The sequence below is a fragment of the Flavobacterium sp. RSP46 genome (genome assembly GCF_003984825.1).
GTDB lineage: Bacteria > Bacteroidota > Bacteroidia > Flavobacteriales > Flavobacteriaceae > Flavobacterium.
Map to the genome: position 1 here is coordinate 1 of NZ_RYDM01000006.1, position 115,343 is coordinate 115,343.

Here is a 115,343-nt window from a genome sequence, read left to right on the forward strand (position 1 = left end):
TAGGGTGGTCAGTTTACTCCGGAACTGGTGGTCAATTTGCACTGGAATTGGGTGGTCAATTTGACCGGTTTTTCCACCTAATCATAGAACCTTACATCACTTTAAATCAAGTTTGTAATCACTAAATATATAGGTATCATTGTTTTTCCCAGACAGCCGTATACTTTTAAATTCAACGACTTCATCATTTTTGACTTCATAATTATAAACATCTATATCGTTAGTACTTTCTGAAGACTCGTAAAATTTACCCTCTTCGGTCCACCATTTCCCTTTTTCGGTAAAAGTCTCGACTTCACAGTCTTCCTTTGATGTAAACATTATTACATAAGTGCCGTCAGTAAATCTTTGTTGAATCCAATGTTTTTCAATTCCTTCTATTTGCCCATCTTTTTCAAAACCTTTCCAAATACCAACCAGCTTCTCGTCTTGCTCTTTTTTATCGATTGTAAAACTCAAAATTAAAACTGAAAATACTGCCAAAGCAACTATTTTAAAAAATGGGTATCTTTTTTTCATAACTATTAATTTGTTGGAATTTCTATTGTTTTCATATAATCATTTAAAAAAGCAAACAGAAAAGCATCAACTTGCTTATCCGCTTTAAACTCGGCTTCTTTTTTCTTAAGTGATTCGTTTTTTCTTCCTAAACCTGGATTCTCTATAAAAAAAGACCCGCTAGAAAGATTGGACTGCATCGATATTTCTTTAAAATCGTTAGCCTTTATTTTATATTCTTCGGTATGTTTAAAGTATTTAAAATAATCTCTTCTAAATTGATAAAACTCTCCCGCAGTCAATTTTTTGGATTTGAGATTGATTCCGTTTTTTATTTCTATAAGATTGTAGTTTTCAAAAAGAGAACTATACCCCATATGGACATATTGCACTATTTTTCCTGAAGGACATATTAATAAACCCGAATAATAATTGCATTCAAAAGTAACATTTGTCCCAAAAACATCTTTATAAATAGAGGTCAGAAAATAATCAGTCTTACCGTTGCTATTTTCTTTATAATCTTCTTTATAAATGTTTTCAACAACAAATTTTCCATCTATAAATTTAAAATAAGCAACATAACCTCTCCAATTGGCACTGGAAAGGTTAGTTATTAATTTTTCTGGAATTGGATGATCTTTAAAATACCCTTCTAAAGGATTTGATTGTATGGCTAAAGTATCTTTTTCGATAATTAAATAATCCGGAACCTGACCGGTTGCAAATGAGCTGACTGATACTAAAAAAGCAAAAAACACTTTTAAAAACTTCATAAAATTATTTTAATTCGCCACTTCGCTAATGAATTTTATTCGCATCAGACGCAATTCACAAAGATCATATTCACCGTCAAATTCCTTGAGCGCTGCTTCAATATTATCCGATTCGGATTCCATGAAATACTCGTGAATTTCTTCTTGTTGTTCATCGTCAAGCATGTCGTCAATCCAATATTTTATGTTCAGCTTGGTACCGGAATACACAATTTGTTCCATCTCTTTTATTAAAACATCCATCTTAATCCCTTTTGCGGAAGCAATATCATCGAGCGATAATTTTCTGTCAATATTCTGAATGATATAGAGTTTATTTACTGAATTGACTCCTGTCGATTTTACGACAAGATCTTCCGGACGCGTAATGTCATTTTCTACAACATAGCGGCTGATTAATTCCAGAAATTCCTTTCCATATTTTTTGGCTTTCCCTTCTCCAACCCCATGAATATTAATCAATTCTTCTTGAGAAACCGGATATTTCAAAGCCATATCTTCTAGTGATGGATCCTGAAAAACCACAAATGGTGGAACGCCAACTTTTTTGGCTACTTTTTTACGTAAATCCCGCAACATACCCATCAGAACTTCATCTGCAACTCCGGTAGATTTTGATGCGGTTACAATAGCCTCATCGACTGACTCATTGTATTGATGATCTTCCGACATCATAAAGGATTTTGGTTTTTTTATAAAATCCAGTCCTTTGCCGGTAATTTTGACAATGCCATAGGTTTCTATATCTTTTGATAAATAGCCAGCTACCAAAACCTGTCGCAGCAAGGCCATCCAATATTTTTCATCGTGTTTTGAACCGCATCCAAAAAAAGACTGCGCATCCGTTCTATGCGCCTTGATCACTGCATTGACACGACCAATCAAGGTAAAAACAACTTCTTTTGATTTGTATAAATGTTTGGTATCACGCACCACTTCCAGCAGTTGTACTACTTCCGCTTTAGCTTCTGTTTTTGTTTTTGGATTTCTAACGTTGTCATCCATATCTGCTCCTTCGCCCGTGACATCGTCAAATTCTTCTCCAAAGTAATGCAACAGAAACTTTCTTCTGGACATCGAAGTTTCGGCGTAAGCCACAACCTCCTGTAATAAAGCAAATCCAATTTCCTGTTCTGCAACGGGTTTCCCGGACATGAATTTTTCTAATTTCTCGACGTCTTTATAAGAGTAATACGCCAAGCAATGGCCTTCACCACCATCTCGACCGGCACGTCCTGTTTCCTGATAGTAGCTTTCTAATGATTTAGGAATATCATGGTGAATTACAAAACGCACATCCGGCTTGTCTATTCCCATCCCAAAAGCGATGGTGGCCACTACGACATCTACATCCTCCATAAGGAACATGTCCTGATGTTTGGCACGGGTTTTAGCATCTAATCCCGCATGATATGGCACGGCACTTATCCCGTTGACTTGCAACACCTCGGCAATAGCCTCGACTTTTTTACGGCTCAGGCAATAAATAATACCCGATTTGCCTTTATGCTGTTTGATGAACCGAATAATATCCGATTCAATATTTTTTGTTTTAGTACGTACTTCATAATACAAATTGGGTCTATTGAAGGATGCTTTAAAAGTGGTAGCATCACACATATCCAAGTTTTTGAGAATGTCTTCCTGTACTTTAGGAGTGGCAGTAGCCGTTAGTCCTATAATAGATAAATCACCCAGTTGTTTTATGATGTGTTTCAGGTTCCGGTATTCTGGTCTAAAATCATGTCCCCACTCTGAGATACAATGAGCCTCATCTATGGCTACGAAAGAAATGGGTACGGTTTTTAGAAAATTGACATATTCTTCCTTTGTCAACGATTCTGGCGCAACGTACAAAAGCTTAGTCAATCCAGAGGTAATATCCTTTTTTACTTGCACAATTTCAGTTTTGGTCAGGGAGGAATTTAAAACATGGGCAATCCCGTTTTCCGAGGATAAACTTCGAATGGCATCAACTTGATTTTTCATCAAGGCGATTAAAGGCGATACTACTATTGCAGTTCCTTCCTGAATTAAAGCTGGCAGCTGGTAGCAAAGTGATTTTCCCCCACCAGTTGGCATTATCACAAAAGTGTTCTGCTTATTCAACAGACTTTTTATGACTTGTTCTTGCAATCCCTTAAATTGGCTGAAGCCAAAATATTTCTTTAATTCTTTGTGTATTTCAATTTCGTTTGAATTCATTCTTTATTATGTGGTATTTTGTATAAATTTGCATCATCTAAAGGTACAAATTTCTTTTACACACACAAATTTTAATTATTCAGTTTTGATAACTACAGAAAATATATTGGCCAGTGCCAAAAAAACTATTTTATCGGAAAGCCAATCCATTGCAAAACTCGCTGATTTTCTGGATGAAAACTTTATTAGTGCCACACAAAGCATCTATAATACTGCCGGAAGACTAGTAGTAACAGGGATAGGAAAAAGCGCTATTATTGCCCAAAAAATGGTGGCTACTTTTAACTCTACCGGAACTCCGTCGTTGTTTCTTCATGCCTCCGAAGCCATTCATGGTGATTTAGGAATGATACAAAATGACGATGTGATTATTTGTATTTCGAAAAGCGGCAACAGTCCGGAGATAAAAGTACTGGTTCCGTTATTGAAGCGTTTTGGCAATACCTTGATTGCCATTACTGGAAATACGTCCTCTTTTCTTGCCAAAGGATCTGATTTTGTATTGAATACTACCGTCACCTCCGAAGCCTGTCCAAACAATCTTGCGCCTACAAACAGCACTACCGCACAACTTGTCATGGGAGATGCACTTGCGGTTTGCCTGATGGAAATGCGCGATTTCAAACCGGAAGATTTTGCAGTCTACCATCCTGGGGGCGCATTAGGAAAAAAATTATTGCTCAAAGTGAAAGATATGTTAGAGCACAGTCTCAAACCGATGGTTACTCCGGATGCTTCAATCAAGAAAGTTATTTTCGAAATTTCAGAAAAGCGTCTTGGCGTCACTGCAGTTGTAGATCAGCATAAGGTAATCGGAATCATTACGGACGGAGATATAAGAAGAATGCTCAATGAACGAGATAATTTCACTGATTTAACCGCAAAAGATATTATGACAAAAAACCCAAAAATGACTTCTTCGGAAGCTATGGTAGTTGAGGCATTCAACATAATGGAAGATTTTTCTATCACCCAATTAGTAGTGGTTGATCATGGCGAATACAAAGGAGTCTTACATATACACGACATTTTAAAAGAAGGAATACTATAATGGCAAAGAAAAACTTAAACGAAATGTCCTTTTTAGATCATCTTGAAGAATTAAGATGGTTATTAGTTCGAAGTACTGTGGCTATATTAATCCTGGCCACTGTTACATTTTTTATCAGTGACTATATTTTTGACGTTATCATCTTTGGACCAACCAATCCAAATTTTATTACCTACCGTGCTTTTTGTGATTTATCACATTATTTGGGTTTTGCTGATAGTATTTGCGTAACCGAAATGGCTTTTATCATTCAAAACACCAATATGGAAGGACAGATCAATGTATTGATCTGGACCTGTATCACCGCCGGTTTTATATTGGGATTTCCTTTTGTATTATGGGAAATCTGGAAATTTATAAGCCCAGCATTGTATGAAACCGAAAAAAAACACGCAAAGCTTTTTGTGATCACCTCCTCCTTGCTCTTTTTCATGGGTGTCCTTTTTGGTTATTTCGTAATTGTCCCCATGTCGATGAACTTTTTTGCTACATTTACCATAAGTGATGTAGTAAAAAATCAGTTTAGCGTTGATTCCTACATTGGGATGGTAAAAACCAGTGTTATCGCTTGCGGATTGTTTTTTGAATTACCAATAATTATCTATTTCCTGACTAAATTAGGCTTGGTAACCCCTGAATTTTTGAGGAAATACTGGAAATATGCCGTAGTCATCATCCTTATAGTAGCGGCAATTGTAACGCCTCCGGATGTGGTGAGTCAAATAATTGTAACCATCCCGATGTTGTTAATCTATGAAGCAAGTATCTTAATATCGAAAATAGTTGTAAAAAATCAAAAAAAAGTAAATGGCTGATATCATAAATGAATTCAACGAGTACCGTTCGAAAATGAACGAAAAATTATTGGCAGACAATAATAAAATTGTAAAGCGAATTTTTAATTTGGATACCAATGCGTATGCTCCAGGCGCTTTGGATGTAAAAACAAAAGAGCTTTTAGGCCTTGTTGCTTCAGCCGTTTTACGCTGCGATGATTGCGTAAAATACCATTTGGAGACGAGCTTCAAAGAAGGTGTCACCAAAGAAGAAATGATGGAGGCGATGGGAATTGCTACACTTGTTGGCGGAACTATTGTTGTGCCTCATTTGCGCAGAGCCTATGAGTTCTGGGAAGCACTGGAGGAAACCGCAACAAAATAATTTGTTAAGAAGTTCTATCGTTTAATTGTTTATTCGTTTATTTGACGATTAAACAATTAAACGATTGATGCGTTAAACGATTAAACCAAAAAAAATGAAATTACGAGCCGAAAATCTAATCAAAACCTACAAAGGACGCAGTGTTGTCAAAGGCATTTCGGTAGAGGTAAATCAAGGCGAAATCGTTGGACTCTTGGGGCCTAACGGTGCCGGAAAGACAACTTCATTTTACATGATTGTGGGATTAGTAAAACCCAATTCCGGAAATATATTCCTAGATGATTTGAACATCACAGATTACCCGATGTATAAAAGAGCACAGCAGGGAATTGGTTATTTAGCTCAAGAAGCTTCCGTTTTTAGAAAATTAAGCATCGAAGACAATATATTAAGTGTTTTGCAATTGACAAAATTATCCAAAGCGGAACAAGAAGCAAAAATGGAAAGTTTAATTGATGAGTTTAGTTTAGAACACATTAGAACCAATCGTGGGGATTTACTTTCCGGCGGTGAACGCCGCAGAACTGAAATAGCCCGTTGTCTGGCTACAGATCCAAAATTCATTTTATTAGATGAACCATTTGCCGGTGTCGATCCTGTTGCCGTTGAAGACATTCAGCGAATTGTAGCGCAATTAAAAAATAAAAATATCGGAATTCTTATTACAGATCACAACGTTCAGGAGACCTTAGCCATCACTGATAAAACCTACCTGATGTTTGAAGGTGGCATCCTTAAAGCCGGAATTCCAGAAGAATTAGTTGAGGATGAAATGGTACGTCGCGTGTATCTGGGGCAAAATTTCGAGCTTCGAAAAAGAAAGTTGGAGTTTTAGAAAAATCGCCTTTTTTTAATATTCAGTTAAAAAATGGAAAATGGAAACTAAGATAAAATCATCATTTTTCATATACTTACAATGCAAAAAACTTATATCTTTGTTATATGATTTTAATAAACCAAAATAAAGAAATGATAAAAAGATTATGTAAAACACATAATGTTGAAAAATTATATCTTTTTGGTTCTGCTACTACAACCAAATTTAATGAAGAAAGTGACATTGATTTCTTAGTGAAATTTAAATCTTTTGACCTTAAATTATACTTCTTAAACTACATTGATCTTAAAACTAAACTTAAACATTTACTGCAAAGAGAAATTGATTTAGTAGAAGAACAAACTTTAAAAAACCCCTACTTAATTAGTTCTATTGAAGAAAACAAACAATTAATTTATGGATAAAAAAATCCTTAAGTGGCTTTATGATGTTAAAGTATCCATTGATGAGATAAACAGTTATTTTATTGATGAAAAGATGGATTTTTTTGAATACAGAAAAAATTTAATGAGAAAAAGAGCCGTTGAACGGAATCTTGAAATCATTGGAGAAGCCATAAATAGAATATTAAAAAGTGATCATTCTAATACATTAAAAATTACCGATGCTACTGCAATTGTTGGATTAAGAAACCAAGTAATTCATGCCTACGATAACATATCGGATGAGACTATTTGGGCAATACTTACCAATCATCTTCCAAAGTTAAAAATTGAAATCAATACATTACTAGAAGTCACCTAAAGCATTAAGATACTACCATTTCTTAATCTGAAAACTGAGACCGAAAACCGCAACTAAAAATCTACTCTAAAGTAATATACCGCAACTGCTCCAAATCTCCATTGTAAATATTGACATCTACATTGCCATTTATTCCTGGAACAGAAGCTTTCTCCGTAAATTGCCAAAACAACCAGTCTTTGGCTATTTCCTCCCTGTAAAAATTATAATTGGCTATCCAAAAAAGATAATCGCCGAATTCCTCTTTCAAAAAATCATCGTAATAGCGCTCGCCGGTATAGATAATAGGCTTTACTCCGTAATGGGATTCTACAGTATTTAACCACCTTTTCAAGCCTAATTTAAGATTTTCAATCGACTGGTTTTTAGGTAATTTTTCAATATCCAAAACAGGCGGTAAATCTCCCTTTTGAAGGGTGACGGTTTTGATAAAAAGTTGGGCTTGTTCAATTGAATTTTCGTTAGGACGATAATAATGATAGGCGCCTCTAATCATTTTATTTTCTTTGGCACCCAGCCAGTTCCGCTCAAAATTTCGGTCTTTCCGGTCTTTCCCAACCGTAGCGCGAATAAACACAAAATGTAGTGGATATTTATTTTCTAAAGTATCCACATAAGTCCATCTGATTTTACCTTGGTATTCTGAAACATCTAAACCGATACTTTTTCCTTCGTGCTTTTCTAAAACCTGAAAATTTCGAACATCAGAAATGCGCTTGGCTTCGGTTTCTTCTTGTAGAATTTTATCCGATTTAAAACTAAAATAGTACGCTAAACCATCTCTATAATGATATCCAACAGCAGCCATCAGTGCTACTAAAAGAGTACCAATAGAATAGCGTAAAAACTTTCCGGAGAAAACAGTTGCTTTCTTCTTATGTTTACGGACAAGGGTAGTTTTTCTTCGTACGGTTTGTTTTCTCATTCAAAAATTACTTTTTGACTACTTTATTATTCAAAACCGACAGTAAAACATAAAACAGTATCAGTAATGGAATTCCTAAATAGCGAAAGAAAACCAACAATAGAAAAGCACAGATCAAAAAGACAATTTGAAGGGTGTTTTCTTTGAAACTGAACTTCTTGATTTTCAGAGAAAATAACGGAATTTCCGCATTTAGCATAAAGGCGCTCAATACGGTTAGCACTAATAAAAACCATGGGTTGGTCAATAGTTCAACAATAAATATAGAATCGGTATATTTCAAAACCAACGGCAGACTCAGAATAAACAGTGCATTGGCAGGCGTTGGCAAACCAATAAAAGAATCTGTTTGACGGGTATCGATATTAAAATTAGCCAAACGATAACAAGAGCCCAACGCAATTACAAAACCCAAATAAGGGAAAAACTGCAAATAACCTGCTGGTGCAGTTGTTGCATGACTAATCATCATTTGAAACATCACTAAACCCGGGACAACTCCGCTGGTCACCATATCTGCCAAAGAATCCAACTGCAAGCCAAGCGGACTTGACACCCTGAATAATCGGGCAAAAAAACCATCAAAAAAGTCCAAAAATATACCCAGACAAACAAAATAAAAGGCCATTTCAAAATCTTTATTAAAAGCAAATACCAGCGCAATGCACCCACAAAAAAGATTCAGTAACGTAATTAAATTCGGGATATGCTTTTTAATAGTCATCATAATAAAGTTTAAGTACACAAAGATGGCAAATTTAACATAATAAGTGAATGAAAAGTACGTTTTGTAATAGAGATTTAAACCGCTACAGCCAAGTAGCTTTTTAAGGACTCAAAACTCTGAAAGAGCCATTTCTAAATTATGTACAAATAATTCAAACTACAGCTGTAAAAAAGGTATTCTTCCTTTTGTAATTTACTATGATTCTAAAAAAATGAATAAAAACAAACTTTTCAAGTACTATCCGCGTGTTAGTTTAATTCTTTACGACCATTGTTACCCATAAATTTTTCAGCTCAAGGAACTAGAAGATCCAATAAATTCAGGACTAATCCACACTAAATTGATCCGCAATACTAAATTCAACAGCAAAATGAAATATCCTCAGTAAAAAATTATATTTTTGATAAAAATTAAACAGACTTTTAGTTCGTAAAAATGATGCCCTTAAAAAAAAGCTTTTTAGTAGCAATCCTCTTGGCAAGCACCCTCACGTATGGCCAAGCGGTTAGAAAATACTCCAATGAATTCATGAATATCGGGGTTGATGCGGCTGCATTGGGCATGTCAAATACTGTCGTGGCTTCAACCAGAGATGTCAATTCAGGATATTGGAATCCCGCTGGCCTGATTCAACTGGAAGACCATCAGGTTTCAGTAATGCATGCTAATTATTTTGCAAATATTGCCCAATACGATTACTTGGCCTACGCCAGCCCAATTGATGATCACAGTGCTTGGGGCATTTCATTAATACGTTTTGGAGTTGATGATATATTAAACACCACTGAATTAATCGATAGTCAGGGTAATATTGACTACAACCGAATCAGTCTTTTCTCTACGGCTGATTATGGATTTACCTTTTCCTATGCCAGAAAACTACCCGTTCCCGGATTTCAATATGGTATAAGCGCTAAAGTGATTCGCCGAATCATCGGGAAATTTGCTAATTCTTGGGGATTTGGTTTTGATGCCGGAATCCAATTCGAAAAAAACAACTGGCAATTTGGGCTAATGCTCCGCGACATTACAACGACGTATAACGTGTGGAATATTGACGAAGACGAATATAAAAAAATTGCTGGTGCCATTCCTGAAGAAAATCAAGAATTACCGGAAAGCACTGAAATTACTGCCCCAAAAGCACAATTGGGTATTGCTAAAAGGTTCATCATTCGGTATGATTACAGCATTCAGGCTGCAGCCAATGTGAATATGCGCTTTGCCAGAACCAATGATTTAATTGCAACTAATTTTATAAGTATTGATCCCGCTTTAGGACTGGAATTTGGCTACACTGATTTGGTCTTCGTTCGTGCCGGAGTGGGTAATTTTCAGAATGTACAGCAATTAGATCAGACGGAAAGAGTAGGTTTCCAACCTAATATTGGCTTGGGATTTAAATACAAAGGCATTCAGATTGACTATGCATTGACCGATTTAGGCAATCAAAGTACCGCTTTATACTCAAATATTTTTTCGGTGAAAGTAGATTTGGGAATGTTCCGAAATTAATTTAACAGAACCTTTATAATCAAATAATGCTGTGGATTCTGATTCCATTTTTTAAAAGTTCACGATACGTTACAAAACATGAATTCTGATTTTAACCACCAAACTTTCTGCTTCATTTTTGTTTCTTTGAGTATCTTTGGAAAACAAATACAATCAGTGCGGACGCAAATTTATTTTTTAAATACATAAGCGCCCTATTACCCTTTAAAAGCTAACGAATGCAAACCTCTTCTTTCAAAAAAATAATTTTCTTCCTGTTTTTATTTTTAACGGCACCGTGTAGTTTTGGACAAAACATCCAATTATCAAAAAACACGAAGATCAGTGTACTAACCTGTGGAACAGGCAATGAATCGTATTCTCTTTTTGGCCACACGGCAATTCGCGTTCAGGATACAATAAATGCAATTGATGTGGTATATAATTATGGAGCTTTTGATTTTAACACCCCTAATTTCGTGATGAAATTTATAAAAGGAGACCTACAGTATTTTGCTGTAGCAAATTCCTATCCAGATTTCATCAATCAATATCAGTACGAAAGAAGATCTGTTTATGAGCAGGAGCTGAATATTCCTAAACATTTAAAACAAAAACTGTTTGACAACCTCAATACATCCTTAGCATCAGGAGAAAGTTATTACACCTATAAGTTTATCGATAAAAACTGCACCTCGATGGTTGTTGCCATTATCAACAAAACACTAGACACAACCGCTATTGTAAAAAATGCTGATACTGACCTCACCTACAGAACTATTTTGTGTCCGTATTTTGACGGTCATTTTTATGAGAAACTAGGAACAAGTATCATTTTTGGAAAAAAAGTAGATCAATTAGGCACGCAATTATTTCTTCCCTTTGAATTGCAAAAAAGCCTAAAAAAAGTTTTTTTTCAAAACCGACCGCTGGCACCGGAAAACAAAACCATAATCGAATTCAAAAATGAAGTTCCCTTCTCTTGGTGGAACAATCCGTATACCTATTTTTTACTGCTTGCTCTAATCATTTTTATAAACAAAAAGGGTATCAATTTGTTGTACCTTATTCTAATGGCAACAATAGGACTATTCTTTACGTTTATTGGGTTTTATTCAGATCATCTTGAGCTGGGTTACAACTACAATATTTTGTTGTTTAACCCAACCTTAATAGGGTTATTGTATTTTTATTGGAAAAAGAGCCAAAAAGGGATCTATAATTTGGTTTTATTTAATCTGCTCTCGGTTGTACTCTATTTCTTTTTGATAATCAACAAAGCACATTTAGTAATAGTTTTACCCTTAATGGTAACCAGCGGAATTATTTTAGTGCGACTGGCCATCCAAAATAAAAAAAGAATTCCTACACTATTGTAACATCTTAATTTACTATACCTGAATTATTCTAAACAAATATTAAAATTTTTTAACTACCAATTTAATGGTTTTTTAAAATTTTAAAAAAACATGTAATTCGTCACTGAAATAAATATGAAAACAAAAGTACCTTAAAAGAATAGTTTAAGCTCAATGCGCCTTTGACGTCACTATTTTGGCTACTAACAGAAAATAGAGTTAGTGAAATCATCTGTTCATTTGACACAATATTCATTCAAATATATTTATCAATACTTCTTTTTGAAAAAAAAGAATCCTTTATTGTCATTTGTACCAGATGCCTGATCGTTTGTATTTCTTTGAAGTTCCCAAAGGAATGCTTTTGTGTGGGATAATTGTACGGGGTTTAATAATAGCACCTAATGTACACTGGTTTTTCTTGATATTACAGAAATCGCAACTAAATCATCCTATAAAAAGAGATGAAAATCAAACGTCAAGAAAACCAAAAGACATAAAAAAACCGGCATAAAGCCGGTTTCTATAGGGAATACTAATTTAATTAATATCCTGCATTTTGTTGAATAGTAGGGTTTGCATTCAAAAACACATAGCTATATCCACAGATACTCATTACTTCATTTTTAGTTGTATTTTTTACGATATTAGTAATAAAATCTTCTACATCTTCCAATGAATTATAAAATTTATTAGAAAACTCACGTTTGTATTTTGCCCACATTTTTTCAGCGGGATTAAGTTCTGGAGAATATGGTGGCAGAAAAGCCAAAACAATATTTTCAGGAATGATTAATCTTTTAGCCTTATGAAACCTTCCATTATCCAGTACCATTATTTTGAGTTCTCTCGGATTTTCTTTTGAGAAATTATTTAGAAAAACTTGAAAATTATCAGCATTGCAATGCGGGAGTATTAATTGAAAATGATCCCCAGTTATGGGTGAAAAAGCTCCAGAAAGCCAAGTTGATTTAAAAACTTGTTGAAAAGTACAAATCGGTTTAACACTAATAGCAGTAACTGATTTTCCATTTCGAGTAAACAAACCAAAACGTGATTACTCATTCTTTATTTAAACTTTGGTTTTCGTGATTGCTTCGCAGTTCATCTTGAAAATATAAGTTTACAGAGTTAAAGTCACCAACCGAATTTAGTGCTATTTCTTGACAGATTCGCCCGAAGTCTTTTTAAAAGAGATTCCCTAATCTTCGTCTTTTTTGACATGACTTTTACGGGCTACTTTTACACTTGATTTAAAATTTCTGATGCAGTAATAAAGCAAGGTGTTGTAATTGAAAGTCTTTTCTGATTCCTTTTCAATCAATCTTTAAGCTCAACATAGCCTTGAAGTCCATTTTTAGAGTCGTTGAGTTTTGCTTCAAACATATTGCGTTCAATAGCATTAAAAGCCGATGGCTTAAAACCTGTTTTTTAATGCTTCATCAAACCCTCAATTCCAACATTAAGGTACAATGTTCTCCAATTCTGAACGCTATTAGGGTGAACCCCCGCTAATTTAGCGACCTCACGTTTAGAAATCCCTGCTTTTTCGTTTTGCTACAAAATCAGAAGAACTCTCAAACGTTGCCCAATAAATGGAATAGATTGTTTGAGCCGTTTTATTATTTCTTTTTCGGTTTCTTTAATTACCAAAATATTCGCATCTGCCATAATTACTTTAATAGTATAGCCCAAATGTAAAATAAAATAAAAAACAATTATCAAAATTGGTATATATTACATTTTCGTTTGGTATTAATTTAATTGCTCTCATTCAAAATAATGGATTAGTTGGAGTAATGATTTATTGATTTTACAGGAACTATTAACATCGTATATACATTGAATGAAAAACACCAATTATATCATATACATATAACCATAAAAAAAAGTTGCAAAAAATAAATCTTGCAACTTTGATAAAATATTCTGATTAAAAAATCAGTACTGTCTATTAAGACATTCTATGATTAGTAACCGTCGTTTTGCTGTATATCAGAATTACCATTTACCTCAGCTTGTGGGATTGGCAAAGCAAATTTAAAACTACTTAAAGGCAAGTTAGATGGATTACCCGCTGGAAAATTCCAAGCACTTGATGCGTACTCAGCTGCATCTCTATCTAAACCAGCACCTGCAAGAGTACCAATACGCTTTAAATCAATAAATCTAAAACCTTCAAAAGATAATTCCTTTCTTCTTTCGTCCAAGATACCTTTCCATGCAGCTTGCGGATTTGCAAATACAGGAGCAGCTTGAGCCGTTGGGAAACGAGCATCTAATATTGCTTTCAAATTCGTACCAACACCAACTAAATCACCAGCAGCAACTCTCGCCTCTGCTCTAATGAAGTACATTTCTGACAGTCTAGACACCATGAAATCTGGATTGAAACCATTTGCTGCCGTAACTGCAGATTGACCACCGTGTTTTTGTAAAACAATAATATCACTGTTTCTAACATCCGTTGCAGTAGCGTAGTTAGGATCAATTAAAGATGGACTAGTACCTGTTAAATGAACGATAGTGTTAAGTCTAAAATCATTTGGAACTGCAGTAAGTTTGTTATATAAAGCTCTACTCACTTCATAAAATGGAGAACCATTTCTTCTATTAGCAACAGATACCCAACCATTATTTAGGTTGGTAGTTTGAACATTTTGCTGAACGGTCCTTCTGAATCTGAAAATAACTTCTGTATTTGCAGTCTCATTGTGCGTATGGAAAACATTATTATATTGATTCTGCGTATTAGCTAATGTAATTCCTGATGTATTAATCACAGTACTTGCAAAAATTTCTGCATTAGGATAATCTCCTTTAAGTGCAAAAGCACGAGCTTTAAGCGCTTGAGCTAAAACTTTAGAAGGATAATACGTTTTGTTAGCATACGCTGTAGCTGTATTAACATTAAAAATAGCAATTGCAGCATCTAAATCAGCATGAATTAAAGCATAGAACTTAGCATTGGTAGTTCTTTCTGGCTTATCCGTAGTAAGTATAATTCTGTCCGCTAAAACTCCAGCTAACGCAGCATCATCCTTAGGGTTTGGAGAAAAATAAGATAATATCTTAATGTGTGCTAATGCTCTTAACACTAAAGCTTCCGCTTTAGACCTATTAATAAGCTGCTGATCAGCAGGACTAGTAGCAACCACTTTATCAGCAAAAGTAAGAACACGATTAACTCTTGCTAAACCGAAGTATTGAGATTGCCAAATTAATCGAGCAGATTCATTATCAACATTCATTAAAAAAACATAATCTTCAGTAATTCCCTGACCACCATTATTAAATCCGGGCGCAGCTTCATCAGTAAAAATAGAACTAAAAACATATTCTGCTCTATTAGTCATTAAATTCATTGATGAATTTACCAAATTAACTAAATCACTACTCTTAGTTACAGCGATTTCTTCGGTAAGAGAACCGGGCGTGAAAGGCTCTAACAAATCATTTGTACACGAAACAAAAAGTGCCAATGATACTATTAATATTCCAAATATTTTCTTCATAATTTCTCTTTAATTAAAATTTAACATCTACACCGAAAGTGTACAATCTTGGTGTTGGATACTGATAAACATCTGCAGTTCTACTACTTTCAACATCAAACCCTTTCCATTTAGAGAATGTCAATAAGTTTTCTCCTTGTAGAGAGAATGACACAGCAGTCATAAAAGTACCCTTTAAGAATTTTTGAGGAACATTGTATCCCACTTGAACGTTTCTCATACGAATATAAGAAGCATCTCTAAGAAAACGATCAGAATTACCACTCAAACCAAGATTGCTTGCATTTAATCTTGGAACATCAGTATTTGTATTTGTTGGAGTCCAAGCATTTAATAAATCATCTGTAACATTAAACTGTCCAATATTGCCTACAGAATACAAGTTACTTAAATCATAATCAAATCGAGCCACATCGTACGCGAAAGTAAATAATGTGGATGCATAAAATCCTTTGATACTGAAATCAAAACCAAAACCACCCTGATACTTTGGTAAATTATTCACACCTGCTCTTCTTTTATCAGCTTGAACCGGAGCTTCTGTTGGATTTCCTGCTGCATCTTCAAATAATAAGTTTCCGTTTACTGGATTTACTCCTAAATATTTATAAACAAAAGGTTCGTTAATACCACCACCATTCTCACTAACATAAAGACCACTACCTGCAAAAATTTGTCCAGCACCTGTAACATCAGATACAATATTTGTGTTAAGTGAACCGTTAGCTTTAACTGTTAAAGATATTTCTTTCTCTTGATTTCTAATGATATCATAAGACAAGTTTAACTCTAAACCTTTGTTAGTAACAGTTACATCAGTATTTTGAGTTAAAGTTGCTGCACCCGAAGTTGAAGTAATCGGATTTTCTAAAAACAATTTAGTTGTTGCTCTATTGTAATAATCAGCTGCTCCTCTAAGTCTTCCTTTAAACATTTCGAAATCTAAACCAGCATTCCATTGTGTAGTTATTTCCCATTGTAAATCAGGATAACCAAAATTAATTGCATAACCTGTTCCACCATTATAAGCGTTATTCGCAATACTATATATGTCAGTAAAACGAGGGGGATTAATACCTTGATAAATATCTCCTGGTACAACTCTTTGATTCCCTACTGTACCGTAAGATCCTCTTAATTTTAATACATCTATAAAAGACACATCATCCATAAATGCTTCTTCGTCAATATTCCATCTACCTCCTACAGAATAGAAAGTACCCCATTGTTTTTGGTCAACAAATCTTGAAGAACCATCTGTTCTAACAGATCCAACAATACCATATTTACCCTTGAAGTCATAATCAAATGAACCAAAATAAGAAATCAAATCATTTCTATTGTTACGCGCTGAAATTCCCGGTACATAAAAATCATTAGTACCAGTATCAGCAGCATAACCAGCTCCTGTATTAGGAACGAAAACACCTTCTATTAGACCTCTTTGTCTAATGTTATTAGTATACAAACGAGAGTGATTGTATTCCATGTTCGCATTCACATTGAAAGTATGATCTCCTAACGTTTTACCATAATTGATTTGCCATAAATTGTTAAAATACCACTCTCTTCTTGAGTTTATATCCTCAAAACCGGTAAAAGTTTGACCTGCAGCTTGAAACAATAATGCATTGAAAGAGTTTGGAAACTCTGATTGAAAAAATCTAGTGTCTAACAATTGACCATTTAATCTACTACGTACTGTTAAATCTTTTGTGATGTCATACGAGAAATCTGTAGCAACATCAATACGTACTTCATCCGTTTGATTTTTGTACTGTTGTAGTTTATCTACTAACATAATAGGAGTAGCCAATAAACCCGGAGTATTATTGTAATAATCCAATGCTGAACGAGGGCCAGTATAAATACTTGGAGAAACATAAGGAGCTGATAAAAAAGCACCTAAAACATAATTTCTATTAATAGCACCGTCACCTAAAGAAGTCGCTTCATTGTTTTTACTGAAACCAAATGCAGTATTAACTTGATATTTAAACTTTTCATTTGTAGATCTACCATTAACATTATTTCTTAATGTAAATCTTTTTAAACCAGTAGTAGCTAAAATACCTTGCTGCTCAAAATAACCCAAAGAGGTATAAGAACTAACATTTTGACTACTGTTTTCTACAGCTATGGTATGTGAAGTTGTATTTGATTGAGTAAAGAAATAATCAACCCAGTCCGTATTGATATCATACGCTGCAATTTGTGCATCGGTTAACGTAGCTCCCAAACCAGAACCAAAATTTTTCTCAATCTTCAATAACTGTTTAGAGTTAGCGTAACTGTATTTTGGTTTTTGCAATTCTCCAACACCATACTGAGAGCTTGCTCTAAATGTAGTTTTAGACTCACCAAACTTAGCTCTTTTAGTTTTAATAACTATAACACCATTTGATCCTCTGTTACCATACTCAGCAATTGCCGCAGCATCTTTAAGTACAGATGTAGACTCAATGTCATTAGGGTTAATAGAACGGAAGTTGTCACTGTTAGAAGGAAAACCATCAATCACATATAATGGATCTGAGTTTCCTGTAATCGTTCCTACCCCTCTAATAACAACTGTTGATTTTGCTCCTGGTTGACCAGTACTAGCAGTGATATTAACCCCCGCTAATTGACCTTGAAGTGTATTAATCGCATTTGCATTAGGTCTGTTTTCAATTGTTTTACTAGAAACAGTCGCATCTGATACAACAGCCATCTTTTTAGTTACTGTTCTATACCCTTGAACAACTACCTCAGCTAACATCTTAGCATCATCTTGCATCGATACGTTGATGGTACTTGCAGCACCAACTGTTTTTGACGATTGGCTCATCCCCACGAACGAGAAAACCAGCACATCGCCTGTTTTTGCTTTAATAGAATATTTACCATCAAAGTTGGTTTGTACTCCTGTGCTTGTACCTTTAATTAAAACATTTACACCAGGTAAGGATCCCGTGGCATCAGACACTACACCTGTAACAGTTTTCTCTTGTGCGAACACAAATTGCATTGACAAAGCCAACAGCAACGAAAAAATCCATTTGAATTTTGATCTCATATTAAATTTGTTTTTTGAATTAGTTATTTTACAAATTTCTTAATAATTTCTTAAAGAAACAAGCTTTTATAAAATTTAACATATTATATTTTTGACACCATTCCTTTTCAAAAAATAAACATACCAATGAAATTTAGTTATTATGGCACAACAAACTGCAGATAATCACTTCAAAAATTATATTTTTGTCAAAATTAATTTAATGTTAAGTCCTTTTTTTTAACGCCATATTTAGAAACTGGAGCGGATTTAATTATCAACAATTATTAGGTCCAAAAACTGAAACTATTCTTTAAACATGAGACTATTTGAATCTTGTATGCCTGAAACAGTTCAAAAGACACAAAAATCAAGTATTTTTTATCAAGACACTCGACATAGTAAACTTGACAACCCATTAGAAAAACCAAACAGAAAAGTTGATTTAAAAACTTATTGAAAAGACAAATTGGTCAAACTTTAATATCAGTAACAGATTTTTCATTTTGAGTGAACAAACCAAAACGAGCTTCATCTTGAAAACATAAGTTAACTTAGTTAAAATCACCTACCGTATTTAGTACTATTTCTATATTATATTTTCGTTTGGTATAACTCAATGAATTTTCTTATCAAATAAGCCATGAATTTTTACCTTTATAACGCTGAAATACTAAAAATCATTAAATAAAAAAACCTTCCACAATCAAAATGACTGGGGAAGGCTCTCTCTTGTTAAAATATGAATCTACATTACCAGCCTGGATTTTGCTGAGCAGCTAAAATTTTATTAGTTGTTGTTACCAATAATGGTATTGGCCATAAGAACCTAAAATCACTTCCTGGGATCGCAGCATTTGTTCTTGGGCCTGTATACGGTGTTCCCAAAGTAAATGAACCAGCAGGAGGATTACCATTAGCTAATTTAGAAGGAATTCCATCAATTGGAAACAAATCATCCCCTTGTAATCTGTGAATATCTGACCATCTTCTTCCTTCACAAATAAATTCTATTCTGCGTTCTTTTAATATTGCACCAACTAAATCTTTTGCTGTTGCAAAACTTGCTGTAGTATAAGTTTGAGTAGATGGAACAGCTAATGATCTATTTCTTACTCTATTCAACTGTGTCAAAGCTGATGTTAAATCCGGCGAAGTTTTTCTAGCATTAGCTTCTGCCATATTCAAAAGTACTTCTGCGAAACGAATTACTGGAGCGGGATCAGTTGAATTTGTAATATCAGTATATTTGTTTGTTAAAACATTACCCGCATTGATCGTTGTCATCACACCATTCTCTCTTCTTTTATCATCATTTAACCACATCGCGTCTCTCCAAATGATTGGACTAATACAAATTAAAGCTCTATTTTTATACATTGACGCAAGTGAACCGTTGACACCAGGGTTTTGACCAGCTGTGGCACCATGTTGAATTGAAAAAATAGTTTCAACATTCGTACCTAACGTAAAAGCACCGGCTGGAGTTGGAGCTAAAGAAAGAGCAGATAATTTCGACCCTTCAACTACAACATTATCCCAATCTCTTTTTTGCAGATACACTCTAGTTTTAAAAGCGATAGCAGCTTCTTTTGTTGCTCTAAATTTATTAGTACCAATGAGGTTGCTCTCAGCAAAATTCAAATCAGCTAAAACTTTAGCATAGCACTCCGCTACTGAATTTCTTCCTTGCGCTTTTTCGCTCTCTACTTCCGCGTCAGTATCAACACCTACCTCTCTGTATGGTAGACCGGGGTGACTAGCACCGACAGTAAAATTGTAAGGCCTTGCGAAATAATTCAACATTTCAAAATGTGTTATTGCTCTTAAAAATCTTGCCTCCGCTATGTAACTATTTCCAAGCTGAGCTGTAATAACATTTTTACTTACAGCATCAGTTACACCTTCAATAATTAGATTACATCTGTTAATTAATCGGTAACCATCAACAAAATAATAGGTGTTGTTTGCCGTACCAGCATCGTATGTACCTGTATATGTTAACTGATAAAATCCGGCTAAATTAATTACATCTTCTCCTCTATTATCTCCTTGCTGAACAAAAGCTGCACCCCAGATATAACCTCGACCACTATTCGGATTGTTTGCTGTATTATTAAAAATACCAACCGAAGCCGCGTTATACATACCGTTCATTGAAGCCGTTATCAAAGTAGGTGTTGTGAATGCAACATCAGACGCTACCGCATTTATAGGAGTTAGTTCCAATATTTTCTCATCTGAACAAGAAAACAATCCCATTACTAGCATTACACTAGTTACTATTTTTATGTATTTTTTCATTTTTTTATAAATTTACGTTAATACCAATTGAAAAAATTCTTGCTCTTGGTGTACCGTTTAAATCAACTCCAGAAGTTTCTAATTCTGGATCTAATCCTTTGTATTTCGTTATTAAAAATAAATTTTGTACCTGAGCTGACAATCTCACTCCTTCAACGCTTATTTTTTCGGTTAAAATTTTTGGAAACGAATACCCTAAACTTATGTTATCTAAACTAATAAAGTCTGCATCTTCTACAAAACGAGTTGTTAGATTACTTGCTTGGTTAATAAATGGATTTTGGTTAGCAACTAATCTAGGCGTAACTCCGTCACCAGGATTTGTTGGACTTTGCCATCTACCAAGGATTTCTGTGCTATTGTTGCTTAAACCTAAATTAAGTAAATCTCTTCTAGTACCATTAAAAACTTTGTTTCCACCACTGAAACGAATCAAGAAGCTAAAATCAAAATCCTTATAGCTCATTCTAGAATTAAATCCACCAAAATAAGTAGGAAGTGAATTTCCCTGAATCTTTTTATCGGCTTGTGTTAAAGACGATGCAACGGATACATTTGTGGGATCGGCTGGATTAAATACTTTGTAATTAGCTGTTGCGATATTTCCTTGAACCAAGCTACCATCAGCTTTATAATAGACCGGATTACCGTTTGCAGCGTTTACACCCCAATATGTAAATCCATAAAGTGAGTTTAATGATTCACCTTCCCGAATAATGATATTTGGCTGAATATTTATATCTCCTGAGCTTCCACCAATGATATCTGCACCATTATTTGGCAAATTGTAAACTTTATTTTTCTGTAAGGTTAAATTTGCATTGACATTCCACTTGAAATCTTTAGTGTTTATAACACTATAATCTACTCCAAATTCATACCCTTTGTTTAATACATTTGCAGCATTTCTATCTATTGCATTTCCTGGAACGCCTAATGAAGGATCTATCGGAAACTGAAGTACTACATCTTCAGAGGTATTCTTGAAATAATCAAAGTTTAAAGTCAAACGATTATTAAATAAAGACAAATCTACTCCATAATCAATTTTAGTACTTGTTTCCCATTTTAAATTTCTGTTTGCAAAAGTTGTAAATGCGATACCATTGTTTGGTCCATAAAATGAAGGAGAATATGTACTCAAATAAGGATAATTACTTCTTCCCACATTTGTGTTACCCGTTAAAGAGTAAGACCCTCTGATTTTGAATTGAGAAATGACACTTTTAAAATTTTCCATAAAACTTTCATTCGCAATATTCCAACCTCCAGAAACACCAGGAAAACTTTGGTAGCGAATATCTGAATTAAATTTCGATAGTCCATCACGTCTTATAGTACCTTGAACAAAATATTTTTCTTTATAATTATAACTTGCTCTTCCAATATAAGAAATAATACCTTCTTCGCTGACACCACCCCCTGATTCTTGAGTACCAAAAGCCCCTGTTACCACATTTTCATTAAAAAATGGATCAGTTATATTGGTACCAGTACCAAAAAAACCTTCATTTCTCTCTTTTTGAGCTTCATAAACTGCTGTCAAAGATAAATTGTGATCATCACTAAATGTTTTATTGTAGGACAAAACATTTTGAACATTCCAACGAGTTAAAGTATTATTATTATTACTTAATCGTCCATTAGTTCCACGTCCATCACCATGTAATGGATTCCAATATAAAAATCCGTTTGTTGAAGCGTTATCAACTCCAATTTGGAAACGATAATTTAAACCTTTAAGGATATCAGCGGATAAAAAAGCACTGGATATAATCCTAGTTACCTTAGATTCAAACTTGTTGTTTGCTAATACAAAGCTAATATTGGATAAATTATCCGTGGCTTGTGTAAGATTTGTACCTTGACCAATATTTCCGGATGCATTAAGGTTAAAACCTGTTGGGTTTGTTGCATCAAAAGGAGAAGTATTAGGCAACTGTCTTATTGCACTAAAGATATTTCCTGAAATAGAGTTCCTTCCTGTATTCAATCCGTAAGTATTAGTTTTGGTAACCCCAATGTTAGCTCCGGCTGTTAACCATGACGTCACTTCATGTTCTAGATTTGACCTAAGAGAATAACGATCTAAACTGTTTGACTTCGCAATACCATCTTGAGTAGAGTAACCTAAAGACATGAAATATCTAGTCTTGTCAGAACCTCCACTAAAAGATAGAGAATGATCTGTTTGAACAGCACCTTTATTCAAAACCTGACTTTGCCAATCAGTATCAAAATTACTTCCAGCTGCCCAAGCCGCTTGACCAGCATTTAATCTTTTTTCGTTATTAATAACTAGAAAATCAGCAGTTTTAAGTAAATCAAATCTTTTTGTTGCTGAAGCAAATCCAGTAACATTACTATAAGAAACTTTCATTGTTCCTTTTTTACCTCTTTTAGTAGTAATTAAAATCACACCGTTTGCAGCTCTAGAACCATAAATTGCAGTCGCAGCACCATCTTTCAAGACTTCGAAAGACTCTATATCGTTAGGATTAATATCGGCCAAACCATTGGTGTCAGCAGAACCTCCAATATCTCCAGAGTAAATTGGTAAACCATCCACTACATACAAAGGTTGAGTACCACTATTAATGGTAGCCACACCTCTAATTCTAACCCTCGGCGCTACACCCAAAATCCCGTTTTGTGTAGTAACTTGCACACCTGCAGCTCTTCCTGCTAATTGACTTTCAAAACTAGGTGTAATTAGACCTTTTATAGCTTCTCCACTAATGGAGGAAATCGAACTAGTAAGGTCTTTCTTTTTCTGAACACCATAACCTACAACAATAACCTCTTCTAAGGCATTATCTGCTTGTAACATTTTAATGTTAACCGTGGATGAAGCTCCAATATTTGCTGTCATATCTTTCATACCAACAAATGAAAATACTAAAACTTCCCCATTACTTCCTTTAATGGAATATTTACCATCAAAATCTGTTTGTGTGCTTCTATTTGTTCCTTTAATAATAACATTCACTCCAGGAATAGGTCCTGTAGCATCAGACACTACACCTGTAACGGTCTTTTCTTGTGCGAACACAAATTGCATTGACAAAGCCAACAGCAACGTAAAAATCCATTTAAATTTTGATCTCATATTAATTTGTTTTGAATTAGTTATTTCACAAAAATCTTAATAATTCTTTAAATAAACAAGCTTTTATAAAATTTAACACTTTGTGTTTTTGACACCATTCCTCTTCAAAAAATAAACATACCAATGAAATTTAGTTATTATGACACTACAAACTGCGGATAATCACTTCAAAAATCTTATTTTTGTCAAAATCAATTTAATGTTAAGTCCTTTTTTTTTAACGCCATATTTAGAAACCGGAACTGATGAGGCCGGTCGGGGTTGTCTGGCGGGCCCCGTGACTGCAGCAGCCGTAATACTACCTGCGCATTTCCAAAATGAGTTATTAAATGACAGCAAACAATTGTCTGAGAAAATAAGAGAAAAATTAAAACCTATTATAGAACAAGAATGTGTTTCATTTGCCGTAACCCATCTGGAACCGTTGATTATTGACCAAATAAACATTTTGAACGCCTCCATAAAAGCAATGCAGGAAAGTATTTTAAAACTAAATCCAAGACCTGAATCCATTATTGTAGACGGAAATAGTCCGTTGATTCCTAAGGGAGGGATTAAAAATCGCGGAGGAAAGATTTTTACCGATGCTGAAATTGAAATCCTACATTCGATTCCGAATGCCAGTATCATAAAAGGAGATTCAAAATTTATGAGTATTGCCGCCGCTTCCGTATTAGCAAAAACGTATCGGGATGAATATATGAATCGGATTCATGAGGAATTCCCAATGTACAATTGGAAACAAAATAAAGGATATCCTACCAAAGAACACCGGGAAGCCATTCGGAAATATGGGGTTACAAAACACCACCGAATGACATTTCATTTGTTGCCGGAACAGTATTGTTTTGATTTTTGAATTTAGATTGCTTCGCCAGTTCGCCTTACAGGCTCGTGTAACGATTTTTGAGTGCAGGTTTCTCAAAAGTGGCATCAAAAAGAATGGCAAAATGTTTCAGGATTTTTTCTTTGACTTCTTGTTCATTCACTTTGGCTACGCCTAGTTCTACGTTCAAAGAAGTTACGGCTTTACCGCGAATCCCACAGGGAATAATATTGTCAAAATAACCCAAATCAGCATTTACGTTTAAAGCAAATCCGTGCATAGTGACCCAACGGGAAGCGCGAACGCCCATTGCACAAATTTTTCTGGCAAATGGTGTTCCTGCGCCTAACCAAACGCCAGTTTCGCCTTCGCTTCTGCCACAAACAATTCCATATTCTTCAAGGGTAAGAATAATAGCTTCCTCCAGAAACCGTAGGTATTTATGAATATCCGTAAAAAAATTTTCTAAGTCTATAATAGGATACCCTACGATTTGTCCAGGTCCGTGATAGGTAATATCGCCACCACGATTGATTTTATAAAAAGTAGCTCCTTTAGCTTCCAATTGTTTTTCAGACAAAAGTAAATTACTTAAATCACCACTTTTGCCTAATGTATATACATGCGGATGTGCTACAAAAAGGAAATAATTGGGTGTTTGTAAACTCGTTTCTTCTCTCCTATTTTTAATTTTTAAGTCAACTATTTCTTTGAACAATTCTTCTTGGTATTCCCAAGTTTCTTTGTAACCTTTAGTTCCTAAATCTTGAAGTTGGATGTTTTTATTCATGTGTCATTGCGAGGAACGAAGCAATCCTATTTCGTTCACTTATTTTTGAATGACAAAGGTACAACGTTTTGAGTTTACTGTTTTTTCCTATAAGGTTTTTTTTCAAACCTTGCAGGTATGATATAAAATTATGAATCAAAAATAATTAGTCTCGGACTTGAACTAATTTCGATGTTTTATCAATGCGCCAAAAAAGTCACCTACAAGATTTGAAAAAACCATTGAAGGATTAACTCATATTTCTGTCAAATTGAGCGCAGTCGAGACTAACCAAATGAGTCTCGACTGCGCTCGACTTGACCATAAGGCGATTATTTAAGTTCAATATTATTATTCCAAAACAACTTCAAGATTTATACTCTCCGGGTTTTTAAACAATCTGTGATTAGAAATTGCATTTCCAGTGCTTTTTTGTCATCGCTTATTTTTGAATTTATATTTGAACCCGATTTTATTTTTCGAGGAAAATGATATTTCAAAATAAAATTTTGAACGGCTTTAAATTTATGGAAGCGTATTTTTAATCTTTCAATTTCTTCTTGTTGCTTTTTTAATTCTACTGCGTCTGTAATTTTGACAATTCTTTTAAAAGTACTTCCATCAAAAGTAAAGCTAACACTATAATAATGTTCTTCGGCAACCAATGCATAATTATTTTCTATATCATCCGCCTATTCTTCGGTTTTGTATAAATCAGCAACTTCGGCTATTGTATTAAATTTTTGACTGATTATTATGCAAAATTCTTTCTCGAAGGAACTTTTCTTACTATGGACTTTTACCGTAGTAATTTTTTTAAAAATGGCTTTTTCGGATGCTGGTAATTTGGAAAACGTCTCGGAATTTTTGGTTATCAGATCTTTAAAAACATAAGTTGTATCAAGAAAAACGTCTTCTTTGGAGTGATTTTCAGCTATAAATTACATACAACGATGTTCATCGCGGAGTAATTCTGTTTCAATTTCTCCGGTTCCGTCTTGGTTTAGACAAATGGTTTCTGTTACTTGGCAACTGATCAAAAATAATACTAAAAGCAGTAAATCGTGTTTTTCCATTTGGTAATTTAAAATACTTATTGGTTTCTATATATGTTATTTGTACTATTTTTCATGTTGATTTAAAAAAATAAAAGTCGTAGCATAGCCCCGATAGCAGTGGCATCCTTTTTTTCTTGTTTTTTTTTTGAACAAGAAAAAAAGATAAAACGAATAGCGGGACGGATCGTCTTGAAGAAACAAAATATTCTGCTCCAAAAAACGGTACATTTTAAACTTTAAATTTTAAAACTTATATAGTATCTTTGCGCTCTTAAAATCAGCATAAAATGGCATTATCCGAACAAGAAATATTACGTAGAGAAGCACTTACAGAATTACGCAATTTAGGTATTGAGCCTTATCCTGCAGCCGAATTTATTACAACCGCATATTCTAGCGAAATTCTAGCTGATTTTGCAAAATACGAAGGTAAGGAAGTGGTTTTAGCGGGTCGTTTGATGGGGAAGCGTATCATGGGAAAGGCGTCATTTGCCGAATTGAAAGATGCTGAAGGGCGTATTCAAATCTATGTTTCGAGAGATGATATTTCGACAGATGAGGAGAAAACCATGTATAATGTCGTTTTCAAAAAACTGTTGGATATTGGCGATTTTATTGGGATTCGCGGAACGGTTTTCAAAACGCAAGTGGGAGAAATCTCGGTTCATGTTTATGGATTGACGGTTTTGGCCAAAGCCTTGAAACCACTTCCTGTTGTAAAAACGGATGCTGATGGTAAAACACACGATGCTTTTGCTGATCCGGAACAAAGATACCGTCGTCGGTACGTGGATTTGACCGTGAATGATCATGTAAAAGAAACGTTTATCAAAAGAACAAAATTGTTCAATGCAATGCGTTCTTTTTTTAATGACAAAGGATATCTTGAAGTAGAAACGCCTGTTTTGCAACCAATTCCCGGTGGTGCTGCAGCGCGTCCTTTTATCACGCATCACAACTCGCTTGATATGCCTTTGTACATGCGTATTGCGAACGAATTATACTTAAAAAGATTGATTGTTGGTGGTTTTGAAGGGGTTTATGAGTTTTCGAAAAATTTTCGTAACGAAGGAATGGACCGTACCCACAACCCAGAATTTACTGCCATGGAAATATATGTAGCCTACAAAGACTACAACTGGATGATGAAATTTGCCGAAGACCTTTTAGAACATTGCGCGATTGCCGTAAATGGAAGCTCAGAAGTTACTTTTGGAGAACATACCATCAATTTTAAAGCGCCTTACGCCAGAGTGACAATGACGGACTCTATCAAACATTTTACTGGATTTGATATTTCAGGAAAAAGTGAAACAGCGTTATTTGATGCTGCCAGAGGAATGGGAATTGATGTAGATGCAACCATGGGGAAAGGGAAACTGATTGATGAGATTTTTGGCGCGAAATGCGAAGGAAATTACATTCAGCCTACTTACATCACGGATTACCCAAAGGAAATGTCTCCGCTTTGCAAGCAACACCGTGACAATCCAGAATTGACAGAACGTTTTGAATTGATGGTTTGCGGAAAAGAAGTGGCAAACGCCTATTCTGAATTGAATGACCCAATTGACCAAAGAGCCCGTTTTGAAGACCAAATGAGATTGGCTGAAAAAGGAGATGATGAAGCCACAGGAATAATTGACGAAGATTTCTTGAGAGCATTAGAATACGGAATGCCTCCAACATCCGGAATGGGAATTGGAATGGATCGATTGATTATGTATTTGACAAATAATGCTTCTATCCAGGAAGTGTTGTTGTTCCCACAAATGCGCCCAGAAAAAACTCAAGTTAAAATTGAATTGGAAGACGATGAGAAATTGATTATTGACCTTTTGAAAGTCAATGAAAACCAAATGGATTTTGGTTTACTAAAAATCAAATCGGAACTGAGCGGTAAAAAATGGGATAAAGCCATGAAAAATTTATCTTCTTTAGGATTGACCGAAGTTGTGGTAAATGGCGACAGCAAAGCGTGTCGATTGAAAGCCTAAGTGTATTATAGAGCTATATTTATAAAAAAGGAGCTTCAAATTGAAGCTCCTTTTTTATAAAGAATATTATTTTTTATGACTGTCCGTAACTGATACCAAGTTGTTTCTAAAGCAGTAATCATCAATCTAACCCGATATCGCGGATTTCATAGCAGTTACTTTTTTGATTCAGACCCAAATATATACTTTTTTGCCATTGATACAAGTAACGTATAGTCATATAGTTTAAATAGGACTTCAATGGTTACTATCCAAGGAATTCATCCATTTACGACTTGTGGTAAAAGCCAACACATTGAGTAACTGCATTAGCAATTAAAAAAGATGTCTGATTATTTTTTCCAAGCTCTTCCGGCAAAAGCATCATCTAATTCAGGATTTGTGTTGTGATTAGAATAGTTACTAATTGTTTTTACCGCAATTCCGGCAATAATACCTAAAACATGCGTTTCTGTATATCCTGCGGCTAAAAAGGCATCAACTTCTTCTTGTGCAACATTCCCGCGGTTTGCAGTAAGCGAACGCGTTAGTTTTGATAAAGCGGCTAGTTTTAGATCTGGCACTTCTTTTCCATCGCGAATGGCATTGGTTACTTCAGTGGGTACTTTTGACATTTTATCGGCAATAAAACTGTGAGCAGCCGTACAATATTCACAATTATTTTCATAAGCTACCGAAAGAAAAACAACTTCTTGTTCTACAGAATTAAAACCTGAATTGGCTCTAAAGCTGTTGTATCCATAAATATAGATATCTAACAACGCTGGATTTTGCCCCATGCCTTTGTACATATTAGGTACAAATCCTAATGTTTTTTGAGTGTTGTCAAAAATTGCTTGAGATATTGGAGAAACTGGATTATTTTCTAATTTTAAATGTGCCATAATTTTTGTTTTATATTAATTAGTATTTGTTATTCAACATTACAAAGGTGCAACAAATAAGAAGCTTAGACTTTTGTAATTCGTTCAACTATTTGGGTAATTGGTTCAAACGGAAATTTGATGGCGTTTGACTGTATTTTTCGTGAAAAAGTGTCGAAAAATTGGCTAAATCATTGAAACCACAATCGAAAGCAATGTTTGTAATGCGTTCATCAGATATTAATAAAAGTTCAGCTGCTTTTTCTAATTTTTTATTTCTAATATAATTGGCTGGACTATCGTCATAATTTTTTTTGAATTCTCTCTTGAATGATGAAAGACTTAGGTTGGTCATTTGAGCCAACTCTTCCGAACTTATAGGATTGTATAAACTATTTTCTATAATTTGCTTAAAAGTATAACTAGTAGGAGAAAAAAGTTGAGATAAAATTTGTTGAATAACAGGCGCATTTTTGGTTTGACATAAAAGCAGAATTATTTCTTTTAATTTAATGACTAACAAATCTTCGTTAATAAGTGTGGGATTGTCAAAATAAAAAAGCAAGCCTTCTATGTATTTTTGGATTAGAAAATCGTTATTGATTTGGGTTATATCAATAGTTTGATCGACTAATTTTGGTTGCTGAAAAATCTTAGGCAGATCGGTCTCATAAATTTTCTTGAGTATTTCAGGATGAAAATGGACAAATACGATCTGACTTTTTTTAGAAAGAGTATTGCCTTTCATTTGACTGAAGTAAGTACCACATTTGAGCAAAACCGCTTCGTTTACGGGTACTGATATACTTTGATGCTGCATTTTGTAGTCTACTTGCCCTTCGAGCATGTATAGAAAACAAGCTTCATTAGGCACTGGATTTGGGATTTTGAATGGTGCTTCTATTGTCACTTTTTCAAAAATTATATTTCCGAATAATTGGTATTGTTTTCTTTCTGTAATCATTTGAATAGTGTTAAGAGCAAACCAACATCTCGTTTATTTTTTCCGAGACGAAAAACAAAAACCTAGTTTTAGAGTCAAATGGAATTAATCCCTTTATAAATTCCAGCTTCCTCTTTTTTTAGCGATTTCCGTCAATGGCTATTCGTTTTTGTTTGTCGCTTTATAATTAGCTAAAGTACTATAAAATTTAGATTTCAAAACCATATCTAACTCTTTTACTACGATATTTAGCTTTTTTTTGATAGTCTTTACCATCGAGTCTAGAGTTAAATTACTACTGTTTTAGGGGTGCAAAAAAACAAATAATAAACCATAGTGATAGTTTTTTAGAATTTCACAACAAATTAACGATTGAGTTATCGCATTAATTATAAGTAAAGCTATCCCAAATCAGGATTTTAAATATGATTTAAACCTTTACTACCCTAAAATCAAACGATAATTTTTTGTTAAGGATTAAACTTTTTAGGTCTATTGTTATCTTATATACATAGAACTTAAAACAAAACAAATGAAAAAATTATTTATCGTTGCATTATTAGTTGTCGGAATGACAAGCTTTGCACAAGAAAAAGAAGCAAGACCGGAAAGAGCTCAAATGGAGCAATTAACTCCTGATCAAAGAAATCAACTGCAGTTAAAAAAGATGACTCTGGAATTAGATTTGAATGCTTCACAACAAAAAGAAATGAGTACAATCATCGCGGAACAAAGTACTAAAAGAGAAGCTAAAATGGCCGAACGAAAAGCAACTAAAGATTCAGCTAAAAAACAACCGACTTCTGACGAACTTTTTGCTAAGAAAAGCCAAATGTTAGATGAGCAAATTGTGATGAAAAAACGAATAAAAAAAATTCTTTCAGCAGACCAATATAAAAAATGGGATGAAATGAAAGGGAACAAACATCACGGAATGAAAAAAAGAATGATGCATCATAAAAACAAAAAACCAGTAGAAACGGGTAATAAAAAATAATCCTTTCACTTAAACTAAGTAATAACCATGGTATAATGTCGTATTTTAAAATCAGGATAAAATTATATAACAATCTGATTTAAAGCTATTTTACTTAAAGTTAATTCTTTTGACTTTACGCCTTTTAAACTTTCGACTTACTTATTTCATCTTACTTCATAAAAAAGCCCCAAAATTTGGGGCTTTTTTGATTTAAAATGTTTTCGAAACTTTAGCTATCGCTTGAATGGTGAAATCTAAATCTGCATACGTTAATGCATCCGTAATAAACCATGTCTCATAGGCAGATGGCGCAATATAAATTCCTTCCTGCAATAATCCGTGAAAGAATTTCTTGAACGTTTCGTTGTCGCCGTTTGCAGCCGTTTGAAAGTCTACAACCGGAGCCGCATCAAAGTGAACCGAAATCATTGAGCCAATAGTGTTGATTGTAAATGTAACATGATTTGCTTTCAGCACTTTATCAATTCCTGCCGCCAAATACGCTGTTTTCTCTTCTAGTCTTTTAAAAATAGTACGATCACTGTCTAAAGCTTGTAACATGGCTAATCCTGCGGCCATTGCCAATGGATTTCCAGACAATGTTCCTGCCTGATACACAGGACCTAACGGAGCAAGATAATTCATGATTTCTGCTCGGGCGGCAAATGCACCAACAGGCAATCCTCCACCGATTACTTTCCCAAAACAAACGATATCAGCCGTTACATGCAATAATTCCTGAACACCACCAGCGGCGAGTCTGAAACCGGTCATTACCTCATCAAAAATCAAGAGAATTCCGTTGTCGGTACACAATTGGCGTAAGCCTTCCAGAAAGCCTTTATTAGGCGGAATACAACCCATATTCCCCGCAACAGGTTCCACGATTATAGCAGCAATTTCATTTTTATTCGCATCTATTAAAGTGGCTACGTTTTCTAAATCATTGTATCGTGCCAGCAAAGTATCCTTGGCCGTCCCTGCTGTAACACCAGGACTGTTTGGCGAACCAAAAGTAATGGCTCCACTTCCGGCTTGTATCAAAAACGAATCCGAATGTCCGTGGTAACAACCTGCAAATTTGATTATTTTATCTTTTTTTGTAAAACCACGAGCCAGCCGTACAGCGCTCATACAGGCTTCGGTACCAGAGTTTACAAATCTAATTTTATCGATATTTGGAACCATAGCAACGGCTAAAGCAGCAATTTGTGTTTCTAATTCTGTGGGCATCCCAAACGAGGTTCCCAACTTCGCTTTCTCTATCACGGCGTTCACAACCGGTTCGTAAGCGTGTCCTAAAATCATTGGTCCCCATGAATTGATATAATCAATCAAACGGTTGCCGTCTTCATCGTACAAATAAGCACCTTTGGCACTTTTGACAAAAATAGGAGTTCCTCCCACTGCTTTAAACGCTCTTACAGGTGAATTTACGCCACCGGGAATTACTTTTTCTGCTTCAGCAAAAAGCTGACTACTTCTTTTATATAACATGTATGAAATTATGAATTATCGTTATTTTAAAATTATTTTACTACCAGTTTTTGTCCAATAGAAAGGGCATTGTCCGAGAGGTTGTTTTTTTGTTTTAAATCCTCAATCTTTAATTCGAATTTTTTCGAAATAGAATATAGCGTATCGCCTTTTTGAACCACATAGGAATCCAGCCCCTTAGGGATTGTATTTCTGGATTCAACCGTTAATTCTGTTATCATTTGTTTTTCATTGGACACATAATTAATATCCAGAACCTGATTGTCATATTCATGCAAATTGTAGCGTTCAATATACGAAATCAATTTATCCGGATATTTAGGATCTGTGGCATATCCGGCGGCTTTTAAGCCTTTGGCCCAAGCTTTATAATCGCCTTTTGAGAATTCAAATAATCCAGCATAGCGGCTTCTTCCTGTTAAAAATAAAGCGTGATCTTTAAATGATTCTGATGGATTGTCATATTTTCTAAAACATTCCTGTGCAGCATCGTCATCATGCCTGATACTTTCACCTGTCCAGCCTACATGACATTTTATACCAAAATGATTGTTCGCATTTAAAGCCAAATTACCCTTCCCGGCACCAGACTCTAAAATGGCCTGCGCTAAAATAATACTTGCAGGAATACCATAATTCCTCATATTGCCCATTGCAATATCTTTGAATATGGAAACGTAGGTTACAATCACATCATTTGTAACTATTGTTTTTGAAGTTGAAACAATCTCTTCCGTTTCACTATTATTCAGCTCTTTACTAGATGATTTTCCTGCGGTGGCACGTACTGTTTTGGTTTTCTTTTCATATCCCTTTTTAGCCGTCGTAGCAATTTTTGATTTTGAAGGCGCTTTTTTGGTAGTAACAATAATTGGTTTAGTGGCATTACAACTCACCAAAGTTATTAGTATAAATAGCAGTAGGATTTTCTTAATCATTGATCTCAATTATTGGTAATTGTTTATTCCGAAGTTTCATATTCATTCCCTGAATTCCCTGAATTCCGCCCGTATGAATTAGTAAAATTTTTGATTGGGCAGGAAAATAGTTTTTTTGAATTAGATCTATAACACCAAAAACCATCTTTCCCGTGTAAATTGGATCTAAAGGAATCTTATTTTGCTTATAAAATGAATTGATAAACCCGATTAATGCTTCATTAACTTTTCCGTAGCCCCCAAAATGATAGTCTGTAATGAACTCCCAGTTTTCATTTTGTACAAAACTACGAATTTCTTCTTTCAAAAAGTCGCCTTTTAAGGCCGGAAACCCTAAAACTTTTTGATGCGGCAAAGCACTGTTTATGATACCGGAAATGGTACCGCCAGTTCCTATCGCACAACAAATATAATCAAATTGAGCATCTTCCTGAGTTAGAATTTCCTCACATCCCTTGATAGCAAGATCATTAGTCCCGCCTTCCGGCAGGAGATAAAAACGACCGAATTGTTGTTTTAATTTCTCCAAAAATGAGTCATCACTTTTTAACCGATACGCGTCTCTTGAAATAAATTCCAGTTGCATTCCACAATTTTGAGCGAAAATTAATGTTGGATTCTCTGAGATTTTACTTTCTAATTCCTCACCACGGATAATCCCGATGGTTTTAAATCCTTTTTCTTTTCCCGCATAAGCCACAGCTGCTATATGATTGGAAAAAGCACCTCCAAAAGTAAGCAATGTGGTCTGCTCGTTTTTTTTGGCTTCAAGCAAATTGTATTTCAGTTTTCTAAACTTATTTCCGGAAACAAAAGGATGAATCAAATCTTCTCGTTTGATGGTTACTGAAATAGAGTTCGGAAATGCTGTAATTACCTTTTGATTCAAACGAATATCTTTTGACACAAAGGTAAATTTATATATAAAAAAATACAACCTTTATAGATTGCATTTTGTATTAATTCTTTTCAAGTGGATTTAATTTTTAATTATAATTTTCTGACCACCTCTATTTTGTCTTTTGTAGCTAATTTTACAATGTAAATACCATCGCGAAGACCCGCAGTAGAAAACGCATAGCTGGTATTAACTCCCGAATTTTCTTTCTTAAAAAATCAATTTTCCGGCTACATCATATAAACCACAAGCAACAAGATCCAATAACAAGAGATTACTGATTTTTAGATCTTTTGCAGAATTGTTTTGATAAATTACAAAATTTTTACGCACTGCCTCTTCAACTCCTAAACGGGAATTGTTTTTAAAGGTAATTTCAAACTGGGTATTATTGACACCAGCTGGAAGTGACAACTCATGGAAATCGTTTTTCATCTCTAATCCATGATATCCTTTTGGAATTAAATATTTAGAAACAATCAGAAACATTCGCTATAAAATTATAAATTTGTACTACTAAAATGGTGCTTTTTAATGAAAAAGCGCAATCATTTGAATCCCAATTTAGCAATTGAACGAAATCGAATGACGCCTGCAATCGCACAATACCAAATATGATGGACCAAAGTACTGAAAATAAATTAATAGAAGGGGAAGATTTCTATTACACACCCGAAGGCTATAAATGTTTTACTGAAAAACACCATTTAAAACGGGGTTATTGCTGTAAAAGTGGCTGTCGTCATTGTCCGTATAAAAGCCCGCTAACCCCCAAAGGGGGAAAAAGAAGAGATTATGAATAATAAAAGCTTACATTACTATGACTAATTCACCTCACATAACTCCTACCACAATTCCGATTTCAGAAACCAGGACCCTTTTTCAAGAACAAATACAACAAGGAATCCCATCGGTTTTACCAAAACCAAAACCATACGATATAGACATCAATCACGCACCAAAGCGTAAAGAAATCCTTTCGAATGAAGAAAAAAAATTAGCCCTTCGTAATGCTTTGCGTTATTTTGAACCAAAACATCATAATGAGCTAATAAAAGAATTTCGACAAGAATTAGAAATATACGGCCGTATTTATATGTATCGCTTTCGTCCCGATTATGAAATGCGTGCGCGTCCAATAAATGAATATCCTGGAAAAAGCGAACAAGCCAAAGCAATTATGCTGATGATTCAAAACAATCTGGATTACGCCGTGGCACAACATCCGCACGAATTGATAACCTATGGCGGCAATGGAGCTGTATTCCAAAACTGGGCACAGTATTTATTGACGATGCAATACTTATCAGAAATGAATGATGAGCAAACATTGACGATGTATTCCGGGCATCCAATGGGATTATTTCCCTCGCACAAAGAAGCCCCTAGAGTTGTAGTAACAAACGGCATGGTAATCCCTAATTATTCTAAACCGGATGATTGGGAAAAAATGAATGCTTTAGGCGTTTCTCAATACGGCCAAATGACCGCCGGAAGTTACATGTATATTGGCCCGCAAGGAATTGTACACGGAACAACTATCACGGTTTTGAATGGTTTTCGTAAAATAAAACGCAGTCCAAAGGGCGGATTATTTGTTACTTCTGGTTTGGGCGGAATGTCTGGCGCACAACCTAAAGCCGGAAATATTGCCGGTTGTATCACCGTTTGTGCCGAAGTAAACCCTAAAATTACACATATTCGCCACAGTCAAGGATGGATTAATGAAGTGATTGAAAATATTGATGCGCTGGTAAAAAGAGTCGCTTTGGCGCAAACCAATAATGAAATTGTGTCCATCGGATATCTTGGAAATGTGGTTGAGGTTTGGGAAAAATTTGACCAGGAAAACATCCATATTGATTTAGGATCAGATCAAACTTCGCTACACAATCCTTGGGCAGGTGGCTATTATCCTGCTGACATTTCCTTTGAAGAAGCCAATGAAATGATGGCATCAACTCCTGATTTATTTAAAACAAAAGTACAAGAAACATTACGACGTCATACGACAGCAATCAATAAACACACTGCCAAAGGAACGTATTTCTTTGATTATGGAAATGCTTTCTTACTGGAAGCTTCCCGTGCCGGTGCAGATGTCATGGCAGAGAATCACATCGATTTCAGATATCCGAGTTATGTACAGGATATCATGGGACCCATGTGTTTTGATTACGGTTTTGGCCCTTTCCGATGGGTTTGTGCTTCGGGAAAACCAGAAGATTTAGCCAAAACAGATGTAATTGCTTGCCAGGTTTTGGAAGAAATATCCAAAACAGCTCCCGAAGAAATTCAGCAACAAATACAAGACAATATTCATTGGATAAAAGGCGCACAAGAAAACAAATTGGTTGTAGGCTCACAAGCACGAATCCTTTATGCAGATGCTGAAGGACGCGTAAATATTGCCGAAGCTTTCAATCAGGCTATTGCCAATGGCGAAATAGAAACCGTAATTTTAGGTCGCGATCACCATGATGTTTCCGGCACCGATTCTCCATACAGAGAGACTTCTAACGTTTATGATGGCTCAAGATTTACCGCCGATATGGCGATACAAAACGTCATTGGAGACAGCTTTCGTGGCGCCACTTGGGTATCCATTCACAATGGCGGTGGCGTGGGCTGGGGAGAGGTAATAAACGGCGGATTTGGTATGGTTCTTGATGGTTCAAAGGAAGCGTCAAGACGTTTAGCATCAATGCTTTTCTGGGATGTCAACAACGGAATTTCCAGAAGAAGCTGGGCTAGAAATGAAGGAGCAGTATTTGCAATAAAAAGAGCGATGCAAACGGAACCTTTATTGAAAGTAACCATCCCTAATATAGTCGCTGACAATTTGTTGGATTTTTAAAAATTTGAACGTATCTTTAATAAACATTTAGTAATCAAAAAAACAGGTCATGAAAGCAATTAAACTCCTTCTCGCATTTCTACTTTTAGTATTTGCCTCTTGCGCTTCCGTAAAAGTATATTCTGATTATGATAATAATGTGGACTTTAGTCAATACAAAACGTACGCTTTTCATAAAAAAGGCATCGATCGAGTTGAAATATCAGAATTGGACAAAAAAAGAATACTCAATGCCATAGATCGAGAATTAAGTAAAAAAGGAATGACCAAAAGTGAAAATCCAGATTTGCTGATTAATATATTAACTAAAGAAAGAGAACGCATTGACGTAAATCAGTTCAACGCAGGATGGGGTTACGGATGGGGTTGGGGATGGAATCCTTACTTTTGGGGAGGCCGCAGCAGTTTTGTTTCCTCATCAACGGAAGGGACATTGTATATTGATTTAATTGATGCCAAGAAAAAAGAATTGGTTTGGCAAGGAGAAGGAGTTGGTTATTTGACCGAAACCCGAAGTGAAAAAGAAAAACAAATCAACGAATTTGTGGCAAAAATTCTTGAACAATTTCCGCCCAAAGTAAAATAGTTTACCATCACATTTCAACATAAAAGCCTACCTTTGCGTAGGCTTTTTTTATACCTAATTATGGCACAATTTAACGACATTTCCACATTCGAAGATATCAAATTACTAGTGGATACTTTTTATTCTAAAGTTCAAAAAGACGAATTTATCGGACCCATATTCAATGAGAAAATAGGCAACCGCTGGCCCGAACATCTGGAAAAAATGTATCGTTTTTGGCAAACTATTTTACTTGAAGTGCATTCCTATTCCGGAAGCCCATTTCCGCCACACAAACAATTACCGGTCGCCAAAGAACATTTTGACCGCTGGATGCAAATTTTCACTGAAACAACTGACAACTTATTTTCTGGTCCATTAGCCGACGAAGCTAAACTTCGGGCAAAAAATATGGCTGAAATGTTTAATTACAAAATTGACTACTTCCGCAATCTTGAGAAAAGTCAAACGGACAATTCATAGTTTTTAAAGTGGGTTTAATCCAAAATATGTTCCTTTTTGCAAACAGCAACAAATTATTATATGCGCAATTTATTATTACTTGTCGTTTTACAAGCTTTCCTCATTTCTTGTTCCAATTTAAAGCAAACAGCTGACAACAAGTCAACCCCAAGTTTAAAACTAATCAGTTCCATTGAAATTCCTTTTGAGGAAACGTTTCAAAACACAAAAGTGGGCGGATTGTCCGGAATCGATTATGATGCCAAGAATGATTTGTATTATTTGATCAGTGACGATAGATCCATGTTTAACAATTCAAGATTTTATACGGCAAAAATTCATTTGCTCGAAAATAAAGTTGAACGTATTGATTTCCAAAGTGTCACCACTTTAAAAAATGCAACTGGGAAAGCGTTTGGCAATTGGAATACCATGCCAACTACTTCAGCAGACCCGGAAGACATCCGATTCAATCCAAAAACGAACACTTTGCTTTGGAGTAGCGAAGGCGCTCGAGTGCTAACAGCAGATAAGGAAGTTTTACAAGATCCTTCTCTAAATTTCATGGATTTAAAAGGTGATTTTCTAGGCAATGTCACCTTACCGGAAAATTTAAAAATGCAGAAACTGGAAAAAGGTCCGCGAAACAACGGCACTTTAGAAGGAATTACTTTTGACAAAAACTATAAAAATGTCTATACCAATATTGAAGAACCATTATTTGAAGATGGCGACCAAGCCAATACTAGCAAAGGCGGTTTGATTCGGTTGTATCAATTTGATGTCAAAACAAAAAAGAACACCGCTCAATACGGCTATAAACTGGAACCTATTGCTCGTGAGCCTAATCCGAAAGGGGCATTTGGTGTAAATGGCGTTTCGGCAATTCAGTATTATGATAAAAATCAATTACTGGTTGTGGAACGCTCCTATTCTACCGGGACACAAGCCTGTACGGTTAAAGTATTTATGTGTGATTTAAAAAAAGCAACTAATATAAAAAACTACAGCTCTTTGCAAAATCAAAAATTCGAATTGGCTTCTAAAAAACTGGTACTTGACATGGATGATTTGGGAATTTTTATTGATAATATCGAAGGACTTACTTTTGGTCCAAAATTGGCAAATGGTAATCAATCTATTATTTTCATTTCAGATAATAATTTTTCAGATAAACAAAAAACGCAGATTTTGGTGTTTGAGTTGGTGAAGAAGTAAATCCAAAAAATAGCTATCAATCCTCTATCCAGTTCGCCAAAGAACATATTCAGTACCAACAAAAATGAGAATGCACAATGTTTAATTTAGCGGAAGTCAATGAAACATAATTGGAGAATGTTTGAAATTATACTATCTGGAATTCAGATTTGCCTCGGTATTTTAATATGGTTTTTTGTCTATTTAACTTGCAATCAATATTATACTTTTTTGTGGAAAAATCCATTAATAGACCATCATAGCATTGTTCAAATGGCTGTCAGAAAAAATATAACTTTAGTAATTCTATCACTTATTGCTATTTCATCAGCAATACTTTTAATCAAAAACTTATCTCAAGGCTGGGTGATGAGTGTTATAACTTGGATTATGCTTACAATAACATTGATAATTAACTCCTATCGATTAAACCAAAGCAATCCTAATGAGTTAGATTTAATTTCTATATTTATTATAGGAATAATTACATTTGTTTTTATAGCTATTGTATTCGCATTAAATAATATAGAATTCAAACGGAAATACAGCCCAACCATAAAAAACTGGATTTTCATAGCAATTTCTATTGTTGTACTGACAGCTTTAAAATTTTTATAAGCTTAAGCGAGAGTGTGACGAACTGAGCAGACTTTGTACGTGTAATGTATTGATGAGATTGCTTCGTTCCCCGCAATGACTGAACGCAACTAAATTATGTTGAATTATCTAATCTCAAATTAAACTTCAACTCCCCTAGCCCCGATTGCAATGAAAAGCTTTTTGTGAAAGCCGTTTTGATTTTTTTTGTTTATAAAAAGCGACTCCTCTCCCCAACCCTCTCCAAAGGAAAGGGAGAAAAGAGGAATACCCCCCTTTTTATTTCTCCTGCCGGAACATTAGAAAAACAAACGGGTTTGCAAAAACTTGCAATGAAAATCGGGAAATAGCTCCTGAAATTTGTACTTTTGCAGTTGAACTACAAGGTTTTCGATATGAACTCAACTATAGAAAGCAATCCGTTATTAGACCGATTGCCAAAGCACTTAAAACAATTCATTAAACCTCAGGATTACAGCGATTATACGCCCATAAATCAAGCGGTTTGGCGTTATGTGATGCGCAAAAATGTAGCTTATTTATCAAAAGTGGCGCATAGTTCCTACCTGGAAGGATTGAAAAAAACAGGAATCGAGATTGACAACATTCCGAGCATGTATGGAATGAACCGCATTCTGACTGAAATAGGTTGGGCGGCGGTTGCGGTAGATGGATTTATTCCGCCCAATGCTTTCATGGAATTTCAGGCCTATAATGTGCTTGTAATTGCTTCTGACATTCGCCAACTTGAACATATAGAATACACTCCTGCTCCGGATATTATTCACGAAGGTGCAGGTCATGCTCCCATTATTGCTAATCCGGAATATGCGGAATATTTACGCCGTTTTGGAGAAATAGGCTGCAAAGCGCTCTCTTCACATAAAGATTATGAAATGTATGAAGCCATCCGACTGCTTTCGATCGTAAAAGAAGCTGAGGGAACTCCCCAAGCTGTTATTGATGCTGCCGAAAAAGCGGTAGAAGATTTGCAAAACAATATGGGTGAATTATCAGAAATGGCGCAAATTAGAAACCTGCATTGGTGGACTGTCGAATACGGACTCATTGGAACCGTAGAAAATCCTAAAATTTATGGTGCCGGTTTGTTATCTTCAATAGGCGAAAGTGCGCACTGCATGACAAACGAGGTCAAGAAAATTCCGTATGACCTATCAGCAGCAAACCAGAGTTTTGACATCACAAAATTGCAACCGCAACTTTATGTCACACCAACATTTGCTTATTTAAACCTAGTTTTAGAGGAATTTGCGAATAAAATGGCACTCCGAACAGGCGGTTTATCCGGAATAGAAAAACTGATAGACTCAAATGCTCTGGGAACAATTGAATTGAGTACAGGCTTGCAAATTTCGGGCGTTTTTAGTACCGTAATTGCACACGAAGGCAAGCCTATTTATATACAAACCATCGGAAAAACGGCTTTAGCTTCTCGCCAAAAAGAACTGGTTGGTCATGGAACTTTGACACATCCTGAGGGTTTTGGGAGTCCTATTGGGAAGCTGGAAGGAATCAATCTGGCAATTGAAGACATGAGTCCAAAAGATTTGAATGCCTACGATATACTGGAATCTAAAACGGTCAAACTGGAGTTTGAAGGTGGCATCACTGTTGAAGGTGAAATCATAACCGGCTCCAGAAACTTACAAGGCGAAATTATTTTGATTCGCTTTAAAAACTGTACTGTGTCACACGGAGAAACAATTTTGTTTCAACCAGAATGGGGAATTTATGATATGGCTGTGGGCAAAAAAGTGATTTCGGCTTTTTCAGGCCCTGCAGATGTGAATAGTTTTGATTTGATTTCGCATCTTCCCTCGAGCAAAACCATTAAAGCGAAACATACCGCAGAACGTGATGACTTAGAGGTTTTGTACCAAACTGTTAGAAATAGCAGAGAAACCAAGGAGACAGAAACAGCCTTGAAGCCTATATTCGAAAATTTACAAACCAATCACCCAAAGGATTGGTTATTAGCTGTTGAAATCACCGAGCTGCTAAAAGAAAGAAATGAAATGAAATTATTACAGGAAATATTGGTTTATCTCGATCAATTAAAACAAAAAAGACCTGAAGTAGCGCATTTGATTACTGGTGGTTTGGATTTAATCTTTGACAAAGAGAAAGCTTAGTTTTCCAATTTAGGTTTATCAAATCGAGCGCAGTCGAGATTTTTCAATAGGCTTAAACAGCTATAAAAATGGTTTCGACTGCGCTCAACCTGACAAAAAAACTATTATAATTTTATTTTTTGTCCAAAATCTTTTTCGCTTTCGATTACTTTTCCTTCGTATTGTAATTTCCAGCCCATTGAATTACTCAAAATTAATATTTTGGACAATTCGCTGATTAATCGGTTTTGAGCATTGGTTTTCAGTGAAGACTTTTCTATTTTCTTGGCGAGATTTGCTTTGACCGATTTATTGATCTTATTATAATCATCTCCCGTAAACGGATTCAGCTTGCTTTGTTCTACGTTATAAAACTGAATATCCGGACTTATTTTTATTTCTTCTTTTGGAATACTAACAATAGTGATGGTTTTATTTTTTTCATCTATTTCATATTTCATTTGGCGCAAATCATAAGCAACTGTAACATCAGCATTGACTATTACCAATGCTTTTTTCTCAAAAGAAAGCATATCCAACAAATATTTTTGTTGATTTTTATAGGTAATCACTTCGGAGAAATGACCTTCAGTAACTACTAATTTTCCAACATTTAGAATTTGTTGCTGAATGAGATTTGTGTTGTACTGGATATCTTCATCGTCGTTTTTCTTAAAATCGCAGTATTTGAATAATAAAAATATTCCCCCGATAACTACTATTGCAATACCTATTCTTCTTAACATAATTAAAATTTCATAAATGAATATTCTGATTCCAATTTAGTGATTTTTTCTCTGACTTTAGACTCAAATTTTAAATGACTTTCAGATTTCGGATTAAAAGGCTTGTGCGAAAGACTTTTTTGAATAGTTGAAACTTCATCCATTGTAGCAAAAGCAGTTTCAGAAATTGTAGTTTCCTTGAAACGTTTCCAAATATAATCGATTGCCACTGGATTGGGATGCAACATATCTTCAGTATAAAAACGGTAATCTCGAAGTTCATCCATCATGATTTCGTAGCTGGGAAAGTACTCTGTGTTCAATTTGCAGTGTTCAGTACCTAGAACACTGTGAATAGCCGAAATCAAGTTGGCTTTACTTACTTGATTTTCGACAAAACCATCTTTGATGTGACGCACTGGAGAAACGGTAAAAATAATGGTGCAACTAGGATTTACAACATGAATTAATTTCAGTGTCTTTACTATACTTTCTTCTATTTCTTCAACAGAAAGTAATTCTTTCTGAAACAGCTTTTGCGGTACTTTATGACAATTAGCCACAACACAATTGCTTTCTATATTTCGATATACCCACGAAGTTCCGTAAGTAATAATAATATGGGAAACATGCTGCAATTGCAGTTTTGTAGCTATCAGTATTGCATTTAAAGAAGCTAACAATTCCTCTTTACTAGAACTGCTCAAATCCGAATGCACATCAAAACAATGCCAGCGTTCGTTGTAAAAAAAAATGTCGCTTTCTGTAAGTTGCTTTCCGGAAACAGCAAAATCAACTAGTTTTTCAATCGCTATAGGATGAAACAAAATGCCAAATGGATTACAACTATTTTGAAATTTAAAATAGTCCAGTTTCTGCGCCATATTTACCGCAAAACAAGAACCCAAAGACATGATTTTAGAAGTATAACCAATAGGAAACTTACTTTTAGGAATGGGAACTTGGGTTCTGAAATTCATATCTATTTCTCGCAAAGCCGCATAGGTTAAAGGTTATTTACAATTCTTGTAATTCCTGTTTTAATTAGTGGTTCGTTGAAATTAATTAACAAGCCAAATTTCATTCCTGTAATTTTCAGATACGTTTAAAGTTGTATTGGATGAACATTAGCAATTTGTTCAACTGATTTTATTTCTAAAATAACTTTATTTTCTATGATTAAGTCAGTTCTGAATCCAATATCTAATTTTACTTAATCCCAGACAACGGGAAGTGGTTTTTGACTTTCAACTAGTAGTCCTCTTTTCGTTAACTCATAAAACAAAACAACTTCATAAACTGATTTTAATAACCCTGGACCAAACTTAGTGTGTATCTTTTAACAAACATCAACAACAATTTTTGAAATCTCGTTTTCAGTCATTTTTTTATTTCTCGCTAATATATTAAAAAAATTACGATATAATTACTTTACAAACTCAATTGCTTTTTCTAAAGCTTGCTGAATTCCTGCGACATTCTTCCCTCCTGCTGTTGCAAAAAACGGCTGTCCTCCGCCTCCACCTTGGATAAATTTACCCAATTCACGAACCACTTGTCCTGCATTTAGGTTTTTCTCCGCAACTAATTCTTTAGAAATATAACAGGTCAACATTGGTTTTTCTCCCGAAGCTTCGGGATTCACTGTAGCCAAAACTAGAAATAAGTTATTTCCTAAATTTCCTAATTCGTACGCCAAATCTTTTGCTCCCTCCGGATTCAAATCGACTTGTTTTGCCAAGAATTGAACGCCATTAATTTCCTGTATCTCAGCGATTAAACTCGCTTTAAGATTTTTGACTTTATCTTTTACCAAAAACTCAATTTGCTTAGTCAATTTGACATTTTCTTCTTGCATAGAATGAACGGCTTTCAGAATATCCTGAGGATTTTTTAAGGCTATTTTTACTTCATTCAATGTGCTTTCATGCGAAGCAAAATGTGCTTTTACCGCATCACTTGTAATCGCTTCTACACGACGAATTCCTGCAGCAACCGCTCCTTCTGAAACGATTTTGAAATGCCAGATTTCAGCTGTATTTTTCACGTGGATTCCACCGCATAATTCCATGCTTTCGCCAAATTTAATCGCACGAACCTCATCTCCATATTTCTCTCCAAAAAGTGCCATCGCTCCTTCTTGAACTGCTTGCGCGAAAGGAATATTTCTTCTTTCAATTAGTGGTAATTGCTCTTGAATTCTTGCATTTACAAAATCTTCCACTTGCTGCAATTCGGTTTCCGTCATTTTAGCAAAATGAGAAAAGTCAAAACGCAAGTAGTTTGGATTTACTAGCGAACCTTTTTGTTCTACGTGTGTTCCAAGAATACTTCTCAAGGCTTGGTGCATTAGATGTGTCGCCGAGTGATTTCTGGAAGACAAACTTCTCAAATCTTGATTTACTTTGGCTACAAAACCAGCATTTATATTTTCCGGTAATTTTTTTGCAAGATGTAAAATCAGGTTGTTTTCTTTTTTCGTATCGATGATTTCGATAGTTTCATTTGCAGACCCGAGCGTTAGCGAACTGGCGGAGCAAACTAACGTTCCTTTATCACCCACCTGTCCTCCACCCTCTGGATAGAAAGGGGTCTTATCTAAAACGATTTGGTATAAAACACCATCTTTTTTACTGTCTACTTTACGAATGCGAGTGATTTTCACGTCACTTTCTGATTGGTCGTAGCCTACGAATGTTTCTACATTTCCTGGAACTAATAGCAACCAGTCTTCGGTAGAAACTTCTGATGCGGCACGGGAACGTTTTTTTTGTTCTTGCATGGCGGCGTTAAAACCAGCTTCGTCCAGTTCGAATCCTTTTTCTCGAAGAATTAATGCGGTCAAGTCAATTGGAAATCCAAACGTATCATACAATTCAAACGCTTTTGTTCCAGAAACTGTTGAACCTTTAGTTTCGGCAACCACATTTTCTAATAATTGCAATCCTTGGTCTAATGTTCTCAAGAAAGAAGATTCTTCTTCACGAATTACATTCGTAACCAATTGTTGTTGCGATTTGATTTCCGGGAAAAACTCTCCCATTTGATTCGCTAAAACAGTAACTAATTGATTGATGAACGGTTCTTTTATATTAAGAAACGTAAATCCGTACCGAATGGCACGACGCAAAATTCTACGAATTACGTAACCAGCACCTGTGTTTGATGGCAATTGTCCATCGGCAATAGCAAAAGCAACCGCACGAACGTGATCGACTACTACCCGAATAGCGATATTTATTTTTTCCTCATCTGCATTCGGTACGGACAAGTCTCGACTTGTACCTACGGAATTTGATGTGTATTTTAATCCTGTAATTTGCTCTACTTTTTCGATAAGTGGCATAAACACATCCGTATCATAATTGGATGTTTTTCCTTGTAATGCCATACACAAACGCTCAAATCCCATTCCGGTATCAACGTGTTTTGCTGGCAATTTTTCCAGAGAACCATCGGCTTTACGGTTGAACTCCATGAATACATTGTTCCAGATTTCCACTACTTGGGGATGATCATTGTTAACCAAACTTTTTCCTGAAACTAAGGCTTTTTCTGCTGCAGAACGAATGTCAACGTGAATTTCTGAACACGGCCCGCAAGGTCCTTGGTCTCCCATTTCCCAGAAATTGTCTTTCTTGTTTCCAAGAATGATACGGTCTTCGTCAATTAATGCCGCCCAAATATCCCAAGCTTCCTGATCGAATGGTACGTTTTCACTTGGATTACCTTCAAAAACGGATACGTATAAGTTTTCTTTTGGAATTTTATAGACTTCTGTCAAAAGTTCCCATGCCCAGTTGATAGCTTCTTTCTTGAAATAATCTCCAAAAGACCAGTTTCCCAGCATTTCAAACATGGTGTGATGGTAGGTATCAAAACCTACATCTTCCAGATCATTATGTTTTCCTGAAACACGAAGGCATTTTTGCGTATCAGCAATTCTGTTGCTTTTTGGAGTTCCGTTACCTAGAAAATATTCTTTGAACTGGGCCATCCCTGAATTGTTGAACATTAGTGTTGGATCATCCTTGAGAACTATGGGTGCCGATGGAACGATTAAGTGTCCCTTTGATGCGAAAAAATCCAGAAATTGTTTGCGTACGTCTTGTGATTTCATTTTTTTATTTAAATATTTAAAGATTCAAAAATTTAAAGATTAGTTAGAATTGAATTTTTCAATCTTTTAATCATTAAATCTTTTAATTTCTTTTGCCCCAGATAGTAGTGAAAAGCTTCGAGATTTATACATTTATTTTTTCTTGAGGTGGCAGAGCGACCGAAGGAAGCTCCTGCTAGCTCATTAGAAAAAAAATGTATAAACGAGAACTTGCAACAAATAGCTGGAATAGGCACATTATTTTATTTATTATTGAAAAAAGGGTGTAACAAATGAAACATTTCTTAAATTTGTTCGTCTAACCTTTTACAGTGTGCAAAAATAGGGTATTTTAAAATATGTCGAAAGTAAAATATTATTACGATTCTGAAAATTTAGCGTATAGGAAAATAAAAACTCGAAAAAGAAGAAAATTTGGTGTTATCATTCTGTTTTTGCTGGCCTCGATATTATTTGGTTTTTTGAGTTTTATTGTATTATTGAACACCCCTTATTTTGAAACGCCTAAAGATCGGTTGCAGGCTCGTGAAATTGAAAATTTAAGATTGAATTATGCGATTTTAAATAAAAAAATGGATCAGGTAAATAGCGTAGTTGAGGCTCTTGAAGACAGAGATAATAATTTGTATCGGGTATATTTCAATAAAACAGCAATTCCTGACTCTGTCCGGAAAGCGGGATTACCGGGAATAAACAGGTATAAAGTACTAGAGGGATATGACAATTCCCAGTTGGTACTGAATACCACCAAAAGAATTGATGTATTAAGTAAGGAACTCGCCATTCAATCCAAATCACTGGATGTCATTTTGAAAATGGCAGATGCTAAAAGTGATTTTTTGTCTGCCATTCCTGCCATTCAGCCAGTGCGAAATGAAAATTTAAAACGACTGGCATCTGGTTTTGGTTATCGAACAGATCCGTTTACAAAAGTAAGAAAAATGCATGAGGGAATGGACTTTACGGCCAAAACAGGAACTCCAATTTATGCCACTGGAGACGGAATTGTAATAACCGCCGACAATAGGGCCTCTGGATATGGAAATCATATTGTAATTCGGCATGGATTTGGATACGTAACATTATACGCGCATTTGAGTAAATATAAAATACGAGCTGGACAGCGTGTAAAACGCGGAGATGTCATAGGATATGTGGGAAGTACCGGAAGATCTGAAGCACCGCACTTGCATTATGAAGTTCATAAAGACAACAAAGTGGTAAATCCGCTTAATTTTTATTATGGAAACATTTCGGCAGTAGAGTATGTTGCTATAGCACAATTAGCGAATCAAGAGAATCAATCGTTAGATTAATGCTTTAACAAAGTGTTCAGTATTCAGTCGTAACAGTTTATAAAAGAAGTGTTTAGAAAAGATTAAAATAAAAAATATGCACATTGAACTTTCTAAAGATAAAAGATATTACAGCATTGGCGAAGTAGCCAAAGCATTTGACGTGAACGCCTCGCTGATACGTTTTTGGGACAATGAATTTGATATTTTGAAACCAAAAAAAAATGCCAAGGGCAATCGCATGTTTACACCCGAGGATATCACTAATTTGCAATTGATCTATCATTTAGTCAAGGAAAGAGGTTTTACGCTGGAAGGGGCTAAAACCCATTTGAAGGAAGGACAAAAGAAGGCTTTGGACAAGTTTGAAATAATCAGGAAATTAGAAACGATACGCACACAATTAACAAATATTAAAAACGAATTGTAATCCCAAAACAAAACAGGGATCCTACTATTTACAATTAAAATTAAACAACAAACATTAAATTAAACAAAGATGAAAAGATTTTTGCCTTGGATTATCGTAGGAGTTATTATTATTGGTATGTACAGCTGGATTAAAGGGATCAATAATACTGCGGTAACAATGAACCAAACAGTAGAACAATCATGGGGAGATGTGCAAACGGCGTACCAAAGAAGAAATGACCTGATTGGAAATCTAGTAAATACTGTAAAAGGTGCTGCTGATTTTGAAAGAAGTACCTTGACTGCTGTTATTGAGGCACGTGCCAAAGCTACCTCAACTACTATTGACCCAACGAACATCACACCGGAAAAATTAGCTGAATTCAACAAAGCACAAAGTGGTGTAAGTAGTTCTTTGTCTCGATTGTTAGTATCAGTAGAGCGCTATCCTGAGCTGAAAGCCAACCAGAATTTCTTGAAATTACAAGATGAATTAGCTAGCACAGAAAATCAAATTTTAACGTCAAGAACGCGTTTTAACGAAGCAGTTAAACCTTATAATTCACACATTAAAACGTTTCCAAACAGCTTATTTGCAGGAATGTTTGGATTCAAAGACAAAGCATATTTTACTGCTGTTGAGGGAGCGGATGCACCTGTTGAAGTAAAATTCTAAAGTTAGATTATTAGACTTTTTATCTTTTTAGAAGTCAAAATAAAATAAATTTAAATTAAAGAAAAAACCTTTAAAAATTAACAATTTTTGATTTCAGGTTCAACAATTCTGAAATCAAAAATCGTTAATCTTAACTCAAAAATATTTCAATGTCAAAAGTAGCAGAATTATTAACCCCGGAAAACGAACAGGAGATTGTTGAAGCTATTCGCATGGCTGAAAAAAACACTTCTGGTGAGATTAGAGTTCACATAGAAAAAACAACTTCCATGGATGCGTATGAACGAGCCAGAGACGTTTTTCATGAACTTAAAATGGATGAAACCGAACTTAAAAATGGTGTTTTAATATATTTAGCTGTTGATGATCACCAATTTGTAATTTGTGGAGACCAAGGCATCAATGATGTTGTTCAAGATGACTTTTGGAATTGTACACGGGATCTAATGGTCGTTCAGTTTAAAACCGGGAATTTCAAGCAAGGACTTATTGACGGAATCACCAGAGCCGGTGAACAATTACAAAGTTATTTTCCTTGGCAAGAGGGAGACACGAATGAATTATCAAACGAAATATCTAAAGGATAATGCTATTACAAAAAAAGAATACCCTAATTTGCCTAAAGTTGTTTGTTTATCTGTTATTTACACAAGTTAGTTTTGCGCAATTTACCATACCTGAAAAACCAACGTTACAAACCTCTGTTTACGATTATGCCAAGGTTTTAAGTGCCACAGAAAAAGCACAATTAGAAGAAAAACTGATTAAATACTCTGACTCTACCACAACGCAAATTGTAGTGATCACTATAGAAAGCCTAAAAGGGGAAGATGTAAGTCAATTAGCTACCCGGTGGGCACAAACTTGGGGAATTGGAGGAACTGCAAAAGAAGACAATGGTGTCATTATTTTACTCTCTAAAACCGAAAGAAAAATTGCAATAAACCCTGGTTATGGTCTAGAAGACAGGCTTACCGCAGGAACTGGTGGAGAAATAATCCGGAATATAATCATTCCAGAATTTAAAAAAGGAACCTATTACAGTGGATTAGACAAAGGAACAGATGCCTTAATTGATGTTTTTAAAGGCAAATACAAAGGTGTTCGCAAACAAACACCAAAAGAAAAAGAATTCCCGATCCTTCCTATTATAGTTATTGTGATCGTGATACTGGTATTAATATCCCGAAATAAAGGGGGTGGAAATTCAGGAAATTCCGGTGGCGGAGGTCCAAGTCTACTCGATGTCATTATTTTAAGCAGTCTTGCCGGTGGCAGAGGTGGCGGCGGTTTTGGCGGTGGAGGCTCTTCTGGAGGTGGTTTTGGTGGCGGTTTTGGTGGCGGGGGATTCTCTGGTGGCGGATCAAGTGGTAGTTGGTAACTTAGGGCTGGGATGTGTTTCCGCATTAAAACCTTGTTTATTAAACAAATACAACCGTGATTAATACCCAACCCAAAAAAGTAGATTTCTTTTTAAATACCAATAATTTAGCTCATTTTTTTGAAACCTATTTACAGAATAGCAATAATCCAAATTAGTAGCCAAATTAACCAATCAATGACATTACATGCTTTCACATAAAGCCAAATATGCGCTAAAAGCACTGCTGTTTTTAGCGCAACAAGAAGAAACCCATATTTCTCGAACTATCGAAATTGCCGAGGCAGCCTCTATTCCAAAAAAGTTTTTGGAACAGATTCTATTGGATTTAAAGCGTGGCCATTTCGTAGGGAGCAAACAAGGGAAATTTGGCGGTTATTATCTTTTAAAATCTAAAAATGACATTACTTTAGCCGATATTCACAGGCTTTTTGATGGTGCAATTGCCCTGCTACCTTGTGCCTCATTGAATTTTTACGAACGTTGTTCTGATTGCGTTAATGAATCGGAATGCCTACTAAGACACGGATTGATTAGTATTAGAGAAGAAACTTTAAAGGCTATGGAAGGCATCACTATTGCTTCATTGGTAAAAAAATAAAAAATATTATTTAAACTCTACTAATTTTATAGAATTAACTATATATTTGCCTCGAATTTAATATATCATTAACAATACAAATTTAAAAGTATGAAAACGTACCGAAGTAAGTTTGCTTTTTTGAATAGAAAATCCCGCAAAAATCAACTAATTATAATTACAAAAAAGAGCTCTCAAATGATGTGTATGTGTTAGTAAAAAAAATTTAAATTAAATTCTACTAATTACATATACTTACTTTAAATGAAAAATTATATAAATAATACCCTTGTAATACTATCCGTTTTAACGTTCTCAATATCATTTGCGCAAAACATTGAAGGTGTAATTACAACAAACCTAAACATACCATTAGAAGCCGCAAATATTGTACTAAAAGAAACAACTTCTAACACAATTACAGATTCTAGCGGAAAATTTACGATTGACTCTAAAGGAAAATTCCCTTTAACTCTTTTAGTTCAATATGTGGGATATAAAACCGCAGAAATAGAAATTACTTCCTTACCGATATCTACATTACAAATAAATCTTACTGAAGAAAATGTATTGGTCGAGGTGGTCGTTTCTTCAAGACGCCGGATAGAGAAAGTACAAGATGTGCCAATTGCAATCTCCGTAATAACGGGAAAACAGGCAGAACAATCTGGAGCTTTTAACGTTAATCGCATAAAAGAACTTGTCCCATCCGTTCAATTGTATTCATCAAACCCCAGGAATACGGGAATTAATATTCGAAGCCTAGGTTCTCCTTTTGGACTTACAAATGACGGAATCGATCCGGGTGTTGGTTTCTACGTTGATGGCGTTTATTATGCACGTCCAGCTGCAACCACTTTAGATTTTATCGATGTCGAACAAATTGAGGTATTGCGTGGTCCACAAGGATCTTTGTTTGGTAAAAACACCACTTCGGGTGCCTTTAACATTACTACACGTAAACCAAGTTTTATATCAGATGCTACCTTTGAAGTAACCTACGGAAATTACAACTTTTTGCAAGCTAAAGCTTCGGTTACTGGAGCTTTGAGTTCAAAAATCGCCGGTCGAATCTCATTTTCAGGAACGCAACGTGACGGTTTAATCCATAATGTTGTTACTGAAAAACCTACAAACACATTAAACAATCAAGGAATTAGAGGACAATTACTTTATACTCCTTTTGAAAGAACAAATATCATATTAGCTGCAGATATCACAATACAACGTCCAGATGGATATGCTCAGGTAGTTGCGGGTGTCGCACCAACAGAAAGAGCGGCTTACCGTCAATTTGATGCTATTATTGCTGATTTGAATTATCAATTGCCAAGTTTAAACGCGTTTGACCGTGAAATTGATCACGATACGCCATGGCGTTCAGGACAAGATATGGGAGGAATATCTCTTAATGTAGATACAAAAATTGGCAACGGTACACTAACGGCAACAACAGCTTGGCGTTTTTGGATTTGGGATCCATCAAACGATAGGGATTTTACAGGATTACAAGTATTAGCCAAATCGCAAAACCCAACCAGACAGACACAAATAACACAAGAAGTACGCTATGCAGGTCAGCTTACCTCAAAATTAAGCGGTGTAGTAGGTTTATTTTTTATTGACCAAACATCACAAACAGATGGTACAGAAGAATCCGGTAATGCACAATGGCGATTTGCGCAAAGTACTACCAGTAATTTATGGAAGACACCTGGCCTATTTGAAGGATATGGGATCAAAACCGATGCCCGCATTAGAGCTTCCAGTGCGGCAGTATTTAGTCAGTTAGACTGGGTAATAACAGAACGTTTACATGTATTACCAGGTTTACGTTATAATTTTGACAAAAAAGACGCTACTTACAACCGTACAACATATGGAGGACTTCAAACGAATGATCCAGCCTTAATTGCCTTGAAAAAATTAGTTTATACGGATCAGTCTTTTTTATCTAATACTAATAATATTAATTTTTCTGGAAATATAACCGTTTCTTTTAAAGCAACTGACAAGATTAATGTGTATGCGACTTTTGCAAAAAGCTACAAACCCGTTGGAGTAAACGTAGCTGGATTACCTACTCTTGCCGGGCAACCAATTCTTGAACTTGCAGTAATTAAACCGGAAGAAGTAAATCATTATGAAATTGGAGTAAAAACAGCACCGTTTAAAAACTCAATATTCAATTTTACCTTCTTTAATACCGATATCAAAGATTTTCAAACCAATGTACAGGCCGCTGAATTAGGTATAAACCGTGGCTATCTTGCCAATGCAGATAAAGTAGAGGTAAAAGGGGTAGAATTAGACGCCAGTTTTGTAATCAACAAACATTTAACCATCAATGGAGCAGCGACCTATACAGACGGTAAATATGACAAATTTATAAATGCACCCCTTCCGTTAGAACAAACAGGAGCAGCAGTATCCTTTAAAGATGTTTCCGGAACTGCTTTACCTGGTGCTTCAAAATGGGCAGGATCTTTAGGAGGTGAACTTTCAGATAATGCCAAATTTTTTGGAAATACAGGAAAAATATTCTTTGGAATCGATTCTTATGCCCGTTCTGAATTCTCTTCTAGTCCATCAGCTTCAAAATATTTAGTCGTTCAGGGTTATGCCTTATTTAATGCTCGTGTAGGTTTCCGGGCAACAGATGGTTTGTCGGTACAATTCTGGGGACGTAACCTTTTAGACAAAGAGTACTACGAACAACTATTACCGGCGGGTGGAAATTCAGGACAATATGCAGGGGTATTAGGCGATCAAAGAACGTATAGTATTACACTTCGTTATTCGTTATAGTAGCACTAAATATAAACAAGCACAACAGCACCAGTAAAACTGAGTTTTGATTGTGCTAGATATGCAAATAAAACGAACCGTATTAATTATTTTACATTTTTAAACCTTTAATGTTGAACTATTTTGTCCTCTAAAGCAGCATATACTCTGTTTTTTTTTGTGCGGCATTTGTTATACAAAAAAACTGCCCCAAAAAAGCGACTAACTTTTTGAGGGCAGTTCAATATACATAGGCTCATTGAAAAAACCATTGAAGGTTCTTATTTTTTAATTAACTTCTGACTGTAGCTTGTACCATCTTCTAATTTTATAGTGACAATATAAACCCCTTGAACCAGATTACCCGTGTCTACCCTAGATTGGAAACCTAAGTCCATTTTAGACTCTATTAATTGTCTTCCGTTCATATCAAATATAGAGACTACAGCCTTCCCCGCATTTTTATTTGATCTGATAAACAGCTCAGAACTCATTGGATTAGGATAAATGCTGAATAAAATTTCTGTGTTGTCCAAAAGGGTTAAATTACCACAAACCCCTATTAAAGGAACGTTAACAGTAAAATCTTCCACCTGATCATTCCTTCTTTCTGAGGTTCCTTGTTGCGCTAAAGCCCCAACCCCTCGTCGGGCAAATACCGCACGTATCAAGCATTCATTTGCACCACCATAGAGCACAGCATCAGCCTGTATAATTGAATTTCTTCCCTCTACAAATCCAACATTACCACATGTAATTAATTTTAAACCATCCATTACTAATTGGATAGCCATATTATTTCCACCTGTACCATAATAAATATCCGGATCAAAACCATACTTACCGATAAAAGCCCAATACATATCCCAAATCATAGTTGACCAAACAAATCCTACACCATGAGGTACGCTTATTGCAGGATTCGCAATATCAGCATAAGTATAATCATTGATTGACATATCAGTAGAATATGGAGAAGGACGTATACCAGGCCCTTCGATACCCTGAAACTGTACATAGGTTCCAATCCCTCTTTTTTGTTCGGGGGTATCGTTTATTTTTTGGGTCATTATAAGTCCAAAAAAGTCAGACCAACCTTCTCCCATTTGCTCTTCATAAGCTTGACTCAATAAACAATCAAAACGATTTCGACCTCCAACTAACCGTGTTGATATTCCATGCCCATATTCATGAGCAATTATTCCTTGATCCAAATCACCATCTCTATTGATCAAATTAGCAAGAGGACCTCTGTCAACTAACCGACCGAAAACAGGTTCTGTTGCCATTTTGTCTAGTAATATCTTTCCGTCCTCAAAAGATAAACCTACTGTGGGGATTGTAATCGTTTTGTATGGTACACCGCCTCCATTTACTGGACCAGCGTTTGGAGCGTTGTTAATGATTATGACACCAATAGCACCATTGTCCTGCGCTATTGTAATTTTATCAACAAATGGACAATTACCACGGATGATAACAGCAATTTTACCTTTAACTGCAACCGCACCAGCAGCTGTATAAGCTGTACATCCATCCCTAGGATCAGGACTCTGCGCTGGTGTACCGGGGGGAGTGGAGTTAGTTGAAACCCATGGAGTCCCGTCATCTTCTACAAGAACTAATCTGCTGTCAATAGAAGGATCCCCTTCTCTAGGAATAGCTACAAATGGAAAGCGCACGGATGCATATGATTTCCGAAGTTCAGTTGCACTTGGAGGAATGACATCAAGAAACTCCCCAAAAGGAGATGCGCCCCATAAAAACATTTGCATTGTTGGCTCAAATCCATCAATCAAAGTACCAAAATTAGCATTATTAAGCCCACTACCGTCCTGAGCTTCAGCCTGTACTTCATCTCCATCCCAATCATTAATGGTTGCGCTGGTAGGTCCAGCAAAACGATCGTAATCACCCTCCTGAAAATTCCCATTCGTTTCGTCAAAACCATAGGCATAGGAAACATCATGCATGTAGTTGTTCCAAACAAATAAATTGACAATTGCAGCTTTTTGATAGGCTATCGGAGCCTTGCCTAAATCTAAAGGGTAGTCAAAACTCAGCGTACCTATACTGCTGGGCGCAGCAAAAGAATCTTCGGTCGCTGGCCCGTTAATCTTGCCCCCATCTTCATAGGACTGGACGTTATTACCAACCGTCTTGGATTCTATTTTTCCACCAAATTCATGCCAGCCTTCCGGTGAAGGGACAGCACTTCCTGCTTTTTGTGTACCGATACGTGCTGGATTATTAATCATAGTCCTGCTGCCATGATTGGGAGTCTCAACACCCAAAGGAAAAGCATTGTATTTAGATCCATCCGTAGCAGAAAGTGCTACATTAGATTTCGAATCGAGTACAATAACATTTTTACTATCTTTTTTAAAATTAAAAAAAAGATTGTCTTTTTCATAGCTATGGCTGTGATTCTTGTGACTCCTTTGATTCACAGGTTTCTCATCAGTTACAACAGGTATATCAAAATTACAACTGATCATTAAATCGGATTTCTCTAAAAGTGTCCCATTAGAAGCATTGATCTTTGTTTGCCACCAATGCGAGGCTGGATCTTTAACAATAATCTCATAGGACAATACGAAAGTACCGGTAGAATTCTTAAAATAATTTAATGGAGCTTCAAAATTGCTTGTCTCTAGCTCCGAAGGCTTAAGATCTGATTTAGTAGCATAATTCACTACACTAACTCCGGCAGTATTGCTCAATCCTAACTCACTGATCGCCTTTCGTGCGGACTGAGCTGCGGTCAAACTAGCATTGCTACTACTGATGTTTCCGTATATATTTTTCACAAAAGTATGCTTAAAACTAGTAACCACATTGTTTTTTAAAAGCACTGTGGCTGCTGTATTTGCAATTTTAACCCCTCCTACCTCTTGTTGCAGATACGCAATTAAATAATCCGGGTTTTTAAGCGTCCCATAACTGGTTATGGTAAATTGATTGGCATCTGTAGCAGATAAATTTAAACTTGCAAAATTCACAAGCAGATAGTTTTTTATAATATCTTTTTTATCTTGACCATGACCTATGGTGCTCAGTGTTAAAAAATAACAAAACAAAAAAACAGAGTAAAGGTTTCTCATAATTAGCAGATTTTTAATTACTTAATTCAAATCTAAAACGAATGTAAATTATGAAATTTGATTTAATAAATTTTAGCTTATAATTTGAAATAAAAAACTAATAATTTATATTTAAACGTAAAAAATCAGGTAAATAGCAATTTATTACACTAAAATAAAAGAAAAAAATATTTTTCAGCAATGCCAAAAACATATTTGTACACGTTTATAAAAGGCAATTTTAGGCTATTCAAAATTCTAGCGATTAAAACTAAAGGCTAAACTTACCTATCCGTTTTATTTCTTTTAAAAACAAACTGATTTATACTGTTTTGAAGACTACAAAATGCTATCCACATCTAATGCAACAGTGTTAAACAGCTATATACTTGGCCTCAATGAGTACAAATGACATAAAACCACTGGTTCTACACCCAAGTTTTCATAAGTTTTACCTGCACTATAACGAAGTAAAAAAGTATTGATGAATTACTTACAAAAACATTAACGCACTTAATTATAACCAGATTGTTAGTACCTTATTTTGAATGCATACCAGTTTTAAAATATTTCATAAAATAAAATAAAATATCTCCTATAGAAATACTAGACTTTGTTTAAATTTGCCTTAATTGAAATAAAATTTAGTGAAAACCATTAGAATTATCTTGTTTTTATTTGTGTCACTGGGCTGCCAAGGACAAAGCAGCAAAATAGTGGATCATCAAAGTATTCTTTGGACACGCTATTACAACCAATTATCGTTAAACGAGAAGTGGTCTCTGCATTCCGAATTTGACAATCGTCTTTTTGTAAAGCCTATTGCTGAAAATTTATATGTTATTCGTGTTCAAGGACGTTATAAAATTAATGATCATCTGGAAACTGGAGTCGGTTTTGCTTATTTCTCTGTTGACACGCAGGTTCCTGAAATTAATTTTGATTTTGAAATCCCGGAATATAGAGGGCAACAGGACATTACATGGAAAAAAATCATAGGTAAAGTAACTTTCCATCAACGTTTTCAATTAGAAGAACGTTTTATTCATAACGCTAGCAAGACTGCTTTATCGCCGGGAACCTCGTTTTCATGGAGGTTCAGATATAGACTTCAAGGGGATTATACCTTTTGGAAAAAAGAAAAACACTTTGTCAAAGCAATATTATCTGATGAAGTAATGGTTAATTTTGGAAAAAAAATCATCAAAAATACGTTTGACCAAAACCGAATTTACATCGCTCTGCAATATGGTTTTAATCCGAATATTGCTTTAGAATTGGGCTATTTAAACAGTTTTCAGCAGCGATCCAACGGAATTGATTATTTCAATAGAAATATTATCCGATTCAGTATATTGCATAAAATAAGACTCCAAAAAAAGAACCGAAAGAACTATTAGTACGTATATATTTTTACAAAAATACTAAATAATCATATTTTAAGTACTGATTATAAGTATATTAACTAAATATTTAGAATTTAAGATGTGTCTTTAATTAAAAGATATAGCCATGAAAAATTTCGCAATTAAACTCGTGTGGTTTACCACCATTTACGTTTTTGTATTTGCCGGTTTATGTCAAACCACTATTCCTTTGCCAATTTTAATGATCCGACATTGCAATCCTATTTATGGTTTACACCGTTCTAGCTGACGATTAAAACTATAAAAACATTCAAATATTGGTACAGTGACCATCCTACGGAAACTTTTGAAGAAGAAAAACGTTAATTGCTCAAATCCATTTTATGCAAAAAAAATCCCGATAAAATCGGGATTTTTTTTATTTTTCTCTGATATAAATATCGATTGGAACGCCTGAAAAGTCCCAGTTTTCTCTAATTTTATTCTCCAGATAACGTTTGTATGGTTCTTTTACATATTGTGGCATATTAGCAAAAAATACAAATTGTGGTGTAGGTGTTGGCAACTGCATGCAGTATTTAATTTTTACATACTTCCCTTTTGTTGCCGGTGGCGGGTAGGCTTCAATCACTTTCAACATAAATTCGTTGAATTTTGAAGTTGCAATATGCTGTTTTCTGTTTTCAAATACTTTGACGGTTGCTTCTAATGCTTTTAACAAACGCTGTTTGGTCAAAGCCGAAACAAAAAGAATAGGCACATCCGTAAATGGCATCAATTCTTCTCTGATTTTAGCTTCATAATCCCGAGTTGACATCGTTTCTTTTTCGACTAAATCCCATTTGTTTACTAATATTACAACTCCTTTACGGTTTTTCTCAGCCAACCAGAATATACTTTGATCCTGACCTTCAAATCCACGCGTGGCATCAATAATCAAAATGCAAATATCCGCATGCTCAATCGCACGAACCGAACGCATTACTGAGTAAAACTCTAAATCTTCCTTCACTTTCGCTTTACGACGAATACCCGCAGTATCCACTAAGTTAAATTCGAAACCAAAACGGTCAAATTTTGTATCAATTGCATCCCGAGTTGTTCCCGCAATATCTGTAACAATATACCTGTCTTTACCAATTAAAGCATTTATAAAGCTTGATTTTCCAGCATTAGGACGTCCAACCACTGCAAAACGAGGCAATACAACTTCTTCCTGAGTTGGCTCTGGTTTTATAGGAAAAGCATCAATTAATGCATCTAATAAATCACCAGTTCCACTTCCTGAAATACTGGCAAATGTATAATATTCTCCTAAACCAAGGTTGTAAAACTCAATCGCATCTTTCTCACGCATGGAATTATCTACCTTGTTTACAGCCAGTAAAACTGGTTTTGTCACCTTACGCAACAATCGTGCAACGGCATCATCCATTGGAGTAATTCCTTCCTCTACATCTACCACAAAAATGATAACATCAGCCTCATCTATTGCAAGTTCGACTTGTTTACGGATTTCTCCTTCAAAAACATCATCAGAACCACGCACGTATCCGCCGGTATCAATTACAGAAAACTCTTTTCCGTTCCATTCGCTTTTTCCGTAGTTTCTGTCACGGGTCACTCCCGAAACAGAATCTACAATAGCTTCTCTTCTTTGTATCAGCCTATTGAAAAGGGTTGATTTCCCTACATTAGGTCTTCCTACTATCGCAACAATGTTATTCATAATCCTATTTTCAAATATTTTGCAAAGGTATGCTTTTTTTAGTTTGTAGTGACCAGTTTTGAGTATTCAGCAAAAAAGCACACTAACTGCACGCCTTCAAACTAAATTTCAATGCCTTTTTAGGAGCTATTTCCAGCTGTCCACTCTATCTTTTATGTTTTAAAGAAAAACATAAAAGGATGCCGTTCCCATCTGGGCTAGGGCATTTCGAATTCTAATATTATTTATCGGAAAGTTTTTAGAGCTGAGCGCTAATAAACTGAACACTGAACTTATTGATTATACCCAAATCGTTTCAACATATTAACGTTGCTACGCCAGTTTTTGTTGACTTTTACGTACAATTCAATATGGATTTGTTTTCCGAAAAACTTCTCCAAGTCGGCACGAGCTTCCATTCCTACTTTCTTCAAAGCAGCTCCTTTATGTCCGATGATGATTCCTTTTTGAGTTTCGCGCTCCACCATAATCAAAGAACGGATTCTGATGATGTTTTCATCCTCAAAAAACTCTTCGGTAACAATTTCTACGGCGTATGGAATTTCTTTACTATAATTCAATAATATTTTCTCCCGGATGGTTTCATTCACAAAGAAACGTTCTGGTTTGTCTGTCAATTGATCTTTCGGGTAATACGCCGGTGATTCCGGTAATAACTCAATGATACGTCCAAAAACTTCCGGTACATTAAAATTCTGCAAAGCAGATATTGGAAAAATTTCTGCGTTTGGAACTTTCGCTGCCCAAAAAGCAACTTGCTCTTCTAGCTGTACTTGGTTTGAAGTATCAATTTTATTCAATAAAAGCAGAACCGGGATTGTGGCGTGAATAATTTTATTAAAGAAAGCTTCATCTTTCAAATCCTGCTCTCCAATTTCGACCATATAAATCAAGATATCAGCATCTTCAAAAGCAGACTTCACAAAATTCATCATAGATGCCTGCATTTCATAGGCAGGCTTTATAATTCCTGGCGTATCTGACAAGATCAATTGAAAATCTTCCCCGTTTACAATTCCAAGAATTCTATGGCGTGTTGTTTGTGCTTTTGAAGTAATTATGGACAATCGTTCTCCAACAAAGGCATTCATTAATGTTGATTTCCCAACATTTGGATTTCCTATGATGTTTACAAAACCTGCTTTATGTGACATTTCTAATATAATTTATTGTGCAAAGGTAGACATATCAAGTCAATAGACGAAATAAAACATTTTTTAAAATTTATGTTTGAATTTATTAAATTTGGTTGTACATTTGCACTCGAAACAACGCGGGATAGAGCAGTAGGCAGCTCGTCGGGCTCATAACCCGAAGGTCACAGGTTCGAGTCCTGTTCCCGCTACTAAGTTAATCGTATTGAGATTACAAACGCACATCGCGGGATAGAGCAGTAGGCAGCTCGTCGGGCTCATAACCCGAAGGTCACTGGTTCGAGTCCAGTTCCCGCTACTAAGAGAAACCCATCAATATTTTGATGGGTTTTTTCATTTTTACTACCTTCCTCAACCCCTACAAAAACTGAGATTAACTCAAATATGGCAAGCCCTACAAGGAAAGTTCCTCTATTGACAGCAATCAGACCTTGCACGAAAGGCTCTATTATAAAGAGATTTTATTCCTTGGTCGATGGTATGAAGTAAATGTCAATTTGCATTTAGAGAACTCCTTATTTAAATCACTAGAACAAGGCGAGGAACAATTACTGGATAAAGAGCGCCAGGTAATTGTTAGATAAAGACACACGGGGAAAATTAAAAAAGGTCATTTGAAAATACAGACTGGCTTTTGTCTTAAGAATATGCTTTTTTTAGTTTTTAATTTATTTTTTGGAATGCTACTTTTTGAACTTCAAAACAGAACCTCATGGAGTAAGAAACCTATCCACTAAAGAAATAAGTCTAAGCTAACTAATGGAGAACTCATTTTGAAATGGAAACATCAAGAAAGGTGTTGACCGATTTGTTTTTTCATTAGAATAACCAAAAACAACTAAGAAATTCAAACAATAGAGATCCAAAAAACTTCCCAAATATTTAAAAGGAATAGATCAAAACAGACAACTAATACACGAATCCGTAAAGCATTTTAAAACTAAAAAAAACCTGCGTGATAAGTCACACAGGTTTTTTACCAACTACGTTTACTAAAATCAACCTATCCAAAATCAACTAAATTCAATTTATTAAAAGATACTAAGCGGTTATTTTATTTAAAATTAATCCTCCGAAACAATAGCTGAGTTTCTATTGGTCGTAACTTCTAATAGCACTGCAACGCCTTTGTCATTCAACATTGTCATATTTAACACATCTAAAACTGCTAAATCTTTAGACACTACTCCATTAAATCTATTGTATGAAATATTCATTTCTTTAAGATTTTCTAATTTTTCTAATTCTATTGGCACTTGACCGTTCATTTTGTTGTCAAATAAACTAAGATTTTCAAGTGCTGTCATGTTTACCACTTCACTACTTAATACTCCCGAAAGTTTATTACTATTTAAGAGCAATATTTTTAACGTTTTTAAATCATATAAAGAATTTGGAATTTCCCCTATAATTTCGTTGTTAAATAATGATAGTATTTCTAACTGTTTCAAGGATCCTATTTGCATGGGCAATTCCCCTGAAAGCGCATTCATATACAACTCTAAGTCTTTCAAATTACTCATTTCACAAATAGAGGAAGGAATTGTTCCTGACAACTTATTAAAAGAAAGGTTCAATACTTTCATTTCTTTTAATTTTCCAATAAAAAAAGGAATCGAACCTGATATTTGGTTCTTGTGTAAATCCAACTCTTGAAGACCTACGAGATTAACAATTTCAGCTGGAATTTCACCCACTAAATTATTATCAGCTAGATGTACTGCAATCACTTTTTCGTCTTGTACTTTTATGCCATACCAAGTGGTAACAGGTGATGATAAATCCCACTTGACATGCCACTGACTTCCACTAGTGGACTGGTACAGTTTTACTAAGGCATCTTTCTCCTGATCAGATACATCGGCCAACATTGAACATGAAAAAAAAATGATTAAAAACAGAGTAGTTACACTTTTCATCCCTTTAAATTTAGTCTTTTACATTCCTAAAATAGATGGTTTCTAGTTAATCAGCAAATAAAACCGATGAAATACATGTTTTATAATTTTAAATAGAGATATCTCTTACAGCAAAATATTTTTTAGAGTGCGTTCTATAAATACTCTGTCAATGATTGAACTTCCTTTTTCTTAGAACAATTCTAATTAAATTTAGCTTCATCAGGACAAAATAAATTACAAAACACCTGACTGGCAGTATATTTTGGATGGATATTTCACAAATATAGGAGTAGTAATTTACCTCAAAATTCAACAACAACAACAACAACAACAACAACAACAATAAAACTACATTCCCTAAAGCTCTTCGATGGCTTTTGCCAAATCAAGATCCTTATCCGTTACACCATCTGCATCATGAGTAGTCAGTCGAATGGTTACTTTATTATACACGTTGCATAATTCCGGATGATGATTTTTTTTCTCCGCTTTTATTCCTACTTGAACTATAAAACCTAAGGCTTGAGTAAAATCCAGGAACATATACTTTTTCTCAATTCCATTATTAATATACTGCCAGTCTTTCAATTTTTTCAACTCTGATTGAATGGATTGTTCGGTGTACCTTTTCATACTTTTATTTATTTATGGATTGATCTGCCTGTAACTTGCTGATGTAAAACAATATTCAGATTAAAACAATTATGAAGATCCAAATTTCAGGAATATAAAGTTAGTAAATTTTGATATATTGAAAAATAATTTAACTTTATTAACTAATTTTGGCGAAAAATATTTCTTTTTAATTTGAATTCAGCATACTCCTTTAAAATTTATACTACTACTGCGCAGCTCCATTCAAACTGGGATGACATGGCGATTTCGACTGTTTTTTTATCCAAAAAATATCTGGATGTTTTAGAAAGATCATCCCCTGAGAACATGATTTGTCATTATATTGGACTCTTTGAAAATGACACTTTAGTAGGGATTGCGCTTTCCCAATTTCTGGATTTAAACAAACTGGAATCTTTTGGAGAACGCGATAAGTGTATCAAGACAGCGGTACGAAATTTTGTTTTCAGGAACTTTGGATCTCATGTACTGGTTATTGGCAACAATATGTTAACCGGACAAAATTCTTTTGCTTTGTTAGACACCATTGATAAAAAGAGAGCTTTACAAGTATTGAATACTGCTGTAACTGAATTAAAACAACGCTTTAAATCCAAAGGCAAAAAAATTCACATTACCACCTACAAAGATTTCAATTGCGAGGAAATCAAAACCTTCCGTATTCCGGAATTCAAAAATGAATATCCGTTTTCGACACAGCCTAATATGGTTTTCACCATTAATGAAGCCTGGAAAACAGAACAAAATTATATTGACTCTCTTTCAAAAAAATACCGGGATCAATATAAAAGAGCAAGAAAGAAGGCAGATCAGATTGAAAAAAGAAAATTACACCTGGAAGACATCATTGCCTTGGAAGAAACGATTTATGATTTGTACCTTCATGTGGCTAAAAATGCTCCCTTTAATACTTTTTTTCTTCCAAAAAATCATTTTAGGATTTTTAAAGAAATTTTCAAAGACAAATTTCTTTTTTATGGTTATTTTTCAAAGGACAGACTGATAGGTTTCAATACTTTGATTAAAAACGGTTCCATAATGGATACCTACTTTCTGGGATATGATGAAAGTGTTCAGCGCGAGAAAATGCTGTACCTGAATATGTTATATGACATGATTGCCTATTCAATTAATAAAGGCTTTCAGGAAATTATCTTTGCAAGAACTGCTTTGGAAATCAAAAGTTCTGTTGGCGCTAAGCCCATAAAAATGTATGGATTAATAGGCCACAGCAATAGGGTTGCCAATCATTTTATGCCAAAGATATTCAAATATTTAGAACCTAAAATCAAATGGCAAGAACGCAATCCGTTCAAATAAATCCATAATCTGGATCAGTATATGGTACGGCAACTTTCATGTGTTTGGGTAAAATTTCGACATTTAGCTTAGTTTCGGATCCACAATATTCACCGTCAACTTGAAAGCTAACCGGCACACTAGTCGTGATTAAAGCATTTTTTACTGATATTATTTCTATATCTTCTGCATCATCTGTTGTTATATTTCCGGTAATAATTTTCCCAAGCACTACTAAATCTAAATTTTTCAAGATCACTAATTCAAATTTCCCATCGTCCATTAGTCCGTTAGGATTAATAGAAACTCCTGTTCCATATTTTTTTGAATTGGCAATAACAATCATTCTCGCTACACATTCAATAGTGGGAAAATCACCTGTTATTGTGGCAAAAAAAGGCTCATCTAAATCAATCAGAGTAGACACCGCTTGCAAAGCATACCCCAGTTTTCCCCGAATCGTACTTTTTTCATAGTTCTTAATCAATTCTGCATTAAGTCCAATATCACTTAGGTGAACACTTTTTTTTCCATTAATAGAAATCATATCAATCATCATGTACTCATTGTGAAAAGCAATTTCTAAGTTTTCCTCAAGTGTGGCAGGTAAATTCAAGTCTACTGCCAATCCATTAGCTGATCCGGCGGGTAAAATTCCTAAAATTACATCTTGATTTTCCATTGCTTCGGCTACCATTTTTATGGTTCCGTCACCCCCTGTAATAATAATTCGTTGTGGTTTGTAGGTTTGATACAGCAACTTTATTTTATCAATATCATTTACTCCCGAGGTATTATAAATTACCGGATTAAAATTTTCTTTTTCAGCAAAAAGTGCCACAGCATCAATAAATTCAGATTTATCAATGTCACCGGAAATAGGATTAACAACAACAATAATGTTATTTCTCAAACTTTATCTTCTTTTATTAATTAAAATTAATTAAATTCATCTCCAATCAAAAGTACTACAATAAATGAAACCAATTTTAAAATTATATCGTGGCTACGCTAATGAGCAAGAATTAATTGTCATGGGGCATGTGTTCAAACCAACAACAGTTAAAGAATATAATTTTCAAAAAAAGAACTTTAAAAATGCTACTTCAGTAATCAAAATGTTTCAAATAAAGACACAAGCAAATGCTGATGTGTATTTAGAACAAAACAATTCCAAAATCCATACCAGAACACTAAATGATGGTTATTTTAAGTTTTGCGTGCCACTAGATCAGGATTCTAAGTATGGCTGGATTGATTATAAAGTGAGTATTACTCATAATAACGAAACCATTACGGCCAAAGACAGTTATATTCGTCCACACAAAGGAAATCTGGGAATCATCTCTGACATTGATGATACTTTTTTAGTTTCTCACACGCTGAATCCTTTAAAAAAATTATATGTTTTATTGTTTAAAAACATATATAAAAGAAAAACTTTTGATGATGTAGTTACCCATTATCAAGCCTTGAGTTCGGCAGGAAGAACAAACAAACACGAGTTAAATGCGTTCTTTTATGTTTCCAGCAGTGAATGGAATTTGTATCGTTTTGTCATACAATTCACTGAAATTCATAAGCTTCCAAAAGCCGTTTTATTACTGAAAGACATCAAGACGAGCCTGGCTGATTTTTTCATCACCGGAAGTGGGGATCACAACCACAAGTTTGACAAAATAAAACACATTCTAGAGTTTTATCCCAATTTAGAGTATGTACTTCTAGGGGATGATTCACAACATGACCCCTATTTATACGAAGCTATTTGTAAAATTTTCCCAGTTACCGTAAAAGCAGTTTATATCCGACAAACTGGGACTTCTAAAAAAGAAAAAATAATTACAATTATGGAAAATTTAGAAACCTTAAAAGTTTCTATTTGTTATTTCAAAAACAGTAGTGAAGCTATTGCACATTCAAAATCTATTGGGATTATTAAATAAAAAAAGAGCTCCAAAACCGGAACTCTTCTTTTTTACACAGTATCAATTTCTTCCTGAACAGCTTCCCAATCTAAAAGAAATTTGTCTAACTCAGCCTTTTTCTTATTGTACGCCATAAAAAACTTAGCATCCTCAATATGTTTATCATAATTAGAAGCCAGCATTTTATCATCTTGCTGAATGTCTTTTTCTAATTGCTTGATTTGGCTTTCGATCTTGCTTAACTTGTTTTGTAATGCTTTTCCTTTTTTCTGATCTTCGTATGATGCTTTATTGCTTTCTTTAGGTGATGCTACTTTCTGAGCCTCTTTTTTTTCTACTTCACGCATGTTTTCCATATTGCGTTGTTCTAAAAAATAGTTGATATCCCCTAAATATTCTTTTATTTTTTGGTCTTTAAATTCATATACTAAATTTGACATGCCCTGCAAGAAATCCCTATCGTGAGAAACCAGTAATAAAGTACCGCCAAATTTTTGAAGAGCGGCTTTTAACACATTCTTCGATTTGATGTCCAAGTGATTAGTAGGCTCATCCATCAATAAAACATTAATAGGTTGCAACAATAATTTACACAACGCCAAACGGTTTCTTTCGCCTCCGGAAAGGACTTTTACCTTTTTATCTACATCGTCACCACGAAACAAGAAAGAACCCAGCATATCGCGTACTTTCATTCGGTTCGTATCTGCCGCCGCATCTTCCATCGTTTGCAACAAAGTGATTTCGCCATCCAGATATTCAGCCTGATTTTGTGCAAAATACCCCAATTGTACATTATGTCCTAACTTGATATTTCCTTTATACTCGAATTCGTCAACAATAGCCTTAATAAAAGTTGATTTTCCTTGCCCGTTTTGCCCTACGAAGGCTATTTTACTTCCACGCTCCACTAATAGATTGATATCTTTCAAAATCGTTTTGTCCCCGTAGCTTTTGGTCACATTTTCAGCTTCTATAACTACTCGTCCCGGTTCTTTCGAAACTGGAAAAGTAATATTCATAACGGAATTGTCATCTTCATCTACTTCAATACGTTCTATTTTGTCAAGTTTTTTAATCATCGATTGTGCCATGGAGGCTTTAGAGGCTTTGGCACGAAATTTTTCGATTAATTTCTCTGTTTCTTCTATTTTTTTTGCTTGATTTTTTTGCGTAGCCAATTGTTTTTCACGAATCTCATGACGCAATTCTAAATATTGAGAATATGGTTTATTGAAATCATAGGCTTTACCAAGGGAAATTTCGATTGTTCTGTTTGTCACATTATCTAAAAACATTTTATCGTGCGAAACAATTACCACCACACCGGGATAATTGCGAAGAAAACTTTCCAACCAAATGATACTCTCAATATCCAAGTGATTCGTGGGCTCATCCAGCAGCAAAACATCATTGGCCTGCAATAATAACTTGGCTAATTCGATACGCATTCTCCATCCACCGGAAAAAGTTTCGGTTTGATTATCAAAAACATCTCTTTTAAATCCTAAACCAAGTAAAATTTTCTCCGTGTCCCCCACATAATTATAACCGCCCAATAATTCAAAACGATGGGTGTAATCCGATAAGTCTTCAATGATTTGACTGTATTCATCACTTTCATAATCCGTTCTGGTAACCAATAAGTGATTGATTTCTTCGAGCTTTTTCTCTACAATTTTAATCTCTGTAAACGCTTCATATGCTTCTTCCAGAACCGTTCTTCCTTGTTCAAAGTCAATATCCTGACGCAAGAATCCCATACGAAGGTCTTTCTCTTGAGAAATAACACCTGAATCTGGAGCAAAATCTTTTGCTAACATTTTAAGCATGGTCGATTTCCCCGCTCCGTTCTTTCCTACAAGACCCACGCGGTCTCCGGCACCCAATCGAAAGGTAACTTCTTCAAACAAATAGGAACCACCAAATGAAACGGATAAATTGTGTATATTAAGCATGTATTGTGATTTTATTCCTTTTTGAATGCGTAAATTTGTAACTCCAAAAAAGGAAAAATTAAATTTTTTGCAAATGTTAAAAAAAGGATCCAAATTATATAGCATTTTAACAGGAACTTGTCCTAAATGTCAGAATGAGAGTATGTATTTAGATAAAAATCCGTTACATCTAAACAAAATATTGAAAATGCACGAAAATTGCAGTCATTGTGGTTTAAGATATCAAATTGAACCTTCTTTTTTTTATGGCGCTATGTACGTTAGTTACGGATTAAATGTAGCAATAGGAATTGCTGCTTTTGTCATCTCTTTTGTTCTCTTCGAATCCAGTCTAAAAGTTGCATTCCTTGCAATAATAGTATCACTGGTTATTTTATTCCCTTTTGTTTTGCGATGGGCAAGGAATATTTACATCAACATGTTTGTTTCGTATGATCACAAATTAAATAAAAAATAACACTATTTTTTTCCTTTAGATACAAATCGATTGATGTCAATTACAGTGTCTAAAGGAATTTTATTTTCAATAGTGTCAAATAAAGCTTTTGCCATTGCAGGACCTAACATAACTCCTCGTGTGCCCAAACCATTCAAAATATGTACTGAATTATAATTTTGATGTGTTCCTACGAGTGGTCTTCTATCTTTTACCGTGGGGCGAACTCCGGCAAAATGAGCCACAATTTCAAAATCACAAGTAATAATCTCTTTTATTCTTTCCACTAATTCCGTTTTTCCTTCTGGAGTAGGTAAATCTGTTTTATCTTTCCAATTGTAAGTGGCTCCTACCTTGAACAAATCATTTCCAAGAGGCAAAATAAAGACACTTGTATTGACGATCACATCTAAACGCAAATTAGGTGCTCTAATGACAAAAAGCTCACCTTTTGTACCGTCTAATGGCAAATGTTTAAAATAAGGATTTCCATGCATTCCAAAGCCTTCGGCAAAAACAATATGTTTCGCTTGAATGTCTTTGTACCGAATACCATTTGAGTCAACCTGAAGCGCCTCATAATCAAAAGACTCCTCCTGAAACATCTTATTATGGATAAGATAGTCTCTGTATTTACGCAACAACAATGCGGTATCAACATAACCCGTCTGCAAAACCTCACCGTATCCAAAGGGAGAATCAATTCCAGAAAATTTCTCAAAAATCAATTTTGTGGATAAAAATGGCGAAAGATTTATTTTATCCGAAGCTATAAACCAATTATTCTGTTCTTCTACGGAGAAAAATTTTCTCAAAATAGGTCTCTTAAAATCTACGGTACATTCTAATTTTTTTTCCAACAGCGCATAAAATTCATTCATCAAGACTAATTGCTCTTGTGCCTGCCAAACCTCACTGAATCGTTTTAAAATAACAGGGTTATACAACCCCCCGGCGATTCTTGAAGAATTTTGAGAATTATTATCCAGTACTAAAATACTTTTATCATTTCGCAGCGCAACCTCTGCAAATGAAATACCCGCTAAACCTGAACCAATTATTAAATAATCAATCATTTGAAGAAATATAATTTAAACTAAAGACAAAGTAAATACATTAAAACACAAAACTCTTACCATCACAGTAAGAGTTTTGTGTTTATAGTAAAAAAACTGAAATTAATAATTCCACATATCAGATTCGAAATTGCGAATTTTCTCTTTCACTCGATCGGATTCTAACAACTGATTCTGGGCATTATCTTTCATATACTCTTCAATGGATCTGTCTCCATAAACATTTTCTTCTTTGTAAATAAAACTATTAAAACGTCTTGAATTTAAGATTTGATCAAATGAAATCGGCATCGCTGAATTTTTATCATTGAATGCTTTGGCATCATGCAACACATCTCTTGCTGCTGGAAAAAACACCCAAAACAACTCAATATAATCTTTTTGATCACTATTCATCGTATAAACATCCGGAGTCACTGGACAAATACCCAATAAACGATACTTTAATTCACTTTGCCTTTTATCAAAATACCAATACCCCTTAATTTTATACTGTGTTACGTCCTGAGCAGAAAGATCCTGTCTCAGAATATACTCTTCTGATATTTGATTCCCTGCATTTATTTGTTCTCTACCGGCGTCTGTAGTATCTATTCGAGTTAATGAAGCTTGGATGTCTTTAAATGATTTTTTAGTGTTAAAATAACTATCTGTATACACTTCTGTTAATTCACCACTTTTTATGGCTTTAGTCAGCACATCGTATAACGAACGCCTATCCGAACCAATATTTGCAGTATCTACAGGAAAATACAATGAAAAATTAATCTTTTCGTTTAAATCGATTATTTCCCAGGTTGTTTTTCCCATTAAAACATCTCTATCATGCACATATCCATAGGACAAAGGCCTATCGTTATCTGAAATTAATTGTGCATCAGATTTTAGACCTATCTCGTCAGGAGTTTTTGCATTAAGCAAATTAGATTGTGCAACCGAAGCAAGACTTCCTGTGGAACAGACTATAGCGATTAAAAAATTTCTTACATTCATCATAGTATCATTATAAGATATTGAAGTAGGTTTATATAAAACCGTACTAATTATTGTATTTCAAAAATTACTGGAGCTGTTCTTGGCAATAAGTAGCTTCCTGCACCAACAAGTTTGGTTTTAATCTCAGAAATAGTCACTTGATCACCTCTTCCTGCTTTTGATAATACGGCCTTACATTGCGCATTTAATCTGTTTCCTGATACAACTACTGTCGGCTGTCCGGTAACTTTTAAATTAAAACCAACTACATTTAAACCAACTTCAAAATCAAAATCAACTAATTTAGCTCCGATTGTAGCTATCTCTAAGTTTGATTTAGGACCTTTGACCACTCCCATTTCTCCCCTAATAGTTCCAGCTGGCCCCGGAATACCTTTGATTCTGAAAACTTTTTTATCAGTAGCCACTTTTCCGTCCGACATTTTTCCTGATACGCTGACTATAACTTCATTACCACCACCAGGATTCATAACGTATTTACCGTTGCCTACCTTTGATAAACCTGGAGCAGAAGCATTAACAGCATTATCCGGAATACCTGCAAAGGAAATAGTCATAGGATTGGATACGCCTCTATAAACGACATTCATCTTATCTGCTGAAATTGTTGCAGAATTAGGTCTTGGCACAACAACATACTCACCTGTGAATGTTAAAGGGATTGTCTTACCATCCTCTACAAACGTAAATTGTCCTGCAATATTTTGTTTACCAACACCACCAGCTGTTAAAGCAATCTTTGCTTGTCCCGTAGCCGGATCTAATCTTGCACCAGTAACACTTGTTGGTTTGGTATTCTCGTCATAACGTCCCAAAACTACTTTACCTGTAACCTGTTCGCCCTGGAAATAAGCATTTTTATCCAATACAACGATAGCTTGATAATTACTGTAAGATGCCGCTGCAACCGCCGCTTTACCTAATGCCGTACTGTACACATCTGATTCTGCTTTTTTAACATCATTCTGCCAAGCAGATAGTTTAGCTAAAGAAGCAACTGCTGGAAAGCCTTTAAAATGATAATCTAAATAGGCTACCGAAATACCGTCTTTATTCTTAACATCTGCCAAACTAAACTTAGCTTGAACTTCAGATAAAATTGGCGCTAATTTTTTATTATCACCCAAAGCCAACTTCATGTCCGATTTATACTTTTCAACTGTTGAAATAACTTCTTTTCCTTTAACGGAGTAACCTGCGGGACTGAACCATAAATTATCAATATTATCTCCTTTGTCCATAGCCTCATACGGTAGTTTACCCGTCTCCGGATCCACTTCGGTTCCTACTAAAACTTCCGCTTTTATTTGTCCAATATAATCGTAAAAATTTTTTGTTATCACTTCTACTTTATGAGCTGTTATGGCCGCTGCAGCAAATTCGCCACCTGCTTCCGCTGCTTTCGCATCTAATCCAGCTAACATTTGAGCGTTTGATTGTTGGGCTGAAGCGTTTGACCCTTCAAATTTTTCATTCATTAATCCAAAAGCAGACAACACTTCTTTGGACATATTTAATGCTAACATTGCGATGAAAACCAAATACATTAGGTTAATCATCTTCTGTCTAGGGGTTAGTTTTCCTCCTGCCATATTTTCTAAATAATTAGTTTAATATTTTTTTATAGTTTGAAACTAATTATCCTTTATTATTCATTGCAGAAAGCATTCCACCATATACATTATTCAAAGAGGATAGGTTTGAAGTCAATGACTGCATTTGATCTTTTAATTTTAGGTTGTTTTCAGCAACTTCTTCATTAATTTGTACATTTCTGGAGGCGCTTTGTAGTTGTATTTTATACAGACTGTTCAATGACTCCATTTGGGCTGCAGCCAAAGTCAACTCCTCGCTGTATTTTTTAGTAGATGTAATAGAATCTATTGTTGGGGCAATTCCCTTTGCTGCTGATTCGAAATTTTTGATGCTATTACCTAAACTAGCCATTAATTCCCCATCAATTTTGGCATCTTTTAACATCATATCTAATTTTTGAGACAACAATCCTTGTGCATCAGATGGTGTTTCTACTTTTTTAGTTGCTGGTTTAGCCTGACCGTTAGCTAATTCCGGATATACTAAAGTCCAATCCAAATCATTATCAACCGGTTCAAAGGCAGAAAGCGCAAAAATGGCTGCTTCTACAACAAGACCTATAGTTAGCATTAAATTTCCTGTAATAAAACCAAATTCAATATGGGTGATTTTGAATAGTGCGCCTATGATTACAACAGCAGCTCCCATGCCGTATGCGAAATTCATTGCTTTCTTACTTAATAATGCCATAATAGTGTTTTTAAAAAATGAATAGATTTGGTTTGTTTTAATTATCTCTTTTTTCCGATTCCGGTAGTTTGAACTCCCATGTAATCCTGAACGGTTCTAAAACCTATATAACTCCTGGCTGAATCAGCATATTCATAATCTCTTGTACCTACCTGTAGGAAATAAGCAACATCTTTCCATGAACCACCGCGCAGTACTTTGCGTTTATTTGAAGTATCCTGAACATTTGGATTCATTGACGATACATACTCATACGCATTTGGATCATAAGAAGAATCGGTCCATTCCGAAACATTTCCTGCCATATTATACAAATTATAACCATTTGGTTCATACGATTTTGCTTCAACAGTATACAAGGCTTCATCTGCTGCATAATCGCCCCTGTTGGGTTTGAAATTTGCCAAGAAACAACCTCTGTCGTTTTTAGTATATGGCCCTCCCCAAGGATAAGTAGCAGATTCTAAACCTCCTCTGGCTGAATATTCCCATTCTGCTTCGGTTGGCAATCGAAAAGAATTGATTAAGTCTTGTCCTTTCTTTTTTGATTTGATATGGCTGTTTTTATATAATGTTCTCCAGGCGCAAAATGCTTTCGCTTGAGTCCACTTGACCCCTACCACAGGATAATCTCCGTAGGCTTTGTGCCAAAAATAATCATTATGCATTGGCTCATTGTAGGAATAGGCAAAATCTTTAATCCAAACGCTAGTATCGGGATATACATTTATTTCTTCGGTTTTGATATAGTCTTTTCGTCTTCCGTCTTTTGCTTTGGCAGCAGCCTGAATATCCATCCAAGAATAACGGAATTTCAATTTATTAACATCAATAGTGCGAAGACCATTGTATGATTCTTCTATTGGCAAATACATAGAATCCATTACTTCAGTATAATATTCATCCGGATATAGTTTCGTATCCATTATTAATTTTACTTTTTTATTCAGCTTTCTACCGGCATAAGGATCGTCAGCGGTTCCTACACTATAATAATTATCATACATGTATTTGTCATAGGCTGTCATTTTCTCTGGATCCGAATCATTAAAAGCAAAGTCACCTATGCTTCCTGCATTCTTACCTTTAGCCGTTGAGGCATCAGCAGTTTGCCCTACTTCATCAGCTAAAATGGCTAATCTCACCCTCATTGTAGAGTCTTTTACCCACTCTACAAACTGACGGTATTCACTATTGGTAATTTCCGTTTCATCCATATAAAAGGAGCGAACCGTAACTGTTTTTGTTGGAGCGTCCTCTACATTGGCTAAATCAGCATCTGACTTACCCATTATAAAAGCGCCACCTGGGATTAATGCCATTCCAAGAGGTTTTTCCGGATGCCATTTCCCTCCATTAATACCAACTAGTTCTCCTCTGTCGCTTGATTTACCACAGCCAATTAAAAGGGTCAAAATTGACGTAAATGCAATGAACTTCTTCATATAAATTTGGTTATATATTCATTATTTTTAAGGGTGTAAACCTATTTATTATTTTTTAAAAAAACAATTTTTTTAAACTAAACAAACTCTATTTTATAAAAAAAGAATAAATAAGCATAAAATTATCCTAAATGATGTTTTTCCTCTGCGCTTTCCACCATCTTTCGGGCAATTCCTGATTACAAGCCATTAAATATTCTTCATAAGAACATGGTAATAACGTGTTTCTTTTTAATTTATTATTAACATTTGAAATAAATGGAATTTCGATCCACCATCGGTCTGTTTTATCACTTTTATAAAAAACAAGATCCTCTTCTTCCATGGGAACTATATATTTCAAGTAGTTTTCTTTACTTCCAAAAGGATACTCATGCGAGCGATAATGAAAGCCTTCTATGAAATACCAAATTATTTGTGCTATGATCACTGATTCTTGTGCGGAATTATTGTGATTAAAGATCCCCAATGCGGAAACTTTATCACTTATTCCTGCATATCGTGACAGCGCGCATATTTCTTTCCCGTTAAAACCATTGGGTGCAAATGAACTAAAATTGCCGGAATCAGATGATTTTACAGCATTTAAATCAATACTGACCACATCTGCATCTCTGAAAACAGGTTCAGATATAGCTATATTATTCGAAACCTCCCCTAATCGATAGGCATCAAAAAACAATTTCTCTATCAAATCTATTTCTTCTTGCGAATTAAAATACGTTTGATAGCCTATGTTACAATAATTAAAGAGATTGTTCGGCTCGTCTATAATTATTTTTGTCAAATAAGAAGTGGCTGAGGCCTGTTCATTCTCTTTTCCAAAATCAAACTTATTATCGATAGCAACTAAATTCACCATCTGTTCTAAATCATCATACGCTCTGTACAAAGCATAGGTCAGATCCTGAGAACCCCCAATAACAATAGGAATAATCTTCTTTTTTATTAAACTTGCTGTTACTTTTTTTAAGGCAAAGTAGGTATCTTCCGTAGAGCTTCCAGCAAGAATGTCACCTAAATCAGCAATAGATGCATCCCAGTTTCCAGGAAATAATCCATATAATTCTTTCCTAACCGAGAGTAAATCAACAGTGGACACCGCATTGGCATTGCCTCGGTTTTCTAAAACACCTAGTACGGCAATTTTAATCTTGTTTAAATCAGGGAATTGTTCCTGGGTATGCAACACAATTTTACCGCCCAGTTGCTGTGAAGTCAATCCATTTATATATTCCAGGATTTCATCATCAACGGGCTTTAGAAAATCAAATTCCATTTTTATATTTTTTTCCCTTAATCACAACTCTTAACAAAGAGCGATGAAACCGGAATTAGTGACTAATTACTTTTTTGCGACAGGTTTCTTAACGGCTGTTTTTTTGACAGCTGCTTTCTTTGCTGGTGCTTTTTTGGCGGCTACTTTTTTAGCAGGCGTTTTTTTGGCAATCATTTCTTGGACTTCCGCCAATGTTAATTTGGCAGCATCTACGTCTTTACTCAATTCAATTTTGAGTTTTCCTTTGGTGATTACAGAGCGACCCCAGCGGGCTTTCTCGACCAGAATACCTTCATCCTCCCAATTATGCAATACTTTATCGATATTTTTTTGCAATTTATCTTCAATCAATGCTTCTATATCAACTTGAGACAAATCATCAAAATTATATTTCTTACTTACATTAATAAACAAGCCATCCCATTTGATAAAGGGACCAAAACGACCAACGCCTTTTTGAACACCTTCGCCTTTATAAACGGCAATTGGAGCATCGGCAATAGCCTTTTCATCGATTAATTCCTGAGCCCTTTCAAAATCAACATCCAGTGGATTTTCTCCTTTTGGCAAAGAAACAAAAGCCGCACCATGACGAATATAAGGGCCGTAACGACCATTACTTACCTCAACTTCTTCGCCTTTATATTCTCCAAGATTTTTTGGTAATAAAAATAGATTCAGCGTTTCCTCTAAAGTGATGTTCCCAATATTTTGATCATTCATCAAACTGGCGAACTTTTTTTCATCATCATCAGCGGCACCAATTTGAGCCATTGGTCCAAATTTTCCTAAACGAACCGAAACCGGCTTTCCTGTTTTTGGATCGGTTCCAAGAATTCTCTCCCCGCTTTCACGATCTGCATTGGCCTCTACATCTTTCACTATAGGGTGAAATTTATCGTAGAATTCCTGCATCATTTTAGTCCACTCAATATTTCCTTCCGCTATTTCATCAAAATCCTCTTCGACTTTTGCAGTGAAATTATAATCCAAAATATTTCCGAAATTCTTTACCAAGAAATCCGTAACAATTGTTCCAATATCTGTAGGAACTAATTTTCCTTTATCAGATCCGGTGTTTTCTTTCAGCACCTTCTCTGCTACTTTTCCGGATTGCAACATCAATTGCACGTAATTTCTTTCTTGCCCGTCCAGATTTCCTTTTTCTACATAATTCCTGTTGATAATCGTAGAAATTGTTGGCGCATAGGTAGACGGACGACCAATTCCTAACTCTTCTAATTTTTTTACCAATGAAGCTTCGGTATATCTTGCAGGCGCTCTAGAATATCTTTCGGTTGCTGAGATGTAATTGTTTTGTAATTTTTCATTGACTTTCATTGCCGGCAACATGCCTTCCTGCTCTTCTTCATCGTCATCATGCCCTTCAAGGTATACTTTCAAGAAACCTTCAAAAAGCAAAACCTCTCCGGAAGCCGTGAATATTTCACCATGATTATTCGCTTCAATTTTCACGTTAGTACGTTCTAATTGTGCATCACTCATTTGCGAAGCCAAGGTTCTTTTCCAGATCAAGTCATACAAACGCGCTTGATCTTTGTCTATATTTACCGTATGACGGGACATATCCGTAGGACGAATTGCCTCGTGTGCTTCCTGTGCTCCCTTACTTTTATTGACAAAAGTTCGAGGTTTAGAGAACTCTTTTCCGTAGGATTTAATAATTTCAGCCTGAGCCGCTTCCATCGCATCTTTAGATAAATTCACGCTATCCGTTCTCATATACGTGATCAGTCCGGCTTCATACAGGCGTTGCGCCAGTTGCATGGTAATTCCTACCGGCAAATACAATTTACGAGCGGCTTCTTGTTGCAATGTTGATGTGGTAAACGGACCTGTTGGTGTTTTTTTGGTAGGTTTAGTCTCCAAATCGGCTACCTTATATGTAGAACCTATATTTCTATTTAAAAAATCTTCGGCTTCTTTTTTAGTATTGAAATTTTTAGGCAGTTTGGCTTTGAATATTTTACCGGTTTCATTAGTAAATTCTGCCACAACAGAATACGTAGCTACAGCATTAAAGTTTTGAATTTCCCGTTCCCGTTCCACTATCAAACGAACTGATACTGATTGCACACGGCCTGCCGAAAGCCCTCCCTTTATTTTTCTCCAAAGTACAGGAGATAATTCATAACCTACCAATCGATCTAATACACGACGCGCTTGCTGCGCATTGACTAAGTTATAATCAATTTCTCGTGGATTATCAATGGCTTTTAGAATTGCAGTTTTAGTGATTTCATGAAAAACAATCCGCTTGGTTTTGGTCGCGTCTAATTTTAATTCTTCGGCTAAATGCCAAGAAATAGCTTCTCCCTCGCGATCCTCATCACTTGCTAACCATACCATTTCAGCTTTTTTAGCAAGTCCTTTTAATTTAGTAACCAATGCTTTTTTATCAGCAGAAACTTCGTATTTGGGTTTGAAGCCATTTTCTACATCAACACCAATTTCCTTAGACGGCAAGTCAGCAATGTGCCCATAACTTGACTCGACCTGAAAATCTGCTCCTAGAAATTTTTCGATTGTTTTTGCCTTTGCAGGTGATTCCACTATAACTAAATTCTTTGCCATATTCCGATTGTTTATGTCGGCAAAAGTAGAAGATTTTTTTAAATTTTAAGTTTTTTAAATTTTAAAAGTCAATTTAATCATTCAGTTGCAAGTTTTGAATGATTTGAATCCTATACTTTAAAAAAAATAAATCACTGCGGTTTTATTAAAAATACTGCCTTTTTATGATCTATTTCCTAAAATCCAACTGCAATTAAGTATGTGAAAAGTTTAAAAGTCGTCAAGTCAAAACAAAAAACATAGCCAATAGTATCTTAAAATCAACTTGTTCCATCATTTTCTCTAATTTTAAAACACCCCATTATACAATGATTGTTACTTAAAACTTAAAAGAAGCCCTTTTACACAACAACGACATTCAACCCCATTTCTTCCAGTTTCGTTTTAGTTTCGATATCGATACCTTCATCGGTAATTAAAACATCAATTTTTTCTACATTGCAGATTTTACCAAAACCCCTGACATTCATTTTAGTTGAATCGGCCAAAACAATTACTTTTTCGGCTACATCAATCATCGCTTGATTCAAATGAGCTTCCATAGCATTTGAAGTACTTAAACCAAACTCTAAATGAAGCCCATCAGTTCCAATAAATAATTTATTACAGGAAAACTGGCTCAAAATTCCTTCAGCAATAGCACCCACAACTGAAGTTGATGCTTTTCTAATATCACCACCCAGTTGAATGGTATCAATTTCCGAATGTTTGCAGAGCTCTAAAGAAACTTTAAGCGAAGGAGTCAGTACAGTTAATTTTTGAAAGCCCCCCATCACTTTAGATAAATTATGAATCGTAGTCCCGGAGCCCATAATGATGTAATCATTGTCATTAATGTAACTCAAAGCCGCTCTTGCGATAAGCTTCTTTTGCTCTACCTGAAGCAATTCTTTATCACTTACATTTCTTTCAAACGCATAAATGGGCTGTTTACTAGCGCCTCCATGGGTACGATGCAACAGATTCTTGCTTTCTAAAAAACTCAAATCCTTCCGTATGGTTACGGACGAAACCTTGTGTGTTTCGCACAGCTCCACCACATGAACATACCCTTTTTGATTTAATTCCTCTATTATTAGTTCCTGTCTGATATTAATTATAGTCATACTACTGTTTAAATATTGAAATAAAGATAGGTATTCTTTTAGAAATAAAAAATAAAACAGGTTATTTTGAATAGTTTCATTTTGTTTCGATTTATTTCGTTATGTTTGTAAAACGAAATATTGTGTTACGGTATAAAAACAATAAAATGAAAAGATCAGAACAATTAATTCAACTTACACAAACCAAAAATTGGGATGTAATTATCATTGGCGGTGGTGCTAACGGATTAGGAATAGCGCTAGACGCAGCTAGCAGAGGTTTCAAAACCATACTGTTGGAATCAATTGATTTTGCCAAAGGAACCTCCAGTCGAAGCACAAAGTTAGTTCATGGTGGGGTTCGGTATTTAGAACAAGGAGACATTGCTTTGGTACGCGAAGCCCTAAAAGAAAGAGGCCTAATGGCACAAAACGCTGGTCACTTGGTGAAAAACCAATCCTTTGTGATTCCAAATTATAATTGGCGGGGCGGTTATTTCTATACCGTAGGATTAACCATATACGATATGTTAGCCGGACGATTAAGCTTAGGCGCTTCTAAATATGTGTCCAGAAAAAAAACAATAGAATTGCTTCCGACCATTACACAAAAAGGATTGGTTAGCGGCGTTGTATATCAAGACGGACAGTTTGATGATTCGCGTTTGGCAATCAACATTGCGCAAACAGCCGTTGAAAAAGGAGCTACGCTTTTGAATTATTCGAAAGTGATTAATTTATTGAAAGACGATAAAAACCAAGTTACGGGAGTAGAATTTGAAGATAAAGAAACCGGCACCAAATATAAATTAAACGGAACTGCCGTTATTAACGCTACCGGGGTTTTTACCAACTCAATCATGAAAATGAATGATTTGGAATACAAGAAATATATTGTTCCAAGCCAAGGGATTCACTTGGTTTTTGACAAATCGTTCTTACCAAGCGAACATGCTTTAATGATTCCAAAAACAAGTGACGGACGCGTTTTATTCGCAGTGCCGTGGCATGATAAAATTGTGGTAGGAACCACCGATACTTTGGTTAAAAAATCGAGTCTGGAGCCAATTGCCTTGGAACAAGAAATTGATTTCGTTTTAGAAACTGCTCAAAGATTTCTAGAGAAAAAACCAACAAGAGGCGATGTTTTATCTGTATTTGCAGGCTTAAGACCTTTGGCAGCGCCAGAAAAAAAAGGACAAAGTACCAAAGAAGTTTCCAGAAGTCATAAAATAATTGTTTCGGATACCGGATTAATCACCATCACCGGAGGAAAATGGACTACGTACCGAAAAATCGCTGAAGACGTTATTGACAAAGCCATCAAAGTCCATAATTTACCTAAAAACGGATGTAAAACGGAACACATCGCTATCCACGGCAATAAAATAACTTCCGTAACAGACCGAGAGAATCATTTATACATTTATGGAACTGACATTCCTAAAATACTGAAATTACAGGAAGACGAGCCTTTATTAAAAGAGAAACTACATCCTGATTATGATTATACCATGGCAGAAGTGGCTTGGGCTATTCGTTTCGAAATGGCCAGAACCATTGAAGATGTATTGGCCAGACGCGTGCGACTTTTGTTTTTAGACGCCAGAGCAGCGATTGATTCTTCTAAAAAAGTTGCTCAATTATTAGCCAAAGAATTAGGCCGTGACACCCCTTGGGCCGAAGCTCAAACAGCTGAATTTAGAACTCTGGCCAACGGTTTCCTTTTAACAGAATTTCAAGTAAAATAATATACAACTCTATTAACATAAAAACACCCAAAATGAAAAACAAACTAATTCTTGCCCTTGACCAAGGAACTACCTCCTCCAGGGCAATTGTCTTCAACCACGATGGAGAAATTGTCAACGTGTCTCAAAAATCTTTTGAACAAATTTTCCCAAAACCAGGATGGGTAGAACACGATCCAAACGAAATCTGGTCCTCACAAATGAGCGTAACCGCTGAAGTTATTGCAAAAGTAGGAATCTCAGGAAAAGAAATCGCCGCCATTGGCATCACCAATCAAAGAGAAACCACAATTGTTTGGGATAGAGAAACCAGTATTCCAATTTATAATGCCATTGTTTGGCAAGACCGGAGAACTGCAAAATATTGTGACGCATTGAAAGCTCAAGGGCACGGAGATATGATCAAAGAAAAAACAGGACTGGTTTTAGACGCTTATTTTTCTGCCACAAAATTAAAATGGATTTTAGATAATGTGGAAGGGGCTCGTGAAAAAGCAGAACAAGGAAAATTGTGTTTTGGAACTGTCGACACTTGGCTTATTTGGAAATTGACCCGAGGTAAAATGTTCATGACTGATGTTTCTAATGCTAGTCGTACGATGATGTTAAACATTCATACTTTAGAATGGGACCAGGAATTATTAAATTTATTCGATATCCCGCAATCGATATTGCCAGAAATAAAACAAAGTAGTGAGGTCTATGGAGTAACCTCAACCACGCTGTTTTCTACAAAAATCCCTATAGCAGGCGTTGCAGGAGACCAACAAGCAGCTCTTTTTGGACAGTTGTGTATCAATCCCGGAATGGTAAAAAACACGTACGGAACCGGTTGTTTTATGCTAATGAATACTGGCGAAAAGCCCGTTTATTCTAAAAATAATTTATTAACAACCATAGCCTGGAAAATTAACGGAAAAACAACTTATGCATTGGAAGGCAGTGTTTTTGTGGGTGGTGCGGCCGTACAATGGCTAAGAGATGGTGCTAAAATGATTGATGCTGCCCATGAAATTGAAGAACTAGCAGCCAGCGTTCCGGACAACGGAGGTGTGTATTTTGTTCCCGCATTAACAGGTCTAGGAGCTCCTTACTGGGACCAATACGCTCGAGGAGCCATAGTTGGGATAACCAGAGGAACCACAAACGCGCACATTGCGAGAGCAACTCTTGAAGGAATAGCGTATCAAGTCTATGATTTAGCAAAAGCCATGGAGGCCGATTTTGAAAAAAAAGGAACAGAACTACGAGTGGATGGCGGAGCAGTTGCAAATAATTTATTGATGCAATTTCAATCGGATCTTTTTAATTTCAAAGTGATTCGCTCAAAGACATTAGAAACAACAGCCCTAGGAGCAGCTTATTTAGCCGGTTTAGCTATTGGATATTGGGACAGCGTAGATGAATTACAAAAACAATGGACAATAGACCGTGAATTTTCACCCGAAATGCCCAGAGACACTGTCACTGAATTGGTAAAAAACTGGGATAAAGCGGTAGGCCGAGCTGGAAACTGGATAGAAAATTAATCATTAAAACCATACATTATGACTCCATTTATTGCAGAAATTCTCGGTACCATGCTAATGATTTTATTAGGTAATGGCGTAGTTGCCAATGTAGTTCTTAAAGGAACCAAAGGAAATAATTCCGGATGGATTGTCATCAGTACAGCATGGGGTTTTGCCGTTTTTGTAGGCGTTGCTGTTGCCGGTCCGATTAGCGGTGCGCATTTAAATCCTATTGTCACCTTAGGCTTAGCACTCATAGGAAAATTTGCCTGGTCACAGGTTGCTTCCTACATTTTGGCTCAATTCATTGGAGCTATGCTAGGAGCCTTTTTAGTTTGGCTTTCCCATAAAGATCATTTTGCAGCCACAGAAGATGAAGGCGGAAAACTTGCTTGTTTTTGCACAGGACCTGCGATTCGGAATTACTCCTCCAATTTAATGAGTGAAATCATCGCCACTTTTGTATTAATTTTCGTGATATTCTATATTGCCGGTCCAGAGCTGATCATGAGTTCTGATACTGGCGCTGCAATTGGACTTGGAACTGTTGGCGCTTTACCGGTCGCTATTTTAGTTTGGGCTATAGGATTATCCTTGGGAGGAACCACAGGGTATGCTATAAATCCTGCAAGAGATTTGGGACCTCGAATCATGCACGCTATTTTACCCATAAAAGGCAGCAGCGATTGGAGATATGCCTGGGTTCCTATCGTTGGCCCTATAATAGGTTCCTGTTTGGCCGCAACCTTATATATGTTACTTCTCTAACCTTCTTTTTTAAAAGTAAAATCATGCGAAAATTATTTTTTACCACTATAATCTCTATTATAGGGCTAGCTGGATATGCCCAAGAAACTCCTGTTGCCGATACCATTCCAGCAGCTGTAGCAAACACAAAAACGAACCGACTAGATTTTGATGTAGAATTAAAAACGAGCCACCTCTGGAGAGGATTGGTTATCAACGGAAGCATGACTGCCATGGGAAACATTCATTATGCTTTGGACAAAAAACGAAATCTAACCGTGGGTCTTTGGGGCGGGAATGGGTTTGATGGCGAGTACAAAGAAATTGATTATTACATTCAATACAAAAAAAATGGTTTTTCAATCGCCTTATGGGACCTATTCAATACTACAAATATTGAAAACCCTGCCGTTTTTAATTACGATCGAAAAACAACCACGCACATTCTTGACTTAAGAACATCCTATCAATTTCCTGACCGATTTCCTTTGCGGATAGAAGCTGATTTTCTGCTTTACGGTAATGATCGTGAATTAATGAATAACCTCGATTATAAAAACAGATATTCCACCTATGTTGAATTAGGATATCCGTTATTGAAAAATCAAAAAATCACTTTAGAGGCCTATTTAGGAGCCGGATTTGCCTTAAACGGAGAATCCCATTTATATACAAATGATCCCAACAGTAATTTTGATATTGTAAATACCGGAATCAGGGCGTATAAAAACATTCACATTCTAAATTACAAACTTCCTGTTTCCGCAGTAGCCATGTGGAATCCAGCCCTTAAAATTGCCCGAATTCAATTGGGTGTGGTATTGTTCTAATTACAACAACAACAACACCTGGTTTGATAACGAAAACGTTCTTTTAGAAACAAAAGAACGTTTTCGTTATTCCAAAATTAAAACCCAAAATAGTGTTAATTCTTAATCTGACATCTTGTCATATTTATTTCAATTGCGTTATCTTTGCACTTTGAAAATATGCAATGGAAAAGATAATAGAAGAAAGCAAGCAGGGAGAAAGTCTTGTTTTAGAAAATAAACCCGAGAACACGAAGAAACTTTTTATTGAGAGTTACGGTTGCGCAATGAATTTTTCGGATAGTGAAATTGTAGCTTCTATATTATCCTCAAACGGATATAATACGACGCAAATTCTGGAAGAAGCCGATTTAGTTTTGGTGAATACCTGTTCTATTCGGGATAAAGCAGAGCAAACAATTCGCAAACGTCTGGAGAAATACAATGCCGTAAAACGCATTAATCCAAAGATGAAAGTGGGCGTTTTGGGCTGTATGGCAGAACGTTTGAAAAGTAAATTTCTGGAAGAAGAGAAAATTGTTGACCTCGTTGTAGGTCCTGATGCCTATAAAGATTTGCCGAACCTTTTGCAAGAAGTAGAAGAAGGACGTGATGCCATTAACGTGATCTTATCGAAGGATGAAACTTATGGCGATATTTCTCCTGTTCGATTGATGAGCAACGGAATTACGGCTTTGGTTTCAATTACTCGTGGTTGCGATAATATGTGTACGTTTTGTGTGGTACCTTTTACCCGAGGACGCGAACGCAGCCGTGAACCACAAAGTATAATGAAAGAAATTCAGGATTTGTGGGACAAAGGCTTCAAAGAAATTACACTTTTGGGACAAAATGTGGATAGTTTTCTTTGGTACGGCGGCGGATTAAAAAAAGATTTTGAGAACGCTACCAAAATGCAAAAAGCAACTGCTGTTGACTTTGACCAACTCCTTGAAATGGTAGCCGTAGGTTTTCCTAAAATGCGTATTCGATTTTCAACCTCTAATCCGCAGGATATGCATGAAAGTGTGTTGCACGTGATTGCAAAACATCCTAATATTTGCAAACACATTCACTTGCCTGTCCAATCTGGAAGCAATAGAATTCTGAAAGAAATGAACCGTTTGCACACGCGTGAAGAGTACATGACTTTGATTGACAAAATCAGGACTATTATTCCAAATGGTTCCATTTCACAGGATATGATTGCTGGTTTCCCTACAGAAACCGAACAAGACCATAAAGACACCTTGAGTTTAATGGAATATGTAAAATATAATTTTGGGTATATGTATTCGTATTCCGAACGTCCGGGAACTTTGGCTGGAAGAAAAATGGAAGATGATGTTACCGATGAAACAAAAGCAAGAAGACTGCAAGAAATTGTCGATTTACAACAAAAACATGCTTGGTTCCGCAGTGAAGAATTCATTGGACAAACCGTAGAAGTTTTAGTAGAAAAAGTTTCGAAAAAATCGACTGAGGAGTTTTCCGGCAGAAATTCACAAAGTATTACCGTAGTTTTTCCGAAAGAAGAATATAAAATAGGAGATTTTGTTTTGGTTAAAGTTGAAAGTTGTACAAGCGGCACTTTGAAAGGGAAAGCGCTTGGTTTGAGTGAAATGAATTAATAAAATTAGTGGCTAATTTTTAATTCATTAGAAATAAAAGAATTTAAGTAATTATTAATGAGATTGCTTCGTGCCTCGCAATAACAATATGGAATCAGTTCAAAACATAAAACAACGATTTGAGATTATCGGGAATGACCCGAAGCTTAATCGTGCGATAGAAAAAGCCATTCAAGTTGCTCCTACTGACATTACCGTATTGGTAGCCGGAGAAAGCGGAGTTGGAAAAGAGAATATTCCCAGAATTATTCATTCGCTTTCGCACAGAAAGCACGGAAAATACATTGCTGTAAACTGTGGCGCCATTCCAGAAGGAACCATTGACAGTGAGCTTTTTGGGCATGAAAAAGGCGCTTTTACCGGAGCAACAGGAACTCGGGAAGGTTATTTTGAAGTGGCTGATGGAGGAACTATTTTTCTGGATGAAGTGGGCGAATTACCCTTGACCACCCAAGTGCGTTTGTTGCGAGTTCTTGAAAATGGTGAATTTATAAAAGTAGGTTCTTCACAAGTACAAAAAACAAATGTCAGAATTGTGGCGGCCACAAATGTCAATTTGTTTGATGCTATCGAAAAAGGGAAATTCCGTGAAGACCTCTATTATCGTTTAAGTACGGTGGATATTACTTTGCCCCCTTTGCGCGATCGAAAAGAGGATATTCACTTATTGTTTAGGAAATTCGTCGCTGATTTTGCCCATAAATATAAAATGCCGCCTTTGAAACTGGATGAAAGTGCTGTGCAATTATTGCAAAAATTTCGTTGGAGCGGAAACATCCGTCAATTGCGAAATGTAGCGGAACAAATATCCGTTTTAGAAACCAACAGAGAGATATCTGCAGTGACATTACAATCCTATTTACCCGTACAAGGAAACAATTTACCTTCCGTTATTAAAGACCAAAAAAACGAAAGTGATTTTAGTACCGAAAGAGAAATTTTGTACAAAGTACTTTTTGATATGAAAAGCGATCTAAATGATTTAAAAAAACTGACCTTAGAACTCATCCAGAATGGCGTTTCTAAAGTCCAGGAAACAAATCAAAACTTGATCAAGAAAATATATGGATCTAAGGAAAATGATAGTGAAATTGATTTTGAAGAAGAACCAAGAGCAACTTTAATAGCTGTAAAAAACAATGACAACGATTATCAGGAAAGGGATGATACTTATCTTTTTGCCGAAACTGTCGAAGAAGAGGAAACCTTGCGTCTGGAACAAAAGGAAATAGAAATGATTAAGAAATCATTAGAAAAAAATAAAGGAAAACGAAAAGCCGCTGCAGATGAATTGGGAATTTCCGAAAGAACTTTATACCGGAAAATCAAACAATTTGATTTATAATGTAGTCCGAAAAATACAACTTGTTTAATTGAAAATGAATATATTTGACCCGAACATTGGTGAGCCGGCGAAGCAATTTTTAAAAAATAAAATGAAATATCTAAAACGTATACTTCTCTCCGTACTTATAATAAGCATCAACAGCTGCTCGGTTTACAACTTTACAGGGACGGGGAAAATTGATGCTGAAACATTTCAAGTGGGCTTTTTTCAGAATAATGCTGAATTAATTGAACCCGGAATTGACCGGACATTTACACTAGAACTTCAAGATTTGATTCAGAATCAAACCAATTTAAACTTGGTACAAAATGGTGCAGATTTAACCTATGAAGGAGAAATTGTTGATTACAGAATTAGCCCTATGACAGCAACGGCAGACCAGCAAGCTTCTCAAAACCGTTTGACAATTCGTGTGAATGTTCGTTTTACCAATAAGAAAAAAGAAACAGATGATTTTGAAAAACCATTTACTTTTTTCTTTGATTATCCTGCACAACAACAATTGACAGGCGCAACCTTGAATGCTGCTTTAAAAGATATTTTTGAAAGAATAACACAAGATATATTTAATGAATCTCTGGCTAAATGGTAAATAAAGAAATATCCAGTTGGCAGTTTTTAGTATTCAGTGCAATATACTAAAACTTGAAGCCTGATTGTTGAACATTGATTACTGAACATCGAACACTTGAAAAATGAATGTAACTGATTATACTTATTTGATTAACAAACCTGATGTTGTACATCAAAAGCAAACAGAAGCTTTGGAAAAAGTATTAAACGAATTTCCTTATTTTCAGAGCGCCAGAGCACTTCACCTAAAAGGCCTGTACAATGAAAACAGTTATAAATACAATGGTGCTTTAAAAATAACGGCTGCTTATACAACGGACAGATCCATTTTATTTGACTTTATTACCTCCGATGTTTTTACTTCAATTCACAAAAGTCTCTTTACTAAAAAAGCACTTGAAATCCTTGACATTCCGGTAATTGAAAGTGAAATTATTTCGTTTCAAGAAAAAAAAGAACCCAAATTAAATCCTTTAGAACAATCCATTCTTACCTCAATAAAGGAAGCTTCTCCAACCGCCCCAATCCAAACGAATTCTATACCAATAGCAGAAAAAATGGATCTTGGAAAACCGTTGGATTTTTCGGCAAAAGAACAACATTCCTTCCAAGAATGGCTACAGCTCTCTCGTACAGAACCTATAGAAAGAGAGAATGAGGATTCTAAAAAACCGGCTGCTCCAATGGACGAGGAGAAAAGAAAAAAATTAGACTTAATCAATAAATTTATAGAAACAAGTCCAAAGATTTCTCCTGTAAAACACGGCGCTGCTTCCTCAGTATCCTTAGACCTAAATGCACCAGATAACTCGTACTTGATGACCGAGACTTTAGCCCGAGTTTACTTGGAACAAAAAAAATATCAAAAAGCGATACAAGCTTATGAAATATTAATTTTGAAATATCCAGAAAAAAGTAGTTTCTTTGCAGACCGCATAACGGATATTAAGATTTTACAACATAATAATAATTAAACAATGAGCACATTTTCAATTTTTTTAGTTTTAATAACTATAGTTTGTTTTCTATTAATCGTAGTAATCATGGTTCAAAACCCTAAAGGTGGTGGATTATCCTCTACAATAGGTGGTTCTCAAATGTTAGGCGGGGTACAAAAAACAACTGACTTTTTAGACAAAAGCACTTGGACATTAGCAACTATATTAATCGCACTTATATTACTTTCAAGCTTGAGCTTTACAGGAACATTAAGTGATACTGATTCTAAAATCATTGACAATATGGGAACCGCTACACCAAGCACAACTACTCCTGTAGCAGTACCTGCTCAAAACACACCAGCAGCTACAAATCCAGTAAAATAAATCACTTCTACATATTCTAAATGCCAGCCTGTCAAAGCTGGCATTTTTTATAAGAAAATGTGTCAGTTTGATTAAGATGGCACAATTTCTGAAATCTTCATCTTTATTAATTAATATTGAATACTAAAAAATATAAAATCATGGATTTAAACATTAAACCTCTTTCAGACAGAGTCCTTATCGAGCCCGTTGCTGCTGAAACAAAAACGGCGTCAGGAATCTTCATCCCTGATACTGCCAAAGAAAAACCACAAAAAGGAACTGTTGTTGCTGTAGGAAACGGAACAAAAGACCACACTATGACAGTGAAAATTGGTGATTCTGTTTTGTACGGAAAATATGCTGGTACTGAATTGAAACTAGAAGGAAAAGATTATTTGATCATGCGTGAAGACGATATTCTTGCAATTATCTAAATTAAAGTACGGACAAGTCGTGACTTGTCCCTTCAAATAAACATTAAACAAAATTTAAAATGGCAAAAGATATAAAATTTGATATAGAAGCACGTGACGGATTAAAACGTGGTGTTGATGCATTGGCAAATGCAGTAAAAGTAACTCTAGGGCCAAAAGGTCGTAATGTTATTATTGGAAAAGCTTTTGGCGGACCAACCGTTACTAAAGATGGTGTAACTGTAGCAAAAGAGATTGAATTGAAAGACCCACTAGAAAATATGGGCGCACAAATGGTAAAAGAAGTAGCCTCTAAAACGAATGATTTAGCCGGAGACGGAACTACAACTGCAACCGTTTTGGCACAAGCGATCGTAAAAGAAGGATTGAAAAATGTTGCTGCCGGAGCCAATCCTATGGATTTGAAACGCGGGATAGACAAAGCAGTTGATGCTATTGTTGCTGATTTGGCTAAACAAGCCAAAGTAGTAGGTACGGATTCTGAAAAAATCAAACAAATCGCTTCAATTTCTGCTAACAATGACGAAGTAATTGGGGAGTTAATCGCTGCTGCTTTCGCAAAAGTGGGAAAAGAAGGGGTTATTACTGTTGAAGAAGCTAAAGGAACAGATACGTATGTTGATGTTGTTGAGGGCATGCAGTTTGACAGAGGATATCTTTCTCCTTATTTTGTTACCAATTCAGAAAAAATGGAGGTAGAACTAGAAAATCCATACATCCTTTTATATGACAAAAAAGTTTCTTCTTTAAAAGAATTATTACCGGTTCTTGAGCCTGTAGCACAATCTGGGAAACCATTATTGATTATTGCTGAAGACGTAGATGGGGAAGCATTGTCTACACTAGTGGTAAATAAATTACGTGGAGCCTTGAAAATCGCTGCTGTAAAAGCGCCTGGTTTTGGAGACCGAAGAAAAGCTATGTTAGAAGACATCGCTATTTTAACTGGTGGTACTGTAATTTCAGAAGAAAGAGGATACACTTTAGAGAACACAACTATCGAAATGTTAGGTACTGCTAAGAAAGTGACTATCGATAAAGATAATACTACAATTGTAAGTGGTGCAGGTGATGCGGATATGATCAAAAATCGTGTCAACCAAATCAAAGGTCAAATGGAAGCTACCACTTCTGATTATGACAAAGAAAAGTTGCAAGAACGTTTGGCTAAATTAGCTGGTGGAGTTGCTGTACTTTATGTAGGTGCTGCATCTGAAGTAGAAATGAAAGAGAAAAAAGACAGAGTAGATGACGCACTTCACGCTACTCGTGCTGCAGTTGAAGAAGGAATTGTTGCTGGTGGTGGAGTTGCTTTACTGAGAGCTAAAAATGCACTTAGTGCTATTAAAGCAGATAATGCTGACGAAGCAACCGGAATTCAAATTGTATCTCGTGCAGTGGAGTCTCCATTGAGAACTATTGTTGAAAACGCAGGTCTTGAAGGGTCTGTAGTTGTTGCAAAAGTCGCTGAAGGTAGTGGTGATTTTGGTTATAACGCAAAAACAGACGAATATGTCGACATGCTTAAAGCAGGAATTATTGATCCTAAAAAAGTAACTCGTGTAGCTTTAGAGAATGCAGCTTCAGTTGCCGGAATGATATTGACTACTGAGTGTGCTTTGATTGATATTAAAGAAGATAATGGTGGTGGAAACCCAATGGGTGGCGGCATGCCAGGGATGATGTAATCTCAATTCTTTTCAAATAAAAAACCGTCCCGATAAAAAATTGGGACGGTTTTTTTATGAGTTATAATTTGTTTATTCTTGAACTTTAGCTTTTTTGCTAAACTTATAAATTACCGGCAAAACAGTAATCCCTACTAAAATCAATACAATTAATTCGATATGCTCCTTTAGATCAATCTGATAATTCTCAAGTAAAAAACCATATAAATAATGTCCGGCAAAAATTAGGGTGAACGACCAAATAAAAGAACTTAAAATATTATAAAACATAAACTTCTTCTTATCCATTGAAACGATTCCGGCAACTATTGGTGCAAAAGTCCTCAATATTGGAAGAAATCGAGCAAAAATAATTGCCTTACCTCCGTATTTTTCAAAAAAATCTTTTGATTGAACCAAGTACTTTTTCTTAAACCAAAAACTATCTTCCTTGTTGTATAGATAATACCCGCTTTTAGAACCAAACCAGTAGCCTACTACGTTTCCTAAAATTCCTGACAATGCGACAAGTGTGGATAAGAGAACCACATTTAGAAAATCGTTATTGATAACTAAAATATTCTCTATCAATTCGCGACTGTAAATTCCTGCCAAAAACAATAAACTATCTCCTGGCAGAAAAAAACCTGCAAAAAGACCCGTCTCCGCAAAAACAATAAATAAAACTATATAAATACCCAATTTAATTCCATTAACATCAAAATGAATATAAAAAAGTGGGTCAATTAAATTCTTCCAATCAAAATCGTTCATTCTAAGGTGTTTTATGCTAAAATTATTCGTGCGTGAAAGTACGGATAATATATCTCAACCACAATTTATGATACTATTTTAAAGTTTTATTAACTATTTAAAGTAGCAGAATTATCTTTACATTATTTACAGCCAAAAGTTGTTTATAAAAATCCTGATTTTAGTTATGTGTATAACCGTTTTTCATAGTTAACAACTACAATTTTTACTCAAAAAAAATTAAAGTATGGCATTAAAAAAACCAAAGTTTTCACTTTGGCGTTTCTTTAAAATTATTTTCGTTTATATTGACAACAAGCATGAAGACTGTCATAATCTTCCTTTAAAGCCCTGGCTCCCTCTGTGTCGTGACCTACTTTCGCAATCGCTTTTTGAATTGTTGGAACATTCGTTTTTTGTTCGTTTATAATCAGATATAAAGTACCACAATCCATATGCCATTCGGCAGATTTCACACCAGAAACACTAAATGCCACTTTTTCAATTCTCTTTTTGCACATGTCACAATTCCCGCTCACATGAAATTCAACCTTAGCATTTTTGCTTTTCCCTTCTTGAGCCTGAACCGTAAACCCAACAAAAATCAGTAACATTACTAGTGTTATATTTTTCATCATTTAATTTTTTTTAACCTATTTAATTTTAAAACGTAAACCCGCATAATACATTTGTCCAAAAACTGGACCATAAACTATTGACGCGTCAAAAGTAGGTCCAAATGGATTTTCATTACCCAAGATAACATTGTCCTGCTTGTAATTACCAATGTTTTCTCCGCCAATATAGATTTCGAAAGTTGGAGAAAAAGATCGTGTAACCTGTATATTCATCACAGAAAATGAAGGTGAAAATTCAGGCAGCCTGTCAACTTCAGGATTGATTGACGTATTGGGTAATTGTTGTTTTCCGAGCCAGTTAAGCGTATAATCAAACTTCCATTGTTTTCCTTCTTCTAATATTTGCGTTTCAAATCCTAAATTTCCAAAGAAACGATGTTTTGCCTGTAGTGGTCTTTGATAGGTTCCTGATAAATAATCCGTTTGAACATCATAGTATTTGTAGGCTGTTCTCAAATTAAAACGCTTTATTGGTTCATAATTAAATTCTACTTGCAAACTATTCGCATACGATTTTCCGTTCAAGTTATAAAACAAAACCTGTTGCGGACTTTGCATTATATCAACAATTGCTTGGTTCTGAAAATCAGTTCTGTAGAAATCAAAACCAACATCAGCACTTTTGCCAAAAAACAAAAAACCCTGCATAAAACTCAATCCATAATTCCATGCAATTTCAGGATTTAAACCGTATATTTTTCCTTTGGTATCTAAAAATTCAAAAGTTCTTGAACTAGCTAAAAGCTGTTGGTTTTCAGCAAAAACATTAGCACTTCGTTTCCCTCTACCTGCTGAAAATCGCAAAACACCTTTCTCCCAAGGATTGTATCGCACATGTAATCTTGGCGTAGCAAAAGTCCCTAAACGATTGTGATTATCTATTCTGCCGCCTAGAACTACGCTAAAATTCTCCGTATTATCATACGTATATTCAAAAAAAGCACCTACTGAGTTATCAATTCTGCTGTAATCATTCACATTGACAAACTCACCGTATTTATCATAGGTAAAGTTTAGACCTGTAGAAAATTTATGCATTGTATTATTAATAATCGAATTGAAAATCAGGTTCGAATAATAACTTTTTTGTTCAATATTATATTGATTTAGTCCAAAATAAGAGTTTTGATCGTGACTGTTAAAGGCATTCTGAAAACCAATACTTTGATATGACATGTCAGGAAAAACATAGCCTAATTTAGCGGAAACATCAAAACGTTCCGTATTGATTTCGGAACCCCAATAATTTGTCGTTCCCCTGTCTCTATCCGGATCAAAATTTAATTCTCCTGTTTGTTTTTGATCATTCATATATCGGAAATTGATGAAACTCACCCACCCTTTTTTGGCATTGGTATATTGCCACCGATTTAAAACATTGATTTGTTTTGCTAATGGATTATCAAGAAAGCCATCGTCATTCATATCGTTTTTTGCAACTCTGGTATTTCCGTGTACAAATAAACTACTGCTCCATTTATCAGAAATTTTAGTATTGAAATGTGTATTTAATTCAAATCGAGAATCTGTCGAACCATAGACATTTAGAAAAAATGGAATATCGCTGATTGGTTTTATTAATTCGGTATTAATTTGTCCCGAAATACTTTCGAAGCCATTGACAACACTTCCTGCACCTTTGGTAATTTGGATACTTTCTACCCAAGTTCCTGGTGTAAATGACAACCCGTAGGCTTGAGAAGCACCACGTACCGAAGGAATATTTTCCTCGGTAATCATCAAGTAAGGACTCGTCAATCCTAGCATTTTTATTTGTTTCGTTCCCGTCAAAGCATCCGAAAAATTAACATCAATTGAAGGATTTGTTTCGAAACTTTCTGCCAGATTGCAACAAGCGGCTTTCAGTAATTCTTTGCTTGTCAGTGTTGTAGTATTAGTTGTTAGTTTGTACGATTTTTTTAAACTTTTGCTGCTGCCTTGTATTTTTATCTCTTGCAAAGTATCTTGCGAATAAGAATTAAAAGCACATAAAAGAAACAATAAAAATATTGAAATTTGTTTTTGCATGATTGATTTTTAATGTTAGAATAATGTAAAACCACTAAAGTGTGATTCAAGTTCTACTAAAACATTAAAAGCTACGCGTAGAAAATATATTGGTGGTATAATTTAAAAAAAAGCGGCGCATTTGTATCGAAACAATACGACGTAAATTGGCTGTTTTGAAAATTTGAAATAAATGAAAAGACATAAGGATTCCATTCTTTTATTGAAAATGTAAAATCTGTATCGGCAGAAACTGTTTTTTGAACTAATTTATCAGTCTTCTTTTGAAAATTAACCTCTTTGTCTTCGCAACAATTTGATTTTTTTTCAACAACATTACAACATTTTTTTTCTAATTTTTGATCTTGAACAGGAGTTTTAAGAGTAATAGACGAAATTTCATTTCCGCAATAACGCAGATTAAATGCTACTCCTACATTGGAAACCAATAGGAAAAAAGCAAGAAGAACACTAACCAGTCCTTTGAATTTCATCATGCAAAAGTAGTGATTTAATCAAACTCCAAAAGCTAAATTCAAGTTAAAATCAACAATTCAAGTTCTTGTCCTATCAAAGGAACTTTACATTCAAAACTATATTTTTCCTGGACTTTGATACGGAGTTCATCCAGTGGCTGATTTTCACCATGCGCTGACAACCTTTTTATTTCCTGAATTTTTGCTTTTACCGGATAATATTACCCGCGAATATTAATTCCTTTTGCCCCTTGTATCAATTTTCTTTCTCGTGTTCCTTCGGCGTGATACCCCACTGTAATTATTATAAATCCCCTCCATGGCTTCCTCATAATCCGAAACTCATGAAAACATTTTACTCATTTCAGCACATTCTCCTAGCGGTAACTTGTGCCATTTTTTATTAGTAGAAAAAAGATTCAGTGCATTGATTCCCAATGAAGTATCAATAATATATGGGATCTTGGAGATTCTGTCTTCTTCCTGAATTTTAGCGCTATCCAGAAGGATTTAAAACGAGACCGAATATACATCGGAACTTTCACATCCGTAGCAACCTCTCGACCCGCATGATACTTACATTCGACCATAGCGATCGTTTCGTTTTTTTGACCAGCACATCTATTTCATGCGAGACACATTTACCTTGTAAGGTCAAATTATTTATTTGATTTATAATGCTACGCGAAATAATTCGTCCTATATATTTTTCAAAAAAAACTGTAGTACCTAAGAGTCCAATTGTTTCTCTTAAATTATAACGTGTGGCATGAAAATCAGCTTTTTCTTCAATAATAAAAAAGCCATTTTGTAGATTTCCTTTGTAGAAAGACCCTCATACATCTGCTTTTTTATGGCCTGTAAAATTGCGTCAACCGCCATAGTGCTAGCACCAGATTTGATCAGTGATTTTTTAAGTTTATCCGAATTAAATTAGGCTATATAGTCAGAATGTTTCACTATTTTAATAGCAATAGAAATTTGATTTACAGACACTTAAATCGACATTGAAGACAAACAAAAAAGACTACTTATTTTGTTTCTGATAATAAAATCCAGGAACAAACAATAATAAAAAAATAGGCTGAATTAGAAACCGACGGATATAAAACAATATCCAATTGTGGTTTCCCCAAGTAAAATAGATGATATAGAAAAAAGCAACCATTAAAATCATAAAAAGAAAATAATACAGCACAAAGGCGAATTTCACCATCATTATTTCTTTAAAAAGCACATAAATAATCCCCAATGAAATAGCGGTATTTAATGTATAACGAAACAATAGCCCATAAAATAATTGGACTGCATTGAAACTTGGCAACGGTAACTTCGCAAAATCTTTCTTGAAGAAATCCAGAAAAGGATCATAAAACAACTGATTTTCAAAAGCACGAATAAGCACCAGCAATACAACAAAAAAAAGGAATTGCAGTACGCAAACTTTGTTATTTAGAATCTTTTGAAGCATATCTTGAAAATTTACGAACCCAAATTAACCACAATACAAAAACTAAACTATAAATGTACAAAGGAAAAAGAACTCCGTGCAAGAAGGGTTCCTGTTTTGGAAAATAAAAAATAAGTGCGCTTAAAACAGCTATTCTCAAAACATTCAATACATAAATAAACAGACTTCCTCCAAAGATAAAAAGCAGCGTCGTTAGTAGTTTTCCAGAAAAAGCCACGACAAATGAAATAAACAAAATAATTACGCTAATTGCATTACATCCTTCTACAATTCGGGCTACATATTTCTGGTTATAAAACAACTTCATATAAGGAGATGCAGTGCTCTCTTCAATTGAAGATTCATCATTAAATAACTGCAGCACTTGCTCTGTATTTTCACTTACCATTCTGGTAATAGAATCTATTTGATTTTCTTCAAAACCATTAAGAAAACGCTGATACAAAAAAGTCAGCACTATATAAGTTAAAAAAAAAGTACCTAGAAAAATCAAAAAAGGCTTGTAGAGAATAAAATATTTTTTCAAAATCTATTTTTTTAACAAATTTATGTAATTTTTAAAACTGGCTTTAAATACTTTTGTACAAATAAAAATAAAAAAACATGACATTTCAAGAACTACAACCAAAAGTAACAGAAATCACATTAAATACAACGTTGTCAAGAGACGAAAAACTATTGTCTATTTGTGAGCTGCTTAGTAACTCTGTTGCCTATTATAATTGGGTAGGATTTTATTTTGCAAATCACGAGTCTAAAACATTACACTTAGGACCCTATGTGGGAGCAGCAACAGACCATACGGTAATCCCTTTTGGAAAAGGAATTTGCGGACAAGTGGCTGTTTCAAACGAAAACTTTGTAGTTCCTGACGTTGCAGCGCAAGATAATTATATTGCTTGTAGTTTTACCGTGAAATCAGAAATCGTTGTACCCCTTTTTGTAAACGGAGAAAACATAGGACAAATTGATATTGACAGCCATGTCATAGATCCATTTACAAAAGAAGACGAAAAGTTCTTAGCCTTTGTGAATGAGGAAATTGCAAAATTGTATTAAGATTTAAAATAATTCATAATTCATAATTCATAATTCATAATTATTTTTTACTTTTGCACCCGTCTTACAATAGCTGTAAGGCATACATAAAAATCATTAAACAAATATTGGAATGTATTTAACTAAAGAGATTAAAGAAGAAATCTTCGCTAAACACGGAGAAAAAACAAACACTGGAAAATCAGAAGCTCAAATTGCTTTGTTCACTTTCAGAATTAGCCACTTAACGGAGCACTTGAAAAAAAATCGTCACGATTATAATACAGAGCGTTCATTAGTCTTGCTAGTAGGTAAAAGACGATCTTTGTTGGATTATTTGAAGAAAACAGAAATCAACAGATACCGTGAAATTATCAAAGTATTGAATATCAGAAAATAATCAATATGTAAAGAGGCGCGAGAGTGCCTCTTTTTGTTTTTATATTTCCGCGTCCAAAGTTCATTTTATAATCCTGACACAAAAGGGATTAGAATTAAGACCGCATTATAAGGTAAGTACCAATTTGTATTTGCAAATAAAAAAGTTTCGTTTTTCATTGGGTTTTAAGCATTAACTACGCAAAATAACTACAACACAACTAAAATCCATTGTTTAATCAAGAAAATACAATTATGATTCCAAAAGTTTCAAGAGAAATTATCGATTTAGGAGATGGGAGAAGCATCTCAATCGAGACCGGAAAATTAGCCAAACAAGCTGACGGTGCCGTAGAAGTACGAATGGGAAATGCAGTGTTGCTGGCAACAGTTGTATCTGCCAGAAAAGCAAGCCCAGGAATTGACTTCTTGCCCTTAACATTAGATTATCGTGAAAAATTTGCTGCCGCCGGGCGTTTTCCAGGTGGTTTCTTTAAAAGAGAAGCAAGACCAAGTGATAATGAAATATTAACCATGCGTTTAGTGGATCGTGTATTGCGTCCTCTTTTCCCAAAAGATTATCATGCAGAAACGCAAGTGATGATTCAATTGATGTCGCATGATGAAAACGTAATGCCAGATGCATTAGCCGGTTTAGCCGCTTCGGCAGCTTTATCTTTATCTGATATTCCTTTTTCAACTTTAATTTCTGAAGTTCGTGTAGCCAGAGTTGACGGTCATTTCATCATCAACCCAAGTCGTACTCAATTAGAATTGTCTGATATTGACATGATGATTGGCGCTTCAAAAGAATCTATCGCAATGGTAGAAGGTGAAATGAAAGAAATTTCAGAAGCCGAAATGGTTGAAGCGATTAAATTTGCGCACGAGGCAATCAAAATTCAGATTGCTGCTCAAGAACGATTAGTTGCTGCTTTTGGTAAAAAAGAAGTACGAACTTACGATCAAGAAAGAGAAGATGTGGCTATTTATGAAAAAGTAAATGCTGCAGCTTATGACAAATGTTATGCAATTGCAAAACAAGGAACAGCAAAACACGAAAGAACAGCTCAATTTGCGGAAGCAAAAGAAGCAGTAAAAGCATTGTTTACTGAGGAAGAATTAGCTGAAAACGGTGATTTAGTTTCAAAATATTTTGCTAAATCCAGTAAAGAAGCCGTTCGTAATGTAACCCTTGATTTAGGCACACGTCTGGACGGTAGAAAAACAAATCAAATTCGTCCAATTTGGGCTGAAGTTGATTATTTACCTTCAGTTCACGGATCTGCTTTATTTACACGTGGAGAAACTCAAGCATTGGCAACAGCTACTTTAGGAACTTCCAGAGAAGCAAACCAAATTGACTCTCCATCACAACAAGGCGAAGAAAAATTCTACTTGCATTATAACTTCCCTCCTTTTTCTACTGGTGAAGCAAAACCATTAAGAGGAACTTCAAGAAGAGAAGTGGGTCACGGAAACTTAGCACAACGTGCTTTGAAAAACATGATTCCTGCTGATTGTCCTTATACCATTCGTATTGTATCTGAAGTATTAGAATCAAATGGTTCATCTTCAATGGCAACCGTTTGTGCCGGAACATTAGCTCTTATGGATGCCGGGATTCAAATGACCAAACCCGTTTCCGGGATTGCAATGGGATTAATTTCTGATGAAAAAACAGGCCGATTCGCTGTATTGTCTGATATTCTTGGTGATGAAGATCACTTAGGAGACATGGATTTTAAAGTAACCGGAACCGCAGATGGAATTACCGCTTGTCAAATGGACATCAAAATCGAAGGATTGGCGTACAACATCATGGAAGAAGCTTTAGCTCAAGCTCGTGAAGGTCGTTTGCATATTCTTGGAAAAATTATAGAAGTTTTAGCTGCTCCAAAAGCAGATGTAAAAGCGTATGCTCCAAAAATCATCACAAGAACAATTCCTGGCAACTTTATTGGTGCATTGATTGGACCTGGTGGAAAAGTGATTCAAGAATTACAAAAATCTACAGGAACTACTATCGTTATCAATGAAGTAAATGAGCAAGGAGTTATTGAAATTCTAGGAACAGATCCTGCCGGAATTGAAGCGGTATTGGCTAAAATTGAGTCCATCACTTTCAAACCACAAATGAACGAAGCTTACGAAGTGAAAGTAATCAAAATGCTAGATTTTGGTGCCGTTGTAGAATACACAGCTGTTCCAGGAAACGAAGTTTTATTACACGTATCCGAGTTAGCTTGGGAACGCACTGAAAACGTTTCGGATGTGGTCAATATGGGCGATGTCTTTATGGTGAAATACCTTGGACTGGATCCAAAAACCAGAAAAGAAAAAGTGTCCAGAAAAGCACTTTTACCAAGACCTCCTCGCGAGGAAAGAAAAGAGTAATCAGATCTTAGTTTACTAAAGGTTTATTTATAGGGAATCCCGTTTCATGAATTTGAAACGGGATTTTTGTTTTATATAAATTTATTTTAAAACAATTGTAACTTTTAGGCAACTTCATACGTATAACCATTTGTACACTTAAAATTTAGGAGACAAAAAAACATGAGACAACTAAAAATCACCAAGCAGGTAACCAATCGTGAAACCGCTTCATTAGACAAGTATTTACAAGAAATTGGTAAAGTTGACCTTATTACCGCAGACGAAGAGGTAGAATTAGCACAAAAAATTAAAGCCGGCGACCAGAAAGCATTAGAAAAATTGACGAAAGCCAATTTACGTTTCGTAGTATCTGTAGCCAAACAATACCAAAATCAAGGATTAACCCTTCCCGATTTGATCAACGAAGGAAACCTTGGACTTATAAAAGCAGCACAACGTTTTGATGAAACACGTGGTTTTAAATTCATCTCGTATGCCGTTTGGTGGATTCGTCAATCGATTCTACAAGCTCTGGCAGAACAATCTCGTATCGTTCGTTTGCCTTTGAACAAAATTGGTTCTATCAATAAAATCAACAAAATGTACGCTTTATTAGAGCAATCTAACGAGCGCCCACCATCTGCTGAGGAAATTGCAAAAGAACTTGATATGACCGTAAATGACGTAAAAGAGAGTATGAAAAACTCTGGCCGTCACTTATCCATGGATGCGCCTCTTGTAGAAGGAGAAGATTCTAACCTTTATGACGTTTTACGTTCCGGCGAATCACCAAATCCAGACAGAGAATTAATCCACGAATCATTGCGTACCGAAATCGAGCGTTCCCTAGAAACATTGACTCCAAGAGAGGCTGATGTAGTTCGTTTGTACTTTGGTCTTGGTGATCAACACCCAATGACCTTAGAGGAAATTGGCGAAACTTTCGACTTAACTCGAGAACGTGTTCGTCAAATCAAGGAAAAAGCAATCCGAAGATTAAAACACACTTCAAGAAGCAAAATACTAAAAACCTATTTAGGATAAAACAGTCAATTTTTTAAAAATCAAAAGTCATAACGTTCTACAACATTATGACTTTTGATTTTAAACTTGTGACTAATAGCTAACGACGGTCTGATTAACTGTTCGTTTTTTGATTGATGATTGAAACTCCGGCTGATTACCGGAGTTTTATTTTTATAATCGGAATTCACTTTTCAATTTTCACTAATATGGCGTAACCCTCCGTAAAAACTTCGGGTCGGGCTATCGGCTGTATCTCTCCGCTACGCTACGAGGATGCCGCCTCTATCCCTTACGCGCAATGTACGGACAACTCGCGAGTTGTCCCTTCTAAAAAAACTTTCACCAATTGCTGCAAAAAAACTACTTTTGCACAAACAACACAAACTGTAAAGATGCACTACAGTGCATCTCTATAAAACAACTACACAATGAAAAATACTCTTATTGCACCATCAGTACTTGCGGCCGATTTTGGAAACCTGCAACGCGATATCGAAATGATCAATGACAGTGAAGCCGATTGGTTTCATATTGACATCATGGATGGTGTTTTTGTACCTAACATTTCGTACGGAATGCCCGTTTTGGAAGCCATAAACCGCCATGCAAAAAAAACAATCGACGTTCACTTGATGATTGTAGATCCAGATCGCTACATCAAAACTTTTGCTGAATTGGGCGCCAATATTCTAAGCGTACACTACGAAGCTTGCACCCATCTTCACAGAACCCTGCAAGCCATCAAAGCCGAAGGAATGAAAGCTGGAGTCGCCATTAATCCACACACAAATATTGACTTGCTAGAAGATGTAATCATCGACATTGATTTGGTTTGCATCATGAGTGTAAATCCAGGTTTTGGCGGACAATCATTTATCGAAAATACCTATGCTAAAATTGAGAAGCTAAAAGCTTTAATCACTAAAAAAGAAGCAAAAACAATTATTGAAGTAGATGGCGGTGTTACCAACAAAAACGCAAAACAACTTGTAGAAGCCGGAGCTGATGTACTGGTAGCCGGAAGTTATGTTTTTAAAGCAGAAAATCCAACAGCTACAATTGCTGATCTGAAGAAATTGACAAACCTATAATACTAAAAGTCCCGATTCAATAGTTATTAGATCGGGACGGGTTTAAAATGAAAATAGCAATTACAAAAACCAACTAGAGGCTGTCACGGTCAATGCAACTTTTATAAAGGAACGCTCTGAAAAACTCATTGAGCGCTTTAAAGACAAAATAGAAAAAGCTTAAACAAACAATTACGGATTTAAAAGACCAATCATCTAAATTTTCTCGCTGTGGTTTAAGGTTGAAACTGCAACTAAAAACGCATTACTACTTACTTTTTCTTCAAACTACCATACCATTCCTGTAGCGAAGGATAAATGAATCCAGCTGTTTTTTGGATTGGATTATAAAAAAGAGAATTATCCAGCGTCTCTTTTTTGGCCAACAGATGGTTGTAGTTAATCTTCTCGAAAACCGCGAAAACAATACCCAGAATCAAAACAGTTTTCAGCACCCTGAAAAAACCACCTCCCAAAGCATTCAACCAGCCCAAAAAAGCAAAATCAGCTACTCCTGTCAGGAATTTACCTAAACCTGAAACCACAACAACTACAATAATGAACGTAAGAACAAAAGCTACTACTTGAATGGTATTAGGATTCCATTTGACAAATCCCACTAAAATATCCCGCATATAGGAGGAAAATTGTACTGCAATATAAATACCGGCCAGTAGTGAAATTAGTGATGCTAACTCCACAAAAAGACCGTTTTGAAGGCCTTTGTAAAAAGCAAAAGCAAGCAATACACCCAAAATGATATCAAAAAATCCCATACTTAATTAATTTGCAACGATCAAACAGCAAATATAAAAGAATTATTCTTTACCATAGTCAATTTTCAAGTTCTTATCTTTGCGAAAAATAATTTTATGACAAATGAATTAATAACTCATGACTCATAATTCATAATTCAACAAAAATGTCAAGAGACACACAACTTAAAGAACGCTGGGAACAGCTTGTAAATATACTTTCCAATCAATTTTCTCAAGGGGAAGATTTAGATTTAGACGCTATTATTTATCTAATTGGCGTACAAGAACTCGGGAAAGTACATAACGAATACAAGAAAGACGAAAAACTAAACCTAATGCATATCGCGATTTGCAGGTTATTAGAGCCTTATGGATTCTATGAATTTGAATTTTTTGACGAGGAAGGTTGGCCACATTACAAAGTAAAAGAGGAATTACCACCGCTAAAAGCTGGAGAACAATCCGTTTTAATGAAAGAAGCCATTGTGAATTATTTCCTGGAGAAGGAACTTATTGATTGATATTATTTATTGTACGGGCCAGTCGTGACTTGTCCCTATCAACAAAAATCACTAAATTTGCATAATTAATTATTGGAATGAAAATGATAGATAAGATAAAAGAATATATTGGCGAAGCAAATGCTTTTTCAACACAAAACGCAGCAGAACTAGAAACGTTCCGAATCAAATTCTTAGGAAGCAAAGGGCTTTTAAAAGACCTTTTTGCGGAATTCAAAAATGTGCCTAACGATCAAAAAAAGGAATTCGGACAAGTAATCAACCTGCTCAAAGCATCTGCCGAAGACAAAGTAAAAACCCTTCAGGAAGCTTTAGAAAACAAAGAAGAAACCAAAGGCTTTTACGGGGATCTCACGCGTTCGGCTGAACCAATAACTATCGGTTCCCGCCATCCTATTTCATTGGTGAAGAACCAAATTATTGATATCTTTTCAAATATTGGTTTCAATGTTTCCGAAGGTCCTGAAATCGAAGACGACTGGCATAATTTTACCGCATTGAACCTCCCGGAATACCATCCGGCACGCGACATGCAAGACACATTTTTCATACAAACCAACCCTGATATTTTGTTGCGCACACACACGTCTTCCGTACAGGTACGTTACATGGAAGAAAATAAACCGCCAATTCGGACCATTTCTCCGGGAAGAGTTTTTCGTAATGAAGCCGTGTCCTCTCGTTCTCACTGCATTTTTCACCAAGTGGAAGGGCTGTATATAGACAAAGATGTTTCTTTTGCCGACTTAAAACAAACCCTTTTGTATTTTACCAAAGAGATGTTCGGAAAATCAAAAATCCGTCTGCGTCCCTCCTACTTTCCTTTTACGGAGCCAAGCGCTGAGGTTGATATTTATTGGGGACTTAAAACAGAAACTGATTATAGAATAACCAAAGGAACCGGATGGTTAGAGATCATGGGCTGTGGAATGGTGGATCCAAACGTTTTGAAAAATTGCGGCATCAATCCTGAGGAATACAACGGATTTGCCTTTGGAATGGGAATCGAAAGAATTGCCATGTTGTTGTATCAAATAGGCGACATCCGTATGTTCTACGAAAATGACGTACGTTTCTTAGAACAATTCAAATCAAGTATATAAAAATTTAAGAGCACTGATTTTTGATTTTAGAAGTTTAAATCTGAAATCAAAAATCGGTAATCATCACTCAACAATCAAATGAAATCCGACATCATCACCCCCGAAGTAGAAAACGTATTCCTAGCTGCAGTCCAAGAATGGAGCGACGATTTCATGGAAAAAGTATGGTACGCCTATTTAATAAATGACAGTGACTTTTTAATCGAAAGCGTCATGGTTGTTTCTAAGGCATTTGGAACCATCAACGGTGAAATGAAAAAAACATCCCTCTTGCGCCACGCTTTTGTAGCAGTTCCGCCAGTTTCAGTAATGAAAATCGAAATGATTGAAAAAAGTGTTTTAGCACTCAACAATGAATTCATGCTGACTTTCTTTATCGGAGACAAACTATACGATAAAAAATACATTTTCAAAGCACAATCCATCTGCGAATCAGCAGTCGAAGAAGTGCCTATTTTATTTATTGATGGTATTATCGTGAGATAAATCAGCACTATTGTCGCGTTTATTTTTTTTCTTCCAATTTAAATATCCTATTACAAATATTCCGAATAAGACGAAATAAAGCGTTCGGAACAGGTTTCTTTTGGAGAAAAAAGCATCTTCAAAAGAGCGTTCGAATAAGTCAAAAACGAGCAAGCTTAGGGAAAGAATAATTCCCCAACGCATCCCGTTTTTAATCTGAAATCGCCACCTTTTACTCATAAAAATGATTTAGCGATTTTGTTGTTTAACTTTGGATTTCCATGTAAAATAACCTAAAACAAAAATCCCTACACCGATATAAGCAGCTGCTCGAATATAAAAATTAGGCGTAGCGACTTGTACTGAAAAAGGGATTTCTTTTATGTCGAATAACACATTGAAAACTGTCATAAATACACCCCAAATTCCGCCAGTTTTAATTTGATATTTCCATCTTTCGCTCATGACATGATTGTATTTTGATTATTAAATATATAGCAGAATTAATCCAGTTTGTCGGTCAGTTTCTTAAATATGGTTTTCGCATCTTTTCCTTCGTATAAAACCTCATAAACGGCATCAATAATAGGTGTTTTGGCACCATAAGCCTGATTTAGCTTATAAGCACTTTTAGTAGCGTAATATCCTTCAGCAACCATGCTCATTTCCATCATTGCTGATTTCACCGTGTAGCCTTTACCTATCATATTACCAAACATTCTGTTCCTCGAAAAAACGGAATAGCCTGTAACCAGTAAATCGCCTAAATAAGCAGAATCATTGATGTTGCGTTTCATTTTATGAACTTTCTTGATAAATTTTTTCATTTCCCTGATCCCATTACTCATCAATACGGATTGGAAATTATCTCCATAACCCAGTCCATGGGCCATTCCTGCAGCAATGGCATAAATATTCTTTAGCATCGCAGCATATTCAGTTCCTATAATATCATCTGTAATTTTAGTCTTAATGTAATTTCCAGCAAGAGTATCGGCAACAATTTTTGCCTTATCAGAGTCGCCACATGCGATTGTCAGATATGATAACCGCTCCATAGCCACTTCTTCTGCGTGACAAGGACCAGAGATTACACCAATGTTATAATAAGGAATATCATATTTTACATGGAAATGTTCCCCTACAATCAAACTGGTCTCAGGAACAATCCCTTTTATAGCCGAAAAAATAATTTTATCTTTCAACGAAACAGTCAATTTTTCTAATTCACCCTCTAAAAAAGCGGAAGGAATAGCAAAGATAACGTAGTCCGCATAGGCTACTGCTTCATTGATATCATTGGTTAGCTTCAATTTTTGGGTATCAAATTCAACAGAGCTTAGGTAATTTGGATTGTGTTTGTAGGTCTTGATGTGTTCTATAGCAGCATCATTGCGCATGTACCATGAAATTTCGGTAAGATTTACGCATAACATTTTAGCTATGGCTGTTGCCCAGCTCCCACCACCAATTACTGCAAATTTTATGTTTTCAGTCATTTTTTATTGAATTTAATCAAAAGTACTTAAAAACTATGAATCAAGCCAAAAAAGCACCGCCTTAAATCTGGGATTCACAGGGGTTTTCAATAATAATATCACAATATATTAAATTAAATTTAAAACATTTGATTTTCAAACACAATATAAACACATTACTACCGTTATTCTTTTATTATAGTTACTGTTTTAACAAAAAAAACAGAATTGAATTAGTTAGTTATAATTTGAATTTTAAAAGGCGTTCCCATACAAAATGAGAACGCCTTTTTATTTAAAAATACTTCAATCGGTAATCTGATTATTTGAATTAATAACTCATTTCTACAATTGATTTCACTTTTTCTAAAGTGATATTTTCTTTTTCTCCTAATCCCAGCCAACCTCTTTCTTTGAAGCGGTTTACTATAAAATCAGCCGTTTTATCATAGTCTTTGGTGTAATCCGATAATTTAGTCTCCATTCCCATTGTATGGAAAAACTCAACTGTTTTATTGATCGCTTCGTTTGCTATTTCATCCTCAGTTCCAGTCAAATTGAAAATACGTTTTCCGTATTGTGCCAGTTTTCCTTTTTTGGTTTCAAACATCACTCGGTATAAATTTGGACCTACAACCGCCAATGTTCTAGCATGATCAATTCCGTACAAAGCGGTTAATTCATGGCCAATCATGTGTGTAGCCCAATCCGAAGGAACTCCTTTCTGGATTAATCCATTTAGAGCCATCGTACAACTCCACATAAAGTTAGAAGCCAAAGCATAATCTTTAGGATTCTCAACAACATCAGGACCAACTTGAATCAAGGTCTGTAAAATACTTTCGGCAATTCTATCTTGAAGATATCCTTCATGTGGATAGGTTAGATATTGTTCCAAAACATGGGTATAGGCATCAACAACTCCGTTTTCCAATTGTCTTTTGGGTAAAGATTCAATGACGGTTGGATCGCAAATAGAAAATTTTGGAAACAAGGCGCTACCACCAAATGATAATTTTTCTTGTGTAGATTCAATGGTAACTACACCGCCAGAATTCATTTCACTTCCCGTTGCCGGTAACGTTAAAACTGTTCCAAAAGGAATAATTTTAGATACATCTTTAGTTAATACTCGTTTTTGAAGAATATCAATAGGGTTTCCGTCAAAGTTCACGGCAGCCGAAATGAATTTTACCCCGTCAATTACAGAACCTCCACCCACAGCAAGGATAAAATCGATATTTTGCTCTTTGATAATCGCAACTGCTTTCATCAAAGTTTCAAAATGTGGATTTGGCTCAATTTCCGAAAATTCGACGATTTCAAAACCTTTTAAAGCATTAATTACCTGTTCATGGATTCCATTTTTGAAAATACTTCCGCCTCCATAAGCCAAAAGAATTTTTGCGCCCTGTGGAACTAAAGTAGAAAGTTTTTCAATTTGTCCTTTTCCAAAAATTAAATTAGTAGGATTGTATAATTCGAAGTTTAACATGTTTTTATTTTTTTAAATTCAATTGATTTAATAATTTTTCTGCAACGAGTTTAGATGAAGCCGGGTTCTGACCTGTAATCAATAAGCCATCTTCTACTGCATACGGTTGCCAATCCCCTATTTTTGAATATTTGGCCCCGTTAGCTTGCAACGCATCCTCTAATAAAAATGGTACGACATCAGTTAAGCCTACAGCTTCCTCTTCCGTATTAGAAAATCCGGTTACTTTTTTTCCTTTTACCAAAAAATCCCCATTTACTTTTACGTTTTTCAACACTGCTGGTGAATGACATACAAAAGCGACAGGTTTATTATTCGTATAAAAAGCTTCAATCAAAGCGCTTGAATTTTCATCCGTGGCTAAATCCCATAACGGTCCATGACCTCCTGGATAAAAAACGGCATCATAATCCGATTCTTTTACATCGGCTAATTTGTGCGTATTTTTCAGTTTTGCCAATAATTCAGTATCAGCATCAAATCGTTTAGTATCTTCAGTTGCTGCAGATGGATCTTCACTTTTTGGATCTATAGGTGGTTGTCCTCCTAACGGGGTAGCAATATCAATAACAACTCCTTTATCTACTAATTCATAATATGGCGCGGCAAGTTCTTCTGTCCAAAATCCTGTTTTTTCTCCCGTGTTACCTAGTTTATCGTGACTCGTAACAACAAATAATACTTTTTTCATACTTTTTTTATTTTGTGCAGTTGCTGTAATGCAACTTACTGTTAATGCTATAATGGCAAAGAATGCAATTTTCTTCATTTCTTATTTTGTTTCTACAAATTTAGTGCGAATATGCTATTAGTAAAAATAATTTAAATTATGTTTGTGATAAATATATTTATATCATGGTTAATCTCGAATGGTACAGAACGTTTAAATCCGTTTATAAAAACGGTAATTTTTCGTTGGCTGCCAAGGAATTATTTATCAGTCAACCCGCTGTAAGTCAACAAATATCAATGTTGGAAGCACATGTCGGATATAAACTTTTTAATCGAAAGTCAAAAGGTGTGGAGCCAACAGAATATGCTAAGTTACTCAATAATCTAATCATCGAGGCGTTGGACCGATTGGAAAATGTGGAGAATGGTTTTCGTGCCAAAGCGTTTGATGCGAATCGATTAATATCCATTGGCATCTCGAAACACTTGATGATCAGTTTGGGAAATGCCTTAATTTCAAAATTTGATTTTATAGATTTTAGTTTCCATGAGAACGACACACTTTTTGAATTGGTCGATTCTAAAAAACTCGATTTTGCTATTGTTACCAAACAATATGACACGTTTGACACCATTCAGAAAAAGGTTGGCGAAATCAAACAAGTGATTGTTGGTTCCAATAACATTGATGCTTCTGAGTTAAAATCTAATATCAAAATAAAGAATTTCTCTGCAACTGAACAGTGGTTAAACGACCAAAAGTGGTTCAGCCACAATGCACAGATTCCGCATATAAAGTTGTTTTGGCTGCATGTTTTTAGTAAAAAAAGGCCCTCGATGATTCCCAATTATATCATTCCGTCCGAGTATGAAATGCTTGAAATAATTTCGAAAAATACCGGAATAGCCGTTGTTTGGGATATAAACGCAAAAAGTTTAATAGCAGAAAATAAAATCCAATTGATGTGGAACAGCAAGCAAATGCCAAGTACAGAAGTATATGTGTTATCCGGTAAAAATGATAATTTGAGTCCTGTTTTTGAGAATATTCAATTGGAATTAAAAAGAATTCTGGCGTAATTACTTCTTATAAAAGTTATTGTGATCAATACATTCCCAAACTTTAGCGGGCAATAAAGGCTGTACATTTTTCCCTTTTTTGATATTATCCCGAATAAATGTAGATGATATTTCAACAACCGGAGCGTCAATCAGGTGGATTTTTGGGTGATTCTTGAAAGTTAGATTTTCTACTTCCAAAGAAATAGCTTCGCCGGTTTGGCCTTTGGTTTCGAGTCTAGGATACACATAAATCTCGTGATGCGCCAGAATAGCTTCGTAGTTTTTCCATTTGTACAACGACCTTAGATTGTCTTCGCCCATGATTAACGAGAATTCGTAATTGGGATGTTTTTCCTGCAAGTGAACTAAGGTATTTATTGTATAATTGGGCTGTGACAATTTAAACTCAATATCCGAAGGTTTGATTTTTAGATAATCCTCGGTGGCAAGATGCACCATTTGCAACCGATGGTAATCTTCGAGCAAGGTGCTTTTTTTCTTCAAAGGATTGTGTGGCGTAACCACCATCCATACTTGGTCTATATCTGCGTGCTCGGCCATGTGATTGGCAATGATGAGATGTCCAATATGAATGGGGTTAAACGTTCCGAAATAAAGTCCTATTTTCATAATATTTTGTTTCACGAAGATTCACAAAGTGTTTATAAAATTTTCGTATGAGCCTATTATTTCCTTTGTGCCTCTTTGTGTTATATTTTAATCCTTTACAAAATTCTTTACCAATTGATAAGCTTCTTCCAAAGCAATATTTAAATCGTAGTTTTTTATAATCACATCAAATTGTGGCGCTGTAGCCAATTCAACAGAAGCTTTAGCGATGCGCATATTGATTTTGTCATCACTTTCGGTAGAACGTTCCTTTAATCTTCTTTTTAGTTCATCTACGCTTGGTGGTTTCACGAAAACGGCTAACGTTTCTTCCGGGAATTTATGCTTGATGCGCAATCCACCAGAGACATCAATATCAAAAATTACATTTTTTCCTTTTGCCCAGATGCGCTCCACTTCACTTTTTAAAGTTCCGTAGAAATTATCGCGGTACACTTCTTCCCATTCCAAGAAGTCTTCGTTCTTAATGTGTTTTTTAAAGTCTTCGGTAGACATGAAATAATAGTCTTTTCCGTTTACTTCTTCGCCTCTTGGTTCGCGGGAAGCTGCCGAAATAGAAAACTCCAGATTCAAATCTTCTTTGCTTAATAAATGCCTAACTATGGTGGTTTTCCCAGATCCTGATGGTGCCGAAAAAACGATTAATTTTCCTCCTGTGCTCATTTTATGCTGAATTTATTTCAGTATCTATATTATAGAACGTTCAATACCTGCTCCTTTATTTTTTCCAATTCGTCTTTCATCTGAACGACTAATTTCTGCATTTGTGCGTGATTGGATTTAGAACCCATCGTGTTGATTTCACGTCCCATTTCTTGGGTAATGAAACCTAATTTTCTACCGTTAGCCTCCGTTCCGTTGATGGTTTCCAAGAAATAATCCAGGTGATTCGTCAAACGTACTTTTTCTTCGGTGATGTCTAATTTCTCCAAATAATAAATCAATTCCTGCTCAAAACGGTTTTCGTCTACATTCACTTTAAGTTCAGCAATTGCAGTTTGCAAACGGTCTTTTATTGCCTGAACACGTTCTGGATCAAGCGCCAAAGCTTCCGTCATATACTGCCTAATGTTACCAATTCGCAATTGAAATTCTTTTTCAAGAGACATTCCTTCATCTCTTCTAAAGGTCAAGATGTTTTGTAAGGCTTCTTCGATAACGGTTTGGATTTGTACCCAGTCGTTTTCATCGATTTCATCACGTTCTATTTTCATAGTGTCCGGCATACGGATCGCCATTTTCATCAGTTCCGTTTCATCTGCATCAGCATACACTTCTCTTAACTGATTGATGTACCCTTTTACAATGGGCACATTTACTTTCGTAGAAGTTTGTTCGGCGGTAGTTTCGATAAAAATAGAAAAATCTACTTTGCCTCTTTCCAGCTTAAGTGCGATTTGGTTGCGTAAACCCAATTCCATTTCGCGGTACAGCGAAGGCATTCTCACATTCAAATCCAAACCTTTACTGTTTAAAGATTTCACTTCTACCGTGATTTTTTTGGTTGGTAATTGCAAAGTAGCTTTACCAAAACCCGTCATTGATTGTATCATATAATTTTCTAAAAGAGGTCAAAGATACTAAAAAAGTGGTCAGTGGTCCGTTTTTAGTAAACAGTGACTCGGCATAAGTACATATTTAGTAATCAGATTTTAATTTTTGAGTTGATATAAATAGCCCAACGAACGTTATAAAAGACAATAACCTGCAATTTAGGCGCTGAACACTAACAGCTGATTACTGCACACTCTTTTTCTGTGTCACTAAATAAACGCCGATAAATATCAAAACTGCCGAACCAATTTTTACCAAACTCAATTCGTCTTTGCCCAAGCTTATCGCAAAAATAGTGGCAAATAGCGGTTGCAAATAAATAAAAACGGCAACCGTCGTTGGTTTTAATTCTTTCATCGAAAGCAAATTAAGCAAATAGGTCAGAAATGTAGAAATGACGACAACAAATCCAATTTTCCAGCAAATATCCATGGGAACCAAAGCCCAGTCCACCGTTTGAAATTGACTCCAGCCAAAAGGCAAAACCATAATAAATCCAAATAAATAAATCCATTTTACAAACGTAAACGCATTGTATTTATCCATTAATTTCTTGACGATAATCAGGTAAAATCCATAGGAAATAGCATTGACCAATACCAGAAAATTTCCCAACCCGGCGTTTGTGGCGCTGCCAATGGATTTTCCGTACAGAATAAGAAAAGCAGTCCCTATCAGACCAAGTATAATTCCAAAAACCATTCGTTTTTGCATGCGTTCCTTCATGATAATAGCCGAAAGCGTCAACACAATCATTGGTGTCGAAACCATGATAACTGCAGCACTAATAGGCGAAGTAAGGCTTAATCCTTTGAAAAATGTAAGCATATTAAATGCTACGCCAAAGAAAGCTGCGGCAATAATTCGGGGAAAGTCATTGGAGGCAATTTTTTCCTTCGGCATAAAAAGCCAAAAGATCCAAAACAAAATCATTGAACCACCTACGCGCAACAGTATAAAACCATAGGCATCAATATACAACGGCATGACATCTTTGGCAATAGTAAACGTGACTCCGTAAATTATGGAAACAATTGTGGCACCAATTAGTGCAAGATTTCTTTTGGACATTATGCCAAGGCTTTCATTACCTGCAACATATTTTGTTGGGTATTCCCGATATAAATCTTGTCTTTGATGATAAATACAGGGCGACTCAAAAACGTGTAATGTTCCAGAATGTATTTTTTATAATCGTCTTCGGTCAAGGATTTATTTTTTAAATCCATCGATTTGTACAGTTGTGCTTTTTTGCTAAAAAGCGCTTCATAACTTCCGGAAAGTTTGTGCATTCGTTCTAATTCGGCAACAGTAATTGGATCTTGTTTGATGTCGTGAAACTTAAAATCATGCTCTTTAGGAAGTGATTTTATGATTTTTCTACAGGTGTCGCAAGAAGCGAGATAATATATTATGTCCATATAAATAGCAATTTCTTTGTGCAAAGAAAATTCATTTGACACGGAAAATGATTATTTTTATCAAAAAATAAAAAAATGAATCAAATATTAGACATTACTTTAACCAGCCGAAAAATAGTTTCACAGTTTTTAAAAGGATATACTTTAGCGCAACTTAACACGATTCCGGAAGGATTCAACAATAACCTGATTTGGAACATCGGTCATATAATAGTGACACAGCAAGTATTAGTGTATAAATTATCGGGTTTACCGATGATGGTTTCTGAGGAAATGGTAGAAAAATATAAAAAAGGAACTAAGCCAGAACATATTGCAACACAAGAAGAATTAGCCGAAATGAAGGATTTGTTATTTGAAACTATCAATCAAACTAAACTTGATTTTGAAAATAAAAACTTCAAAAACTTCACTGAATATCCTACATCAACAGGGTATACGCTAGAAAGTGCTCAGGATGCAATGGCTTTCAATGATTTTCATGAAGGGCTTCACATTGGGATTATGATGAGCATTAGAAAATTTATTTAATCACTTTTGGCAAAAGAAAAATTCCCTGTTACTTGCTTTGTTTTTCATTAAGACACAACCCTGAAAAGGAAGCACAAGCAGTTTAGTTTTT

Annotated in this window: 104 protein-coding genes, 2 tRNA genes and 1 pseudogene; 53 read left to right on the plus strand and 54 right to left on the minus strand. The window is 35.3% G+C overall.

Annotation, left to right across the window (positions count from 1 at the left end; all coding sequences use genetic code 11):
* Positions 1–96: 96 nt before the first annotated feature.
* From EKM01_RS10375 to EKM01_RS10385, 3 genes are read right to left on the minus strand one after another with little or no spacing between them, the layout of a single operon-like run.
* The gene (locus tag EKM01_RS10375; protein ID WP_126768229.1) at positions 97–519 is read right to left on the minus strand and encodes a hypothetical protein; all 423 of its coding nucleotides are present in this window, start codon (positions 517–519) and stop codon (positions 97–99) included.
* Between the two features lie 5 nt (positions 520–524).
* Entirely contained in the window at positions 525–1,274 is a 750-nt protein-coding gene (locus EKM01_RS10380; RefSeq protein ID WP_126768232.1) for a hypothetical protein, read from the minus strand.
* A gap of 9 nt (positions 1,275–1,283) precedes the next feature.
* Positions 1,284–3,479: an ATP-dependent DNA helicase RecQ gene (locus EKM01_RS10385; RefSeq protein WP_126768235.1), complete on the minus strand. Its 2,196-nt coding sequence runs from the start codon at positions 3,477–3,479 to the stop codon at positions 1,284–1,286.
* 85 nt (positions 3,480–3,564) lie between these two features.
* Between EKM01_RS10385 and EKM01_RS10390 the strand changes: the two genes are divergently transcribed.
* From EKM01_RS10390 to EKM01_RS10415, 6 genes are all read left to right on the plus strand, one after another.
* Positions 3,565–4,530 carry an SIS domain-containing protein gene (locus EKM01_RS10390; protein ID WP_199740693.1) on the plus strand — a complete coding sequence of 322 codons (966 nt, stop codon included), beginning with the start codon at positions 3,565–3,567 and terminating at the stop codon, positions 4,528–4,530.
* Positions 4,530–5,345 (plus strand): twin-arginine translocase subunit TatC, encoded by an 816-nt coding sequence (tatC, locus tag EKM01_RS10395; protein ID WP_126453463.1) that lies wholly within the window; start codon positions 4,530–4,532, stop codon positions 5,343–5,345. The genes EKM01_RS10390 and tatC overlap by 1 nt, the downstream gene beginning before the upstream one ends.
* The gene (locus EKM01_RS10400; protein WP_126453460.1) at positions 5,338–5,691 is read left to right on the plus strand and encodes a carboxymuconolactone decarboxylase family protein; all 354 of its coding nucleotides are present in this window, start codon (positions 5,338–5,340) and stop codon (positions 5,689–5,691) included. The genes tatC and EKM01_RS10400 overlap by 8 nt, the downstream gene beginning before the upstream one ends.
* A 94-nt stretch (positions 5,692–5,785) precedes the next feature.
* The gene (gene lptB / locus EKM01_RS10405) at positions 5,786–6,526 is read left to right on the plus strand and encodes an LPS export ABC transporter ATP-binding protein (RefSeq protein ID WP_126453458.1); all 741 of its coding nucleotides are present in this window, start codon (positions 5,786–5,788) and stop codon (positions 6,524–6,526) included.
* Positions 6,527–6,633: 107 nt separating this feature from the next.
* The gene (locus tag EKM01_RS10410) at positions 6,634–6,933 is read left to right on the plus strand and encodes a nucleotidyltransferase family protein (protein ID WP_126453455.1); all 300 of its coding nucleotides are present in this window, start codon (positions 6,634–6,636) and stop codon (positions 6,931–6,933) included.
* Positions 6,926–7,273 (plus strand): DUF86 domain-containing protein, encoded by a 348-nt coding sequence (locus tag EKM01_RS10415; protein WP_126768238.1) that lies wholly within the window; start codon positions 6,926–6,928, stop codon positions 7,271–7,273. Before EKM01_RS10410 ends, EKM01_RS10415 begins: the two co-directional genes overlap by 8 nt.
* Positions 7,274–7,334: 61 nt before the next feature.
* On the opposite strand, the gene EKM01_RS10420 is transcribed toward EKM01_RS10415, so the two are convergent.
* Together EKM01_RS10420 and EKM01_RS10425 are read right to left on the minus strand one after the other, a co-directional pair.
* Positions 7,335–8,198, minus strand: a complete 864-nt coding sequence (locus tag EKM01_RS10420; RefSeq protein WP_126768241.1) for a glycoside hydrolase family 25 protein — start codon at positions 8,196–8,198, stop codon at positions 7,335–7,337.
* 7 nt (positions 8,199–8,205) lie between these two features.
* Complete coding sequence (locus tag EKM01_RS10425) at positions 8,206–8,922, minus strand: phosphatidylcholine/phosphatidylserine synthase (RefSeq protein WP_126555203.1); 717 nt, start codon at positions 8,920–8,922, stop codon at positions 8,206–8,208.
* 531 nt (positions 8,923–9,453) lie between these two features.
* Between EKM01_RS10425 and EKM01_RS10430 the strand changes: the two genes are divergently transcribed.
* Both EKM01_RS10430 and EKM01_RS10435 read left to right on the plus strand, forming a co-directional pair.
* Positions 9,454–10,440: a PorV/PorQ family protein gene (locus tag EKM01_RS10430; RefSeq protein WP_126768376.1), complete on the plus strand. Its 987-nt coding sequence runs from the start codon at positions 9,454–9,456 to the stop codon at positions 10,438–10,440.
* Between the two features lie 218 nt (positions 10,441–10,658).
* Positions 10,659–11,798, plus strand: coding sequence for a DUF4105 domain-containing protein (locus EKM01_RS10435; protein WP_126768244.1), 1,140 nt, complete (start codon positions 10,659–10,661; stop codon positions 11,796–11,798).
* A gap of 523 nt (positions 11,799–12,321) precedes the next feature.
* Here the strand turns inward: EKM01_RS10435 and EKM01_RS10440 are convergent.
* The 6 genes from EKM01_RS10440 to EKM01_RS10465 form a co-directional block, all read right to left on the minus strand.
* Entirely contained in the window at positions 12,322–12,822 is a 501-nt protein-coding gene (locus EKM01_RS10440) for a transposase (protein ID WP_126768247.1), read from the minus strand.
* Between the two features lie 386 nt (positions 12,823–13,208).
* The gene (locus tag EKM01_RS15000; protein WP_126768379.1) at positions 13,209–13,316 is read right to left on the minus strand and encodes a helix-turn-helix domain-containing protein; all 108 of its coding nucleotides are present in this window, start codon (positions 13,314–13,316) and stop codon (positions 13,209–13,211) included.
* Positions 13,317–13,747: 431 nt separating this feature from the next.
* Positions 13,748–15,292 carry a RagB/SusD family nutrient uptake outer membrane protein gene (locus EKM01_RS10450; RefSeq protein ID WP_126768250.1) on the minus strand — a complete coding sequence of 515 codons (1,545 nt, stop codon included), beginning with the start codon at positions 15,290–15,292 and terminating at the stop codon, positions 13,748–13,750.
* Positions 15,293–15,305: 13 nt separating this feature from the next.
* On the minus strand, positions 15,306–18,350 hold the full coding sequence (locus tag EKM01_RS10455; protein WP_126768252.1) for a SusC/RagA family TonB-linked outer membrane protein: 3,045 nt from the start codon (positions 18,348–18,350) through the stop codon (positions 15,306–15,308).
* 732 nt (positions 18,351–19,082) lie between these two features.
* Positions 19,083–20,633: a RagB/SusD family nutrient uptake outer membrane protein gene (locus EKM01_RS10460; protein WP_126768255.1), complete on the minus strand. Its 1,551-nt coding sequence runs from the start codon at positions 20,631–20,633 to the stop codon at positions 19,083–19,085.
* Positions 20,634–20,637: 4 nt separating this feature from the next.
* Complete coding sequence (locus tag EKM01_RS10465) at positions 20,638–23,742, minus strand: TonB-dependent receptor (protein ID WP_126768257.1); 3,105 nt, start codon at positions 23,740–23,742, stop codon at positions 20,638–20,640.
* Between the two features lie 199 nt (positions 23,743–23,941).
* Between EKM01_RS10465 and EKM01_RS10470 the strand changes: the two genes are divergently transcribed.
* Positions 23,942–24,601 (plus strand): ribonuclease HII, encoded by a 660-nt coding sequence (locus EKM01_RS10470; RefSeq protein WP_126768381.1) that lies wholly within the window; start codon positions 23,942–23,944, stop codon positions 24,599–24,601.
* Positions 24,602–24,626: 25 nt separating this feature from the next.
* Here the strand turns inward: EKM01_RS10470 and lipB are convergent, their stop codons facing one another.
* Entirely contained in the window at positions 24,627–25,358 is a 732-nt protein-coding gene (gene lipB, locus EKM01_RS10475; RefSeq protein WP_126562224.1) for a lipoyl(octanoyl) transferase LipB, read from the minus strand.
* Between the two features lie 920 nt (positions 25,359–26,278).
* Positions 26,279–26,413, minus strand: coding sequence for a hypothetical protein (locus tag EKM01_RS14940; RefSeq protein ID WP_255416231.1), 135 nt, complete (start codon positions 26,411–26,413; stop codon positions 26,279–26,281).
* Positions 26,414–26,682: 269 nt separating this feature from the next.
* On the opposite strand from EKM01_RS14940, the gene lysS reads away from it, so the two are divergent.
* Entirely contained in the window at positions 26,683–28,392 is a 1,710-nt protein-coding gene (gene lysS / locus EKM01_RS10485) for a lysine--tRNA ligase (RefSeq protein WP_126555192.1), read from the plus strand.
* 332 nt (positions 28,393–28,724) lie between these two features.
* On the opposite strand, the gene EKM01_RS10490 is transcribed toward lysS, so the two are convergent.
* Positions 28,725–29,276 carry a carboxymuconolactone decarboxylase family protein gene (locus tag EKM01_RS10490; RefSeq protein ID WP_126556148.1) on the minus strand — a complete coding sequence of 184 codons (552 nt, stop codon included), beginning with the start codon at positions 29,274–29,276 and terminating at the stop codon, positions 28,725–28,727.
* Positions 29,277–29,364: 88 nt separating this feature from the next.
* Positions 29,365–30,219: an AraC family transcriptional regulator gene (locus tag EKM01_RS10495; RefSeq protein ID WP_126568855.1), complete on the minus strand. Its 855-nt coding sequence runs from the start codon at positions 30,217–30,219 to the stop codon at positions 29,365–29,367.
* Between the two features lie 511 nt (positions 30,220–30,730).
* On the opposite strand from EKM01_RS10495, the gene EKM01_RS10500 reads away from it, so the two are divergent.
* Positions 30,731–31,195, plus strand: a complete 465-nt coding sequence (locus EKM01_RS10500) for a hypothetical protein (RefSeq protein ID WP_126556142.1) — start codon at positions 30,731–30,733, stop codon at positions 31,193–31,195.
* 192 nt (positions 31,196–31,387) lie between these two features.
* Here EKM01_RS10500 and hemL read toward each other — a convergent pair whose 3' ends face one another.
* The 4 genes from hemL to EKM01_RS10520 form a co-directional block, all read right to left on the minus strand.
* Positions 31,388–32,674, minus strand: a complete 1,287-nt coding sequence (gene hemL, locus EKM01_RS10505; protein WP_126768260.1) for a glutamate-1-semialdehyde 2,1-aminomutase — start codon at positions 32,672–32,674, stop codon at positions 31,388–31,390.
* 32 nt (positions 32,675–32,706) lie between these two features.
* Complete coding sequence (locus EKM01_RS10510) at positions 32,707–33,612, minus strand: glucosaminidase domain-containing protein (RefSeq protein ID WP_126462017.1); 906 nt, start codon at positions 33,610–33,612, stop codon at positions 32,707–32,709.
* Complete coding sequence (locus tag EKM01_RS10515; RefSeq protein ID WP_370274312.1) at positions 33,605–34,519, minus strand: 1-aminocyclopropane-1-carboxylate deaminase/D-cysteine desulfhydrase; 915 nt, start codon at positions 34,517–34,519, stop codon at positions 33,605–33,607. The genes EKM01_RS10510 and EKM01_RS10515 overlap by 8 nt, the downstream gene beginning before the upstream one ends.
* Before the next feature lie 201 nt (positions 34,520–34,720).
* Positions 34,721–34,999 (minus strand): hypothetical protein, encoded by a 279-nt coding sequence (locus EKM01_RS10520; RefSeq protein ID WP_126462014.1) that lies wholly within the window; start codon positions 34,997–34,999, stop codon positions 34,721–34,723.
* A gap of 125 nt (positions 35,000–35,124) precedes the next feature.
* On the opposite strand from EKM01_RS10520, the gene EKM01_RS10525 reads away from it, so the two are divergent.
* From EKM01_RS10525 to EKM01_RS10555, 7 genes are all read left to right on the plus strand, one after another.
* Positions 35,125–35,313, plus strand: a complete 189-nt coding sequence (locus EKM01_RS10525) for a DUF5522 domain-containing protein (RefSeq protein WP_126462011.1) — start codon at positions 35,125–35,127, stop codon at positions 35,311–35,313.
* A gap of 17 nt (positions 35,314–35,330) precedes the next feature.
* A complete protein-coding gene (locus tag EKM01_RS10530) occupies positions 35,331–37,367 on the plus strand; it encodes a urocanate hydratase (protein WP_126768262.1) in 2,037 nt (678 codons plus the stop codon).
* A gap of 49 nt (positions 37,368–37,416) precedes the next feature.
* Positions 37,417–37,953 (plus strand): DUF4136 domain-containing protein, encoded by a 537-nt coding sequence (locus EKM01_RS10535; RefSeq protein ID WP_126568858.1) that lies wholly within the window; start codon positions 37,417–37,419, stop codon positions 37,951–37,953.
* Between the two features lie 60 nt (positions 37,954–38,013).
* Complete coding sequence (locus tag EKM01_RS10540) at positions 38,014–38,415, plus strand: group III truncated hemoglobin (protein WP_126768265.1); 402 nt, start codon at positions 38,014–38,016, stop codon at positions 38,413–38,415.
* A 36-nt stretch (positions 38,416–38,451) separates the two neighbouring features.
* Complete coding sequence (locus EKM01_RS10545; protein ID WP_233589321.1) at positions 38,452–39,612, plus strand: esterase-like activity of phytase family protein; 1,161 nt, start codon at positions 38,452–38,454, stop codon at positions 39,610–39,612.
* A 117-nt stretch (positions 39,613–39,729) separates the two neighbouring features.
* Entirely contained in the window at positions 39,730–40,209 is a 480-nt protein-coding gene (locus EKM01_RS10550) for a hypothetical protein (protein ID WP_126768267.1), read from the plus strand.
* A 374-nt stretch (positions 40,210–40,583) separates the two neighbouring features.
* Positions 40,584–42,341: an aromatic amino acid hydroxylase gene (locus EKM01_RS10555; protein ID WP_126768270.1), complete on the plus strand. Its 1,758-nt coding sequence runs from the start codon at positions 40,584–40,586 to the stop codon at positions 42,339–42,341.
* A gap of 104 nt (positions 42,342–42,445) precedes the next feature.
* Here EKM01_RS10555 and EKM01_RS10560 read toward each other — a convergent pair whose 3' ends face one another.
* The 4 genes and pseudogenes from EKM01_RS10560 to alaS all read right to left on the minus strand — a co-directional run bounded on the left by EKM01_RS10560 (position 42,446) and on the right by alaS (position 47,165).
* A complete protein-coding gene (locus EKM01_RS10560) occupies positions 42,446–43,066 on the minus strand; it encodes a DUF4230 domain-containing protein (RefSeq protein ID WP_126455347.1) in 621 nt (206 codons plus the stop codon).
* 2 nt (positions 43,067–43,068) lie between these two features.
* Complete coding sequence (locus tag EKM01_RS10565; protein WP_126768272.1) at positions 43,069–44,025, minus strand: GSCFA domain-containing protein; 957 nt, start codon at positions 44,023–44,025, stop codon at positions 43,069–43,071.
* A 26-nt stretch (positions 44,026–44,051) separates the two neighbouring features.
* Positions 44,052–44,381, minus strand: a pseudogene (locus tag EKM01_RS10570) (GxxExxY protein).
* Between the two features lie 90 nt (positions 44,382–44,471).
* A complete protein-coding gene (gene alaS / locus EKM01_RS10575) occupies positions 44,472–47,165 on the minus strand; it encodes an alanine--tRNA ligase (protein WP_126740214.1) in 2,694 nt (897 codons plus the stop codon).
* A 338-nt stretch (positions 47,166–47,503) separates the two neighbouring features.
* On the opposite strand from alaS, the gene EKM01_RS10580 reads away from it, so the two are divergent.
* From EKM01_RS10580 to EKM01_RS10610, 7 genes are all read left to right on the plus strand, one after another.
* Positions 47,504–48,481, plus strand: a complete 978-nt coding sequence (locus EKM01_RS10580; protein WP_126461980.1) for a M23 family metallopeptidase — start codon at positions 47,504–47,506, stop codon at positions 48,479–48,481.
* Positions 48,482–48,557: 76 nt separating this feature from the next.
* A complete protein-coding gene (locus EKM01_RS10585) occupies positions 48,558–48,890 on the plus strand; it encodes a MerR family transcriptional regulator (RefSeq protein ID WP_126461977.1) in 333 nt (110 codons plus the stop codon).
* A gap of 69 nt (positions 48,891–48,959) precedes the next feature.
* The gene (locus EKM01_RS10590; protein ID WP_126562716.1) at positions 48,960–49,547 is read left to right on the plus strand and encodes a LemA family protein; all 588 of its coding nucleotides are present in this window, start codon (positions 48,960–48,962) and stop codon (positions 49,545–49,547) included.
* 149 nt (positions 49,548–49,696) lie between these two features.
* Entirely contained in the window at positions 49,697–50,134 is a 438-nt protein-coding gene (locus EKM01_RS10595) for a TPM domain-containing protein (RefSeq protein ID WP_126455359.1), read from the plus strand.
* Complete coding sequence (locus tag EKM01_RS10600) at positions 50,134–50,928, plus strand: YgcG family protein (protein ID WP_126556120.1); 795 nt, start codon at positions 50,134–50,136, stop codon at positions 50,926–50,928. Before EKM01_RS10595 ends, EKM01_RS10600 begins: the two co-directional genes overlap by 1 nt.
* Before the next feature lie 187 nt (positions 50,929–51,115).
* Positions 51,116–51,529 carry an Rrf2 family transcriptional regulator gene (locus EKM01_RS10605; protein WP_126455363.1) on the plus strand — a complete coding sequence of 138 codons (414 nt, stop codon included), beginning with the start codon at positions 51,116–51,118 and terminating at the stop codon, positions 51,527–51,529.
* Positions 51,530–51,772: 243 nt separating this feature from the next.
* On the plus strand, positions 51,773–54,316 hold the full coding sequence (locus tag EKM01_RS10610; RefSeq protein ID WP_126768275.1) for a TonB-dependent receptor: 2,544 nt from the start codon (positions 51,773–51,775) through the stop codon (positions 54,314–54,316).
* Positions 54,317–54,576: 260 nt separating this feature from the next.
* On the opposite strand, the gene EKM01_RS10615 is transcribed toward EKM01_RS10610, so the two are convergent.
* Positions 54,577–57,399: a T9SS-dependent M36 family metallopeptidase gene (locus tag EKM01_RS10615; RefSeq protein WP_126768277.1), complete on the minus strand. Its 2,823-nt coding sequence runs from the start codon at positions 57,397–57,399 to the stop codon at positions 54,577–54,579.
* Between the two features lie 626 nt (positions 57,400–58,025).
* Here EKM01_RS10615 and EKM01_RS10620 point away from each other — a divergent pair.
* Positions 58,026–58,778, plus strand: a complete 753-nt coding sequence (locus EKM01_RS10620; RefSeq protein WP_126461962.1) for a DUF2490 domain-containing protein — start codon at positions 58,026–58,028, stop codon at positions 58,776–58,778.
* A 112-nt stretch (positions 58,779–58,890) separates the two neighbouring features.
* Positions 58,891–59,034: a hypothetical protein gene (locus EKM01_RS10625; protein WP_231507373.1), complete on the plus strand. Its 144-nt coding sequence runs from the start codon at positions 58,891–58,893 to the stop codon at positions 59,032–59,034.
* 129 nt (positions 59,035–59,163) lie between these two features.
* Here the strand turns inward: EKM01_RS10625 and der are convergent, their stop codons facing one another.
* Entirely contained in the window at positions 59,164–60,474 is a 1,311-nt protein-coding gene (gene der, locus EKM01_RS10630; RefSeq protein ID WP_126461959.1) for a ribosome biogenesis GTPase Der, read from the minus strand.
* A gap of 272 nt (positions 60,475–60,746) precedes the next feature.
* Positions 60,747–61,628, minus strand: coding sequence for a GTPase Era (era, locus tag EKM01_RS10635; RefSeq protein WP_126452863.1), 882 nt, complete (start codon positions 61,626–61,628; stop codon positions 60,747–60,749).
* A 118-nt stretch (positions 61,629–61,746) separates the two neighbouring features.
* Here era and EKM01_RS10640 point away from each other — a divergent pair.
* Both EKM01_RS10640 and EKM01_RS10645 read left to right on the plus strand, forming a co-directional pair.
* Positions 61,747–61,819: transfer RNA gene (locus tag EKM01_RS10640), tRNA-Met, on the plus strand.
* 34 nt (positions 61,820–61,853) lie between these two features.
* A tRNA-Met gene (locus EKM01_RS10645) sits at positions 61,854–61,926 on the plus strand.
* A 766-nt stretch (positions 61,927–62,692) separates the two neighbouring features.
* On the opposite strand, the gene EKM01_RS10650 is transcribed toward EKM01_RS10645, so the two are convergent.
* Positions 62,693–63,547: a leucine-rich repeat domain-containing protein gene (locus tag EKM01_RS10650; RefSeq protein ID WP_126461956.1), complete on the minus strand. Its 855-nt coding sequence runs from the start codon at positions 63,545–63,547 to the stop codon at positions 62,693–62,695.
* Between the two features lie 339 nt (positions 63,548–63,886).
* Positions 63,887–64,162, minus strand: coding sequence for a 4a-hydroxytetrahydrobiopterin dehydratase (locus EKM01_RS10655; protein WP_126556108.1), 276 nt, complete (start codon positions 64,160–64,162; stop codon positions 63,887–63,889).
* Between the two features lie 174 nt (positions 64,163–64,336).
* Here EKM01_RS10655 and EKM01_RS10660 point away from each other — a divergent pair, with 174 nt between their 5' ends.
* A complete protein-coding gene (locus EKM01_RS10660; RefSeq protein ID WP_126461947.1) occupies positions 64,337–65,485 on the plus strand; it encodes a GNAT family N-acetyltransferase in 1,149 nt (382 codons plus the stop codon).
* On the opposite strand, the gene EKM01_RS10665 is transcribed toward EKM01_RS10660, so the two are convergent.
* The gene (locus EKM01_RS10665) at positions 65,478–66,377 is read right to left on the minus strand and encodes a diacylglycerol kinase family protein (RefSeq protein ID WP_126556103.1); all 900 of its coding nucleotides are present in this window, start codon (positions 66,375–66,377) and stop codon (positions 65,478–65,480) included. The genes EKM01_RS10660 and EKM01_RS10665 overlap by 8 nt on opposite strands.
* Before the next feature lie 64 nt (positions 66,378–66,441).
* Here EKM01_RS10665 and EKM01_RS10670 point away from each other — a divergent pair, with 64 nt between their 5' ends.
* On the plus strand, positions 66,442–67,410 hold the full coding sequence (locus tag EKM01_RS10670) for an App1 family protein (RefSeq protein WP_126461942.1): 969 nt from the start codon (positions 66,442–66,444) through the stop codon (positions 67,408–67,410).
* Between the two features lie 32 nt (positions 67,411–67,442).
* On the opposite strand, the gene EKM01_RS10675 is transcribed toward EKM01_RS10670, so the two are convergent.
* Positions 67,443–69,350, minus strand: coding sequence for an ABC-F family ATP-binding cassette domain-containing protein (locus EKM01_RS10675; RefSeq protein WP_126461939.1), 1,908 nt, complete (start codon positions 69,348–69,350; stop codon positions 67,443–67,445).
* 73 nt (positions 69,351–69,423) lie between these two features.
* Here EKM01_RS10675 and EKM01_RS10680 point away from each other — a divergent pair, with 73 nt between their 5' ends.
* The gene (locus EKM01_RS10680; protein ID WP_126461936.1) at positions 69,424–69,807 is read left to right on the plus strand and encodes a DUF983 domain-containing protein; all 384 of its coding nucleotides are present in this window, start codon (positions 69,424–69,426) and stop codon (positions 69,805–69,807) included.
* Between the two features lie 2 nt (positions 69,808–69,809).
* On the opposite strand, the gene EKM01_RS10685 is transcribed toward EKM01_RS10680, so the two are convergent.
* The 8 genes from EKM01_RS10685 to EKM01_RS10720 form a co-directional block, all read right to left on the minus strand.
* Entirely contained in the window at positions 69,810–70,862 is a 1,053-nt protein-coding gene (locus tag EKM01_RS10685) for an FAD-binding oxidoreductase (RefSeq protein WP_126562705.1), read from the minus strand.
* Between the two features lie 102 nt (positions 70,863–70,964).
* Positions 70,965–71,855, minus strand: a complete 891-nt coding sequence (gene gldN, locus EKM01_RS10690) for a gliding motility protein GldN (protein ID WP_126462161.1) — start codon at positions 71,853–71,855, stop codon at positions 70,965–70,967.
* Between the two features lie 50 nt (positions 71,856–71,905).
* Entirely contained in the window at positions 71,906–73,450 is a 1,545-nt protein-coding gene (gldM, locus tag EKM01_RS10695; protein WP_126768280.1) for a gliding motility protein GldM, read from the minus strand.
* Between the two features lie 46 nt (positions 73,451–73,496).
* Positions 73,497–74,144, minus strand: a complete 648-nt coding sequence (gene gldL / locus EKM01_RS10700; RefSeq protein ID WP_126461927.1) for a gliding motility protein GldL — start codon at positions 74,142–74,144, stop codon at positions 73,497–73,499.
* Between the two features lie 41 nt (positions 74,145–74,185).
* Positions 74,186–75,589, minus strand: a complete 1,404-nt coding sequence (gene gldK, locus EKM01_RS10705) for a gliding motility lipoprotein GldK (RefSeq protein ID WP_126568869.1) — start codon at positions 75,587–75,589, stop codon at positions 74,186–74,188.
* Positions 75,590–75,716: 127 nt separating this feature from the next.
* Complete coding sequence (locus EKM01_RS10710; protein ID WP_126768282.1) at positions 75,717–76,868, minus strand: formimidoylglutamase; 1,152 nt, start codon at positions 76,866–76,868, stop codon at positions 75,717–75,719.
* A 66-nt stretch (positions 76,869–76,934) separates the two neighbouring features.
* Complete coding sequence (gene topA, locus EKM01_RS10715) at positions 76,935–79,463, minus strand: type I DNA topoisomerase (RefSeq protein ID WP_126768285.1); 2,529 nt, start codon at positions 79,461–79,463, stop codon at positions 76,935–76,937.
* A gap of 341 nt (positions 79,464–79,804) precedes the next feature.
* Positions 79,805–80,569: a DeoR/GlpR family DNA-binding transcription regulator gene (locus EKM01_RS10720; RefSeq protein ID WP_126461915.1), complete on the minus strand. Its 765-nt coding sequence runs from the start codon at positions 80,567–80,569 to the stop codon at positions 79,805–79,807.
* 146 nt (positions 80,570–80,715) lie between these two features.
* Between EKM01_RS10720 and EKM01_RS10725 the strand changes: the two genes are divergently transcribed.
* The 11 genes from EKM01_RS10725 (at position 80,716) to groL (ending at position 92,347) form a co-directional block, all read left to right on the plus strand.
* Positions 80,716–82,299, plus strand: a complete 1,584-nt coding sequence (locus tag EKM01_RS10725; RefSeq protein WP_126768287.1) for a glycerol-3-phosphate dehydrogenase/oxidase — start codon at positions 80,716–80,718, stop codon at positions 82,297–82,299.
* A 32-nt stretch (positions 82,300–82,331) separates the two neighbouring features.
* Positions 82,332–83,828: a glycerol kinase GlpK gene (gene glpK / locus EKM01_RS10730; protein WP_126461909.1), complete on the plus strand. Its 1,497-nt coding sequence runs from the start codon at positions 82,332–82,334 to the stop codon at positions 83,826–83,828.
* An 18-nt stretch (positions 83,829–83,846) separates the two neighbouring features.
* Positions 83,847–84,578 carry an MIP/aquaporin family protein gene (locus EKM01_RS10735; RefSeq protein ID WP_126554732.1) on the plus strand — a complete coding sequence of 244 codons (732 nt, stop codon included), beginning with the start codon at positions 83,847–83,849 and terminating at the stop codon, positions 84,576–84,578.
* Between the two features lie 23 nt (positions 84,579–84,601).
* The gene (locus tag EKM01_RS10740) at positions 84,602–85,387 is read left to right on the plus strand and encodes a hypothetical protein (RefSeq protein ID WP_126461903.1); all 786 of its coding nucleotides are present in this window, start codon (positions 84,602–84,604) and stop codon (positions 85,385–85,387) included.
* Between the two features lie 164 nt (positions 85,388–85,551).
* Positions 85,552–86,997 (plus strand): tRNA (N6-isopentenyl adenosine(37)-C2)-methylthiotransferase MiaB, encoded by a 1,446-nt coding sequence (gene miaB, locus EKM01_RS10745; RefSeq protein ID WP_126768290.1) that lies wholly within the window; start codon positions 85,552–85,554, stop codon positions 86,995–86,997.
* An 88-nt stretch (positions 86,998–87,085) separates the two neighbouring features.
* Positions 87,086–88,342 (plus strand): sigma-54-dependent Fis family transcriptional regulator, encoded by a 1,257-nt coding sequence (locus EKM01_RS10750; RefSeq protein WP_126461897.1) that lies wholly within the window; start codon positions 87,086–87,088, stop codon positions 88,340–88,342.
* Between the two features lie 91 nt (positions 88,343–88,433).
* Entirely contained in the window at positions 88,434–88,937 is a 504-nt protein-coding gene (locus tag EKM01_RS10755; protein ID WP_126461894.1) for an LptE family protein, read from the plus strand.
* A 103-nt stretch (positions 88,938–89,040) separates the two neighbouring features.
* Positions 89,041–89,892 carry a tetratricopeptide repeat protein gene (locus tag EKM01_RS10760; RefSeq protein ID WP_126554728.1) on the plus strand — a complete coding sequence of 284 codons (852 nt, stop codon included), beginning with the start codon at positions 89,041–89,043 and terminating at the stop codon, positions 89,890–89,892.
* A 3-nt stretch (positions 89,893–89,895) separates the two neighbouring features.
* Positions 89,896–90,243, plus strand: coding sequence for a preprotein translocase subunit SecG (gene secG, locus EKM01_RS10765; protein WP_126768293.1), 348 nt, complete (start codon positions 89,896–89,898; stop codon positions 90,241–90,243).
* A gap of 140 nt (positions 90,244–90,383) precedes the next feature.
* Positions 90,384–90,659 (plus strand): co-chaperone GroES, encoded by a 276-nt coding sequence (gene groES, locus EKM01_RS10770; RefSeq protein ID WP_126452815.1) that lies wholly within the window; start codon positions 90,384–90,386, stop codon positions 90,657–90,659.
* Between the two features lie 59 nt (positions 90,660–90,718).
* Positions 90,719–92,347, plus strand: a complete 1,629-nt coding sequence (gene groL, locus EKM01_RS10775; RefSeq protein WP_126452813.1) for a chaperonin GroEL — start codon at positions 90,719–90,721, stop codon at positions 92,345–92,347.
* Between the two features lie 72 nt (positions 92,348–92,419).
* Here the strand turns inward: groL and EKM01_RS10780 are convergent, their stop codons facing one another.
* The 6 genes from EKM01_RS10780 to xrtF form a co-directional block, all read right to left on the minus strand.
* The gene (locus tag EKM01_RS10780) at positions 92,420–93,100 is read right to left on the minus strand and encodes a DedA family protein (RefSeq protein WP_126461885.1); all 681 of its coding nucleotides are present in this window, start codon (positions 93,098–93,100) and stop codon (positions 92,420–92,422) included.
* Between the two features lie 272 nt (positions 93,101–93,372).
* Positions 93,373–93,717 carry a metal transporter gene (locus tag EKM01_RS10785; protein WP_317125142.1) on the minus strand — a complete coding sequence of 115 codons (345 nt, stop codon included), beginning with the start codon at positions 93,715–93,717 and terminating at the stop codon, positions 93,373–93,375.
* A 15-nt stretch (positions 93,718–93,732) separates the two neighbouring features.
* Positions 93,733–95,745 (minus strand): TonB-dependent siderophore receptor, encoded by a 2,013-nt coding sequence (locus EKM01_RS10790; RefSeq protein ID WP_126768296.1) that lies wholly within the window; start codon positions 95,743–95,745, stop codon positions 93,733–93,735.
* A 71-nt stretch (positions 95,746–95,816) separates the two neighbouring features.
* A complete protein-coding gene (locus EKM01_RS10795; RefSeq protein ID WP_126554720.1) occupies positions 95,817–96,221 on the minus strand; it encodes a hypothetical protein in 405 nt (134 codons plus the stop codon).
* A gap of 1,006 nt (positions 96,222–97,227) precedes the next feature.
* Positions 97,228–97,671, minus strand: coding sequence for an exosortase F system-associated protein (locus tag EKM01_RS10800; RefSeq protein WP_126768299.1), 444 nt, complete (start codon positions 97,669–97,671; stop codon positions 97,228–97,230).
* On the minus strand, positions 97,649–98,197 hold the full coding sequence (gene xrtF / locus EKM01_RS10805; protein ID WP_126768301.1) for an exosortase family protein XrtF: 549 nt from the start codon (positions 98,195–98,197) through the stop codon (positions 97,649–97,651). The genes EKM01_RS10800 and xrtF overlap by 23 nt, the downstream gene beginning before the upstream one ends.
* Before the next feature lie 77 nt (positions 98,198–98,274).
* Between xrtF and EKM01_RS10810 the strand changes: the two genes are divergently transcribed.
* From EKM01_RS10810 to rpe, 5 genes are all read left to right on the plus strand, one after another.
* A complete protein-coding gene (locus EKM01_RS10810; protein WP_126461863.1) occupies positions 98,275–98,730 on the plus strand; it encodes a GAF domain-containing protein in 456 nt (151 codons plus the stop codon).
* A 112-nt stretch (positions 98,731–98,842) separates the two neighbouring features.
* The gene (gene rpsO, locus EKM01_RS10815) at positions 98,843–99,109 is read left to right on the plus strand and encodes a 30S ribosomal protein S15 (protein WP_066079886.1); all 267 of its coding nucleotides are present in this window, start codon (positions 98,843–98,845) and stop codon (positions 99,107–99,109) included.
* A gap of 233 nt (positions 99,110–99,342) precedes the next feature.
* Entirely contained in the window at positions 99,343–101,484 is a 2,142-nt protein-coding gene (locus tag EKM01_RS10820) for a polyribonucleotide nucleotidyltransferase (protein ID WP_126452801.1), read from the plus strand.
* Between the two features lie 162 nt (positions 101,485–101,646).
* Positions 101,647–102,510, plus strand: a complete 864-nt coding sequence (locus EKM01_RS10825; RefSeq protein ID WP_007137700.1) for an RNA polymerase sigma factor RpoD/SigA — start codon at positions 101,647–101,649, stop codon at positions 102,508–102,510.
* Positions 102,511–102,920: 410 nt separating this feature from the next.
* Positions 102,921–103,583, plus strand: coding sequence for a ribulose-phosphate 3-epimerase (rpe, locus tag EKM01_RS10830; protein WP_126768308.1), 663 nt, complete (start codon positions 102,921–102,923; stop codon positions 103,581–103,583).
* Between the two features lie 251 nt (positions 103,584–103,834).
* Here the strand turns inward: rpe and EKM01_RS10835 are convergent, their stop codons facing one another.
* Positions 103,835–104,338: a CvpA family protein gene (locus tag EKM01_RS10835; protein ID WP_126461857.1), complete on the minus strand. Its 504-nt coding sequence runs from the start codon at positions 104,336–104,338 to the stop codon at positions 103,835–103,837.
* A 146-nt stretch (positions 104,339–104,484) separates the two neighbouring features.
* On the opposite strand from EKM01_RS10835, the gene EKM01_RS10840 reads away from it, so the two are divergent.
* The 3 genes from EKM01_RS10840 (at position 104,485) to EKM01_RS10850 (ending at position 106,430) form a co-directional block, all read left to right on the plus strand.
* Complete coding sequence (locus EKM01_RS10840; RefSeq protein WP_126461854.1) at positions 104,485–104,841, plus strand: hypothetical protein; 357 nt, start codon at positions 104,485–104,487, stop codon at positions 104,839–104,841.
* 83 nt (positions 104,842–104,924) lie between these two features.
* Positions 104,925–105,944, plus strand: coding sequence for a phenylalanine--tRNA ligase subunit alpha (pheS, locus tag EKM01_RS10845; protein WP_126562681.1), 1,020 nt, complete (start codon positions 104,925–104,927; stop codon positions 105,942–105,944).
* A gap of 78 nt (positions 105,945–106,022) precedes the next feature.
* On the plus strand, positions 106,023–106,430 hold the full coding sequence (locus EKM01_RS10850) for a hypothetical protein (RefSeq protein WP_126461849.1): 408 nt from the start codon (positions 106,023–106,025) through the stop codon (positions 106,428–106,430).
* Positions 106,431–106,658: 228 nt separating this feature from the next.
* Here the strand turns inward: EKM01_RS10850 and EKM01_RS10860 are convergent, their stop codons facing one another.
* The 4 genes from EKM01_RS10860 to EKM01_RS10875 form a co-directional block, all read right to left on the minus strand.
* Positions 106,659–106,874 (minus strand): hypothetical protein, encoded by a 216-nt coding sequence (locus EKM01_RS10860; RefSeq protein WP_126461843.1) that lies wholly within the window; start codon positions 106,872–106,874, stop codon positions 106,659–106,661.
* 38 nt (positions 106,875–106,912) lie between these two features.
* Entirely contained in the window at positions 106,913–107,908 is a 996-nt protein-coding gene (locus tag EKM01_RS10865) for an NAD(P)H-dependent glycerol-3-phosphate dehydrogenase (protein ID WP_126562677.1), read from the minus strand.
* Between the two features lie 310 nt (positions 107,909–108,218).
* Positions 108,219–109,382 (minus strand): iron-containing alcohol dehydrogenase, encoded by a 1,164-nt coding sequence (locus EKM01_RS10870; RefSeq protein WP_126768311.1) that lies wholly within the window; start codon positions 109,380–109,382, stop codon positions 108,219–108,221.
* A 4-nt stretch (positions 109,383–109,386) separates the two neighbouring features.
* On the minus strand, positions 109,387–110,151 hold the full coding sequence (locus tag EKM01_RS10875; protein ID WP_197037211.1) for a type 1 glutamine amidotransferase domain-containing protein: 765 nt from the start codon (positions 110,149–110,151) through the stop codon (positions 109,387–109,389).
* Between the two features lie 86 nt (positions 110,152–110,237).
* On the opposite strand from EKM01_RS10875, the gene EKM01_RS10880 reads away from it, so the two are divergent.
* The gene (locus tag EKM01_RS10880) at positions 110,238–111,134 is read left to right on the plus strand and encodes a LysR family transcriptional regulator (RefSeq protein ID WP_126554707.1); all 897 of its coding nucleotides are present in this window, start codon (positions 110,238–110,240) and stop codon (positions 111,132–111,134) included.
* Here the strand turns inward: EKM01_RS10880 and nadD are convergent, their stop codons facing one another.
* The 5 genes from nadD to EKM01_RS10905 all read right to left on the minus strand — a co-directional run bounded on the left by nadD (position 111,135) and on the right by EKM01_RS10905 (position 114,721).
* The gene (gene nadD / locus EKM01_RS10885; protein WP_126768313.1) at positions 111,135–111,746 is read right to left on the minus strand and encodes a nicotinate (nicotinamide) nucleotide adenylyltransferase; all 612 of its coding nucleotides are present in this window, start codon (positions 111,744–111,746) and stop codon (positions 111,135–111,137) included.
* A gap of 87 nt (positions 111,747–111,833) precedes the next feature.
* On the minus strand, positions 111,834–112,409 hold the full coding sequence (gmk, locus tag EKM01_RS10890; protein WP_126461828.1) for a guanylate kinase: 576 nt from the start codon (positions 112,407–112,409) through the stop codon (positions 111,834–111,836).
* Between the two features lie 29 nt (positions 112,410–112,438).
* Complete coding sequence (locus tag EKM01_RS10895) at positions 112,439–113,299, minus strand: YicC/YloC family endoribonuclease (RefSeq protein WP_126554698.1); 861 nt, start codon at positions 113,297–113,299, stop codon at positions 112,439–112,441.
* 184 nt (positions 113,300–113,483) lie between these two features.
* Positions 113,484–114,371, minus strand: a complete 888-nt coding sequence (locus tag EKM01_RS10900; protein ID WP_126554696.1) for a DMT family transporter — start codon at positions 114,369–114,371, stop codon at positions 113,484–113,486.
* Complete coding sequence (locus tag EKM01_RS10905) at positions 114,371–114,721, minus strand: arsenate reductase family protein (RefSeq protein WP_126768315.1); 351 nt, start codon at positions 114,719–114,721, stop codon at positions 114,371–114,373. The genes EKM01_RS10900 and EKM01_RS10905 overlap by 1 nt, the downstream gene beginning before the upstream one ends.
* Positions 114,722–114,796: 75 nt before the next feature.
* Here EKM01_RS10905 and EKM01_RS10910 point away from each other — a divergent pair, with 75 nt between their 5' ends.
* Positions 114,797–115,252, plus strand: a complete 456-nt coding sequence (locus tag EKM01_RS10910; RefSeq protein ID WP_126452751.1) for a DinB family protein — start codon at positions 114,797–114,799, stop codon at positions 115,250–115,252.
* Positions 115,253–115,343: the final 91 nt, after the last annotated feature.

What these genes read in the sequence shown, in the direction of transcription:
- EKM01_RS10375 (WP_126768229.1), bottom strand. Translation starts at nt 519, where the DNA reads ATGAAAAAAAGATACCCATTTTTTAAAATAGTTGCTTTGGCAGTATTT.
- EKM01_RS10380 (WP_126768232.1), bottom strand. Translation starts at nt 1,274, where the DNA reads ATGAAGTTTTTAAAAGTGTTTTTTGCTTTTTTAGTATCAGTCAGCTCA.
- EKM01_RS10385 (WP_126768235.1), bottom strand. Translation starts at nt 3,479, where the DNA reads ATGAATTCAAACGAAATTGAAATACACAAAGAATTAAAGAAATATTTT.
- tatC (WP_126453463.1), top strand. Translation starts at nt 4,530, where the DNA reads ATGGCAAAGAAAAACTTAAACGAAATGTCCTTTTTAGATCATCTTGAA.
- EKM01_RS10400 (WP_126453460.1), top strand. Translation starts at nt 5,338, where the DNA reads ATGGCTGATATCATAAATGAATTCAACGAGTACCGTTCGAAAATGAAC.
- lptB (WP_126453458.1), top strand. Translation starts at nt 5,786, where the DNA reads ATGAAATTACGAGCCGAAAATCTAATCAAAACCTACAAAGGACGCAGT.
- EKM01_RS10410 (WP_126453455.1), top strand. Translation starts at nt 6,634, where the DNA reads ATGATTTTAATAAACCAAAATAAAGAAATGATAAAAAGATTATGTAAA.
- EKM01_RS10415 (WP_126768238.1), top strand. Translation starts at nt 6,926, where the DNA reads ATGGATAAAAAAATCCTTAAGTGGCTTTATGATGTTAAAGTATCCATT.
- EKM01_RS10420 (WP_126768241.1), bottom strand. Translation starts at nt 8,198, where the DNA reads ATGAGAAAACAAACCGTACGAAGAAAAACTACCCTTGTCCGTAAACAT.
- EKM01_RS10425 (WP_126555203.1), bottom strand. Translation starts at nt 8,922, where the DNA reads ATGACTATTAAAAAGCATATCCCGAATTTAATTACGTTACTGAATCTT.
- EKM01_RS10430 (WP_126768376.1), top strand. Translation starts at nt 9,454, where the DNA reads ATGAATATCGGGGTTGATGCGGCTGCATTGGGCATGTCAAATACTGTC.
- EKM01_RS10435 (WP_126768244.1), top strand. Translation starts at nt 10,659, where the DNA reads ATGCAAACCTCTTCTTTCAAAAAAATAATTTTCTTCCTGTTTTTATTT.
- EKM01_RS10450 (WP_126768250.1), bottom strand. Translation starts at nt 15,292, where the DNA reads ATGAAGAAAATATTTGGAATATTAATAGTATCATTGGCACTTTTTGTT.
- EKM01_RS10455 (WP_126768252.1), bottom strand. Translation starts at nt 18,350, where the DNA reads ATGAGATCAAAATTCAAATGGATTTTTTCGTTGCTGTTGGCTTTGTCA.
- EKM01_RS10460 (WP_126768255.1), bottom strand. Translation starts at nt 20,633, where the DNA reads ATGAAAAAATACATAAAAATAGTAACTAGTGTAATGCTAGTAATGGGA.
- EKM01_RS10465 (WP_126768257.1), bottom strand. Translation starts at nt 23,742, where the DNA reads ATGAGATCAAAATTTAAATGGATTTTTACGTTGCTGTTGGCTTTGTCA.
- EKM01_RS10470 (WP_126768381.1), top strand. Translation starts at nt 23,942, where the DNA reads ATGTTAAGTCCTTTTTTTTTAACGCCATATTTAGAAACCGGAACTGAT.
- lipB (WP_126562224.1), bottom strand. Translation starts at nt 25,358, where the DNA reads ATGAATAAAAACATCCAACTTCAAGATTTAGGAACTAAAGGTTACAAA.
- EKM01_RS14940 (WP_255416231.1), bottom strand. Translation starts at nt 26,413, where the DNA reads ATGGAAAAACACGATTTACTGCTTTTAGTATTATTTTTGATCAGTTGC.
- lysS (WP_126555192.1), top strand. Translation starts at nt 26,683, where the DNA reads ATGGCATTATCCGAACAAGAAATATTACGTAGAGAAGCACTTACAGAA.
- EKM01_RS10490 (WP_126556148.1), bottom strand. Translation starts at nt 29,276, where the DNA reads ATGGCACATTTAAAATTAGAAAATAATCCAGTTTCTCCAATATCTCAA.
- EKM01_RS10495 (WP_126568855.1), bottom strand. Translation starts at nt 30,219, where the DNA reads ATGATTACAGAAAGAAAACAATACCAATTATTCGGAAATATAATTTTT.
- EKM01_RS10500 (WP_126556142.1), top strand. Translation starts at nt 30,731, where the DNA reads ATGAAAAAATTATTTATCGTTGCATTATTAGTTGTCGGAATGACAAGC.
- hemL (WP_126768260.1), bottom strand. Translation starts at nt 32,674, where the DNA reads ATGTTATATAAAAGAAGTAGTCAGCTTTTTGCTGAAGCAGAAAAAGTA.
- EKM01_RS10510 (WP_126462017.1), bottom strand. Translation starts at nt 33,612, where the DNA reads ATGATTAAGAAAATCCTACTGCTATTTATACTAATAACTTTGGTGAGT.
- EKM01_RS10520 (WP_126462014.1), bottom strand. Translation starts at nt 34,999, where the DNA reads ATGTTTCTGATTGTTTCTAAATATTTAATTCCAAAAGGATATCATGGA.
- EKM01_RS10525 (WP_126462011.1), top strand. Translation starts at nt 35,125, where the DNA reads ATGATGGACCAAAGTACTGAAAATAAATTAATAGAAGGGGAAGATTTC.
- EKM01_RS10530 (WP_126768262.1), top strand. Translation starts at nt 35,331, where the DNA reads ATGACTAATTCACCTCACATAACTCCTACCACAATTCCGATTTCAGAA.
- EKM01_RS10535 (WP_126568858.1), top strand. Translation starts at nt 37,417, where the DNA reads ATGAAAGCAATTAAACTCCTTCTCGCATTTCTACTTTTAGTATTTGCC.
- EKM01_RS10540 (WP_126768265.1), top strand. Translation starts at nt 38,014, where the DNA reads ATGGCACAATTTAACGACATTTCCACATTCGAAGATATCAAATTACTA.
- EKM01_RS10550 (WP_126768267.1), top strand. Translation starts at nt 39,730, where the DNA reads ATGTTTGAAATTATACTATCTGGAATTCAGATTTGCCTCGGTATTTTA.
- EKM01_RS10555 (WP_126768270.1), top strand. Translation starts at nt 40,584, where the DNA reads ATGAACTCAACTATAGAAAGCAATCCGTTATTAGACCGATTGCCAAAG.
- EKM01_RS10560 (WP_126455347.1), bottom strand. Translation starts at nt 43,066, where the DNA reads ATGTTAAGAAGAATAGGTATTGCAATAGTAGTTATCGGGGGAATATTT.
- EKM01_RS10565 (WP_126768272.1), bottom strand. Translation starts at nt 44,025, where the DNA reads ATGAATTTCAGAACCCAAGTTCCCATTCCTAAAAGTAAGTTTCCTATT.
- alaS (WP_126740214.1), bottom strand. Translation starts at nt 47,165, where the DNA reads ATGAAATCACAAGACGTACGCAAACAATTTCTGGATTTTTTCGCATCA.
- EKM01_RS10580 (WP_126461980.1), top strand. Translation starts at nt 47,504, where the DNA reads ATGTCGAAAGTAAAATATTATTACGATTCTGAAAATTTAGCGTATAGG.
- EKM01_RS10585 (WP_126461977.1), top strand. Translation starts at nt 48,558, where the DNA reads ATGCACATTGAACTTTCTAAAGATAAAAGATATTACAGCATTGGCGAA.
- EKM01_RS10590 (WP_126562716.1), top strand. Translation starts at nt 48,960, where the DNA reads ATGAAAAGATTTTTGCCTTGGATTATCGTAGGAGTTATTATTATTGGT.
- EKM01_RS10595 (WP_126455359.1), top strand. Translation starts at nt 49,697, where the DNA reads ATGTCAAAAGTAGCAGAATTATTAACCCCGGAAAACGAACAGGAGATT.
- EKM01_RS10600 (WP_126556120.1), top strand. Translation starts at nt 50,134, where the DNA reads ATGCTATTACAAAAAAAGAATACCCTAATTTGCCTAAAGTTGTTTGTT.
- EKM01_RS10605 (WP_126455363.1), top strand. Translation starts at nt 51,116, where the DNA reads ATGCTTTCACATAAAGCCAAATATGCGCTAAAAGCACTGCTGTTTTTA.
- EKM01_RS10610 (WP_126768275.1), top strand. Translation starts at nt 51,773, where the DNA reads ATGAAAAATTATATAAATAATACCCTTGTAATACTATCCGTTTTAACG.
- EKM01_RS10615 (WP_126768277.1), bottom strand. Translation starts at nt 57,399, where the DNA reads ATGAGAAACCTTTACTCTGTTTTTTTGTTTTGTTATTTTTTAACACTG.
- EKM01_RS10625 (WP_231507373.1), top strand. Translation starts at nt 58,891, where the DNA reads ATGAAAAATTTCGCAATTAAACTCGTGTGGTTTACCACCATTTACGTT.
- der (WP_126461959.1), bottom strand. Translation starts at nt 60,474, where the DNA reads ATGAATAACATTGTTGCGATAGTAGGAAGACCTAATGTAGGGAAATCA.
- era (WP_126452863.1), bottom strand. Translation starts at nt 61,628, where the DNA reads ATGTCACATAAAGCAGGTTTTGTAAACATCATAGGAAATCCAAATGTT.
- EKM01_RS10650 (WP_126461956.1), bottom strand. Translation starts at nt 63,547, where the DNA reads ATGAAAAGTGTAACTACTCTGTTTTTAATCATTTTTTTTTCATGTTCA.
- EKM01_RS10655 (WP_126556108.1), bottom strand. Translation starts at nt 64,162, where the DNA reads ATGAAAAGGTACACCGAACAATCCATTCAATCAGAGTTGAAAAAATTG.
- EKM01_RS10670 (WP_126461942.1), top strand. Translation starts at nt 66,442, where the DNA reads ATGAAACCAATTTTAAAATTATATCGTGGCTACGCTAATGAGCAAGAA.
- EKM01_RS10675 (WP_126461939.1), bottom strand. Translation starts at nt 69,350, where the DNA reads ATGCTTAATATACACAATTTATCCGTTTCATTTGGTGGTTCCTATTTG.
- EKM01_RS10680 (WP_126461936.1), top strand. Translation starts at nt 69,424, where the DNA reads ATGTTAAAAAAAGGATCCAAATTATATAGCATTTTAACAGGAACTTGT.
- EKM01_RS10685 (WP_126562705.1), bottom strand. Translation starts at nt 70,862, where the DNA reads ATGATTGATTATTTAATAATTGGTTCAGGTTTAGCGGGTATTTCATTT.
- gldN (WP_126462161.1), bottom strand. Translation starts at nt 71,855, where the DNA reads ATGAATGTAAGAAATTTTTTAATCGCTATAGTCTGTTCCACAGGAAGT.
- gldM (WP_126768280.1), bottom strand. Translation starts at nt 73,450, where the DNA reads ATGGCAGGAGGAAAACTAACCCCTAGACAGAAGATGATTAACCTAATG.
- gldL (WP_126461927.1), bottom strand. Translation starts at nt 74,144, where the DNA reads ATGGCATTATTAAGTAAGAAAGCAATGAATTTCGCATACGGCATGGGA.
- gldK (WP_126568869.1), bottom strand. Translation starts at nt 75,589, where the DNA reads ATGAAGAAGTTCATTGCATTTACGTCAATTTTGACCCTTTTAATTGGC.
- EKM01_RS10710 (WP_126768282.1), bottom strand. Translation starts at nt 76,868, where the DNA reads ATGGAATTTGATTTTCTAAAGCCCGTTGATGATGAAATCCTGGAATAT.
- topA (WP_126768285.1), bottom strand. Translation starts at nt 79,463, where the DNA reads ATGGCAAAGAATTTAGTTATAGTGGAATCACCTGCAAAGGCAAAAACA.
- EKM01_RS10720 (WP_126461915.1), bottom strand. Translation starts at nt 80,569, where the DNA reads ATGACTATAATTAATATCAGACAGGAACTAATAATAGAGGAATTAAAT.
- EKM01_RS10725 (WP_126768287.1), top strand. Translation starts at nt 80,716, where the DNA reads ATGAAAAGATCAGAACAATTAATTCAACTTACACAAACCAAAAATTGG.
- glpK (WP_126461909.1), top strand. Translation starts at nt 82,332, where the DNA reads ATGAAAAACAAACTAATTCTTGCCCTTGACCAAGGAACTACCTCCTCC.
- EKM01_RS10735 (WP_126554732.1), top strand. Translation starts at nt 83,847, where the DNA reads ATGACTCCATTTATTGCAGAAATTCTCGGTACCATGCTAATGATTTTA.
- EKM01_RS10740 (WP_126461903.1), top strand. Translation starts at nt 84,602, where the DNA reads ATGCGAAAATTATTTTTTACCACTATAATCTCTATTATAGGGCTAGCT.
- miaB (WP_126768290.1), top strand. Translation starts at nt 85,552, where the DNA reads ATGGAAAAGATAATAGAAGAAAGCAAGCAGGGAGAAAGTCTTGTTTTA.
- EKM01_RS10750 (WP_126461897.1), top strand. Translation starts at nt 87,086, where the DNA reads ATGGAATCAGTTCAAAACATAAAACAACGATTTGAGATTATCGGGAAT.
- EKM01_RS10755 (WP_126461894.1), top strand. Translation starts at nt 88,434, where the DNA reads ATGAAATATCTAAAACGTATACTTCTCTCCGTACTTATAATAAGCATC.
- EKM01_RS10760 (WP_126554728.1), top strand. Translation starts at nt 89,041, where the DNA reads ATGAATGTAACTGATTATACTTATTTGATTAACAAACCTGATGTTGTA.
- secG (WP_126768293.1), top strand. Translation starts at nt 89,896, where the DNA reads ATGAGCACATTTTCAATTTTTTTAGTTTTAATAACTATAGTTTGTTTT.
- groES (WP_126452815.1), top strand. Translation starts at nt 90,384, where the DNA reads ATGGATTTAAACATTAAACCTCTTTCAGACAGAGTCCTTATCGAGCCC.
- groL (WP_126452813.1), top strand. Translation starts at nt 90,719, where the DNA reads ATGGCAAAAGATATAAAATTTGATATAGAAGCACGTGACGGATTAAAA.
- EKM01_RS10780 (WP_126461885.1), bottom strand. Translation starts at nt 93,100, where the DNA reads ATGAACGATTTTGATTGGAAGAATTTAATTGACCCACTTTTTTATATT.
- EKM01_RS10785 (WP_317125142.1), bottom strand. Translation starts at nt 93,717, where the DNA reads ATGATGAAAAATATAACACTAGTAATGTTACTGATTTTTGTTGGGTTT.
- EKM01_RS10790 (WP_126768296.1), bottom strand. Translation starts at nt 95,745, where the DNA reads ATGCAAAAACAAATTTCAATATTTTTATTGTTTCTTTTATGTGCTTTT.
- EKM01_RS10795 (WP_126554720.1), bottom strand. Translation starts at nt 96,221, where the DNA reads ATGATGAAATTCAAAGGACTGGTTAGTGTTCTTCTTGCTTTTTTCCTA.
- EKM01_RS10800 (WP_126768299.1), bottom strand. Translation starts at nt 97,671, where the DNA reads ATGCTTCAAAAGATTCTAAATAACAAAGTTTGCGTACTGCAATTCCTT.
- EKM01_RS10810 (WP_126461863.1), top strand. Translation starts at nt 98,275, where the DNA reads ATGACATTTCAAGAACTACAACCAAAAGTAACAGAAATCACATTAAAT.
- rpsO (WP_066079886.1), top strand. Translation starts at nt 98,843, where the DNA reads ATGTATTTAACTAAAGAGATTAAAGAAGAAATCTTCGCTAAACACGGA.
- EKM01_RS10820 (WP_126452801.1), top strand. Translation starts at nt 99,343, where the DNA reads ATGATTCCAAAAGTTTCAAGAGAAATTATCGATTTAGGAGATGGGAGA.
- EKM01_RS10825 (WP_007137700.1), top strand. Translation starts at nt 101,647, where the DNA reads ATGAGACAACTAAAAATCACCAAGCAGGTAACCAATCGTGAAACCGCT.
- rpe (WP_126768308.1), top strand. Translation starts at nt 102,921, where the DNA reads ATGAAAAATACTCTTATTGCACCATCAGTACTTGCGGCCGATTTTGGA.
- EKM01_RS10835 (WP_126461857.1), bottom strand. Translation starts at nt 104,338, where the DNA reads ATGGGATTTTTTGATATCATTTTGGGTGTATTGCTTGCTTTTGCTTTT.
- EKM01_RS10840 (WP_126461854.1), top strand. Translation starts at nt 104,485, where the DNA reads ATGTCAAGAGACACACAACTTAAAGAACGCTGGGAACAGCTTGTAAAT.
- pheS (WP_126562681.1), top strand. Translation starts at nt 104,925, where the DNA reads ATGATAGATAAGATAAAAGAATATATTGGCGAAGCAAATGCTTTTTCA.
- EKM01_RS10850 (WP_126461849.1), top strand. Translation starts at nt 106,023, where the DNA reads ATGAAATCCGACATCATCACCCCCGAAGTAGAAAACGTATTCCTAGCT.
- EKM01_RS10860 (WP_126461843.1), bottom strand. Translation starts at nt 106,874, where the DNA reads ATGAGCGAAAGATGGAAATATCAAATTAAAACTGGCGGAATTTGGGGT.
- EKM01_RS10865 (WP_126562677.1), bottom strand. Translation starts at nt 107,908, where the DNA reads ATGACTGAAAACATAAAATTTGCAGTAATTGGTGGTGGGAGCTGGGCA.
- EKM01_RS10870 (WP_126768311.1), bottom strand. Translation starts at nt 109,382, where the DNA reads ATGTTAAACTTCGAATTATACAATCCTACTAATTTAATTTTTGGAAAA.
- EKM01_RS10875 (WP_197037211.1), bottom strand. Translation starts at nt 110,151, where the DNA reads ATGAAGAAAATTGCATTCTTTGCCATTATAGCATTAACAGTAAGTTGC.
- EKM01_RS10880 (WP_126554707.1), top strand. Translation starts at nt 110,238, where the DNA reads ATGGTTAATCTCGAATGGTACAGAACGTTTAAATCCGTTTATAAAAAC.
- nadD (WP_126768313.1), bottom strand. Translation starts at nt 111,746, where the DNA reads ATGAAAATAGGACTTTATTTCGGAACGTTTAACCCCATTCATATTGGA.
- gmk (WP_126461828.1), bottom strand. Translation starts at nt 112,409, where the DNA reads ATGAGCACAGGAGGAAAATTAATCGTTTTTTCGGCACCATCAGGATCT.
- EKM01_RS10895 (WP_126554698.1), bottom strand. Translation starts at nt 113,299, where the DNA reads ATGATACAATCAATGACGGGTTTTGGTAAAGCTACTTTGCAATTACCA.
- EKM01_RS10900 (WP_126554696.1), bottom strand. Translation starts at nt 114,371, where the DNA reads ATGTCCAAAAGAAATCTTGCACTAATTGGTGCCACAATTGTTTCCATA.
- EKM01_RS10905 (WP_126768315.1), bottom strand. Translation starts at nt 114,721, where the DNA reads ATGGACATAATATATTATCTCGCTTCTTGCGACACCTGTAGAAAAATC.
- EKM01_RS10910 (WP_126452751.1), top strand. Translation starts at nt 114,797, where the DNA reads ATGAATCAAATATTAGACATTACTTTAACCAGCCGAAAAATAGTTTCA.